Source organism: Streptomyces sp. NPDC050418, assembly GCF_044458745.1.
In the GTDB taxonomy this organism is placed as follows: Bacteria; Actinomycetota; Actinomycetes; order Streptomycetales; family Streptomycetaceae; genus Streptomyces.
The window spans coordinates 57,672-171,921 of record NZ_JBITIG010000005.1 but is presented as its reverse complement, the minus strand read 5'-3'; the positions used below and the strand labels follow the sequence as shown (position 1 = coordinate 171,921).

At 70.9% G+C, this 114,250-nt stretch carries 100 protein-coding genes, 2 tRNA genes and 1 riboswitch (1 of these 103 running past the window's edge); of the genes, 63 read left to right on the top strand and 39 right to left on the bottom strand.

The window, feature by feature from the left end:
• Positions 1-58: 58 nt before the first annotated feature.
• From rsmI to ACIBI4_RS13515, 7 genes are all read left to right on the top strand, one after another.
• Entirely contained in the window at positions 59-943 is an 885-nt protein-coding gene (gene rsmI, locus ACIBI4_RS13545) for a 16S rRNA (cytidine(1402)-2'-O)-methyltransferase (RefSeq protein WP_399203948.1), read from the top strand.
• A gap of 182 nt (positions 944-1,125) precedes the next feature.
• Positions 1,126-1,566 (top strand): hypothetical protein, encoded by a 441-nt coding sequence (locus tag ACIBI4_RS13540; RefSeq protein ID WP_399203947.1) that lies wholly within the window; start codon positions 1,126-1,128, stop codon positions 1,564-1,566.
• Between the two features lie 44 nt (positions 1,567-1,610).
• Positions 1,611-2,480, top strand: a complete 870-nt coding sequence (locus tag ACIBI4_RS13535) for a TatD family hydrolase (protein WP_399203946.1) — start codon at positions 1,611-1,613, stop codon at positions 2,478-2,480.
• Between the two features lie 115 nt (positions 2,481-2,595).
• Entirely contained in the window at positions 2,596-3,975 is a 1,380-nt protein-coding gene (locus tag ACIBI4_RS13530; protein ID WP_399203945.1) for a ubiquitin-like domain-containing protein, read from the top strand.
• 39 nt (positions 3,976-4,014) lie between these two features.
• Positions 4,015-4,908: a 16S rRNA (adenine(1518)-N(6)/adenine(1519)-N(6))-dimethyltransferase RsmA gene (gene rsmA / locus ACIBI4_RS13525; RefSeq protein ID WP_399203944.1), complete on the top strand. Its 894-nt coding sequence runs from the start codon at positions 4,015-4,017 to the stop codon at positions 4,906-4,908.
• Complete coding sequence (locus tag ACIBI4_RS13520) at positions 4,905-5,798, top strand: 4-(cytidine 5'-diphospho)-2-C-methyl-D-erythritol kinase (protein WP_399203942.1); 894 nt, start codon at positions 4,905-4,907, stop codon at positions 5,796-5,798. Before rsmA ends, ACIBI4_RS13520 begins: the two co-directional genes overlap by 4 nt.
• Before the next feature lie 68 nt (positions 5,799-5,866).
• Positions 5,867-7,213 carry an acyltransferase gene (locus ACIBI4_RS13515; protein WP_399203940.1) on the top strand — a complete coding sequence of 449 codons (1,347 nt, stop codon included), beginning with the start codon at positions 5,867-5,869 and terminating at the stop codon, positions 7,211-7,213.
• Positions 7,214-7,265: 52 nt separating this feature from the next.
• On the opposite strand, the gene ACIBI4_RS13510 is transcribed toward ACIBI4_RS13515, so the two are convergent.
• Positions 7,266-7,946 (bottom strand): lipoprotein, encoded by a 681-nt coding sequence (locus ACIBI4_RS13510; RefSeq protein WP_399203939.1) that lies wholly within the window; start codon positions 7,944-7,946, stop codon positions 7,266-7,268.
• A 132-nt stretch (positions 7,947-8,078) separates the two neighbouring features.
• On the opposite strand from ACIBI4_RS13510, the gene ACIBI4_RS13505 reads away from it, so the two are divergent.
• The 7 genes from ACIBI4_RS13505 (at position 8,079) to galK (ending at position 18,087) form a co-directional block, all read left to right on the top strand.
• Positions 8,079-9,890: an ABC-F family ATP-binding cassette domain-containing protein gene (locus ACIBI4_RS13505; protein ID WP_399203938.1), complete on the top strand. Its 1,812-nt coding sequence runs from the start codon at positions 8,079-8,081 to the stop codon at positions 9,888-9,890.
• 256 nt (positions 9,891-10,146) lie between these two features.
• Positions 10,147-11,958: a PQQ-binding-like beta-propeller repeat protein gene (locus tag ACIBI4_RS13500; RefSeq protein WP_399203937.1), complete on the top strand. Its 1,812-nt coding sequence runs from the start codon at positions 10,147-10,149 to the stop codon at positions 11,956-11,958.
• Positions 11,959-12,046: 88 nt separating this feature from the next.
• Positions 12,047-13,891, top strand: a complete 1,845-nt coding sequence (locus tag ACIBI4_RS13495) for a PQQ-binding-like beta-propeller repeat protein (protein WP_399203936.1) — start codon at positions 12,047-12,049, stop codon at positions 13,889-13,891.
• A gap of 214 nt (positions 13,892-14,105) precedes the next feature.
• Positions 14,106-14,801: a LuxR C-terminal-related transcriptional regulator gene (locus ACIBI4_RS13490; RefSeq protein WP_399203935.1), complete on the top strand. Its 696-nt coding sequence runs from the start codon at positions 14,106-14,108 to the stop codon at positions 14,799-14,801.
• Positions 14,802-14,907: 106 nt separating this feature from the next.
• Positions 14,908-15,969 (top strand): galactose-1-phosphate uridylyltransferase, encoded by a 1,062-nt coding sequence (galT, locus tag ACIBI4_RS13485; protein WP_399203934.1) that lies wholly within the window; start codon positions 14,908-14,910, stop codon positions 15,967-15,969.
• Positions 15,966-16,925, top strand: coding sequence for a UDP-glucose 4-epimerase GalE (gene galE, locus ACIBI4_RS13480; RefSeq protein WP_399203933.1), 960 nt, complete (start codon positions 15,966-15,968; stop codon positions 16,923-16,925). Before galT ends, galE begins: the two co-directional genes overlap by 4 nt.
• A gap of 28 nt (positions 16,926-16,953) precedes the next feature.
• Entirely contained in the window at positions 16,954-18,087 is a 1,134-nt protein-coding gene (gene galK, locus ACIBI4_RS13475) for a galactokinase (RefSeq protein ID WP_399203931.1), read from the top strand.
• A gap of 21 nt (positions 18,088-18,108) precedes the next feature.
• Here the strand turns inward: galK and ACIBI4_RS13470 are convergent, their stop codons facing one another.
• Complete coding sequence (locus ACIBI4_RS13470) at positions 18,109-18,537, bottom strand: GNAT family N-acetyltransferase (protein ID WP_399203930.1); 429 nt, start codon at positions 18,535-18,537, stop codon at positions 18,109-18,111.
• A gap of 306 nt (positions 18,538-18,843) precedes the next feature.
• Between ACIBI4_RS13470 and ACIBI4_RS13465 the strand changes: the two genes are divergently transcribed.
• Entirely contained in the window at positions 18,844-19,623 is a 780-nt protein-coding gene (locus ACIBI4_RS13465; RefSeq protein ID WP_399203929.1) for a LuxR C-terminal-related transcriptional regulator, read from the top strand.
• On the opposite strand, the gene ACIBI4_RS13460 is transcribed toward ACIBI4_RS13465, so the two are convergent.
• Entirely contained in the window at positions 19,582-20,079 is a 498-nt protein-coding gene (locus tag ACIBI4_RS13460; protein ID WP_399203928.1) for a MarR family winged helix-turn-helix transcriptional regulator, read from the bottom strand. The two genes, ACIBI4_RS13465 and ACIBI4_RS13460, sit on opposite strands and share 42 nt — an antisense overlap.
• Positions 20,080-20,207: 128 nt before the next feature.
• On the opposite strand from ACIBI4_RS13460, the gene ACIBI4_RS13455 reads away from it, so the two are divergent.
• Complete coding sequence (locus ACIBI4_RS13455; RefSeq protein ID WP_399203927.1) at positions 20,208-21,041, top strand: trans-aconitate 2-methyltransferase; 834 nt, start codon at positions 20,208-20,210, stop codon at positions 21,039-21,041.
• A 16-nt stretch (positions 21,042-21,057) separates the two neighbouring features.
• Positions 21,058-21,420: a VOC family protein gene (locus ACIBI4_RS13450; protein ID WP_399203926.1), complete on the top strand. Its 363-nt coding sequence runs from the start codon at positions 21,058-21,060 to the stop codon at positions 21,418-21,420.
• Positions 21,421-21,464: 44 nt separating this feature from the next.
• Here the strand turns inward: ACIBI4_RS13450 and ACIBI4_RS13445 are convergent, their stop codons facing one another.
• Together ACIBI4_RS13445 and ACIBI4_RS13440 are read right to left on the bottom strand one after the other, a co-directional pair.
• Positions 21,465-22,148: a TetR/AcrR family transcriptional regulator gene (locus ACIBI4_RS13445; RefSeq protein ID WP_399204303.1), complete on the bottom strand. Its 684-nt coding sequence runs from the start codon at positions 22,146-22,148 to the stop codon at positions 21,465-21,467.
• On the bottom strand, positions 22,148-23,134 hold the full coding sequence (locus tag ACIBI4_RS13440; RefSeq protein ID WP_399203924.1) for an acyl-CoA desaturase: 987 nt from the start codon (positions 23,132-23,134) through the stop codon (positions 22,148-22,150). Before ACIBI4_RS13440 ends, ACIBI4_RS13445 begins: the two co-directional genes overlap by 1 nt.
• A 270-nt stretch (positions 23,135-23,404) precedes the next feature.
• Here ACIBI4_RS13440 and ppc point away from each other — a divergent pair, with 270 nt between their 5' ends.
• Both ppc and ACIBI4_RS13430 read left to right on the top strand, forming a co-directional pair.
• Positions 23,405-26,131 (top strand): phosphoenolpyruvate carboxylase, encoded by a 2,727-nt coding sequence (ppc, locus tag ACIBI4_RS13435; RefSeq protein WP_399204302.1) that lies wholly within the window; start codon positions 23,405-23,407, stop codon positions 26,129-26,131.
• 132 nt (positions 26,132-26,263) lie between these two features.
• A complete protein-coding gene (locus ACIBI4_RS13430; protein WP_399203923.1) occupies positions 26,264-26,746 on the top strand; it encodes a hypothetical protein in 483 nt (160 codons plus the stop codon).
• A gap of 17 nt (positions 26,747-26,763) precedes the next feature.
• Here ACIBI4_RS13430 and pth read toward each other — a convergent pair whose 3' ends face one another.
• The 9 genes from pth to ACIBI4_RS13385 all read right to left on the bottom strand — a co-directional run bounded on the left by pth (position 26,764) and on the right by ACIBI4_RS13385 (position 34,409).
• A complete protein-coding gene (gene pth, locus ACIBI4_RS13425; protein WP_399203922.1) occupies positions 26,764-27,360 on the bottom strand; it encodes an aminoacyl-tRNA hydrolase in 597 nt (198 codons plus the stop codon).
• Between the two features lie 100 nt (positions 27,361-27,460).
• Positions 27,461-28,048, bottom strand: a complete 588-nt coding sequence (locus ACIBI4_RS13420; RefSeq protein WP_399203921.1) for a 50S ribosomal protein L25/general stress protein Ctc — start codon at positions 28,046-28,048, stop codon at positions 27,461-27,463.
• Positions 28,049-28,254: 206 nt separating this feature from the next.
• Entirely contained in the window at positions 28,255-29,229 is a 975-nt protein-coding gene (locus ACIBI4_RS13415; RefSeq protein WP_399203920.1) for a ribose-phosphate diphosphokinase, read from the bottom strand.
• 120 nt (positions 29,230-29,349) lie between these two features.
• Entirely contained in the window at positions 29,350-30,798 is a 1,449-nt protein-coding gene (glmU, locus tag ACIBI4_RS13410) for a bifunctional UDP-N-acetylglucosamine diphosphorylase/glucosamine-1-phosphate N-acetyltransferase GlmU (RefSeq protein ID WP_399203919.1), read from the bottom strand.
• A 118-nt stretch (positions 30,799-30,916) separates the two neighbouring features.
• A tRNA-Gln gene (locus ACIBI4_RS13405) sits at positions 30,917-30,988 on the bottom strand.
• 12 nt (positions 30,989-31,000) lie between these two features.
• Positions 31,001-31,873 carry a hypothetical protein gene (locus ACIBI4_RS13400; protein ID WP_399203918.1) on the bottom strand — a complete coding sequence of 291 codons (873 nt, stop codon included), beginning with the start codon at positions 31,871-31,873 and terminating at the stop codon, positions 31,001-31,003.
• Positions 31,874-31,990: 117 nt separating this feature from the next.
• Positions 31,991-33,280 carry a sensor histidine kinase gene (locus tag ACIBI4_RS13395; protein WP_399203917.1) on the bottom strand — a complete coding sequence of 430 codons (1,290 nt, stop codon included), beginning with the start codon at positions 33,278-33,280 and terminating at the stop codon, positions 31,991-31,993.
• 101 nt (positions 33,281-33,381) lie between these two features.
• The gene (locus tag ACIBI4_RS13390) at positions 33,382-33,876 is read right to left on the bottom strand and encodes an SUKH-3 domain-containing protein (protein WP_399203916.1); all 495 of its coding nucleotides are present in this window, start codon (positions 33,874-33,876) and stop codon (positions 33,382-33,384) included.
• Positions 33,876-34,409, bottom strand: coding sequence for a YwqJ-related putative deaminase (locus ACIBI4_RS13385; RefSeq protein ID WP_399203915.1), 534 nt, complete (start codon positions 34,407-34,409; stop codon positions 33,876-33,878). Before ACIBI4_RS13385 ends, ACIBI4_RS13390 begins: the two co-directional genes overlap by 1 nt.
• Positions 34,410-34,728: 319 nt before the next feature.
• Here ACIBI4_RS13385 and ACIBI4_RS13380 point away from each other — a divergent pair, with 319 nt between their 5' ends.
• The 3 genes from ACIBI4_RS13380 to ACIBI4_RS13370 all read left to right on the top strand — a co-directional run bounded on the left by ACIBI4_RS13380 (position 34,729) and on the right by ACIBI4_RS13370 (position 39,654).
• Complete coding sequence (locus tag ACIBI4_RS13380) at positions 34,729-35,745, top strand: SMI1/KNR4 family protein (protein WP_399203914.1); 1,017 nt, start codon at positions 34,729-34,731, stop codon at positions 35,743-35,745.
• 7 nt (positions 35,746-35,752) lie between these two features.
• Positions 35,753-38,545, top strand: a complete 2,793-nt coding sequence (locus ACIBI4_RS13375; protein WP_399203913.1) for an SUKH-4 family immunity protein — start codon at positions 35,753-35,755, stop codon at positions 38,543-38,545.
• A gap of 188 nt (positions 38,546-38,733) precedes the next feature.
• Positions 38,734-39,654, top strand: coding sequence for a cellulose-binding protein (locus tag ACIBI4_RS13370; protein WP_399203912.1), 921 nt, complete (start codon positions 38,734-38,736; stop codon positions 39,652-39,654).
• Between the two features lie 27 nt (positions 39,655-39,681).
• Here ACIBI4_RS13370 and ACIBI4_RS13365 read toward each other — a convergent pair whose 3' ends face one another.
• The 3 genes from ACIBI4_RS13365 to ACIBI4_RS13355 all read right to left on the bottom strand — a co-directional run bounded on the left by ACIBI4_RS13365 (position 39,682) and on the right by ACIBI4_RS13355 (position 43,529).
• Positions 39,682-41,328 carry a cation acetate symporter gene (locus ACIBI4_RS13365; protein ID WP_399203911.1) on the bottom strand — a complete coding sequence of 549 codons (1,647 nt, stop codon included), beginning with the start codon at positions 41,326-41,328 and terminating at the stop codon, positions 39,682-39,684.
• Positions 41,325-41,780, bottom strand: coding sequence for a DUF485 domain-containing protein (locus ACIBI4_RS13360; protein WP_399203910.1), 456 nt, complete (start codon positions 41,778-41,780; stop codon positions 41,325-41,327). The genes ACIBI4_RS13365 and ACIBI4_RS13360 overlap by 4 nt, the downstream gene beginning before the upstream one ends.
• Before the next feature lie 102 nt (positions 41,781-41,882).
• Complete coding sequence (locus ACIBI4_RS13355) at positions 41,883-43,529, bottom strand: MDR family MFS transporter (RefSeq protein WP_399203909.1); 1,647 nt, start codon at positions 43,527-43,529, stop codon at positions 41,883-41,885.
• A gap of 347 nt (positions 43,530-43,876) precedes the next feature.
• On the opposite strand from ACIBI4_RS13355, the gene ACIBI4_RS13350 reads away from it, so the two are divergent.
• The gene (locus ACIBI4_RS13350; protein WP_399203908.1) at positions 43,877-44,665 is read left to right on the top strand and encodes an ABC transporter ATP-binding protein; all 789 of its coding nucleotides are present in this window, start codon (positions 43,877-43,879) and stop codon (positions 44,663-44,665) included.
• A complete protein-coding gene (locus ACIBI4_RS13345) occupies positions 44,662-47,235 on the top strand; it encodes an ABC transporter permease (RefSeq protein ID WP_399203905.1) in 2,574 nt (857 codons plus the stop codon). The genes ACIBI4_RS13350 and ACIBI4_RS13345 overlap by 4 nt, the downstream gene beginning before the upstream one ends.
• An 82-nt stretch (positions 47,236-47,317) precedes the next feature.
• On the opposite strand, the gene ACIBI4_RS13340 is transcribed toward ACIBI4_RS13345, so the two are convergent.
• Positions 47,318-48,859, bottom strand: coding sequence for a DUF2079 domain-containing protein (locus ACIBI4_RS13340; protein ID WP_399203903.1), 1,542 nt, complete (start codon positions 48,857-48,859; stop codon positions 47,318-47,320).
• A gap of 215 nt (positions 48,860-49,074) precedes the next feature.
• Between ACIBI4_RS13340 and mfd the strand changes: the two genes are divergently transcribed.
• Positions 49,075-52,611, top strand: a complete 3,537-nt coding sequence (gene mfd, locus ACIBI4_RS13335; RefSeq protein ID WP_399203901.1) for a transcription-repair coupling factor — start codon at positions 49,075-49,077, stop codon at positions 52,609-52,611.
• An 88-nt stretch (positions 52,612-52,699) separates the two neighbouring features.
• Here mfd and ACIBI4_RS13330 read toward each other — a convergent pair whose 3' ends face one another.
• The gene (locus tag ACIBI4_RS13330; RefSeq protein WP_399203900.1) at positions 52,700-52,894 is read right to left on the bottom strand and encodes an antitoxin; all 195 of its coding nucleotides are present in this window, start codon (positions 52,892-52,894) and stop codon (positions 52,700-52,702) included.
• 220 nt (positions 52,895-53,114) lie between these two features.
• Between ACIBI4_RS13330 and ACIBI4_RS13325 the strand changes: the two genes are divergently transcribed.
• Positions 53,115-53,810 carry an HNH endonuclease family protein gene (locus tag ACIBI4_RS13325; RefSeq protein ID WP_399204301.1) on the top strand — a complete coding sequence of 232 codons (696 nt, stop codon included), beginning with the start codon at positions 53,115-53,117 and terminating at the stop codon, positions 53,808-53,810.
• 84 nt (positions 53,811-53,894) lie between these two features.
• The gene (locus ACIBI4_RS13320; RefSeq protein WP_399203899.1) at positions 53,895-54,644 is read left to right on the top strand and encodes an N-acetyltransferase; all 750 of its coding nucleotides are present in this window, start codon (positions 53,895-53,897) and stop codon (positions 54,642-54,644) included.
• A gap of 79 nt (positions 54,645-54,723) precedes the next feature.
• Here ACIBI4_RS13320 and ACIBI4_RS13315 read toward each other — a convergent pair whose 3' ends face one another.
• Together ACIBI4_RS13315 and ACIBI4_RS13310 are read right to left on the bottom strand one after the other, a co-directional pair.
• Entirely contained in the window at positions 54,724-55,497 is a 774-nt protein-coding gene (locus tag ACIBI4_RS13315) for a hypothetical protein (RefSeq protein ID WP_399203898.1), read from the bottom strand.
• A gap of 94 nt (positions 55,498-55,591) precedes the next feature.
• Positions 55,592-56,344 carry a hypothetical protein gene (locus ACIBI4_RS13310; protein WP_399203897.1) on the bottom strand — a complete coding sequence of 251 codons (753 nt, stop codon included), beginning with the start codon at positions 56,342-56,344 and terminating at the stop codon, positions 55,592-55,594.
• A 202-nt stretch (positions 56,345-56,546) separates the two neighbouring features.
• On the opposite strand from ACIBI4_RS13310, the gene ACIBI4_RS13305 reads away from it, so the two are divergent.
• The 13 genes from ACIBI4_RS13305 (at position 56,547) to ACIBI4_RS13245 (ending at position 72,177) form a co-directional block, all read left to right on the top strand.
• Positions 56,547-58,580, top strand: coding sequence for an N-6 DNA methylase (locus tag ACIBI4_RS13305; RefSeq protein ID WP_399203896.1), 2,034 nt, complete (start codon positions 56,547-56,549; stop codon positions 58,578-58,580).
• A 188-nt stretch (positions 58,581-58,768) separates the two neighbouring features.
• On the top strand, positions 58,769-59,500 hold the full coding sequence (locus tag ACIBI4_RS13300; RefSeq protein ID WP_399203895.1) for a hypothetical protein: 732 nt from the start codon (positions 58,769-58,771) through the stop codon (positions 59,498-59,500).
• A 35-nt stretch (positions 59,501-59,535) separates the two neighbouring features.
• Positions 59,536-61,035, top strand: coding sequence for a protein kinase (locus ACIBI4_RS13295; RefSeq protein ID WP_399204300.1), 1,500 nt, complete (start codon positions 59,536-59,538; stop codon positions 61,033-61,035).
• Between the two features lie 150 nt (positions 61,036-61,185).
• Positions 61,186-61,839 (top strand): SurA N-terminal domain-containing protein, encoded by a 654-nt coding sequence (locus tag ACIBI4_RS13290; protein WP_399203894.1) that lies wholly within the window; start codon positions 61,186-61,188, stop codon positions 61,837-61,839.
• A gap of 88 nt (positions 61,840-61,927) precedes the next feature.
• Complete coding sequence (locus ACIBI4_RS13285) at positions 61,928-62,935, top strand: nucleoside triphosphate pyrophosphohydrolase (RefSeq protein ID WP_399203893.1); 1,008 nt, start codon at positions 61,928-61,930, stop codon at positions 62,933-62,935.
• Positions 62,932-64,254 carry a cytochrome P450 gene (locus ACIBI4_RS13280; RefSeq protein WP_399203892.1) on the top strand — a complete coding sequence of 441 codons (1,323 nt, stop codon included), beginning with the start codon at positions 62,932-62,934 and terminating at the stop codon, positions 64,252-64,254. The genes ACIBI4_RS13285 and ACIBI4_RS13280 overlap by 4 nt, the downstream gene beginning before the upstream one ends.
• 252 nt (positions 64,255-64,506) lie before the next feature.
• Positions 64,507-65,505 (top strand): transglycosylase family protein, encoded by a 999-nt coding sequence (locus ACIBI4_RS13275; protein WP_399203891.1) that lies wholly within the window; start codon positions 64,507-64,509, stop codon positions 65,503-65,505.
• Between the two features lie 206 nt (positions 65,506-65,711).
• Positions 65,712-65,901: riboswitch (cyclic di-AMP (ydaO/yuaA leader) on the top strand.
• Positions 65,902-65,904: 3 nt separating this feature from the next.
• Complete coding sequence (locus ACIBI4_RS13270) at positions 65,905-66,621, top strand: transglycosylase family protein (RefSeq protein WP_399203890.1); 717 nt, start codon at positions 65,905-65,907, stop codon at positions 66,619-66,621.
• Between the two features lie 279 nt (positions 66,622-66,900).
• Positions 66,901-68,187 (top strand): phosphopyruvate hydratase, encoded by a 1,287-nt coding sequence (gene eno, locus ACIBI4_RS13265; RefSeq protein ID WP_399203889.1) that lies wholly within the window; start codon positions 66,901-66,903, stop codon positions 68,185-68,187.
• A 148-nt stretch (positions 68,188-68,335) separates the two neighbouring features.
• Positions 68,336-68,827: a septum formation initiator family protein gene (locus ACIBI4_RS13260; protein WP_399203888.1), complete on the top strand. Its 492-nt coding sequence runs from the start codon at positions 68,336-68,338 to the stop codon at positions 68,825-68,827.
• 41 nt (positions 68,828-68,868) lie between these two features.
• Complete coding sequence (locus tag ACIBI4_RS13255) at positions 68,869-69,399, top strand: DUF501 domain-containing protein (RefSeq protein WP_399203887.1); 531 nt, start codon at positions 68,869-68,871, stop codon at positions 69,397-69,399.
• Positions 69,396-70,367 carry an exopolyphosphatase gene (locus ACIBI4_RS13250; protein ID WP_399203886.1) on the top strand — a complete coding sequence of 324 codons (972 nt, stop codon included), beginning with the start codon at positions 69,396-69,398 and terminating at the stop codon, positions 70,365-70,367. Before ACIBI4_RS13255 ends, ACIBI4_RS13250 begins: the two co-directional genes overlap by 4 nt.
• A 409-nt stretch (positions 70,368-70,776) precedes the next feature.
• On the top strand, positions 70,777-72,177 hold the full coding sequence (locus ACIBI4_RS13245; RefSeq protein WP_399203885.1) for an NAD(P)/FAD-dependent oxidoreductase: 1,401 nt from the start codon (positions 70,777-70,779) through the stop codon (positions 72,175-72,177).
• A 128-nt stretch (positions 72,178-72,305) separates the two neighbouring features.
• Here the strand turns inward: ACIBI4_RS13245 and ACIBI4_RS13240 are convergent, their stop codons facing one another.
• Complete coding sequence (locus tag ACIBI4_RS13240; protein ID WP_399203884.1) at positions 72,306-72,752, bottom strand: GNAT family N-acetyltransferase; 447 nt, start codon at positions 72,750-72,752, stop codon at positions 72,306-72,308.
• Between the two features lie 53 nt (positions 72,753-72,805).
• Between ACIBI4_RS13240 and ACIBI4_RS13235 the strand changes: the two genes are divergently transcribed.
• From ACIBI4_RS13235 to ACIBI4_RS13220, 4 genes are all read left to right on the top strand, one after another.
• Positions 72,806-73,420, top strand: coding sequence for a PIG-L deacetylase family protein (locus ACIBI4_RS13235; RefSeq protein WP_399203883.1), 615 nt, complete (start codon positions 72,806-72,808; stop codon positions 73,418-73,420).
• Positions 73,421-73,441: 21 nt separating this feature from the next.
• On the top strand, positions 73,442-74,008 hold the full coding sequence (locus ACIBI4_RS13230) for a GNAT family N-acetyltransferase (protein ID WP_399203882.1): 567 nt from the start codon (positions 73,442-73,444) through the stop codon (positions 74,006-74,008).
• Between the two features lie 13 nt (positions 74,009-74,021).
• The gene (locus ACIBI4_RS13225; protein WP_399203881.1) at positions 74,022-74,873 is read left to right on the top strand and encodes a hypothetical protein; all 852 of its coding nucleotides are present in this window, start codon (positions 74,022-74,024) and stop codon (positions 74,871-74,873) included.
• 173 nt (positions 74,874-75,046) lie between these two features.
• Positions 75,047-76,330, top strand: coding sequence for a class I SAM-dependent methyltransferase (locus ACIBI4_RS13220; protein WP_399203880.1), 1,284 nt, complete (start codon positions 75,047-75,049; stop codon positions 76,328-76,330).
• A gap of 75 nt (positions 76,331-76,405) precedes the next feature.
• Here ACIBI4_RS13220 and ACIBI4_RS13215 read toward each other — a convergent pair whose 3' ends face one another.
• The 3 genes from ACIBI4_RS13215 to ACIBI4_RS13205 all read right to left on the bottom strand — a co-directional run bounded on the left by ACIBI4_RS13215 (position 76,406) and on the right by ACIBI4_RS13205 (position 80,983).
• Positions 76,406-77,521, bottom strand: coding sequence for a MerR family transcriptional regulator (locus tag ACIBI4_RS13215; protein WP_399203879.1), 1,116 nt, complete (start codon positions 77,519-77,521; stop codon positions 76,406-76,408).
• 112 nt (positions 77,522-77,633) lie between these two features.
• Positions 77,634-80,168, bottom strand: a complete 2,535-nt coding sequence (locus tag ACIBI4_RS13210; protein WP_399203878.1) for an ABC transporter permease — start codon at positions 80,166-80,168, stop codon at positions 77,634-77,636.
• Positions 80,169-80,212: 44 nt separating this feature from the next.
• Positions 80,213-80,983 carry an ABC transporter ATP-binding protein gene (locus ACIBI4_RS13205; protein WP_399203877.1) on the bottom strand — a complete coding sequence of 257 codons (771 nt, stop codon included), beginning with the start codon at positions 80,981-80,983 and terminating at the stop codon, positions 80,213-80,215.
• Between the two features lie 417 nt (positions 80,984-81,400).
• Between ACIBI4_RS13205 and ACIBI4_RS13200 the strand changes: the two genes are divergently transcribed.
• The 6 genes from ACIBI4_RS13200 to ACIBI4_RS13175 all read left to right on the top strand — a co-directional run bounded on the left by ACIBI4_RS13200 (position 81,401) and on the right by ACIBI4_RS13175 (position 85,855).
• Positions 81,401-81,483, top strand: a tRNA-Leu gene (locus ACIBI4_RS13200).
• 112 nt (positions 81,484-81,595) lie between these two features.
• Positions 81,596-82,699: a hypothetical protein gene (locus ACIBI4_RS13195; RefSeq protein WP_399203876.1), complete on the top strand. Its 1,104-nt coding sequence runs from the start codon at positions 81,596-81,598 to the stop codon at positions 82,697-82,699.
• Positions 82,700-82,706: 7 nt separating this feature from the next.
• Entirely contained in the window at positions 82,707-83,159 is a 453-nt protein-coding gene (locus tag ACIBI4_RS13190) for a hypothetical protein (protein WP_399203875.1), read from the top strand.
• 52 nt (positions 83,160-83,211) lie between these two features.
• Positions 83,212-83,715, top strand: a complete 504-nt coding sequence (locus ACIBI4_RS13185) for an SMI1/KNR4 family protein (protein WP_399203874.1) — start codon at positions 83,212-83,214, stop codon at positions 83,713-83,715.
• 198 nt (positions 83,716-83,913) lie between these two features.
• Positions 83,914-85,017, top strand: a complete 1,104-nt coding sequence (locus tag ACIBI4_RS13180) for a YeiH family protein (RefSeq protein WP_399203873.1) — start codon at positions 83,914-83,916, stop codon at positions 85,015-85,017.
• 157 nt (positions 85,018-85,174) lie between these two features.
• Positions 85,175-85,855, top strand: coding sequence for a GPP34 family phosphoprotein (locus ACIBI4_RS13175; RefSeq protein WP_399203872.1), 681 nt, complete (start codon positions 85,175-85,177; stop codon positions 85,853-85,855).
• A gap of 105 nt (positions 85,856-85,960) precedes the next feature.
• Here the strand turns inward: ACIBI4_RS13175 and ACIBI4_RS13170 are convergent, their stop codons facing one another.
• Entirely contained in the window at positions 85,961-86,035 is a 75-nt protein-coding gene (locus ACIBI4_RS13170; protein ID WP_381671703.1) for a 50S ribosomal protein bL37, read from the bottom strand.
• A gap of 206 nt (positions 86,036-86,241) precedes the next feature.
• On the opposite strand from ACIBI4_RS13170, the gene ACIBI4_RS13165 reads away from it, so the two are divergent.
• Entirely contained in the window at positions 86,242-87,120 is an 879-nt protein-coding gene (locus tag ACIBI4_RS13165; RefSeq protein ID WP_399203870.1) for a Bax inhibitor-1/YccA family protein, read from the top strand.
• A 107-nt stretch (positions 87,121-87,227) separates the two neighbouring features.
• Here ACIBI4_RS13165 and ACIBI4_RS13160 read toward each other — a convergent pair whose 3' ends face one another.
• Positions 87,228-87,458 carry a DUF4287 domain-containing protein gene (locus ACIBI4_RS13160; RefSeq protein ID WP_399203869.1) on the bottom strand — a complete coding sequence of 77 codons (231 nt, stop codon included), beginning with the start codon at positions 87,456-87,458 and terminating at the stop codon, positions 87,228-87,230.
• 146 nt (positions 87,459-87,604) lie between these two features.
• Between ACIBI4_RS13160 and ACIBI4_RS13155 the strand changes: the two genes are divergently transcribed.
• A complete protein-coding gene (locus tag ACIBI4_RS13155; protein ID WP_399204298.1) occupies positions 87,605-87,886 on the top strand; it encodes a hypothetical protein in 282 nt (93 codons plus the stop codon).
• A gap of 87 nt (positions 87,887-87,973) precedes the next feature.
• Here the strand turns inward: ACIBI4_RS13155 and ACIBI4_RS13150 are convergent, their stop codons facing one another.
• The 4 genes from ACIBI4_RS13150 to ACIBI4_RS13135 all read right to left on the bottom strand — a co-directional run bounded on the left by ACIBI4_RS13150 (position 87,974) and on the right by ACIBI4_RS13135 (position 92,019).
• A complete protein-coding gene (locus ACIBI4_RS13150) occupies positions 87,974-88,882 on the bottom strand; it encodes a hypothetical protein (protein ID WP_399203868.1) in 909 nt (302 codons plus the stop codon).
• A gap of 202 nt (positions 88,883-89,084) precedes the next feature.
• Complete coding sequence (locus ACIBI4_RS13145) at positions 89,085-90,305, bottom strand: acetyl-CoA C-acetyltransferase (protein ID WP_399203867.1); 1,221 nt, start codon at positions 90,303-90,305, stop codon at positions 89,085-89,087.
• A 225-nt stretch (positions 90,306-90,530) separates the two neighbouring features.
• On the bottom strand, positions 90,531-90,938 hold the full coding sequence (locus ACIBI4_RS13140; RefSeq protein WP_399203866.1) for an SgcJ/EcaC family oxidoreductase: 408 nt from the start codon (positions 90,936-90,938) through the stop codon (positions 90,531-90,533).
• 49 nt (positions 90,939-90,987) lie between these two features.
• Entirely contained in the window at positions 90,988-92,019 is a 1,032-nt protein-coding gene (locus tag ACIBI4_RS13135) for an SGNH/GDSL hydrolase family protein (RefSeq protein WP_399203865.1), read from the bottom strand.
• A gap of 162 nt (positions 92,020-92,181) precedes the next feature.
• Here ACIBI4_RS13135 and ACIBI4_RS13130 point away from each other — a divergent pair, with 162 nt between their 5' ends.
• A complete protein-coding gene (locus ACIBI4_RS13130) occupies positions 92,182-93,579 on the top strand; it encodes a cystathionine beta-synthase (protein ID WP_399203864.1) in 1,398 nt (465 codons plus the stop codon).
• Positions 93,580-93,931: 352 nt separating this feature from the next.
• On the opposite strand, the gene ACIBI4_RS13125 is transcribed toward ACIBI4_RS13130, so the two are convergent.
• Positions 93,932-94,360, bottom strand: a complete 429-nt coding sequence (locus ACIBI4_RS13125; RefSeq protein WP_399203863.1) for a hypothetical protein — start codon at positions 94,358-94,360, stop codon at positions 93,932-93,934.
• Positions 94,361-94,433: 73 nt separating this feature from the next.
• On the bottom strand, positions 94,434-95,654 hold the full coding sequence (locus ACIBI4_RS13120; RefSeq protein ID WP_399203862.1) for a saccharopine dehydrogenase family protein: 1,221 nt from the start codon (positions 95,652-95,654) through the stop codon (positions 94,434-94,436).
• A 47-nt stretch (positions 95,655-95,701) separates the two neighbouring features.
• Here ACIBI4_RS13120 and ACIBI4_RS13115 point away from each other — a divergent pair, with 47 nt between their 5' ends.
• The 3 genes from ACIBI4_RS13115 to ACIBI4_RS13105 all read left to right on the top strand — a co-directional run bounded on the left by ACIBI4_RS13115 (position 95,702) and on the right by ACIBI4_RS13105 (position 97,867).
• Positions 95,702-96,307: a TetR/AcrR family transcriptional regulator gene (locus ACIBI4_RS13115; protein WP_399203861.1), complete on the top strand. Its 606-nt coding sequence runs from the start codon at positions 95,702-95,704 to the stop codon at positions 96,305-96,307.
• Between the two features lie 92 nt (positions 96,308-96,399).
• Complete coding sequence (locus ACIBI4_RS13110; protein ID WP_399203860.1) at positions 96,400-97,233, top strand: MurR/RpiR family transcriptional regulator; 834 nt, start codon at positions 96,400-96,402, stop codon at positions 97,231-97,233.
• A 211-nt stretch (positions 97,234-97,444) separates the two neighbouring features.
• Positions 97,445-97,867: a VOC family protein gene (locus tag ACIBI4_RS13105; protein ID WP_399204297.1), complete on the top strand. Its 423-nt coding sequence runs from the start codon at positions 97,445-97,447 to the stop codon at positions 97,865-97,867.
• A 15-nt stretch (positions 97,868-97,882) separates the two neighbouring features.
• Here the strand turns inward: ACIBI4_RS13105 and ACIBI4_RS13100 are convergent, their stop codons facing one another.
• The 3 genes from ACIBI4_RS13100 to ACIBI4_RS13090 all read right to left on the bottom strand — a co-directional run bounded on the left by ACIBI4_RS13100 (position 97,883) and on the right by ACIBI4_RS13090 (position 101,630).
• Positions 97,883-99,244, bottom strand: coding sequence for an APC family permease (locus ACIBI4_RS13100; RefSeq protein ID WP_399203859.1), 1,362 nt, complete (start codon positions 99,242-99,244; stop codon positions 97,883-97,885).
• Positions 99,245-99,322: 78 nt separating this feature from the next.
• Positions 99,323-100,543, bottom strand: coding sequence for a hypothetical protein (locus tag ACIBI4_RS13095; RefSeq protein ID WP_399203858.1), 1,221 nt, complete (start codon positions 100,541-100,543; stop codon positions 99,323-99,325).
• Complete coding sequence (locus tag ACIBI4_RS13090; RefSeq protein WP_399204296.1) at positions 100,536-101,630, bottom strand: HesA/MoeB/ThiF family protein; 1,095 nt, start codon at positions 101,628-101,630, stop codon at positions 100,536-100,538. The genes ACIBI4_RS13095 and ACIBI4_RS13090 overlap by 8 nt, the downstream gene beginning before the upstream one ends.
• A 273-nt stretch (positions 101,631-101,903) precedes the next feature.
• Here ACIBI4_RS13090 and ACIBI4_RS13085 point away from each other — a divergent pair, with 273 nt between their 5' ends.
• Positions 101,904-103,157, top strand: coding sequence for a M14 family zinc carboxypeptidase (locus tag ACIBI4_RS13085; protein ID WP_399203857.1), 1,254 nt, complete (start codon positions 101,904-101,906; stop codon positions 103,155-103,157).
• Between the two features lie 23 nt (positions 103,158-103,180).
• Here ACIBI4_RS13085 and ACIBI4_RS13080 read toward each other — a convergent pair whose 3' ends face one another.
• Positions 103,181-104,524: a diaminopimelate decarboxylase gene (locus ACIBI4_RS13080; RefSeq protein WP_399203856.1), complete on the bottom strand. Its 1,344-nt coding sequence runs from the start codon at positions 104,522-104,524 to the stop codon at positions 103,181-103,183.
• A gap of 116 nt (positions 104,525-104,640) precedes the next feature.
• Here ACIBI4_RS13080 and hutU point away from each other — a divergent pair, with 116 nt between their 5' ends.
• From hutU to hutI, 4 genes are all read left to right on the top strand, one after another.
• Positions 104,641-106,305: a urocanate hydratase gene (gene hutU / locus ACIBI4_RS13075; RefSeq protein WP_399203855.1), complete on the top strand. Its 1,665-nt coding sequence runs from the start codon at positions 104,641-104,643 to the stop codon at positions 106,303-106,305.
• A 17-nt stretch (positions 106,306-106,322) separates the two neighbouring features.
• Positions 106,323-107,513: an allantoate amidohydrolase gene (locus ACIBI4_RS13070; protein WP_399204294.1), complete on the top strand. Its 1,191-nt coding sequence runs from the start codon at positions 106,323-106,325 to the stop codon at positions 107,511-107,513.
• Positions 107,504-108,844, top strand: coding sequence for a formimidoylglutamate deiminase (locus ACIBI4_RS13065; RefSeq protein WP_399203854.1), 1,341 nt, complete (start codon positions 107,504-107,506; stop codon positions 108,842-108,844). The genes ACIBI4_RS13070 and ACIBI4_RS13065 overlap by 10 nt, the downstream gene beginning before the upstream one ends.
• Before the next feature lie 222 nt (positions 108,845-109,066).
• On the top strand, positions 109,067-110,236 hold the full coding sequence (hutI, locus tag ACIBI4_RS13060; protein WP_399203853.1) for an imidazolonepropionase: 1,170 nt from the start codon (positions 109,067-109,069) through the stop codon (positions 110,234-110,236).
• Between the two features lie 21 nt (positions 110,237-110,257).
• On the opposite strand, the gene ACIBI4_RS13055 is transcribed toward hutI, so the two are convergent.
• Positions 110,258-111,934 carry a ricin-type beta-trefoil lectin domain protein gene (locus ACIBI4_RS13055; protein ID WP_399203852.1) on the bottom strand — a complete coding sequence of 559 codons (1,677 nt, stop codon included), beginning with the start codon at positions 111,932-111,934 and terminating at the stop codon, positions 110,258-110,260.
• Positions 111,935-112,187: 253 nt separating this feature from the next.
• Positions 112,188-113,168, bottom strand: a complete 981-nt coding sequence (locus ACIBI4_RS13050) for an RNA polymerase sigma factor SigF (protein ID WP_399203851.1) — start codon at positions 113,166-113,168, stop codon at positions 112,188-112,190.
• Positions 113,169-113,407: 239 nt separating this feature from the next.
• Between ACIBI4_RS13050 and ACIBI4_RS13045 the strand changes: the two genes are divergently transcribed.
• Entirely contained in the window at positions 113,408-113,776 is a 369-nt protein-coding gene (locus ACIBI4_RS13045; RefSeq protein ID WP_399203850.1) for an STAS domain-containing protein, read from the top strand.
• 252 nt (positions 113,777-114,028) lie between these two features.
• Positions 114,029-114,250, top strand: the 5' end (the start) of a protein-coding gene (locus ACIBI4_RS13040; protein ID WP_399203849.1) for an ATP-binding protein. Its footprint extends 273 nt past the window's final position; 222 of the gene's 495 nt are visible here — the first part of the coding sequence; the start codon lies at positions 114,029-114,031; its stop codon lies beyond the right edge, outside the window.

Genomic DNA, 114,250 nt, shown 5'->3' with positions numbered 1-114,250 from the left:
GCCGGGGATGCGGACGGTGTCGGTCCATGGGCCGCGGGAGGCCTGCGAGGATGGACGCGTGACAGGAACGCAAGGAACCCTCGTCCTGGCCGGCACGCCCATCGGCGACACCGCCGACGCACCGCCCCGCCTCGCCGCCGAGCTGGAGAGCGCCGACATCGTCGCCGCCGAGGACACGCGCCGGCTGCGCCGCCTCACCCAGGCGCTCGGGGTGCAGACCACCGGCCGTGTCGTCTCGTACTTCGAGGGCAACGAGTCGGCCCGTACGCCCGAGCTGGTCGAGGCGCTCGCCGACGGCGCCCGGGTGCTCCTGGTCACCGACGCAGGGATGCCCTCCGTGTCCGACCCCGGCTACCGCCTCGTCGCGGCCGCCGTCGAGAAGGACATCAAGGTCACCGCCGTGCCGGGACCGTCCGCGGTGCTCACCGCGCTCGCGCTCTCCGGCCTGCCCGTCGACCGCTTCTGCTTCGAGGGCTTCCTGCCGCGCAAGGCCGGCGAGCGCATGTCGCGGCTGCGCGAGGTCGCCGACGAGCGGCGCACGCTCGTCTACTTCGAGGCCCCGCACCGCCTCGACGACACCCTCGCCGCGATGGCCGAGGCCTTCGGCGCCGAGCGCCGCGCCGCCGTCTGCCGCGAGCTGACCAAGACGTACGAGGAGGTCAAGCGCGGCTCACTCGGCGAGCTGGCCGCCTGGGCGGCCGAGGGCGTACGCGGCGAGATCACCGTCGTCGTCGAGGGCGCCCCCGAGACGGTCGCCGAGCTGGACGCGGACGAGCTGGTGCGCCGGGTGCAGGTACGCGAGGAGGCGGGGGAGCGGCGCAAGGAGGCCATCGCGGCCGTCGCGGTCGAAGCGGGGCTGCCCAAGCGCGAGGTCTTCGATGCCGTCGTCGCGGCAAAGAATGCCGCCGGCCGGTCGCCAAAGGACGGCAAAGGACTATCGTGAAAAGCAAAGGCTAAGCCGGGCATCGGCCTCTTTCCACATGAGGCGCCCAAAAGCGCTCCAATAGTCGACAGGTCTGATGCATTCCGGCCGGACGAGGCGTCCACTGGATGAAGGAACCCCATCGGTTCCTTCGCACGTGGATGACCCCGGACGTACTTGTCCGAGGGACAAGAGGAGCTGGCATGAGTGAGATCACCGGCCGCGCCGCCGACATCGACGCCGCAGCACAACCTTCCGTGGACCCGACCAGCCTGCCGACCCACCCGATCGCCACCGTTCACGAGTCGTACGCGTTCGCCTGCATGCGCTGTGGCCACGGCTGGGAGCAGTCGTACGACATCGAGCATTACGTCGACGGCAAGGGCAATGAATTCGTGCTCTACAAGGCGGGCGGGCAGCGTGTCCCGTCGCCGCTGAGCCGGCCCACCTGTCTCAACTGCGGCGGGCATGTCGTCCGCATCATGCAGGCCGGGCAGGTCTCCTCGATCCTCGACCTGCTGTCCCGCCAGAGCCACCACAAGGACCGCCCGGCGGCGGCCGGGGCGGAAGAGGCCGCGTCCGGGGCCGAGCACCACTGGCACCTCTCCGACCTTCTCCACCCCTTCAAGGGCAGGCAGCAGTAGGGCCTTCAACGGCCTGCGCGCAGCGGTAGGGCAGGATCGGGGGCATGAGCCCCAAGGACGCACCCCCGCCCCTGCCCGAGCCGCTGCGCATCCCCGTCGCGGACTCGCACACGCACCTCGACATGCAGGACGGCACCGTCGAGGAAGGGCTCGCCAAGGCCGCGTCGGTCGGTGTGACGACCGTGGTGCAGGTCGGCTGCGACCTCAAGGGCTCGCAGTGGGCGGCCGACACGGCGGCGGCGTACCGCGCCGTGCACGCCACCGTCGCGCTTCACCCCAACGAGGCGCCGCGCATCGTGCACGGCGACCCCGACGGCTGGTCGCGCCAAGGCGCGCGCGAGCCGCTCGGGGACGCCGGGCTCGACGAGGCGCTCGCCGAGATCGACCGGCTCGCCGCGCTGCCGCACGTCAAGGGCGTCGGCGAGACCGGGCTCGACTACTTCCGCACCGGGCCCGAGGGCAAGGCCGCGCAGGAGAAGTCCTTCCGCGCGCACATCGAGATCGCCAAGCGGCACGGCAAGGCGCTGGTCATCCACGACCGCGACGCGCACGCCGACGTGCTGCGGATCCTCAAGGAGGAGGGCGCGCCCGAACGGACCGTCTTCCACTGCTACTCCGGTGACGCGGCGATGGCCCAACTCTGCGCGCAGAACGGCTACTTCATGTCGTTCGCGGGCAACGTCACCTTCAAGAACGCCCAGCATCTGCGGGACGCGCTCGCCGTCGCGCCGCTGGACCTGGTGCTCGTCGAGACCGACGCCCCCTTCCTGACGCCCGCGCCGTACCGCGGACGGCCCAACGCGCCCTATCTCATTCCGATCACGCTGCGGGCGATGGCACTCGTCGCGGACGTGACGGAGGACGTGCTCGCAGAGGCGATCGCGGCGAACACCGCGCGAGCGTTCGATTACTGACGGATAACATCGGCGCCGCTCGCGACACTGTGTAGTCGCGTCGCTTGGGAGAGTGACGAAAGCTCCGCTAGGTTCTCCCCGCTTGATCGGGACCCCTGGAGCCTGGAGCGACGTCGTGAGCCATGGGACTTCGTACGACCCCTACGGGGTGCGCGAGCAGCAGCGGCATGCGCCGGAGCCGTACGAGCGGGAGCCGTACGCCCCCGAGCCGTACGCCCCGGAACCGTACGCCCCCGAGCCTTACGCCCCGGATCCGTACGCCCCCGACCCGTACCAGCCCGCGTACGAGACGCGGGGTGAGTTCCCGCGGCAGTCGGCCCTGACGGTGACAGCGCCGATCTCCGTCCCCCGCCCCGGGCGGGCCGCGGCGCGCAAGGCCGCGCGGCGGCGGAAATCCTCCGAGCGGCCCGAGCTGCGCCGGCTGGTGCCGCAGGCGCTCGTCGTCGCGTTCCTCGCGGGCGGCACCAGCGCGTTCGTCGCACAGGACAAGGCCGTGAAGCTCACGGTCGACGGCCAGGAGCGCACCCTGCACACCTTCGCCGACGACGTCGCCGAACTCGTCGCCGACGAGGGTCTCGCCGTCGGCGCGCACGATGTGGTCGCACCGGCCCCCGGCACCGAACTGGCCAGCGGCGACGAGGTGGTGGTGCGCTACGGGCGGCCCGTGCACCTCACGCTCGACGGGCAGCGGCGCAAGGTCTGGACGACCGAGGAAACCGTCGACGGGGCGCTGCGCCAGCTCGGGGTGCGCGCCGAGGGCGCGTATCTGTCGGCGTCGCGCTCGAAGCGGATCGCCCGCGGCGGGCTCGAGCTCGACATCCGCACCGAACGCACGGTCACGATCATGGCGGACGGCCGCGAGCGCACCATCCGCACGAACGCGGCGACCGTGCGCGAGGCCGTCGAGCAGGCCGGGATCTCGTTGCGCGGCCAGGACACCACGTCCGTGCAGCCTGACAGCTTCCCGCGCGACGGGCAGACGGTGACCGTCATGCGGATCACCGGCAGCAAGGAGGTGCGCGAGGAGCCGATCCCGTTCGCGGTCCGGCGCACCCAGGACCCGACGCAGTTCTCCGGCACGGAGGTCGTGGCCGAGCCGGGACGGCAGGGCGTACGACGGGTCACGTACGCGCTGCGGACCGTCAACGGCGTGAAGCAGAAGCCGAAGCGGCTGCGCACGGAGGTGGTGCGCGAGCCGGAGCCACAGCTCGTCAGGGTCGGCACGAAGCCGCTGCCGTCCTCGGTGAGCGGCGCGGACGGCCTCAACTGGTCCTCGCTCGCGGCCTGCGAATCGGGCGGCCGCCCCAACGCGACGGACCCCTCGGGCACGTACGGGGGCCTCTACCAGTTCGACACGCGAACCTGGCAGGGCCTCGGCGGATCGGGCCGTCCCCAGGACGCCCCGGCGGCGGAGCAGACCTTCCGCGCGAAGAAGCTGTACGTACAGCGGGGAGCCAGCCCGTGGCCGCACTGCGGGGGGCGGCTGCACAGCTGAGCGGGCAGCCCCGCCCCGGCCGCACCGTAACCTTGAACGGTGAGCACCACTGAGTCCGACGAGACCGGCCCCCTCCTCGGGCCCGCCGACATCCGCGAACTGGCCGCAGCCCTGGGCGTACGCCCGACCAAGCAGCGCGGCCAGAACTTCGTCATCGACGCGAACACCGTCCGCCGTATCGTCCGCACCGCGGGCGTACGCCCCGACGACGTGGTCGTCGAGATCGGCCCGGGCCTCGGCTCGCTGACGCTCGCGCTCCTGGAGGCCGCCGACCGGCTGGTCGCCGTGGAGATCGACGACACGCTCGCCGCCGCGCTGCCCGCCACCATCGAGGCCCGGATGCCCGCGCGCGCCGACCGCTTCGCGCTGGTGCACTCGGACGCGATGCTCGTACGGGAACTGCCGGGACCGGCCCCGACGGCCCTGGTTGCGAACCTGCCGTACAACGTCGCCGTGCCCGTCCTGCTGCACATGCTCGCGACCTTCCCGAGCATCGAACGCACCCTGGTCATGGTCCAGTCCGAGGTCGCCGACCGGCTCGCCGCACAGCCCGGCAACAAGGTGTACGGCGTGCCGTCCGTGAAGGCCAACTGGTACGCGGAGGTGAAGCGGGCGGGCGCGATCGGGCGCAACGTGTTCTGGCCCGCGCCCAACGTCGACAGCGGACTCGTCGCGCTGGTGCGGCGCACCGAGCCGGTGAAGACCACGGCCACGCGCCAGGAAGTGTTCGCGGTCGTCGACGCCGCGTTCGCCCAGCGCCGCAAGACCCTGCGCGCCGCGCTCGCCGGCTGGGCGGGTTCCGCCGCCGCGGCCGAGCAGGCCCTGGTCGCCGCCGGGATCTCCCCGCAGGCGCGCGGCGAGGCGCTGACCGTCGAGGAGTTCGCGCGGATCGCCGAGCACAAGGCGGACCCGACCGCGGAGGCCACGGCGTGAGCGTCACCGTCCGCGTACCCGCCAAGGTCAATGTGCAGCTGGCGGTCGGTGCCGCGCGGCCCGACGGCTTCCACGACCTGGCGAACGTCTTCCTGGCCGTCGGCCTGTACGACGAGGTCACGGTCACCCCGGCCGACGGGCTCAGGATCACCTGCTCGGGCCCGGACGCCCACCAGGTCCCGCTCGACGCCTCGAACCTGGCGGCCCGCGCGGCCCTCGCGCTCGCCGCGCGGCACGGGATCCCGGCCGATGTCCACCTCCACATCGCCAAGGACATCCCCGTCGCGGGCGGCATGGCGGGCGGCTCCGCGGACGGGGCGGGCGCGCTGCTCGCCTGTGACGCGCTGTGGGGGCTCGGCTCCTCGCGCCGTGAACTCCTCGACATCTGCGCCGAGTTGGGCAGCGACGTACCGTTCTCGCTGCTCGGCGGCGCGGCGCTCGGCACCGGGCGCGGCGAACTGCTCGAACCGCTGCCGGTCGGCGGCTCCTTCCACTGGGTGTTCGCGCTCGCCGACGGCGGACTCTCCACGCCCGCGGTGTACGGCGAGTTCGACCGTCTGACGGCCGGTACAGAGGTCCCGGCGCCGGTCGCGTCACCCTCCCTGCTCGCCGCGCTGCGCGACGGGGACGCGGTGGGCCTCGCGGCCACGGTCGTCAATGACCTCCAGCCCGCGGCCCTCTCGCTCTTCCCGGGGCTGGCCAGGACCCTCGCCGTCGGCGCCGAGGCGGGCGCGCTCGCCTCGCTGGTCTCGGGCTCGGGCCCGACCACGGCCTTCCTCGCGAAGTCCGCGGAGGGCGCGGAGGCGGTGGCGGCCGCGCTGCTCGCCTCGGGCACGTGCCGCGCGGCGCGGGTGACCTCGGGCCCCGCGCCAGGGGCGACCGTGGTCTGAACGTACTCACGTCGAACTGAGTAGCTGAGCCCTGACCGGCGCCCATGGCCGCGCGCGACGGTGTCCCCATGGCATCCACCGCGCGCGAGCTCGCAGACAAGACCCCGGTCACCCGGGACCGGTACATGGACCTGCTCCGGGTCGCCTCGCTCGGGACCGTCGTGATCGGGCACTGGCTGATGGCGGTCGTCAGCACCGACGACGCGGGGCAGCTGCAGATCGGCAACCTGCTCGCCAAGGTGCCGCAGCTGCAGGTGCTCACCTGGGCGCTGCAGATCATGCCCGTGTTCTTCTTCGTCGGCGGGTTCTCGCACGCGCTGTCCTACCGGTCCCTGGAGCGCAAGTCCGAGGGCACCTCGGTGTACGCGGCCTTCCTGCGCGCGCGCCTGCAGCGGCTGCTGCGGCCCACCATGGTGTTCATCCTGGTGTGGGGCGCCGCCGCGCTCATCCTCCAACTCATCGGCGGCAGCCCGCACCTGGCGGACATCACGCTGCGGCTCGTGCCCCAGCCGCTGTGGTTCATCGGGATCTATCTCGCGATGGTCGCCTTCACCCCGCCCCTGCTCAAGCTGCACGAGCGCCACGGCTGGGCGGCCTTCGGCGGTCTCGTCGCGGCGGCCGCGGCGGTGGACGTGCTGCGGTTCGCCGCAGGGGTGCCGTACCTGGAGTTCCTGAACTTCGCGTTCGTCTGGCTCGCGATCCACCAGCTCGGCTTCCTGCGCGCCGACGGAAAGCTCCGGATGCCGTCCGTGCTCGCCGCCACCGGACTCCTCGGCGCCGGCGCGCTCGTCGCCTTCGGCCCGTATCCGCTGAGCATGGTCGGCATGCCCGGCGAGAAGATCTCGAACATGGCCCCTCCCACCTTCGCCCTGCTCTGCCACGGGCTGTGGCTGGTCGGCGCGGTGGAACTGGTGCGGCGCCCGGCCGTGCGGTGGCTCGAGCGGCCCAAGGTCTGGCGGACGGTCGTCGCCGCGAACGGCATCTCCATGACCGCGTTCCTGTGGCACCTGACGGCGATGCTCGGCGTGTACGGCGTCCTCATCGGCCTCGACGTCACCCTGCCCGCGCCCGCGACAGCCGCCTGGTGGGCGCAGGTGCCGCTGCGGATGGCGGCGGCCGCGGTCCTCACGGCGCTGCTGGTCGCGGCGTTCCGCAGCTTCGAACGCCCGGCACCGGCCGCTCACACGACCACGCGCGCCACCACCACCCGCGCCGCCGGCTCGGGCCCGCTGGCCGCGCTCGGTATCGCCCTGTGCCTCTTCGGCGTCCTAGGCCTGTCGATGGTCGGCTACGGCGACCTGCTCGAAGGACGGTCGGCCCTGCTGATCGCGTTCCGCGTCACGGCTCCGGCCTCCGTCGCGATGGCGCTGGCGGGGTGGTTCCTGGTGGAGCGGGCGGGCAAGGGCCGGGTCTGAGCAGCGGGGGTGGGGGCAGCTCCGGGAGGGCGTCCCTCACCCCGGCCTCCGCTCAGCCGGAGACCCGCACCGACTCCTTCGCTAGCTCGTACGCGGGCAGCACGACCTTCTCGTCGCCCTGGTCCGAACCCCCGAGCGCCACCACGACCGTTCCCTCGGGGGTGCCGACCGCGAAGGCGCGGGTGGTGCGCCGCTCCTCGAAGAGCGGGTCGAGCTCCGAGTAGACGACCTCCACCGCCTCCGCGGAACCCGCCTTGAACGAGGTGTACTTCTCGTCGGCGTGCTCCTCGGCCTCGGCGACGAAACCCTCGAGGACCGTGCGCGGGTCGGCTCCTGCCTCGGGCATCTCGATGTACGTCCGCAGGAAGCCGATCTTCCCGGTCGCCTTGGCGCTGATCTCGCAGCTCGCGATGACCGGGCCGCGCGTGGCGAGACCCTCGAGGAGCTCGGCCATCTCATCCTCGGTGAGCGTCTCGGCGAGTTCGCCGTCGGCGTCGGGGTCGGGGGTGGTGTCGATGGCCGAGGGCTTCCACTTCGCCGCGATCCCGAAGGTCACCGGCAGTTCGCACGCCGAGCCCTTGGACCCGACCGTGCTCGCCTGCTCGGAGGCATTGGTGCCCTTACCGGCCTTCCCGTCGTCACCGGCCTTTCCGTCGCCGCCGCCCGAGCACCCCGCAACCAGGCCGACCGCCACGGCTGCCGCCGCCATTCCCCGTACCACCGCGCTGCGCATGATGCTGCTTCCCGCCCCTTGAGATCACGCTCCCGCCCCCCGGGAGATCGCCGCACGATATCCCGCCCCGCGCTCCGACTACCCTGGTAGGCCGACCGCAAGGTCGATCCGTGACCCCCGTACAGGAGTGAAATGGCCGTCAATCTGGTCAATGTCGAGTCCGTGAGCAAGGTGTACGGCACCCGTGCCCTGCTCGACGGAGTCTCGCTCGGCGTCTCCGAAGGGGACCGGATCGGGGTCGTGGGGCGCAACGGGGACGGCAAGACCACCCTGATCCGGATGCTCGCCAAGCTGGAGGAGGCCGACACCGGCCGCGTCACGCACAGCGGCGGGCTGCGCCTCGGCGTGCTCACGCAGCACGACTCGCTCGACCCCGAGGCCACCGTCCGCCACGAGGTCATCGGCGACATGGCCGACCACGAGTGGGCGGGCAGCGCCAAGATCCGTGACGTGCTGCAGGGCCTGTTCGGCGGGCTCGACCTGCCCGGCTTCCCGCAGGGCCTCGACACCGTGATCGGGCCGCTGTCCGGCGGTGAGCGGCGACGGATCGCGCTCGCGAAGCTGCTCATCGAGGAGCAGGACCTGATCGTCCTGGACGAGCCCACGAACCACCTCGACGTCGAGGGCATCTCCTGGCTCGCGAAGCATCTGCAGGAACGCCGCTCCGCGCTCGTGTGCGTGACGCACGACCGCTGGTTCCTCGACCAGGTCTGCACCCGCATGTGGGATGTGCAGAAGGGCGATGTCTTCGAGTACGAGGGCGGCTACAGCGACTACGTGTTCGCGCGGGCCGAGCGGGAGCGGATCGCCGCGACCGAGGAGACCAAGCGGCAGAACCTGATGCGCAAGGAGCTGGCCTGGCTGCGCCGCGGCGCCCCGGCCCGTACCTCCAAGCCGCGCTACCGCATCGAGGCCGCCAACGAGCTGATCGCCGACGTGCCGCCGCCGCGTGACACCAGCGAGCTGATGAAGTTCGCGAGTGCCCGGCTCGGCAAGACGGTCTTCGACCTCGAGGACGTCTCCGTGCAGGCCGGCGACAAGGTGCTGCTCAAGCATCTGACGTGGCAGCTCGGCCCCGGCGACCGCATCGGTCTCGTCGGCGTCAACGGCGCGGGCAAGACCTCCCTCCTGCGCGCGCTCGCCGAGGCGGCCCGCAGCGATGGGGAGAAGCAGCCGGTGGCCGGAAAGGTCGTCGTCGGCAAGACGGTCCGGCTCGCGTACCTCTCGCAGGAGGTGGGCGAGCTCGACCCGGACACCCGCGTCCTGCAGGCGGTGCAGCAGGTCCGCGACCGCGTCGATCTCGGCAAGGGCCGTGAGATGACCGCGGGCCAGCTGTGCGAGCAGTTCGGCTTCTCGAAGGAGAAGCAGTGGACCCCGGTGGGCGACCTGTCCGGCGGCGAGCGGCGCCGGCTGCAGATCCTCCGGCTCCTGATGGACGAGCCCAACGTCCTCTTCCTCGACGAGCCGACCAACGACCTCGACATCGAGACCCTGACGCAGCTGGAGGACCTCCTCGACGGCTGGCCGGGCTCGCTGATCGTGATCTCGCACGACCGTTTCTTCATCGAGCGCACCACCGACAAGGTGTTCGCGCTGCTCGGCGACGCCACCCTGCGGATGCTTCCGCGCGGCCTCGACGAGTACCTGGAGCGCCGTCAGCGCGTCATCGACGCGGCCGCCGCCGCGGCCACCCCGGTGGCACCCGCCGCGCCCGCGCCCGGGAAGTCCGCGGCGGACCAGCGCGCGGCCAAGAAGGAACTGCAGAAGATCGAGCGGCAGTTGGACAAAATTACCCAGAGCGAGACAAAGCTCCACGCTCAGATCGCCGAGAACGCCACCGACTTCGGCAAGGTCGCCGAGCTCGACACCCGGTTGAGGGAACTCGCCGGGGAGCGCGAGGAGTTGGAGATGCGGTGGCTGGAGCTCGCCGAGGACGCCTCGTAGGCGGGCGCGGGCGGTTCACCCGTCCGCAGTAACAGCCGTATCACGGGCCGGTCCTCCCTTGGGAACAGGGGAGCGACCGGCCCTCGGCATGCGCGGGCCGGGTGATAGAAAGAACTCCCGCCGAAGTGAAGCAGAGTTGCGGGAACCATGCCCGATTCGCTCCTTTCCGGGAGGATTTCAGAAGCTCTGAAGCTCACCGGAATTGCGGGGGAGGCCGGCCGGGCAGCGGGTCCCGCGTGATGAGGTAGTCCGACCGATGAGCCAGCCGCCCCAGCCGCCAGGACCACCGTCGCAGCCACCCGGGGGATTCGGGGGACCGGAGCAGCCGCAGCAGCCCGGCACTCCGCCGCCGCCTCCGGCCCAGCCGCCGGTGCAGCCCGCAGCTCCCACTCCTCAGCCCGGATACGGGTACCCGCAGGGACCGGCCGACCAGCCGTCCACCCAGCCGGGCCCCTACTCCCAGCCCTCGGGTCCGTACACGCAGCCCGCCGGCCCTTACGCGCAGCCCGCGGGTCCGTACACGCAGCAGCAGCCCGGTTACGGCTATCCGCAGCAGGCCCAGTACCCCGGCGCGCCCGCGCCCGGCGGTCCGGGCGGTCCGGGTGCGCCCGGCGGCCAGGGCGGCGGCTTCGGGCGGTTCTTCAAGGGCAAGCCCGGCGCGATCGTGGCGGCGGCCGTGGCCGGACTCCTCGTCATCGGCGCCGGTGTCTTCTTCCTCGTGAAGGACGACGATCCGAAGGAGCCGGTCGCCAAGCCCAGCGCGAGCGGCAAGAAGGACCCCAAGCCGTCGGAGTCCGTGGACCAGGGCGACGGCAAGGGCACCGGCAAGCAGGACACCTCCGTCAACGACGGCATCAAGGCGGGCGAGGTCCCGGCCTGGCTCGCGATGAACCAGCAGGACCTGCCGGGCAACGGTGCCGAGCTCTTCGACATCTGGGTGCAGGGCGACGTCGTCGTCCAGGCCGCCTACCGCGAGGTCACCGCGTTCTCGGTGAAGGACGGCTCGGAGCAGTGGAAGATCGAGCTGCCCTTCGAGGTCTGTGACACCCCCAAGCACACGACGCCCGACGGCAAGGTCGTCATCGCCCACAAGTCGGGCAACGGCGACCGCGCCAAGTGCTCGCAGCTGATGATGATCGACCTCACCACCGGCAAGCAGGGCTGGACCAAGGAGATGGGCGAGGGCGGTGCGTTCGACAACACCATCACCCTCGACCTCGTGATCTCCGGTGACACCCTGCTCGCGGGCCGCTCCCTGTCCGGCGTCGCGTACAACGTGGACGACGGCAAGCAGATCTGGGAGGCCAAGAAGGAGGACAAGGGCAACTGCTTCCCGTCCGCCTTCGCGGGCGGCAAGAAGCTGCTCGGCTCCGACTCCTGCAGTGCGGGCCAGCCCAACCAGCACGAGCAGCTCAAGGAGTACGACCCCGAGACCGGCAAGGTGAAGTGGCGGTACGAGGTCAAGAAGGGCTGGGAGGTCAACCGGGTCTACTCCGAGTCGCCGATCGTCGTCTCGCTGACGAACCGCGAGGAGAAGTCCTGGGCCATCGCCTCCTTCTCCGACAGCGGCAAGCTGCGCGCCCAGATCGACGGCGGCAAGGACAACTTCCGCCAGCAGTGCCTGGGGCTCGGCATCGGCCGGGAGAACTCGCAGAGCTGCTACGGGATGGTCGCCGGCGGCGACACGTTCTACATGGCGACCGAGGCGGAGAAGTCCGGTGACTACAACCGCGTCAACGAGGTCGTCGCCTTCGACCTCGGCACCGGCAAGGCCAAGTGGCGCTCCAAGGTGACCGACCGCCAGGTGCTTCCGCTGATGGTGGAGGGCTCGGACCTCATCGCGTATGTCGACGCCACCTTCGACAAGGGCGGCCAGATCGTGAAGTTCGGTCCCGGCGGCGGCAAGCCGACCGTGCTGCAGAAGCACTCCAGTGGTGCGCAGTCCGTGGAGAGCTCGATGTTCAGCGGGCCGCTCGCGTACGGCGACGGCCGGTTCTTCATGTCGCCGTCCCGCCTGCTCGGCAAGGACAGCGAGGAGCAGGCGCGCCTGCTGTCCTTCGGTAAGTGACGCACAGGGCCCGGCTGTCGGACACACCGTCCGCGGCCGGGCCCGGCACAGTCCCCGACATCCGCAATTCCCCGAGGTAGAGATCCCCATGTCACAGCCGCCCCAGCCACCCAACGAAGGTTTCGGTGCGCCGCAGGACCCGCCTCCCGGCGGCTTCGGCGCCCCGCAGGACCCCCCGCCCGGAGGTTTCGGCGCCCCGCAGGACCCCGGTTACGGCTACCCGCAGACGCCCCCGCCCCCGAGCGGACAGCCCGCGACCCCGCCGCCCCCGGCCGGCCCTCCGTCCACGCCGCCTCCGGGCCAGCCCGGTTACGGCTACCCGCAGGCACCGGCGCCCGGCCAGGTCTACCCGACCCCGGCTCCCGGGCAGCAGATCGGCTACGGCGCGCCCGCGGGTCAGCCGCAGCCCGGGCAGCCCTACGGCGCCCAGCCGCAGCAGCCGTACGGCACCTACCAGCAGCCGGGTGCCGTTCCCGGCGGGCCTGCCGGGAACGGCGGTGGCAAGAAGCTCAACACGCAGATGATGATCATCATCGCTGCCGTGGTGGCCATCGCCCTGATCATCGGCGGCGGCGTCTTCATCGCCACCAAGGACGACGGCGGCAAGAAGGACGAGTCCAAGCAGGGCCAGACCGACGGCGGCACCAAGGGCGGCGAGGGCGAGCAGGGCGGCGGAGGCGGCGGCAAGGAGAAGAAGCCGGCCGGCGACAGCCAGGTCCTCTTCAACGTCCCGGCGCCCGAGGTGAAGGGCGACGACTCGATCACCGTCAAGGGCTCGTGGCTGACGGAGAAGACGTACGCCAAGGTCGGCATGTACGAGATCGTCGGGTACGCGCCGGACAGCGGCGAGAAGCTGTGGACGATTCCGCTGGACGGTGAGGTCTGCTCCTCCTCGCCGCACGTGTCGGAGGACGGCATCACAGCGGTGCTCTTCCAGGAGGGCAAGCCCACCAAGTCCGACAAGTACAAGCCCTGCACGCAGGTCGCCGCGATCGACGTCGACAACGGCAAGAAGCTGTGGCAGGAAGGCGCCAAGAACGCCGACACCGACATGAACCTCAGCCAGGTGACCGTCGGCGGCAACCTGGTCGGCGCGTCCTCGGCGAGCGGTGGCGCCGCCTGGGACCTGAAGACCGGCGGCATCAAGTGGCAGCCGCGGGCCAGCGACAAGTGCCAGGACCAGGGCTACGGCGGCGGCAAGACGCTCGTCGCGATCAGCCGCTGCGGTGCCGACTTCGACGACGCGCCGCGCAAGGTGCAGCCGCTCGACGACGAGGGCAAGCCGATCTCGTCGTTCACGCTGCCCTCGGGCATCAAGTGGGCCGCGATCGCCTCGACCGACCCGCTGGTCGTCGCCGTCGACTCGACCGGTGAGTCGAAGGGCCCGACGGACTACTTCTCGATCGACGCCAAGACCGGCAAGATGCGCGCCAAGATCGCGGTCAACCCGGAAGAGATCATGAGCGACTGCGACGCCACCAACGCCGAGCCCTGCTCGCAGCTGGCGGTCGGCAAGGACCAGCTCTTCCTCGCCACCGAGGAGCACGAGGGCTCCAGCGAGTACGGCCGGACCAACGAGATCGTCTCGTACGACCTGGCGACCGGTAAGCCGACCGGCAAGAAGGCCGACGCCGGCGACAAGTACTCGATCTTCCCGCTGCGCATGGACGGCGACAACGTCATCGCGTACAAGATCCCGCCCTACGACAAGGGCGGCCAGATCGTCAGCATCGACGGGAAGTCCTTCAAGCAGACGGTGTTCCTGGAGAACCCCTCCGACGAGGCGGTACGGGACGCGGAGACCAGCTTCTCCACGTCGCACGCCGAATACCGCTACGCGAACGGGAAGCTGTTCATCTCGGACGTGTACGCCAGCAAGCCGCTGTCGTCGGACGACACGAACTATCTGGTCGTGGCGCTCGGCGTGAAGTAGCAGCAGCGTTCTCGCGGAACGGCCCTGTCCCCGCCGGGACAGGGCCGTTCTGTATTCCGTATTCGGTATCCGTCCCGAATGGCAGGTAATTCGCTGTTCCGAGGTGCTTCTGGCCGGTAGGGGGCGCGCAATGTCGAACAACCGTGTAGCTTCCGGGAGATGAGGGGCTGGGGGGCTCCGATACAGGTGTGCATGGGGGAATGGGGGAGGCACGATGGGTGTGCGGCTGATGGTGGTCGATGACCATCGCTTGCTGGCCGAGGCGCTCGCCTCGGCGCTGAAACTGCGCGGGCACCGGGTGCTCGCCGCCGCCGCACCCGCCGCGGGCGCGGCGGAACTTGTGGTGCAGCGGGCGCCCGAGGTCTGTCTGATCGGTACGTCGACCCCGGCCGAGCCCGGGATCTTCGACCCCATCGTCAAGATCAAGCGCGAGCGTCCGCAGGTGGCCGTCGTGGTCCTCGGGCCCGTGCCCTCACCGCGCGGCATAGCGGCCGCGTTCGCCGCCGGCGCCTCGGGTTACGTACGCCATGACGAGCGGATCGAAGGCGTCGAGCGGGCCATCATGAAGGCCCGCTCGGGCGAGGCGGCCGTCGCGCCCCAGCTGCTCCAGGGCGCGTTCTCCGAACTGCTCAACCCGGCCGCGCAGCCCGACGACGAGGGCCAGCGCCTGCTGCAGATGCTCACACCGCGCGAGGTGGAGGTCCTGGTCCGGGTCGCCGACGGCGAGGACACCCGGCTGATCGCGGCCGGGATGGGCATCGCCCCGAGTACGGCCCGTACGCACGTGCAGCGTGTGCTGATGAAGCTGGGTGTGGGTTCGCGTCTGGAGGCGGCGGCCCTCGCGGCCCGTACCGGGCTGCTCGACCGCGCGGCACCGGTCGTCGCGGCACCGGCGGGGCCGGAATCCTGATGTGAGGTCCTGTTGGGCCCTTCCTGGCTGACCCTTGACCTGCTCTGTTGAGTTATGGTTTCTTGCGTTGGATTCTGTTGGGTGGGTGGGACAGGGAGCAGCCCCAGTGAAGAAGACCTCGACGCGGCTCGCCGATGGTCGTGAGCTCATCCACTACGACCTGCGGGACGACGTCGTGCGCGATGCCGTCGACCGGCGGCCGCTCGATCCGGTCGCGACCACCTCGCAGATCCGTGCGGACCGGCTCCTCGGTGACTTCGTCGCCATCGCCTCGCACCGCAATGCGCGCACCTACCACCCGCCCGCCGACGAGTGCCCGCTCTGCCCCTCGCGCGGCGAGCGCCGCAGCGAGATCCCCGACGCCTCGTACGACGTGGTGGTCTTCGAGAACCGCTTCCCCTCGCTCGCCGGTGACTCCGGGCGCTGCGAGGTCGTCTGCTTCACCTCCGACCACGACGCGTCCTTCGCCGACCTCCCGCCCGGGCAGGCGCGGCTCGTGCTCGACGCGTGGACCGACCGGACGGCCGAGCTCTCGCATCTGCCGTCCGTCGCGCAGGTCTTCTGCTTCGAGAACCGCGGCGCCGAGATCGGCGTCACCCTCGGCCACCCGCACGGCCAGATCTACGGATACCCGGACATCACGCCGCGCACCGCGCTGATGCTGCGCTCGCTCGGCGCGCACAAGGCCGCGACGGACGGCGCGAACCTCTTCGACGAACTGGTCGCCGACGAGATCGCGGACGGCCGGCGGATCGTCCTCGACGGCGAGCACTGGGTGGCCTTCGTGCCGTACGCCGCGCACTGGCCGTACGAGGTGCACCTGTACCCGAAGCGGCGCGTGCCGGACCTTCTCGCCCTGGACGAGGCGGCGCGCACAGAGTTCCCACAGATCTATCTGGAACTCTTGCGCAGGTTCGACCGGATCTTCGGCCCCGGGGAGCCGCCGACGCCGTACATCTCCGCCTGGCACCAGGCGCCCTTCACGGCGCTCGACGCGTACGGCGTGGAGCGGGCGGATTTCGCGCTGCACCTTGAGCTTTTCACCATTCGCCGCACTTCCGGCAAGCTGAAGTTCCTCGCGGGTTCCGAGTCCGGCATGAGCGTGTTCATCAACGACGTGCCGCCGGAGACCGCGGCCGAACGACTGCGAGAGGTAGCGAGTTCATGAGCGGCAAGTACCTGGTCACCGGCGGCGCGGGCTATGTCGGCAGCGTGGTCGCGCAACATCTCCTGGAGGCCGGACACCAGGTCGTCGTGCTCGACAACCTCTCCACGGGCTTCCGCGAAGGGGTGCCCGCGGGCGCCGAGTTCATCGAGGGCGACATCCGTGATGCCGCCAAGTGGCTGGATTCCTCGTACGACGGAGTGCTGCACTTCGCGGCCTTCTCGCAGGTCGGCGAGTCCGTGGTGAAGCCGGAGAAGTACTGGGACAACAACGTCGGCGGCACCATGGCGCTGATCGCCGCCATGCGCGCGGCCGAGGTGGGCAAGCTGGTCTTCTCGTCCACGGCCGCCACATACGGCGAGCCGCGCGAGGTCCCGATCGTGGAGAGCGCCCCGACCGCGCCGACCAACCCGTACGGCGCCTCGAAGCTGGCCGTCGACCACATGATCACCGGGGAGTGCGCGGCGCACGGGCTCGCCGCGGTCTCGCTGCGGTACTTCAACGTGGCCGGTGCGTACGGGAACTGCGGCGAGCGGCACGACCCCGAGTCGCACCTCATCCCGCTGGTGCTCCAGGTCGCGCAGGGCAGGCGCGAGGCGATCTCCGTCTTCGGCGAGGACTACCCGACGCCGGACGGCACCTGCGTCCGCGACTACATCCACGTCGCGGACCTCGCCGAGGCGCACCTGCTCGCGCTCGATGCGCCGCGCTCCGGCGAGCATCTGATCTGCAACCTCGGCAACGGCAACGGCTTCTCGGTCCGCGAGGTCATCGAGACCGTCCGCCAGGTCACCGGCCACCCGATCCCCGAGGTCGTGGCCCCGCGCCGCGGCGGCGACCCCGCCGTCCTCGTCGCGTCCGCCGGCACCGCACGCGAGCGGCTCGGCTGGAATCCGTCCCGCGCGGACCTCGCGGGGATCGTCGCGGACGCATGGGCGTTCGCGCAGTCGCGCTCGTAGTCGTCGTGGTTCCGGGAGGGGTGGAGTGGTGAGCGTTGCCGAGGAGTTCAGCCGGCTGTACGGGTACGAGCCCGAGGGTGTGTGGGAGGCGCCCGGGCGCGTCAACCTCATCGGTGAGCACACCGACTACAACGACGGCTTCGTGATGCCTTTCGCGCTGCCGCACACGGCGGTGGCGGCGTTCGGACGGCGTACGGACACGGCGGTACGGGCGCACTCGGCGGATCTGCCCGGCGAGGCGGTCGTGGTGAGCGACCCCGCGCCGGGGGCGTCCGCCGGGTGGGCGGACTACGTGGCGGGTGTGGTCTGGGCGCTGCGGGACGCCGGGCACGCGGTGGGCGGTGTGGACGTCCATCTGTCGTCCACGGTGCCGACCGGGGCGGGCCTCTCCTCCTCGGCGGCCCTGGAGGTCGTCGTCGCGCTCGCCCTCAACGACCTGTTCTCACTCGGCCTGGAACGTCAGCAGCTGGCGCGCCTGTGCCAGCGCGCCGAGAACGTCTACGTGGGCGCACCCACCGGGATCATGGACCAGACGGCCTCGGCCTGCTGCACCGCCGGACACGCGCTGTTCCTCGACACACGCGACCTGTCCCGGCGGCAGGTGCCGTTCGACCTCGCCTCCCTGGGCCTGCGGCTGCTTGTGGTGGACACACAGGTCGAGCACGCGCACAGCGAGGGCGAGTACGGCAAGCGGCGTGCCGGGTGCGAGGCGGGGGCGGCGGAGCTGGGCGTGACGGCCCTGCGGGACGTGCCGGTCGCCGAACTGCCCGCGGCGCTCGACCGGTTGTCCTCGGACGAGGTGCGCGCCCTGGTCCGCCACGTCGTGACCGAGAACGACCGCGTGGAGCGGGTGATCGCCCTCCTCGACGCCGGTGACGTCCGCGCGATCGGCCCGCTCCTCGTCGAGGGCCACGCCTCCCTGCGCGACGACTTCCGAGTCTCCTGCCGGGAGCTCGACCTGGTCGTGGAGACGGCGGTCGCGGCGGGCGCGCTGGGCGCCCGGATGACGGGCGGCGGCTTCGGCGGCTCGGCGATCGTGCTGGTCGAGGACACACTGGCGGACCAGGTGACGAAGGCGGTGACGGAGGCGTTCGCCGCCGCGGCCCTGACGGAACCACGGGTGTTCACGGCGGTGGCTTCGGCGGGGGCGCGGCGCATTTAGTCCGGCTCCGCCGCCGCACCCCTACCCCAGCCGCTTCGTCAGGAAGAAGTCCCGCACCCCCGGCGGATGGTCCTCCAGCACGCACTGCACCTCGTATCCCTGCTTCCCGTAGAAGCCGGGGGCCTGGAAGTCCCACGTCCACACCTTCGACCAGGCACAACCCCGCGCGCGGGCCAGCGACTCGGCCTCGGCCACGACGGCCGAGCCGAGGCCCGTGCCGCGGTGGGGTGCGTCGACCCAGAGGAGGTCGAGCTCGAGCCAGCCGTTCGCCGTGTGGGCGACCACTCCGCCCGCGAGATCACCCTCCGGCGTGAACGCGTAGACATGCAGCGGGACTTCGTCCAGAACACCCGTGTCCCGCAGGCCCCGCAGGGTGGGCGACGCCTCCGAATTCGTCGCGCGGAGCCCTGAACGCAGTTCCTCGCGCCGCTGATTGTCGACTTCTGTCACAAAGCGAAACATGCGGATCACGGTAACCAGGCAGGTCCCACCAGTTCTGCAATTACCCTTCCGCGACCGGCAGGCGTCCGTACTCTGATGCTCAGCACCGGTGGGGGCCGGTGCCGATCAGGGGGCGAGACAGTCGGGTACGGCGCTCGGAGCGGGGTAGCAGTCACCACACGGCGGCGGCCGTGGGACCTCGGTGCTGCGTGCTCCGGACGCCGTACCTGCGCCGAACGCCCCTGAGGGGGTCCGGGGACTCGCGGTGACAGCCGCCTCGCCATCTCCCCGGAAGATGGAGCCTGGGGGTTTCACGTGGTTCGAATCCGGGTCCTGGTGGTCGACGACCATCGCATCTTCGCCGAATCGCTCGCCGCGGCCCTCGCCGCCGAGCCCGATGTGGAGGTCGCCGCGGCCGGCAGCGGCCCTGCGGCGCTGCGCAGCCTGGAGCGTGCGGCGACCGAGGGGCGCCGGTTCGACGTGCTGCTCGTGGACGCCGATCTGGGCAGCACCGTGCCGGGCGCACGGCTGCCCGTGCAGGACGGCGCGGAGCCGGGACCGCCCGGCCCCGACGGGTTCGTGGACGGTATCTCCCTGGTCGCAGGCGTGCGCACGGGCCAGCCCTCCGTACGGACCGTGGTGCTCGCCGAGAAGGACGACCCGCGGCGCGCGGCGCTCGCTCTGCAGGCCGGTGCGTCCGGCTGGGTCGCGAAGGACTGCTCGCTGTCGCGGCTGCTCACCGTCATACGGGGCGTCCTGCGGGACGAGACCCATCTGCCGCCCGCGCTGCTCACCGGCGTCCTGCGGGAGCTGACCGCGGCGCGCAAGCACCGCACCGAGAGCGAGCGGCTCGTCGAATCGCTGACGCCGCGTGAGCGCGAGGTGCTGCGGTGCATGGTCGCCGGGCTGGGGCGCAAAGCCGTCGCCGAGCGCCTCTTCCTTTCACCGCACACCGTTCGGACCCATATGCAGAACGTGCTGGGGAAGCTGGGCGTCCACTCCACCCTCGCGGCTGTCGCGCTCGCGCGCCGGGCCGGGGTCGGGCCCGTCGACCTAGCCGGGGATGTTGTCGAACGGGGCGGTCAACTGGCGTAGCAGCCCCGCCAGTTCGCCGCGCTGCGCACGGGACAGCTCCGCGAGGATCGCCCGCTCCTGGTCGAGCAGACCCGCGAGCGCCTGGTCCGCGCGGTCGCGCCCCTCGGGCGTCAGGCGGACGAGGACACCACGCCGGTCGCTGGGGTCGGGCAGCCGCTCGACCAGGCCCTTCTTGGTGAGCCGGTCGATCCGGTTGGTCATCGTGCCGGACGTGACGAGGGTCTGCTGGAGCAGCTGGCCGGGGGAGAGCTGATACGGGGCGCCCGCGCGGCGCAGCGACGTCAGGACGTCGAACTCCCATGGCTCGAGCTGGTGCTCGGAGAACGCGATGCGGCGCGCGCGGTCGAGATGGCGCGCGAGCCTGCTCACCCGGCTCAGTACCTCAAGCGGTTCCACGTCGAGGTCAGGGCGCTCTCGGCGCCACGCCGCGACAAGCCTGTCGACCTCGTCCTCCATGGCGATCAGTGTAAGGGGTCCCTCGACATGAAGTCTCTTGACGTCAAGAGATATTTCGGGTTCGCTTGGGGCATGGTCGCGAAGCAGGCGACCCATTCGTCCTCTCGTACCAGGCAGGGAGCTCGAACATGCACACCGCACCATCCGCACCAACCTGGGATCCCCAGCAGTATCTGCGCCACCAGGGACACAGGACCCGCCCCTTCCTCGATCTGCTCAACCGGATCCCCGTACTCCCGGAATCCGGCGGCATACCGATACGCATCGCCGACCTGGGCTGCGGCCCGGGCAACGTCACCGCGCTGCTCGCCGACCGCTGGCCCACCGCCCGTATCACCGGCTTCGACAACTCACCGGAGATGCTGCGGAAGGCCGAGAAGTACGCGGGCACCACGCCCGGCGGCGGCACGCTGGACTTCAGGCCCGGCGACGCCGCGCACTGGACGCCCGACGGCGTCTACGACCTCATCGTGTCCAACGCGGCACTGCAGTGGGTGCCCAACCACCCCGAATCGTTCCCGCTGTGGATCGACCATCTGCGGCCCGGCGGCACCTTCGCCTTCCAGGTCCCCGGCAACTTCACCTCGCCCAGCCACGCCCTGCTCGGCGAGCTGTGCGACGCGCCCCAGTGGCGGGAGCGGCTCGGGGAGCACGGGCGGCGCTTCGTGCACGTCCTTGATCCGGCCGAGTATCTGACCCGGCTCAACGACCTCGGCTGCGAGACCGACGTCTGGGAGACCACGTACTCCCAGCTGCTCGCCGGGGACGACCCGGTGCTCGACTGGGTCAAGGGGACGGCGCTGCGGCCCGTGCTCACGGCGCTCGTGGACGATCCCGAGGCGACGCGCGAATTCCTCGCGGAGTACCGGGACCTGCTGCGCAAGGCCTATCCGCCGGGCCCGCACGGGACGGTGTTCCCGTTCCGGCGGATCTTCGCGGTGGCCCGTAAGCCCGAGGCATAGAAAGGAAGTCGACGAGGTGCTGATCTCCGTCGATCACGTCCAGCTGGCCGCCCCTCCTGGGAGCGAGGAGGTGCTGCGCGGTTTCTACGAGGGGGTCCTCGGCATGCGGGAGATCCCCAAGCCGCCGGTGCTTGCCGCGCGGGGCGGCTGCTGGTTCGAGGCCGGCGGGGTGCAGCTCCATCTCGGGATCGAGTCTGATTTCCGTCCGGCGAAGAAGGCCCATCCGGGGCTGAGGGTCCGTGACATCAAGGCGTACGCGGACCGTCTCACCGCCCGAGGGGCCGAGGTCACCTGGGACGACAACCTCCCGGGCCATCTGCGGTTCTACGCGGAGGACCCGGTCGGGAACAGGCTGGAGTTCCTGGAGCCCCAGGGCTGACGAAACAGTGAGGGCCGGGGTTCACACCCCGGCCCTCACGGCAGTCAGCTCTTGCGATGCCCTATCAACCGCGGCTTCGCCTCCAGGTTGCCCAGGCCATGCCAGGCCAGGTTGACCAGGTGGGCGGCGACCTCGGCCTTCTTCGGCTTGCGGGTGTTGACCCACCACTGGCCGGTCAGCGCGACGCTTCCGACGAGCGCCTGCGCGTACAGCGGCGCGAGCTTCGGGTCGAAGCCGCGCGCCTTGAACTCCAGACCGAGGATGTCCTCGACCTGGGTGGCGATGTCGGAGATGAGCGAGGCGAACGTGCCCGTCGACTGCGCGACGGGCGAGTCCCGCACCAGGATCCGGAAACCGTCCGTGTACTCCTCGATGTAGTCGAGGAGCGCGAACGCGGCCTGCTCGCACAGCTCACGCGGGTGCCCGGCCGTCAGCGAGCTCGTCACCATGTCGAGCAGCCGCTGCATCTCGCGGTCCACCACGACCGCGTACAGCCCTTCCTTGCCGCCGAAGTGCTCGTAGACGACAGGCTTGGAGACACCGGCCTTCGCGGCGATCTCCTCGACGGACGTCCCCTCGAAGCCCTTCTCGGCGAACAGGGTCCGCCCGATGTCCAGGAGCTGCTGCCGGCGCTCCGCCCCGGTCATCCGCGTCCTGCGCGTCCGCCGGGGCTTCTCGCCGCCGCCGCCGCTTCCTGGAGTGCTCGATTCGTCGCCCACGGCACCCATCATGCCGCGTCGGCGGGCACCGGCTTGCGCCGGGACGCGATGCGCTGCTCCGAGGGCCACCGCACGTCGTACGCCCAGCCCAGCTGCTCGCACCAGCGGATGATCCGCGCGGACGAGTCCAGCTGACCGCGCATCACGCCGTGCCGGGCCGAGGTCGGGTCGGCGTGGTGCAGGTTGTGCCAGGACTCGCCGCAGGACAGGACGGCCAGCCACCACACGTTGCCCGAGCGGTCGCGGGACTTGAAGGGGCGCTTGCCGACCGCGTGGCAGATGGAGTTGATGGACCAGGTGACGTGGTGCAGGAGCGCGACGCGGACCAGCGAGCCCCAGAAGAAGGCCGTGAAGGCGCCCCACCAGGACATCGTGACAAGACCGCCGACGATCGGCGGGATCGCGAGCGAGAGCATCGTCCAGTAGATGAAGCCGCGGGAGATCGCACGGATCGCCGGGTCCTTGATCAGGTCGGGCGCGTACTTCTCCTGCGGGGTCTGCTCCTCGTCGAAGAGCCAGCCGATGTGCGCCCACCACAGGCCCTTCATCAGCGCCGGCATCGTCTCGCCGAAACGCCACGGCGAGTGCGGGTCGCCCTCGGCGTCGGAGAACTTGTGGTGCTTGCGGTGGTCGGCGACCCAGCGCACCAGGGGACCCTCGACCGCCATCGAGCCGGCGATGGCGAGCGCGATCCGCAGCGGACGCCTGGCCTTGAACGAGCCGTGCGTGAAGTAGCGGTGGAAGCCGATCGTGACCCCGTGGCAGCCCAGGTAGTACATGAACACCATGAGGCCGAGGTCCAGCCAGCTCACCCCGCCCCACGCGAACGCGAGCGGAACGGCGGCGATCAGTGCGAGAAACGGAACCGTGATGAAGAGCAGCAGCGTGATCTGTTCGAGCGAGCGCTTCTGTTCACCGCCGAGCGTGGCCGACGGCAGCGGGGCACCGCCCGCGTCTTTCGGGGCTTCGTCGAGCAGGTCCGGGCTCGTGGTCATGGGCGTTTTCCCTGGGGAGTCGGGGACTTCTGGCAGGTGATCGCCGGTATGTCCCGGGCGTACGGGCCCGTAACTTACGGCGTCGTAAGTATGGCAGCGACGCCTCCGGCGACAAGAGAACTGCGGGTGACGAGCAATCTCGCATGGCGGCGGCTCGGATGGGCACCCATGACGGACGCCTATCCTGGTGGCGTCGGACAGCGTGGTCCGCAATGAGTCTTCCCCTCACTGCAAGGAGCCGCACCTGTGAGCAGTGCCGACCACCAGACCATGAGCAGCGCCGACGACCGGACGGCGAGCGCGGAACTGCGCGCCGACATCCGCCGCCTCGGAGACCTGCTCGGCGAGACCCTGGTACGTCAGGAGGGCACCGCACTCCTGGAGCTCGTCGAAGAAGTCCGCGCCCTCACCCGCAGTGACGGCGAGGCGGCCGCACGGCTGCTCGGCGAGACCGAGCTGGAGACGGCCGCCAAGCTGGTGCGCGCCTTCTCCACGTACTTCCATCTCGCGAACGTCACCGAGCAGGTGCACCGCGGCCGCGAGCTGCGCGCCCGCCGTGACGCCGAGGGCTCGACGCTCGCCCGCACCGCCGACCTGCTCAAGGACGCCGACGCCGAGCATCTGCGGCAGACCGTCGAGCACCTCAACGTGCGCCCCGTCTTCACCGCGCACCCCACCGAGGCCGCCCGCCGCTCCGTCCTCACCAAGCTGCGCCGGATCGCCGAGCTGCTCGACTCCTCGGTCTCCGCGGCCGACCGCCGCCGCCTCGACCTGCGCCTTGCCGAGAACATCGACCTGGTGTGGCAGACCGACGAGCTCCGGGTCGTCCGCCCCGAGCCCGCGGACGAGGCGCGCAACGCGATCTACTACCTCGACGAACTGCACGCGGGCGCCGTCGGCGACGTCCTTGAGGACCTCACCGCCGAGCTGGAGCGCATCGGCGTCGACCTCCCGGCCGGTACCCGCCCGCTCACCTTCGGCACCTGGATCGGCGGCGACCGCGACGGCAACCCCAACGTGACCCCGCAGGTCACCTGGGACGTGCTGATCCTGCAGCACGAGCACGGCATCACCGACGCCCTCGAACTCGTCGACCACCTGCGCAGCCTGCTCTCCAACTCCATCCGCTACACCGGCGCCACCGAGGAGCTGCTCACCTCGCTGCAGGCCGACCTGGAGCGGCTGCCGGAGATCAGCCCGCGCTACAAGCGGCTCAACGCCGAGGAGCCGTACCGCCTCAAGGCCACCTGCGTCCGGCAGAAGCTCGTCAACACCCGCGAGCGCCTGGCCAAGGGCACCGCGCACGAGCCCGGCCGCGACTACCTCGGCACCGCCGAGCTGGTGCACGACCTCACCCTGATCCAGACCTCACTGCGCGAGCACCGCGGCGGCCTCTTCGCCGACGGCCGCATGGACCGTACGATCCGCACCCTCGCGGCCTTCGGCCTGCAGCTGGCGACCATGGACGTACGCGAGCACGCGGACGCCCACCACCACGCGCTCGGCCAGCTCTTCGACCGGCTCGGCGAGGAGTCCTGGCGGTACGCGGACATGCCGCGCGAGTACCGCCAGAAGCTGCTCGCCAAGGAGCTCCGCTCCCGCCGCCCGCTGGCGCCCAGCCCGGCGCCCCTTGACGCGGCCGGCGAGAAGACCCTCGGGGTGTTCTCCACCGTCCGCAAGGCCCTGGAGGTCTTCGGACCCGAGGTCATCGAGTCGTACATCATCTCGATGTGCCAGGGCGCCGACGACGTCTTCGCCGCCGCCGTCCTCGCCCGCGAGGCCGGCCTCATCGACCTGCACGCCGGCTGGGCGAAGATCGGCATCGTGCCGCTCCTGGAGACCACCGACGAGCTGCGCGCCGCCGACGTCATCCTCGACGAGATGCTCGCCGACCCCTCGTACCGCCGTCTCGTCTCCCTTCGCGGAGACGTGCAGGAGGTCATGCTCGGGTACTCGGACTCCTCGAAGTTCGGCGGCATCACGACCTCGCAGTGGGAGATCCACCGCGCGCAGCGCCGGCTGCGCGACGTCGCCCACCGCTACGGCGTACGCCTGCGCCTCTTCCACGGCCGCGGCGGCACCGTCGGCCGCGGTGGCGGCCCCTCGCACGACGCGATCCTCGCCCAGCCCTGGGGAACCCTGGAGGGCGAGATCAAGGTGACCGAGCAGGGCGAGGTCATCTCCGACAAGTACCTGGTGCCGTCGCTGGCCCGCGAGAACCTCGAACTGACCGTCGCCGCCACCCTGCAGGCGTCCGCCCTGCACACGGCGCCGCGCCAGTCCGACGAGGCGCTCGCGCGCTGGGACGCCGCGATGGACACGGTCTCCGAGGCCGCGCACGCCGCGTACCGCAAGCTCGTCGAGGACCCGGACCTGCCGACGTACTTCCTGGCCTCGACCCCCGTCGACCAGCTCGCCGACCTGCACCTGGGCTCGCGGCCCGCCCGCCGCCCCGGCTCCGGCGTCTCCCTCGACGGCCTGCGCGCCATCCCGTGGGTGTTCGGCTGGACCCAGTCGCGGCAGATCGTGCCCGGCTGGTTCGGCGTCGGCTCCGGACTCAAGGCGCTGCGCGAGGCGGGCCTCGACACCGTCCTGGAAGAGATGCACGAGCACTGGCACTTCTTCCGCAACTTCCTCTCCAACGTCGAGATGACCCTCGCCAAGACGGACCTGCGGATCGCCCAGCACTACGTGGACACCCTCGTCCCGGACGACCTCAAGCACGTCTTCGAGACCATCAAGGCCGAGCACGACCTGACGGTCCGCGAGGTCCTGCGCGTCACCGGCGGCTCCGAACTCCTCGACAGCCACCCGGTGCTCCAGCAGACCTTCGCGATCCGCGACGCCTACCTGGACCCGATCTCGTACCTCCAGGTCACCCTGCTCAAGCGGCAGCGCGACGCGGCGGCCGCGGGCCAGGAGCCGGACGCGCTGCTCGGCCGCGCGCTGCTCCTGACGGTGAACGGAGTGGCGGCGGGTCTGCGCAACACCGGCTGACACCGGCTGACACCTGCTGGTTTGTCCGGCTTGGGATGCCCCGTACCGCCTGTGGTGGTGCGGGGCATCCTTATGTCCGGCTTGCGGGCCGCGAGTTGACCGGGCGTGGGGGCATGGCCAAGGATCGCCGCCATGTCTGCCGCCGCCTCCGCCCGTACGCAAGCGGCCCTGGGCGCCGCGCGCACCGTCGCGACGGCCGCGCTGGCCGTGCTGCTGCTCGTCGTCGGCATCTGGACGTCCTGGTCCACGGCCCAGCACGTGCTGTTCACCAAGGGCCGCGAGCGCGGCCAGATCACCATCGCCCGCTGCGACGGCGACTTCTGCACCGGACGCTTCGAACCGCTCTCACCCGGCGCCAAGGCCCGCGCCACGGTGACCATCGAGGAATCCCTCGGCACCGAGAAGGGCGCGAAGCTCCCGGTCGTCGTGAAGCCCGGCTCCAGCCAGGTCGTGCGCGGCGGCGGCCCCGGCTTCTTCCACGCGTGGATCCCGCTCGGCGGCGCGCTCCTGATGGCCGCGGTCGTGGTCGGCGGCGGCCTGCGGATGACCCGTACGGCGTGGGGCGTCGCGAGCGCCGGGGTACTGCTCCTGTTCGGCGCGTTCGTGACGGCCTGAGAGCGGCCGCGCGCGGTCTACGAGTTGTACGAGGACTGCGCGCGCTCCAGACCCTCCGTCACCAGGGCCTCCACCGCGTCGGCGCCCCGGTCCACGAAGTAGTCGAGCTCCTTGCGCTCGCCGGCCGAGAAGTCCTTGAGGACGAAGTCCGCGACCTGCATCCGGCCCGGCGGACGCCCGATCCCGAACCGCACCCGGTGGTAGTCCGGGCCCATCGCCTTCGTCATCGACTTCAGCCCGTTGTGCCCGTTGTCCCCGCCGCCCAGCTTCAGCCGCAGCGTCCCGTAGTCGATGTCCAGCTCATCGTGGATCGCGACGATGTTCGCCGTCGGCACCTTGTAGAAGTCCCGCAGCGCCGTCACCGGCCCGCCGGAGAGATTCATGTACGACATCGGCTTCGCGAGCACCACCCGGCGGCTGCCCGGGCCCATCGGGCCGATCCGGCCTTCGAGGACCTGCGCCTGCGCCTTCCCGTGCCGCTTGAACGCACCGCCGGTCCGCTCCGCGAGCAGGTCGACCACCATGAAGCCCACGTTGTGCCGGTTGGCCGCATAGCCGGGACCCGGATTGCCCAGGCCCACGATCAGCCAGGGGGCGGTGGCGTCGGTCGTCATGCGTCTCGAACTCCTCGTACAGAAAAGGCGGCGGCCATACGAAAACGGGGTGGCGGACCGGAAAGGTCCACCACCCCGTCAGTCAAGCAGAGCGCAGGGCTCAGGCCTCGGCGGCCTCGTCGCCCTCGGCCTCGGCCGGGGCCTCCTCGGCCTGCGCGGCCAGGACCTGCAGCACGACGGCGTCGGCGTCGGTGGCCAGGGTCACGCCGGCGGGCAGCGTGATGTCCTTGGCGTGGATCGAGTCACCGGCGGTCAGACCCGCGACCGAGACCGTGACGGCCTCGGGGATGTGGGTGGCCTCGGCCTCGACGGACAGCGTGTTCAGGACGTGCTCGAGCAGGTTGCCGCCCGATGCGAGGTCGCCCTCGGCGTGCACGGGGATCTCGACGGTGACCTTCTCGCCGCGCTTCACGAGGAGCAGGTCGATGTGCTCCAGGCTGCCCTTCAGCGGGTCACGGGTGACCGACTTCGGGATGGCCAGCTCGGACTTGCCGTCGATGTCCAGGGAGAGCAGGACGTTCGGGGTACGGACGGCGAGCAGCAGCTCGTGGCCCGGAAGGGTCAGGTGGACCGGGTCGGTGCCGTGACCGTAGAGAACACCGGGAACCTTGCCCTCGCGGCGGATACGGCGGGCCGCACCCTTGCCGAACTCGGTACGGGTCTCGGTGGCGAGCTTGACCTCGGACATTGCGCACTCCTCGTAGAAAGAAAAAAGTTGTGGCGGTCACCCGGCCACAACGACGGCCTGCGAAGAGGCCTGCTACGAAGAGCGCGTCGATAACGGAGAGCCGGCACCCACCGCGTGAAGCGGAATGAGTACGGCCTCCCTCGCCGAGCAACTTCGACAGTCTACCCGGCGGGGAGGCCGCAACCCAAAACGATCTACCTGGAGGCTTACTGCTCCTCGAAGAGGCTGGTCACGGAGCCGTCCTCGAAGATCTCCTTGATCGCGTCGGCGATCGTCGGGGCGATCGACAGGACCGTGATCTTGTCGAGCTCCAGCTCGCTCGGCGTCGGCAGGGTGTTCGTGAAGACGAACTCGCTCACCTTGGAGTTCTTCAGACGGTCCGCGGCCGGACCCGACAGCACACCATGCGTGGCCGTCACGATGACGTCCTCGGCGCCGTGCGCGAACAGGGCGTCCGCGGCGGCGCAGATCGTGCCACCGGTGTCGATCATGTCGTCGACCAGGACGCAGACGCGGCCCTTCACGTCACCGACGACCTCGTGCACGGTGACCTGGTTGGCGACGTCCTTGTCACGGCGCTTGTGCACGATCGCCAGCGGCGCGCCGAGACGGTCGCACCAGCGGTCGGCGACGCGGACGCGGCCGGCGTCGGGGGAGACCACGGTGAGCTTCGAGCGGTCGACCTTGTGGCCCACGTAGTCCGCGAGCAGCGGCAGCGCGAAGAGGTGGTCGACGGGACCGTCGAAGAAGCCCACGATCTGGTCGGTGTGCAGATCGACCGAGACGATGCGGTCGGCGCCCGCCGTCTTCATCAGATCGGCGACAAGCTTGGCCGAAATCGGCTCACGGCCCTTGTGCTTCTTGTCCTGGCGCGCGTAGCCGTAGAACGGCACGACCACCGTGATGGAGCGGGCCGACGCGCGCTTCAGCGCGTCGATCATGATCAGCTGCTCCATGATCCACTTGTTGATCGGAGCCGTGTGGCTCTGGATCAGGAAGCAGTCCGCGCCACGCGCCGACTCCTCGTAGCGGACGTAGATCTCACCGTTCGCGAAGTCGAAGGCCTTGGTCGGGACCAGACCGACCCCCAGGTGGTGCGCGACCTCCTCCGCCAGCTCGGGGTGGGCGCGGCCGGAGAAGAGCATCATCTTCTTCTCGCCGGTCGTCTTGAACCCGGTCACAGCACAGTCTCCTCAGAGGTGTTCGATCGCCGCCCAGAAACCGCGTGGACCGCGTTTGAGCAAGCCGACAAAATATGTGCGCCTATCACGGTACGCCGCCTTGGGCCCACCTGTTTTCCGTCAGCTCTCGCCATCGGACTTCCCGGACGCCGCCTCCGCGGCCTTCGCGGCAGCGCTGCCCGGACGCTTACGGGCCACCCAGCCCTCGATATTCCGCTGCTGACCACGGGCGACAGCCAGCGAACCGGCCGGCACATCCTTCGTGATCACGGACCCCGCGGCGGTGTACGCACCGTCCCCGACCGTGACAGGAGCCACAAACATGTTGTCCGAACCGGTCCGGCAGTGCGAACCCACCGTCGTGTGGTGCTTGGTCTGCCCGTCGTAGTTCACGAAGACGCTGGCCGCACCGATGTTCGTGTAGTCGCCGATCGTCGCGTCGCCCACGTACGACAGGTGCGGGATCTTCGTGCCCTCACCGATCGTCGCGTTCTTCGTCTCGACATACGTGCCGATCTTGCCCTTCGCGCCGAGCTTCGTGCCCGGGCGCAGATAGGCGTACGGGCCCACGCTGGCGCCCTCGCCGATCTCGGCGGTGTCCGCCACCACGTTGATGACCTTCGCGTCCGCGTGGACGACCGTGTCCTTCAGACGGCAGTTGGGGCCGACCTCGGCGCCCGCGGCGATATGCGTCGCACCCTGCAGCTGCGTGCCCGGGTGGACCAGCGCGTCCGGCTCGAAAGTCACCGTCGCGTCGATGAACGTCGACGCCGGGTCGACCACCGTGACACCGGCGAGCATCGCCTCGGTCAGAAGACGGTCGTTGAGGGTCCGGCGTGCCTCGGAGAGCTGCACCCGGTTGTTGATGCCGGCGATCTCACGGTGATCGCCCGCGACACTCGCGCCCACGCGGTGACCGGCCTCGCGCAGAATGCCGAGGACATCGGTCAGGTACTCCTCGCCCTGGCTGTTGTCCGTACGGACCTTGCCGAGCGCGTCCGCGAGCAGCCGCCCGTCGAACGCGAACACCCCCGAGTTGATCTCACGGATCGCACGCTGCGCCTCGCTCGCGTCCTTGTGCTCGACGATCGCGGTGACGGCGCCCGAGACCCCGTCGCGCACGATACGGCCGTACCCGGTGGCGTCGGGCATCTCGGCGGTCAGAACGGTGACCGCGTTACCGTCGGCGACATGCGTCGCGGCGAGCTTCTCCAGCGTCGCGCCGGTCAGCAGCGGAGTGTCGCCGCAGACCACGATGACGGTGCCGTCCACGGCGCCGCCCAACGGCTCAAGCCCCATACGCACCGCGTGCCCGGTGCCGTTCTGCTGCTCCTGCACCGCGGTACGCGTGGACGGGTCGATCTCGGCGAGATGCGCGGCGACCTGCTCACGCCCGTGCCCGACGACCACGACGAGCTCCTGGGGGTCGAGCTCGCGCGCGGCGGCGACGACGTGCCCGACCAGGGTCCGGCCACAGATCTCGTGCAGCACCTTCGGGGTGCGCGACTTCATACGGGTGCCCTCACCCGCTGCAAGGACGATGACGGCTGCCGTGCTGGTGGCGCTCACGGGAATGCCCTTCGGCTTCGGGTGGTGTGCGGGGGACATCCGCAGGATACCGGGGCGTAGCCGGGCGGAAACGCGGACGGGTCCCGACCGTTGCGGTCAGGACCCGAACTCAGGAAAGCTCCCCTGCCAGGACTCGAACCTGAAATGGTCCATCCAAAGTGGACAGTGTTGCCGATTACACCACAGGGGATTGCGAACCCGGCTAATGGGACATCTCGCCAATCGGCTGGGTGGCCCCCAACACTATGCCGTACCAGGAGCCTTCGATGCGACGGTACAAGTCCGCTCCCTTCAGGACTTTGACCACCAGGCAGCCTCGGTAGGTGTCGCCGGTGTTCTTGCGGACGGTCTTCGGGTTGTGCTTTTTGAGGGTCGTCTTGGTGAACGCGGAGCGATCGGCGCGGACTAGCTCGGCCCAGTACCGTTCGGCGCCTGCGACGTCGGCATTTTCGTGGATCATGACCGCGAAGCGGAGGCGCTCACGTTCAATGCCGAGTAGGTCCAGCCATGCCATGTAGATCTGGATCATGCTCGGATCGCTGTTGACGAACGTCACGGCCTCCCGTCGGTCGTAGGGCTTGTCCTTGCATCCCTCGGCCCAGTAGAGGGCAACTCCTACCAGGAACAGCTCGCGAGCCGAGAGGCTGCCGATCGCCTTCTTGGCGGTCTCTTTGGTCTGCTTGCGCTGCCGGTCCCGCACGGCCAGCTCATGCTCCCAGCGCATGCGGTTCGCGAGCCGCGCCTGCTCTGCTGCCTTCCGCCGCTCCGGCTTCGGCAGATCCCGCACCCAAAGCGAAATCGAACTCTTCGACACCCCCAGCTCGACCTGGATCTCGTCGTACGTCATCCCCTTCAGCCGAAACTCCCGAGCCTTCGCGCGCATGTCGTCCTTGGCGTTCGGGCGCTTCGTCCACTCCGGGGCGGGCTCGCCGTCCAGGAGTCGGTTGAGGAGGTTGTTGTTGTCGACGTGGAGCCGGTCGCGGATCTGCCGTCGGCTGAGCCCTGCCCGCCGCAGTGTCACGGCCTGCTCTCGAAGCCCCTCGAAGTCGTCGTACTTGCGCGTGATCTCTGCCATACGGAGATCGTCGTCCGGAATCCGGACGTCCGGGTCGAAGGTCTGAGCGATTCAATAGTTCGAGGGAAGAAGTGGTGGTTCCCGTGCGGAGCGGGGACCACGTGCCTAGCGCGGGGTTCAGCCTTCCGGGATGACGGCCGAGACGCGGAAGCCTCCGCTGTCCGTCGGGCCCGCCACGAAGACGCCGCCGAGTGCGGTGACGCGTTCGCGCATGCCCACCAGGCCGTTGCCGCCGCTCGGGAGGCGGGCGTGGTCGTCGGCGCCGTCGGGGGACGGGCCGTTCTCCACCTGCATGGCCACCTCGCCGGGCCGGTGCGCGAGCCGCACCCGGGTCTTCGCGCCCGGTGCGTGCTTGTGCACGTTGGTCAGGCCCTCCTGGATGACGCGGTATGCGGTCTGTTCGACCTCTTGGCCGTACGGGACGGACTCGCCGTCCACTGAGAGGTCGACCACCATCCCGGCCGCCCGTGACTGCTCGACGAGCGCGTCGACCTCGGCGAGACAGGGGCCTTGCTCGGCTTCCGCGCGGAACGCGGCGGCCGCGGCGGCCGCACCCACAGCGGCCAGCGGCTGCCCCGCCGCTTCAGGGGCGGGCTCGTGTGCGCGCAGCACTCCGAGCATTTCGCGCAGCTCCGTCAGCGCCTGCCGTCCCATGTCGCCCACGAGCGCGGCGTTCTTGACGGCCTTCTCGGGGTCCTTGCGTGCGACGGCCTGCAGCGCCGCCGCGTGCACGACCATCAGGCTCACGCGGTGCGCGACCACGTCGTGCATCTCGCGCGCGATGCGGGTGCGCTCTTCGTTGCGTGCCCATTCGGCGCGTTCCTCGGCGCGTTCGGCGAGCAGTTGGAGTTCGCGTTCCAGTGAGTCGGCGCGTTCGCGCAGCGATTCCATGAGGCGTCGGCGCGCGCCCACGTACAGGCCGAGCAGTACGGACGGGGCGGTGACGCCGAGGGACATGGTGACGGCCATGAAGGGGACGAACCAGCCGCCGAACTGGAGCCGGTCCTGGTCCTGCACCATCCGTACCCAGACCACGATCATGGTCCCGATCAGGGACATCCCGGCCAGACAGCCGATGATCCGCCGCGGCACCTCGGAGGCCGCGAGCGAGTAGAGCCCCACGATCGTCAAGATCATGCCCATGCTCGCCGGGGACACCGCGATCGAGACGAGCACCACCGCGATTGGCCATCGGCGCCGTAGCACCAGGGCCGATCCGACGACCAGGCCTATGAGTACCCCGATTCCGGCCGGTAGTCCTCCCCGGTCCGCGAATGCGACTCCTTCCACTGCACACTCGGCCGCGGATACCGCCGCGAGTCCGATGTCGAACACGGCGCTGCGCCGCCGTCCCCACCACCACGGCCCCCCGGCCGCCTCGTGGCGTACTTCCCCCGTCGTGGTCATGTCGTCCAGCCTACGGGCGCGGCGGGGGAGGTGGCCGGGAGATTATGGGCGGCGTCAGGGCGGGGTTGCCTGCTGGGCCGGCCTGACGGCGGCCTTGATGCTCAGCCCGACGTCAGCCGCACCGGAAGCGCCCCCGACACCAGGGCCGTCAGGGCCGTGTCCAGGTCGTGGCCCAGGTACCAGTCGCCGGAGTGGTCGAGGCTGTAGACGCGGCCCTGGGCGTCGAGTGCGAGCAGGCCCTGGCCCGAGGAGTCGGCGCCGAGTGGGCAGACCTCGGTGTCCAGTGCGCGGCCCAGGTCGCCGAGGGTGCGGGCCATGTGGAGGCCGTGCAGTGGGTCGAAGTGGATGGTGGCCGGGGCGATCTGGCGGCCGGGTCCGGCGGGGGTGACGTGCAGTCCGCCGAACTCGGCCCAGGCTTCGACGGCCGCCGGGAACACGCTGTGGCGGTGTCCGGCGGGTGACATGTGCGAGCGCAGGGTGTCGGCCCAGTACTCGGCGCGCTTGATGTCCCAGCGTCCGGGCTGCCAGCCCGCCTCGCGCAGCGCGGCGTCGACGGTCACCGCGAAGCGGGTGGTGGAGGTGCGGTCCGTGGACATCAGCCGGCGTTCCCCGTGCGGTCGTTCGGCTGGTCCGGTTCGATGATGCGGACGCCGAGATGTGCGGTCAGAGCGGAGCAGGAGCGGCAGGGCGGCGCGAAGCCGCCGTGCAGCGGGTCGCCGTCCTCGCGGATCCGGCGGGTGGTGAGCTTCGCGTGCTTGAGGGCTTTGCGGGCCTCGCCCGCGGTGAGCGGCTTGCGCTGGGCGCGCTTGGAGCGCGTGGCCTCGTACGAGGCCAGATGCCGGGAGATCAGGGTGACCTCGGGGCAGCGGCCCGTGAAGCGCTCGCGCTGGCCGGATGTGAGGGTGTCGAGGAAGTCCTGGACGAGCGGGTGCAGGGGCGGCGGCAGGTCGCCGCGCCCGGCGGTCGCGGTGAGGGTCTCGCCGCGGACGGAGAGGGCGGCGGCGACGGTGGGGAGTATGCCGTCGCGGCGGTGGCTGAGCGACGGCGCCGCGTGCTCGTCCTCGGCCGACCAGCTCAGCCGCGGATCCCCCGAGACCTGCCCCTGTTTGTGTTCTTCTGCGGTGTGCATTGGTGATGCATCCCTCCCCGTGCTGCGGTGGTGACCGCGTCCCCCGTTGTCGTGCGCGCGCTCCCCCGAGCGCGCTTACAGCCTGCCAAATAGGACGGCTGAAGTGGAAGGCGGGACCAAATGTCCCTTCCGTGGCGGTGGTGCATGCCCTGTCCGGGACGACCCTCGGCCGCGGCTGGTTGCGGCTCACTGTCACGGCTGTGTGACAGCTGGTCATGCGGGCGGAGGCCCGGTGACCGGTGTTGCGCCAGCGCATAGGCTGTGGCGCGACAAGCCATACGCATGGGCCGTACGAACAGTGCCGCAGGGGGCAACCGCGATGACGACAGGTCGGCTCGGGGAGGGCGCGCCGCCCAGTGCTTCAGGCTGGGCAGGGGCCGCGCCGCCGAACGCGGCCTACGCCGGTCAGACCGTGCACTTCCCGGACCCGGTCCGCGCGGCACGGCACCCGCGGGGCGTGCGGATCGATGACCGCGGTTACCCGGACTTCTCCGTCTACGCCCGCGCGGCCGCGGAGATCGCGGAGCCGCCGGAGGGCTTCGGCGTCGACGAGCTGCGGCTGACGGACTACGTCTCGGCGAACGCGGCACTGGCCGCGCAGGGCCACGACCTGTGGGACACCATCCCGGCGGTCGCCACTCCGCACGGCTGGACCTGGCACCACGTACCGGGGACGCGGCGGCTCGAACTGGTCCCCGTCGAGGTGAAGGCGCTGCTGCGCCACCACGGCGGTCTGGCGACGGCCGAGGTCGACCAGAACAAGCGCGGCACGCGCCCCCTGCAGGAGACCCGGCCCACGCACTTCGGACTGCCGAAGGCGTCCGTCGTGGTGACCGAGCAGCAGCTGCTCGGGGTCGAGGAGGACCTGGGGTACCGCCTGCCGGGCGCCTATCGCGCGTTCCTGAAGGCGGCCGGCGGCTGCGCGCCCGTGGGTGCCGCGCTCGACGCCGAGCTGGGGCTCCTGATCGACCAGCCGTTCTTCACGGTCCGCGACGAGGCGGCGGTCAACGACCTCGTCTACATCAACAAGTGTCTGCGCGACCACCTCACCAAGGACTACCTCGGGGTGGCGTTCGTGCAGGGCGGCATCCTCGCGGTCAAGGTCCGCGGCGAGCGGGCCGGTTCGGTCTGGTTCTGCGCCTACGACGACGCGCGGGACAGCGGCGAGACGGCCGGCTGGTCGGTCGCCGACCGCGTCCAGCGGCTGCTGCTGCCGTGCGGTGACGACTTCGACGCGTTTCTGGCCCGGCTCGCGGGGAATCCGCCCGAGCTGGAGACCGTGGCCAACCTGATGGTGGACGGCGGCTTCGCGCACGCCGTCCCGGTGGGGGAGTGACCTTCCGATGGTGACCTTCGCGCAGGCGCAGGAGCGCGCGGAAGAGTGGATCAACGGCGATGTGCCCGCGTACCAGCACCGTGAGGTGCGGGTGCGGGAGTTCGACCTGGGCTTCGTCGTGTGGGCGGAGGACCGCGAGGACGGTCCGCGCTCCGACGGCGGCCGTCAGCGGCTCGTCATCGCCCGCAGCGGTGGCGAGGTCACGCTGTGGCCCGCGCTGCCGGTCGGTGAGGTGATCCGGCGGTACGAGGAGGAGTACGGCACCGTCACGGGCGCCGCCGAACCCGAGCCCGCGAAGCCGGAACGTGTCGACCTCAACCAGACGTCGTTCCTGCTCACTCCGCCGGAGTGGCTGCAGGAGGCGGCGGACCGGATGGGGATCCCGGACCGGCGGGACGCGGCTTCGCCGGCGGCCGGGGATGCGGTTCCGTCCGCGGCCGGGGACGCGGTTCCCTCAGTTTCTTCTTCGTCCGCTTCCTCGGCGTCGTCCTCGTCCGAGGATTCGTCGGGGTCCGGGTCCTCCTTCGGTACGGGATCGGGGGCGCCCGCACCTGCACCCGCACCGGCGCCGTCTCCGGCCGCCGCGTCCGCCGACGCTCCGGCGCAGGGCGCGAGCCAGGGTGCTCAGGCCGGCGGGACCGCCTGGCCGAGCGCCGGAGGCGCGGCCCCGGGTGTGCCCGAGGGCGGGACGCCGTGGGCCGGTACGGACACCAACGGTGCCGCCGACCAGCCCGCGACGATGTTCGCGCCGCCGCTGTCCGGTTCGGACGACGACAGCGACACCCCGCCGCCCGCCGCGGCTCCCGAGGCGAAGACCGCGCTGATGTCGGGCGGCAGCCAGCTGCCGCCGACCGCCGTGTCGCCCGCCATCGGCGGCCCGGATCCGTCGTACGGCTACCCGCAGCAGCAGCCCGCGGCTCCCGCGACGCCTGCCGCACCGGCACCGTCCGCGCAGAGCACCCCGCCGCCCGCCGCGCCCTCGTACGTGCACCCGAACCGGCCCGCCCCGCAGCCGTCCGGCGCCGCGCCGCAGTCCGCTGCACCGCAGCAGCCGGCCGCGCCGTCGGGTGCCGGTGCCGATGACATCGCCAACGCCGCGACCAGCAAGGCCGCCCCGCCGCGCGCCGCGCGCGGCAGCGGCGCGAGCACCCCCGCGCCGCCCGGCGCCCCGGGCACGCCCGGCGCGCGTCCCGGCACGACTCCGCCGCCGCCCGCGGCGCCCGGCGCTCCGGGTGCGGGCAACGCGTACGTGGCGACCCAGATGGTCTCCTCGCTCGGCCCCGACGGACCGCAGCCGCCCGCGGCCCCGGGCGCTCCCGGTGCTCCGGGTGCGCCTGGCGCTCCGGCCGGTGGGGGCAGCCTCGGCGGCGGTGTGCACCACGCGGCCACGATGCTTGCGGGTCCGGACCCGAGCGGTCCCGCCGCGCCCCAGCCCCCGGGCCCGCCCGGCGCCCCGGGTGCCGCAGGTGCTCCCGGCGCCCCGCAGCCGCCCAGCCCGCCCGGTGCTCCGGCCGGTGGCGGCAGCCTCGGCGGCGGTGTGCACCACGCGGCCACGATGCTCGCCGGTCCGGACCCGAGCGGTCCCGCCGCGCCCCAGCCCCCGGGCCCGCCGGGCGCTCCCGGCGCACCGCAGCCTCCCGGCCCGCCCGGGGCCCCGGGCGCTCCCGGCACGCCGCCCCCCGGCGGTGCGCACCATGCCGCGACGATGCTCGCGCCCGGTGGTCCGAGCGCGCCCGCGCCGCCCGGCCCGCCGCCCGGTACGCAGCAGCCTGCCGCTCCCGGTCCGGCCCCCGCGTACGGCTATCCGCAGCCGCCCGCGGGCCTGCCGGTCGTCGGACCCGGCTACCAGGTGGTGCTCAGCTACCGTGCGCAGGACGGCAGTCAGCAGCAGCTGATCCGCCGCTCCGCGCCCGGCACGCCGCACCCCGAGTGGCAGATCTTCCATGAGCTGCGCGGCATGGGTGTGCCCGCCGACCAGGTCCTGGAGATCCACACCGAGCTGGAGTCCTGTGATCTGCCGGGTGCGTACTGCGCCCGCATGATCAAGGAGCAGTGGCCGCAGGCGCGGATCACGACCGTGGCCCCGTACGGCAACGACCATGCCTCGCGTCAGCAGGGCATGCAGCAACTCCTCGCGCACCAGGGCGAGTTGCACCAGGTCGCCGACGGTCCGGCGCGGCCGGCGCCGGTGCGGATGCCGCTGCAGCCGGTGCAGCCCGCACCGCCGGTCGGTCCGGAGATCGTGGCGCAGGAGCTGGCCGGTGCCTTCGGGCCGCAGGGCGTCTTCCGCTTCGACCAGCGCGCGGTGTCGCGCCAGGGTGTGCCCGAGGTCGTGGCGCAGACGCTGGTGTGGGCCGGTCTGCCGGTGGACTTCAACCCGTTCTTCTGGGCCCAGGCCCAGCCGGGCCGCCCCGTTCCGACGCTGGCCGAACTCGCGCAGGAGCGCGGTGTGCAGCCCGCCTCGGACGCGGGCTCGTACCTCGTCATGGGCAGTGACTTCGGGCGCGCGATCTGTGTGCAGTACGGCACGGCGCACATCGTCGCGGTCCCCGTCGAGGCGGGCCCGGGCGTCGCCCCCGTACCGCCGCAGTTCGTGAACTCCTCGCTCCCGGAGTTCGCCCGCTCCCTCGCGATGCTGGGCCGTATGTGGCGCCTGCGCTACGGGCTCAACCAGGAGCAGGCGGGCCGCTGGACGGTCGACTTCCAGTCCCAGCTCGCGGCCCTCGACCCGGCGGCGCTGTCGTCCCCGGAGACGTGGTGGTCGGTCCTGCTGGAGCAGATGTGGGACGGCCTCATCTAGGACCCCTCGGGGATACGCGACGGTCGAAGGGCCGCTTCTGTCGTTACGGCGACGGGGGCGGCCCTTTGCGTTGGCGTGAGTCACCCCAGTTTCGGATGCGTGTGCGGAGTGTCGCATTATGGGGTGTTCCGGGTGGTCCGTCAGGATGTCGCCGGATCTGTTCGCGGCAGGTGAGAGGGGCAGCAGGGATGAGCAGCTCGGAGTTCCATGTCGTACGCGGCCGTGGGTACCGTCCCGAGCAGGTGGACGGCGCCGTCACCCGGCTGGAGCGGGACCGCGACGACGCCTGGGAGCGGGCCGCGCGGCTGACCGTGCTCGCCAAGGAGATGGACGCCGAGGCCGCCGCGCTGCGCGCGACCGTGGCCGGGCTCACCCCGCAGACGTACGAGACGCTCGGCGAGCGGGCGCTGCTGATCCTGGCCACCGTCGAGGCGGAGTGCGCGGCCGTCCGCGAGGGCGCGCACGCCGAGGCGCAGCGCATCGCCGACGCCACCGCGGACCTGGAGCGCGAGCTGAGCGCCGCCGCCCGTGCGTACGCCGACGAGGTGCGCGAAGCCGCGGAGGAGCGGGCGCGTCAGGTGCTGCTCGCCGCGCGCGGCACCGCGGACGACGAGCGGATCGGCGCGCGCCGCACGGTCAAGGAGCAGCGCGGCGAGGCCCTGTCCGCGTTGCGCGACATGCGCGTACGGACGGACGCGATGCTCAGTGAGCAGGAGAAGGAGCAGTCCGGGGCGTGGGAGGCCGCGGAGGAGGCCGCCGGCCGCGCGGCCGAGGCGCTCGACGCGCGGCACGCCGAGCTGATCGCGGCCGCCGAGGCCGATCTGTCCACGGCGAAGCGGGAGTTCGCGTCGGCGGAGGAGGCCGCGCGGCACGGCGCCGAGGACGCGCGGGCGAGCGCCGAGGAGGTGCTGGCCGAGGGCCGGCTGCGTGCCGAGCGGATCGAGCGCGAGGCGGAGCGGCTCGAACGCGAGCACGCGGACCACGCGGACGGTCTGCGCGCCCACATGGAGCACGTCCGCAGCAGCCTCGCGTCGCTGGGCGCGACGGGACGCGAACCGGGGTCGGGCAACGGCACGGTGCCGGGCCCCGCGTCCGGCGCGGACTCCTGACGTCGCACCGCAAGACGCCCGGGCGACTCACCGCCCCCGTACCGCCCCCGCCAGAATCTCCCCTTCCACCGCCTCGTAATTCCGCCGCTGCTCGCGCTGCTCCGCGCGCGGGGTCAGGACCGTGCCCAGCCAGCCGAGGGCGAAGCCGAGGGGGATGGAGGCGATGCCCGGGGTGGTGAAGGGGAACCAGTTGAAGTCGTGGGCGGGGAACGCCGAGTTGGGGCCGCCGGAGACGAGGTTCGTGCCCGTCATCAGGATGATCGCGCCGGCCGAACCGCCGAGCAGTGTGCACAGCAGCCCGGTCCGGGTGAAGCGGCGCCAGAACAGGCTGTAGACCAGCGCGGGCGCGAGCGCCGATGCGCCCAGGCAGAACGAGAGCGTGACCAGCGGCTGCAGATTGCGGTGCTGCACCGTCGACGCGAGCGCGATGGTGATGACGCCGACCCCGAGCGCCGCGAGCCGTGCCGTGGTCATCTCCGCGCGCGGCCCCATCCGCCGCCGGTGCGCGAACACGTCGTGGGCCAGCGAGTTGGCGCACGCGAGGATCATGCCGCCGACCGAGGCGAGGAGGGTGAGGAAGACCGCTGTGGCGACCGCGGTGAACACCAGCGTCCCGGCCATCGAGGTCTCCGCCCCGAACAGCGCACGGGCTGTGAGCAGGAGCGAGGTGTTGCCCTGCGGGTCGGCCGACATCACGGTCTGCCGCCCCACGAGCGCCGCCCCGCCGAACCCGATGACCAGCGCGCACAGCGCGAAGACGGTCGTCGCCGAGACCGCCCACGACATCGAGCGCCGCACCTCGGGCGCGCTGCGTGCCGTGTACATCCGCATCGTGACATGCGGCAGACAGCCCGCTCCGAGGACGACCGTGAGCTGCGAGACGACCATGTCGATCTGCGGTGCGGCACTGCCCGCGAACAGCGGACCGGTCCCCAGATACGCCTCGCCGAGCCCGCTGCCGCGCGCCGCCTGCGCCGCGAGCGCGCCGAAGTCGCCGTCGAAGCGCTGGAGCAGGAGCGCGGAGACGACCGCCGCCGAGCCGAGCAGGATCACGATCTTGATGATCTGGATCTGCGCGGTCCCCTTCATCCCGCCGATCGCCGCGTACGAGATCATCAGCGCCCCGAGCATCACCATCGAGCCGGTCTTCGCGCCTTCGCTGCTGAAGCCGAGGATGAACGCGAGCAGATCGCCCGCGCCCGCGAGCTGGACCAGCATCAGCGGGAGCAGCGCGGCGAGGGTGGCGACGGCGGTGGCGATCCGGGCCGTGCGGGCCGAGGGCCCGGTGAGGCGGCGGGCCAGAGTGTCTCCCATGGTGAACCGGCCCGCGTTGCGCAGGGGTTCGGCCAGCAGGAACATCAGCAGGACCAGCGAGAGCGCGCTGGCGAGCAGCAGGACGACGCCGTCGTATCCCGTGAGCGTGATGACGCCGATGCCGCCGAGGACGCTCGCGGCGGAGACGTAGTCGCCCGCGATGGCGAGGCCGTTGCGCAGCGGCGAGAGGCTGCGCGAGCCGGTGTAGAACTCGTCGAGGTCGTCGCGGTCCGGGCCGCTCAGGACGCACAGGAGCAGGGTCACGGAGGCGACGGCCGTGAACGCGATCAGGGACGTCGCCTCGGTGGACGAGCCGAGCGCGAGTCCGGACGCGAGCCCCGGCGCGGGGGCGGCGCTCATGGGCGGGACTCCGACGCGGCGGCGCGGCGCAGCCGCTGGGCGAGCGGGTCCACACGGCGGGCCGCGTGGCGCGCGTAGAGCGTTATCGCCACGTAGGTGACGGGCAGTTGGGCGAGCAGGAGCAGCAGTCCGAGGTTGAGGCCGCCGGTGACGCTCCGGCCGACGAGCGACGGCGCGTACGCGGACAGGATGAGGAAGAGCGTGAAGTAGCCGAGCGCGGTGAGCGAGGCGACGCGGCGCAGCACCTTGTACGCGCGCCGCACCTTGCGCAGATCACCATGGCTCCCCGGGCGCGGCACGGCCCGGCGCCGCGGGGGCGGCGGGGCGGGTGCGGGCATCCAGGGATAGGTGAGGCGGAGGTCGTACGGCGGCGGCGGGTCCTCGGGGTGGAAGGGCGGGCTCTGCGGGTACGGCGGCGGGTCCTGCGGATCGTACGGTGGCGGCTCGTGCATGGGGCTGCTCCTTGCGCGGCATGTGGCCCGGAGGAGGACCGCAGGGAGAGCCCGGACGTTACCGGCAGGTATGCGGTTGAGGTGTGCTTTCCGCCGAACTGGTCAGTCGGTATGTGGCTGTTGGGGCCGGCGGGGAGGGTGGTCCGCGACGGGTTCCTGGCGTACGGGGTCGGCGGGCGCCGTGACCGTCCTCGCGTCCGGCGCGGAGGCGGCCGTCGCGGTCCCTGCGCTCGGCGGCGACGCGTCCGGCGGCAGCAGCGCCTCCTGCGGCAGGACGGGGAAGCGCCGCGGCGCCAGGAACAGCAGCACCAGGAGCGTGACGACCGCGGCGGCGGCCGCCCCGATGTGCACCCACTCCACGGCGGCGTCGATCGAGCGGCGCACCGTCTCGTCGCCGGGCGCGCGTGCCACCGTGTCCAGGTCGGTGTCGGGGCCGAGCCGCCCGGCGATCACCCCGTTGGCGATGGCGCCGAAGACCGCGGCGCCCAGGGTCTGCCCGATCTGGCGGCAGAACAGCACCGAGGCGGTGGTCGTGCCGCGCTCAGCCCAGCCGACCGTCGACTGCACGCCCACGATCAGCGGCAGCTGGACCTGCCCGAGCGCCGCGCCGAGCAGCAGCATCAGGAGAGCGGGCTGCCACGGCGAGCCCGGATACGGGAGCAGCGGGAACGCGCCGAGCACGAGCGCCGCGCCCGTGACACCGATCAGCGAGGTGTTGCGGAACCCGATCCGCGTATAGAGGTGCTGGCTGAGCGCCGCCGACACGGGCCAGCTCAGGATCATCGCCGACAGGACGAACCCGGCCTCGGTGGGCGTCAGTTGCAGCACCGACTGCGCGTACGTGGGGATGAACACGGTCGGCGCCACCATCACCAGGCCCAGCGCGCCGAGCCCCAGATTGACCGCGGCGATCGTGCGCCGCTTCCACACCCAGCCCGGGATGATCGGCTCGGCGGCCCGCCGCTCGACGAGGACGGTCGCGGCGAGCAGGGCGGCGGCCGTGGTGAACAGGGCGATGGACGGCCCCGACAGCCATGGCCAGGCGACCCCGCCCTGTACGAGCGCGGTCAGCAGTACGCCGCCGGAGGCGAAGACGGCCAGCGCGCCCGGCCAGTCGATCCGGGCGCGGGGGCCCCGTTCGCGTACGGGCTCGTGCAGATGGCGCGCCACCAGCCACAGCGCGAGCAGGCCCACCGGCAGATTCACCAGGAAGATCCACCGCCAGTGCGCGAACGCGACGAGCAGCCCGCCGATCGCCGGGCCCGCGATGGACGACAGCGCCCAGACCGTGGACAACTTCGCCTGGATCTTGGGGCGTTGCTTCAGCGGGTACAGATCGGCGGCCAGCGTCTGGACGGTGCCCTGGATCGCGCCGCCGCCCAGGCCCTGCAGGATGCGGAACGCGATCAGGGCGGCCATGTTCCAGGCCGTGGCCGACAGGAGCGAGCCGATCAGGAAGAGCACCATGCCGGCAAGGAGCACGGGCTTGCGGCCGAAGGTGTCGGAGAGCTTGCCGTAGACGGGCAGCGTGACCGTGACCGCGAGCAGATAGCCGGAGAACAGCCAGGAGAAGTACGAGAAGCCGCCGAGGTCGGCGACGATCTGCGGGACGGCCGTCGCGATGATCGTCGACTCGAGCGCGGCGAGCGCCATGGAGAGCATGAGGGCGGCGACGACGGCGGTGCGTCGTGGCGGGGTGCCTATGTCACGGTCGACGGTGCCGCCCACGGAGATCCTTTCCCCCTGCATCTAGTTACGCCGAAGGACACCTTCTCACTTGCTCCTCACGCAGGGGAGGGGTGGAGGCTGCGGGCGGCGAAGGGTGTACGACCCCCGATACGCGCTCCACCGACGGGTGGAGAGCCCTTAGGGGTGGGTCCGCACTTCGGGTCGGGGAGCGCTCGTCCTCCTGAAGGACGAGCCGCGCGGCGGCCGCTCCTAGCCTGGTCACAGGCCAGAACTGAGGGGGACCGCAGCCTGGGGGTGGGGTTTTCCTCAGGTCGAAGACTGCGCTGTACCTCATCGTGCGCGACCCCCTCACGCCAGCAGACTTTTCACCGACGGCATTCCGCTGCTTTCCACCAAGGAGACTTCACGTGACTACGGCTGTGACCACCCCGGGCCCCGGGGTGACAGGAGGGCGTACCGCGGTGGCCGCCCGTGCGCGGCAGGTCGTGAAGGCGTACGGCAGCGGGGAGACCCGGGTCGTCGCGCTCGACCATGTCGATGTGGACATCGCCCGCGGGCAGTTCACCGCGATCATGGGCCCGTCGGGCTCCGGCAAGTCGACGCTGATGCACTGCCTCGCGGGGCTCGACACGGTGAGCGGCGGGCAGATCTTCCTCGACGAGACCGAGATCACCGGCCTCAAGGACAAGAAGCTCACGCAGCTGCGCCGGGACCGGATCGGCTTCATCTTCCAGGCGTTCAACCTGCTGCCGACGCTCAATGCGATAGAGAACATCACGCTGCCGATGGACATCGCGGGCCGTAAGCCGGACCGCGAGTGGCTGCAGCGCGTGGTGGAGACGGTGGGCCTGGCCGACCGGCTCAAGCACCGCCCCACCCAGCTCTCCGGCGGCCAGCAGCAGCGCGTGGCGGTCGCCCGCGCCCTGGCCGCGCGACCGGAGATCATCTTCGGTGACGAGCCCACGGGGAACCTGGACTCGCGGGCCGGCGCCGAGGTCCTCGGCTTCCTGCGCCGCTCCGTGTCCGAGCTGGGCCAGACCATCGTCATGGTCACGCACGACCCGGTCGCGGCCTCGTACGCCGACCGCGTCCTGTATCTCGCGGACGGCCGGATCGTCGACGAGATGTACGGGCCGACCGCCGACCAGGTCCTCGACCGCATGAAGGACTTCGACGCGCGGGGGCGTACGTCGTGACCGTGCTCAAGACCTCGATGCGCAACTTCTTCGCGCACAAGGGGCGGATGGCGCTCTCCGCGATCGCCGTCCTGCTCTCCGTCGCCTTCGTGTGCGGCACGCTCGTGTTCACCGACACGATGAACACCACCTTCGACAAGCTCTTCGCGGCCAGCTCGCCCGATGTCACCGTCAGCCCGAAGTCGGCGAAGGACGGCGACGAGGACCCGCAGGCCGGCAAGCCGGACTCGCTGCCGGCCTCCGTGGTCGACCAGGTCGGCAAGGCCCAGGGGGTCAAGTCGGCCGAGGGTGCGGTCACTTCGATGAACGTGACGGTCGTCAACTCCGAGAACGAGAACATGGGCTCCACCAGCGGAGCCCCGACCATCGCCGGCAACTGGACGCAGAACGACACCCGGACGATGGAGGTCACCGAGGGCCACTCCCCGCGCGGCCCCACCGAGGTGATGGTCGACGCCGACACCGCCGACAAGCACGGTCTGAAGCTCGGCGACGAACTGCGCACCATCAGCGTCAACGGCGACCTCACCGCGACCATCACCGGCATCGCCACCTTCAAGGTGACCAACCCGGGTGCGGCCGTCGTCTACTTCGACACCCCCACCGCGCAGAAGCAACTCCTCGGCGAGACCGGTGTGTTCAGCGCGGTCGCCGTCACCGGCTCCGAAGGCGTCACCGACGCGCAGCTGAAGAAGAACGTCGCGGCCGAACTCGGCGCGGGCGCCTACAAGCTGCAGACCCAGGCCGAGTCCGCCGACGCGAACCGCAAGGACGTCGGCGAGTTCATGGACATCATCAAGTACGCGATGCTCGGCTTCGCCGGAATCGCGTTCCTGGTGGGCATCTTCCTGATCATCAACACCTTCTCGATGCTGGTCGCCCAGCGCACCCGCGAGATCGGTCTGATGCGGGCCATCGGCTCCTCGCGCAAGCAGGTCAACCGCTCGGTCCTCGTCGAGGCCACGCTGCTCGGCGTCATCGGCTCGATCCTCGGTGTCGGCGCGGGCGTCGGCCTCGCCGTCGGCCTCATGAAGCTCATGTCGAACATGGGCATGAACCTCTCCACCGACGACCTGACGGTGAAGTGGACGACCCCCGCGATCGGTCTCTTCCTCGGCATCGTCGTCACCGTCCTCGCCGCGTATCTGCCGGCCCGCCGCGCGGGCAAGGTCTCCCCGATGGCCGCGCTGCGGGACGCGGGGACGCCGGCGGACGGCAAGGCGGGCCTGGTCCGCGCGCTGATCGGCCTCGTCCTCACCGGCTCCGGCGCCTTCGCTCTCTACACGGCGGCCACCGCCGACACGGCCGGCGACGGCTCGATGTTCCTCGGCGGCGGTGTGGTCCTCACCCTCATCGGCTTCGTGATCGTCGGCCCGGTGCTCGCAGGAGGCGTGGTCCGCGTCATCAGCGCGCTGGTGCTGCGGCTCTTCGGCCCGGTCGGGCGGATGGCCGAGCGCAATGCGCTGCGCAACCCGCGGCGCACCGGCGCCACCGGGGCAGCCCTGATGATCGGCCTCGCGCTGGTCGCGTGCCTGTCCGTCGTCGGCTCCTCGATGGTGGCCTCGGCCACCGACGAGCTCGACAAATCGGTCGGCGCGGACTTCATCATCCAGGGCCAGCAGCGGATCGTGCCGCAGGCCGAGAAGGCCATCCAGGACAGCCCGGACCTGGCGCACGTCACGCGCTACAAGGTCGTGGACGCCTCGCTGACCGCGCCGAACGGCAAGACGGAGAAGGACACCCAGGTCACCGCGGCCGACCCCACGTACGCGACGGATCTGCGACGCGAGACCACCGGCGGTTCGCTCAAGGACGCGTATGCCACCGACTCGATGTCGATCGGCTCGGACTACGCCAAGGACAACAACGTCCGTGTCGGTGACACCCTGACCGTCGCCTTCAAGGGCGGCGAGACGGCGAAGCTCAAGGTCGGCGCCATCACCAGCGACGACGTCACCATCGACCAGGGCGCGCGCTACATGTCCCTGGCGACCATGGAGAAGTACCTCCCGGCCGACAGGATCCCGCCGAACATGATCATGTTCGCGAAGGCGGAGGACGGCAAGGCGGACGCGGCGTACGCGGCGCTCAAGGACACCCTGAAGCAGTACCCGCAGTACGAGGTCCGTGACCAGACGGACTTCAAGGAGGAACTGCAGAACCAGGTCGGCCAGTTGCTCAACATGGTCTACGGCCTGCTCGCCCTCGCGATCATCGTCGCCGTCCTCGGCGTGGTGAACACCCTGGCGCTCTCGGTGGTCGAACGCACCCGGGAGATCGGCCTGATGCGCGCGATCGGCATGTCCCGCCGCCAGTTGCGCCGCATGATCCGTCTGGAGTCCGTGGTCATCGCCCTCTTCGGCGCCCTGCTCGGCCTCGGCCTGGGCATGGCCTGGGGAGCAACGGCCCAGCGCCTGCTCGCCCTCGAAGGCCTGGAGGTCCTGGAAATCCCCTGGCCGACCATCATCGGAGTCTTCATCGGCTCGGCCTTCGTGGGCCTGCTCGCGGCACTGATCCCGGCGTTCAGGGCGGGCCGTATGAACGTCCTCAACGCCATCGCCACCGACTAGCCCTCCACCGCAGCCCGACGGCTACGGTAGGGGTCCGGCCCCGGTGCACATCCTCCATGTGCACCGGGGCCGCTCTGCATCCCTACGCCCCCACCCGCTTCAACACCACGAACCCACCCGCCGCCCCCCACTCCTCGAACCGTGCGTCCGGGTGGAGGCGGGTGGCGTAGGCCAAGGGGGTCTTGTAGCGGCCGGTGCGGTTGTCCAGGGCCACGTAGTCCGGGGTGGTGCCCTGGGAGTTGCCCAGCCACAGGACGCGGCAGCGGGATGTGAGGTGGCTGATCGGGCCGATGTTGGCCTCGACCGTGGCGCCGTCGGGGATGCGGGACAGGAGGGCGTCCGCCTGGCGGGCGGAGGCCGGGACGCGGTAGACGGCCGGGTCGGTGAGGGTGCCGAGGGGGAGGGAGACGGTCAGGGCGAGCGCCACCGCGGCGGCCGCGAGGGGGACCTGGGCCGCGAAGTTCCCCAGGCGGGTCCTGCGGACGCGGGCCAGGCCGTCCGCCGCCGCGAGGGCGATGACCGGCATGAGGACGGCGCTGTAGTGCCAGTCGGTGCCCCAGTACGAGTCGTCCGAGGAGAGGAAGCGCCAGCCCAGCGTCGGCAGCGTGATCAGGACAAGGGGGGAGCGCAGGGCGAACAGGCCGGTCGGCAGCAGGAGCCAGGCCAGCGTGCGCAGTTTGACGTCGAGTCCGGAGAACGGGTTGGGGGTGCCGCCCTCGACCCGGTTCCAGTACTCGTAGCTGCCCGCGGAGTTGAACGCCGGGATGATCCAGACGAAGGTCAGGAGCGCGGCGATCACTCCGAACGCGGCCACCCCGACGGCATACGGGACCGCCCGCCGCGCCCGCGCCCGCTCCGCCTCACTCCGGCCGCCGGGCTCACCAGCGCCGGCCTCACCAGCGCCGGCCTCACCAGCGCCGGGCACACCAGCGCCGACCTCACCATCTCCGGCCTCACCGTCTCCGACCTCACCCCGCCCCACCCCACGCGCCCGCCACGCCACGACCAGAGCCAGCGCCATCAGCGTCAGCCCCATGTCCTCCTTGACGAGGACGAGCGGCAGTGCCCAGCACAGCGCCGCCCGCCACCGCTCCGCGAGCAGCGCCTCCAGGGCGAAGGCGATCAGCGGCACCGCGAAGGCGATCTCGTGGAAGTCGAAGTCGACGGCCTTCTGCAGCCCCCACGACAGCCCGTACGCGACCCCGAGCCAGAGCCCCGCGGTCCGCCCGAGCAGCCGCGACGAGGCCCGCGTCACGGGCACCACGGACAGCGCGAACAGGGCGGCCTGGACGACCAGCAGGGTCACGGGCCCCGGGAAGAGCCGGTAGACGGGCGCGATCAGCGCGGTGACCGGGCTGAAGTGGTCCCCGAGGATGTGCGTACCGGGCCCCTTCAGATCGGAGACCGGCGCCTGCAGGTGCGCGTAGCCGCGGATGGCCTGCTCGAAGATCCCCAGGTCCCAGGACTTGGTCCCGAACTTCTCCCACCGCAGGACCGACACGGTCGTGTACGCGACGAAGAGGACCCCGGCCAGGGACCACGGCGCGAGAGCGCGCCCGGTCACCCGAGCCCGTACCCCGGCCACCGCCTTGACCTCGGCGGACGTGTCGGTGGCGGCGCTCATACGGGTCCTTCGGAGTCGGGCGGGCGAGGCGGCCGGCCCGGCCGCCTCGCCCATTCGAACACGACCCCACAGCGCACCCCACCTCACAGGCGTACCCTGGACGCATCCCCGGCCCGCCCCCCTTTCGGCGAGAAGCCGGGTGTTCGCGTTGCCCAGAGGCCGAACGCGTCCGCCAGCTGGATCTGACCAGGACCGACCACCCGGACGGGAACCCCATGACCCTGCACGGTCTCCTCGATGCCGTAGCCGAAGACGCCTCGCTCGTCGAGGCAGTGCAAGCCGCCCGGGACGCGCACCGGATGCATCTCGACCTGGTCGGTCCGCCCGCGGCGCGCCCCTTCGCCATCGCCGCGCTCGCGCGCGAGACCGGACGCACGGTCCTCGCCGTGACCGCCACCGGCCGCGAGGCCGAGGACCTGGCCGCCGCACTGCGCTCGCTGCTGCCCGAGGCGGGCATCGCCGAGTACCCGTCGTGGGAGACCCTGCCGCACGAGCGCCTGAGCCCGCGCAGCGACACCGTGGGCCGCCGCCTCGCGGTCCTGCGCCGCCTCGCGCACCCCACCCCCGACGGCGACCCCGAGACGGGCCCGGTCAGCGTGGTCGTCGCGCCCATCCGCTCCGTACTGCAGCCGCAGGTCAAGGGCCTGGGCGACCTGGAGCCCGTCAGCCTCAAGCAGGGGCAGACCGCCGATCTGAACGAGATCGTCGAGGCCCTCGCCGCCGCCGCGTACGCCCGGGTCGAACTGGTCGAGAAGCGCGGCGAGTTCGCCGTGCGCGGCGGCATCCTCGATGTCTTCCCGCCGACCGAGGAGCACCCGCTCCGTATCGAGTTCTGGGGCGACGACGTCGAGGAGATCCGTTACTTCAAGGTCGCCGACCAGCGCTCCCTGGAGATCGCCGAGCACGGCCTGTGGGCCCCGCCCTGCCGCGAGCTGCTGCTCACCGAGGACGTACGGCAGCGGGCGGCGACCCTCGCCGAGCAGCACCCCGAGCTCGGCGAACTGCTCGGCAAGATCGCCGAGGGCATCGCGGTCGAGGGCATGGAGTCCCTCGCGCCCGTCCTCGTCGACGACATGGAGCTGCTGCTCGACGTCATGCCCGAGGGCTCCATGGCCGTCGTCTGCGACCCCGAGCGGGTGCGCACCCGCGCCACCGACCTCGTGGCCACCAGCCAGGAGTTCCTGCAGGCCAGCTGGGCCGCCACGGCCGGCGGCGGCGAGGCCCCGATCGACGTCGGCGCGGCCTCCCTGTGGGGTATCGCGGACGTACGGGACCGGGCGCGCGAACTGGACATGATGTGGTGGTCCGTCTCGCCCTTCGCGGCCGACGAGGACCTTGGCTCGGACACCCTCAAGCTCGGCATGCACGCCCCCGAGACCTACCGCGGCGACACCGCCCGCGCCCTCGCGGACGTCAAGCAGTGGAACGCCGACGGCTGGCGCACGGTCTTCGTCACCGAGGCCCACGGCCCGGCGACCCGCACCGTCGAGGTCCTGAGCGGCGAGGGCATCGCGGCCCGCCTCGACAAGGACCTCGCCGACCTCCAGCCGTCCGTCGTGCACGTGGCCTGCGGGTCCATCGACTACGGCTTCATCGACCCGAAGCTCCGGCTCGCGGTCCTCACCGAGACCGACCTGACCGGCCAGAAGGCCGCCGGCAAGGACGGCGCCCGGATGCCGGCCCGCCGCCGCAAGGCCATCGACCCGCTGACCCTGGAGCCGGGCGACTACATCGTCCACGAGCAGCACGGTGTCGGCCGCTACATCGAGATGGTGCAGCGCACGGTCCAGGGCGCGACCCGCGAGTACCTCGTCGTCGAGTACGCGCCCGCCAAGCGCGGCCAGCCCGGCGACCGGCTCTACATCCCCACCGACCAGCTGGAGCAGATCACCAAGTACGTCGGCGGCGAGGCCCCGACGCTGCACCGGCTCGGCGGCGCGGACTGGACGAAGACCAAGGCGCGCGCCAAGAAGGCGGTCAAGGAGATCGCCGCCGACCTCATCAAGCTCTACTCCGCGCGCATGGCGGCGCCCGGCCATGTCTTCGGCCCGGACACCCCCTGGCAGCGCGAGCTGGAGGACGCGTTCCCGTACGCGGAGACGCCCGACCAGCTGACCACGATCGCCGAGGTCAAGGAGGACATGGAGAAGTCGGTCCCGATGGACCGTCTGATCTGCGGCGACGTCGGCTACGGCAAGACCGAGATCGCGGTACGGGCCGCCTTCAAGGCGGTCCAGGACGGCAAGCAGGTCGCCGTGCTCGTCCCCACGACGCTTCTGGTGCAGCAGCACTTCGGCACGTTCTCCGAGCGCTACTCCCAATTCCCGGTCAAGGTGCGGGCGTTGAGCCGCTTCCAGACCGACACCGAGGCCAAGGCCACCCTGGAGGGCCTGCGCGAGGGCTCGGTGGACGTCGTCATCGGCACCCATCGCCTCTTCTCCTCGGAGACCAAGTTCAAGGACCTGGGCCTCGTCATCGTCGACGAGGAGCAGCGCTTCGGCGTCGAGCACAAGGAACAGCTGAAGAAGCTCCGCGCCAACGTCGACGTCCTCACGATGTCCGCGACGCCCATTCCCCGTACGCTCGAAATGGCCGTCACCGGCATCCGCGAGATGTCCACGATCACCACCCCGCCCGAGGAGCGCCACCCGGTCCTGACCTTCGTCGGGCCGTACGAGGAGAAGCAGATCGGCGCGGCCATCCGCCGTGAACTCCTGCGCGAGGGCCAGGTCTTCTACATCCACAACCGCGTCGAGTCCATCGACCGCGCGGCCGCCCGGCTGCGCGACATCGTGCCCGAGGCGCGGATCGCCACCGCCCACGGCCAGATGTCCGAGTCGGCGCTCGAGCAGGTCGTGGTCGACTTCTGGGAGAAGAAGTTCGACGTGCTCGTCTCGACCACCATCGTCGAGTCCGGTATCGACATCTCCAACGCCAACACCCTGATCGTCGAACGCGGCGACAACTTCGGCCTCTCGCAGCTGCACCAGCTGCGCGGCCGCGTCGGCCGAGGCCGCGAGCGCGGCTACGCGTACTTCCTGTACCCGCCGGAGAAGCCGCTCACCGAGACCGCCCACGAACGCCTCGCGACCATCGCCCAGCACACGGAGATGGGTGCGGGCATGTACGTGGCGATGAAGGACCTGGAGATCCGCGGAGCCGGAAACCTCCTGGGCGGCGAACAGTCCGGGCACATCGCGGGCGTCGGCTTCGACCTCTACGTCCGCATGGTCGGAGAGGCCGTCGCCGACTACCGGCGCCAGCTGGAGACCGGCGAGATCGAGGAAGAGGCACCCCTCGAAGTCAAGATCGAGCTGCCGGTCGACGCGCACGTCCCGCACGACTACGCGCCGGGGGAGCGGCTCCGCCTCCAGGCCTACCGCGCCATCGCCTCCGCCAACTCGGAGGACGACATCAAGGCGGTACGGGAGGAACTCACCGACCGCTACGGCAAGTTGCCGGAGCCGGTGGAGAACCTGCTGCTCGTCGCCGGCCTGCGGATGCTGGCCCGCGCCTGCGGCGTCGGCGAGATCGTGCTGCAGGGCAACAACATCCGCTTCGCGCCGGTCGAACTGCGCGAATCCCAGGAGCTGCGCCTCAAGCGCCTCTACCCGGGCACGGTACTCAAGCCGGCCGCCCACCAGATCCTGGTGCCCCGCCCCAAGACCGCGAAGGTCGGCGGAAAGCCGCTGCTCGGGCGGGAGTTGCTGGGGTGGACCGGCGAGTTCCTGACGACGATTCTGGGGTCGTAACGAACGTCCGGGGCACGCGAAGAGCCGTCCGCGGTGGTGCTGGGCCGCGGACGGCTCTGTTTTGCGGAGTGGTTCAGGTGGGTCGGGGTCAGCCCTGCTTGCCGTCGAGCTTGTCGATCTGCTCCGACGCGGCAGCCTGTGCCTTGTCCACGTGCTCGGCGTACTTGCCGCCGGTCTTCTCGTCGACCTCGTCACCGACGCTCTTCACGACCTCGTTGGCCTTGTCCTCGGCCTGGCCGCCGAACTTTTCCTTGAGTTCATTGATCTTGTCGCCGAGACCCATCCGTGGGCTCCCTTCAGGGGGCTGGGGGGCGAAGGGGAAGGAGTGGCAGAAATGCCGCATTTCGCCCCGTCTCTTCCGACGATACGCCCGGCTCCGCCGGAATGCCCACCGAGGCCGGGATGCCCGCTGTGACCAGGCGGGAAGGCCCCGGCGGTAAGGTCTGGCCCGGACAACTGAAGGGGTGGGGCGCGTGCGCGTGCGTACGGTGGCGGGGTGGGTGCTGGTCGCGGCGCTCGCCGTGGGCTGCACGGCCGAACCGGAAGAACCGGCCGGCGGCGCGGGCGGCCGGGCGGGCGGCGGCGCGCAGGGCGAGCCGGGTTCGGCGCTCGCCGCCGTGGACGAGCTCACCGTGAAGGGCCGCGCCCCGAAGACCGGCTACGACCGGGCGCGCTTCGGCAGCCCCTGGGCCGATGTGGACTCCAACGGCTGCGGGACGCGGGACGACATCCTCGCGCGCGACCTGGCGCAGGTACGGACCGAGGACGACTGCAAGGTCGTCTCCGGACGGCTCGCGTCCGATCCGTACAGCGGCGCCGGCATCGCGTACGAGCGCGGGCGCAGCAAGATCGACATCGACCACCTCGTGGCGCTGTCGGACGCGTGGCAGAAGGGTGCGCAGCAGTGGGAGCCGCGCAAGCGCATCGCGTTCGCCAACGACCCGTTGAACCTGCTCGCGGTCGGCGCGAGCGTGAACCGGTCCAAGGGCGACGGGGACACGGCCACGTGGCTGCCGCCGGCGAAGGGCTACCGCTGTGCGTATGTCGCGGGGCAGGTGGCGGTGAAGCGGAAGTACGGCCTGTGGGTCACCTCGGCCGAGCGGGACGCGATGCGCAGGGTGCTGACCGGGTGCCCGTCGGAGCGGCTTCCTGCGGGGGACGCGCCGACCGTCGCACCGGACCGGTTCCACGCGAACTGACGGCTACCCGGCGGAATCAGGGCCGCGCGGACCGGGGAAGAAACGGGCTGAATCCGGCCTCACCGGTGGGCTAGCGTGCCCGGCATGAGTGCCATAACCGTCACCACCCTCGCCGAGCGCCCCCACCTCAAGGGCGCGATGAACTCCATGCCCGAGACATGGAACGAGTTCGTGCGGCATGACCTCGTCGGCTGGACCCACTACCCGCGGATCGCCGACGAGTTGCCCGAGTACACCTTCGTCGCCACCGACGAGAGCGGAGCCGTCGTCGCCAAGGCGATGAGCGTGCCGTTCGCGCTCGGCATCCCCGCACGCGGGGAGCTGCCCGCCGGCGGCTGGGCGAAGGTCCTGCAGTGGGCGTTCTCGGACCTCAAGTACGGCCGCACGCCCGACACCGTGAGCGCCATCGAGATCAGCGTCGCCGACGGGCAGCAGGGCAAGGGCCTTTCGTACGCGATGCTCGGCGCGATGCGGGACAACGCGCGCGCCCGCGGCTTCGGTCTCGTCGTCGCCCCGGTGCGGCCCAGCGCCAAGCACCTGGAGCCGCGGACCCCGATCGAGGAGTACGCGTTCCGCACGCGGGACGACGACGGGCTGCCCACGGACCCCTGGCTGCGCGTGCATGTCCGCGCGGGCGGCGTGATCGAGAAGGTCGCGCCCGTCTCCATGTGCGTCAACGGCACGCTCGACCAGTGGCGCGAGTGGACGGGCGAGCCCTTCGACGAGCCCGGCGACGTGGAGGTCCCCGGCGCCCTGGTCCCCGTGCACTGCGTCCCCGAGCGGGGTTACGCGGTGTACGTCGAGCCCAATGTCTGGGTGCGGCACGCGTTGTGATGACGCGGGGCGCCCTTGGCGCGAAGGGCGCCCTTCACATGAAGGGCGCCCCATCCCCGTATCAACCGGCCTGTGGTGACTACAGCTTGTCCAGGTCGAGCACATCCCCCTTCGGTGCCTCGGCCTGCACCGGACGGTCGTAGTCGCTGAAGCTCAGGTCCTCGCCGTCCTTCGCGGAGGCCGCGGTGACCTTGAGCAGATACGGCTTGCCCTGGGTGGCGACGAGGATCGTGTAGCGCTCGCCGCCGTCGTTCTCGGTGAGCGTGATGGCCTCCTGGCCGTCGACCGTCGTCACCTTGCCCTTGCGGGCCGCCGAGTCCCCGCCCTTGAACTCGCCGAGCAGCTGGTCGAGGTCGCAGAACGCGTCCAGGTCCTCGGCGCCGTCACCGGTCGCGGACGTCTTGACCCAGCGGCCGGCCAGCATCTCGACCGCCGCGTCCACCTCGGCCTTCGGCTCGCCCTTGCTCTGGGCGCGCAGGAAGGCCTCGTCGTACTTCATGTGGACCGTCTTGCCGTCGTTGATGATCTCCACGCCGCCCTGGCCGCCCACGGACAGCGAACCGGCGCAGACGCCCTTGGTGTCCATGGCCATGTCGAGCGTGAGCGTGCCCAGATCGGCGTCCGGGACGGTGCCCTTGACGCGCAGGGACTTCGCCGACGTGGTCGCCTCGATCGCCCGGTCGGCGATCTCGGGACCGGAGACGCCGGCGAACGGCTCCTTCTTGTCCGCGGCCTTGCCGGCCGAGGAGCTCTTGCCGTCGCCCGACGCGGACGAGCCGGGTCCGCAGGCCGTGAGCGCGAGCGCGCTGCTCAGGGCGAGGGCGGCGGTGGTGAGGATGATGGTGCGGCGCATGGTGGTTCTCCCCCCGGAGAAAGGGTGTCGGTGTGGGTGGGGGCGCGGGAGGCGGTGGTACGGGGTGACGACGGGGCGGGCCGTGGGGCCGTGATCAGCCCGTCTTCTTCCAGTCCTTGCAGCCCGTGGTCTTGAAGTAGGCGTCCTTGGCGGTGATCGTCACGATCCCCGTGCCCTTGACGTTGTTGTTGGCGATGATGGAGTCGAGGCCCTGCTCGGCGTCCTTCGAACGCTCCCAGTAGCACATGTCGTCCGCGTTGCCGGTGGACTTGTACGTGCCGGGCGCGATGTCGACGCCGACCTTGAACATGCCGCCGTCGCCCTTGACGTCCCCGCCCTTCGGCGAGCCCTTCGCGCCCTCGTCGACCGCGGTCCAGCCCTGGCAGTCCGAGGTCTTGAAGAGCTTGTCGGCGGCCGTGATGGTCACGTACGAGGTGCCGGTGACGTTGTCGTTCGCGAGGATCGACTCCAGCTCGCCCTTGGAGTCCTTGAGGCGCTCCCAGTAGCACAGGCCGTCCTCGTTGCCCGTCGTCCGGTACGTGCCGGGCTTGACGTCCGAGCCGACCTCGAAGTCGCCGTCGCCCTCGATCGCGACCTCGGGCTCGTCGGCCTTCTTCGCGTCGCCGGACCCCTTGTCGCTGCTGCCGGACGACGTGGACGCGGACTCCTTCGAACCGTCCGAACCGCCGGAGCCGAGCGCACCGCCGATCGCGACGACCACGACGACCGCGCCGATTGCGGTGAGCACCTTGTGGCGTGCGAACCAGTTCCGTCTGGGCGGCTCGGGCTGGTGGGCGGGCTGACCGTGCTGCGGGCCGTACGAGCCGTACATCTGCTGCTGAGACATCTCGGAGCACCTTTCGTGACCACATGCACGCCGGATGACGTGCAGTTGTGAGCCCGTGAACTCGCTGGGCTGTGAACCGCGGGGTCAATAAGAGCAGAGGCTGTGAACCGAGTCAACACGGTTCACGGGATCTGGTCCGTTCACGCCTGTGAGCGGTAGGGTTCAGCGCACACACGCACTGATCCAGAGGGGAGCCCGCCGGGTGCCGGACAACGCGACAGAGGTGACCTCCGCCGGTATCGCCCGGCTCGCCGGGGTCGGCCGGGCCGCCGTGAGCAACTGGCGCCGGCGGCACGCCGACTTCCCCAAGCCCGTCGGCGGCACCGAGACAAGCCCCGCCTTCGCGCTCGCCGACGTCGAGGAATGGCTGCGCCGCCAGGGCAAACTCGCCGAGGTCCCGCTCCGTGAGCGCGTCTGGCAGCAGCTCGCCGGACATCCCGCGGGCTCCGGCGCCGCGCTCGTGCACCTCGGCTGCGGACTGCTCCTCGTCCACGAGCGCCCCACCGACTGGCTGGACCTGTCCGCCGTGTCCGACGCACGCCTGGCCGCACTGCTCCCCGACGCCTTCGCCGCCGTGCTCACCGAACGCCTCGGCGACAACCGCGCCCTGCCCACCCCGGGCACGGAAGAGCTCATCGCATCAGTGCCGTTGCTGCGCGCCACCGTCGAACTGGCCGCGGATCTCGGCACACGGCAGACCTTCGAGTTCCTGCTCGGCCGCCACCTCGACGCCAACTCCCGCCAGTACACGCCCACCCCGGCCGGCCCCGCCCAGCTGATGGCCCACCTCGCGGGCCCCGCCCGCAGCGTCCTCGACCCGGCCTGCGGCACCGGCGCCCTGCTCCGCGCCGCCGCGTCCCGCTCCGGCCCGGAGCTCCACGGCCAGGACATCGCCCCCGAACCCGCCGCGCTCGCCGCCCTGCGCCTGGCCCTCACCACCAAGGCCCCCATCCGCACGCACAGCGGCGACAGCCTGCGTGCCGACGCCTGTCCGCAGCTCAAGGCCGACGCGGTGCTCTGCCACCCGCCGTTCAACGAACGCAACTGGGGCCACGACGAACTCGCCTACGACCCGCGCTGGGAGTACGGCTTCCCCGCCCGCACCGAATCCGAGCTCGCCTGGGTCCAGCACGCCCTCGCCCACCTCACCGACGGCGGCATCGCCGTCGTCCTGATGCCGCCCGCCGCCGCCTCCCGCCGCTCCGGCCGCCGCATCCGCGCCGACCTGCTGCGCCGCGGCGCCCTGCGCGCCGTGATCGCCCTGCCCGCGGGCGCGGCGCCGCCGCACAACATCCCCCTGCACCTGTGGGTGCTGCGCCGCCCGGGCCCGGCCACCCGCCCGCCCTCCGGACTGCTCCTCATGGAGACCGCCGGCCTCGTCCCCGAGGGCCGGTCCGAACTCCCGTGGTCCGCCGTGCAGTCGGCGGTCACCGCCACCTGGGAGGCGTACGAACGCGACGGCGCCGCCGAGGAACAGCCGGGCCTGGCCCGCGCGATCCCCGTGATCGAACTCCTCGACGACGACGTCGATCTCGCGCCCGCCCGCCATCTGCCGCCGCCCGCGGCCGCCGGCGGCATCGAACAGCTCACCGCCGTACGCGAGGAACTCGCCGCCACCCTGCGCCTGGCCGGCCGCCTCACCCCGCCCGCCGCCGCGCCGGCCGCCGCGGTGCGCCGGCCGCTCACCACCGTCGGCGAACTCGCCCGCGCCGGCGCCCTCACCATGGCCCTCGGCACCGCGTCCGTCGCGCTCGGCGGCAGCGTCCCCGTCCTCACCGACCACGACGTGTTCACCGCCGCCGCCCCCTCCGGCACCCTGCCCGAGGACCACGAGGCGCCCGAACTCCTCGCGGAGGGCGACGTGGTCGTGCCCGTGCTCGGCAGCGCGGGCATCACCCGCGTGATCGACACCGCCACCGCGGGCGCCGCGCTCGGCCGCGGCCTGTGCCTGCTGCGGCCCGACCCGGCGGCCCTCGACCCGTGGTTCCTCGCCGGATTCCTGCGCGGCACCGCCAACACCCGCCAGGCCAGCAGCTACGCGTCCACCGCGACCCGGCTCGACGTCCGCCGCCTCCAGCTCCCGCGTCTGCCGCTCGACCGGCAGCGCGCGTACGGCGAGCGGTTCCGCGCACTCGCCGCCTTCGAGGACACCCTCCGGCAGACGGCCCGCCTCGGCGAACAGCTCGTCCAGGGCACGTACGACGGCCTCACGGACGGGACGATCGACCCCGGCTGACAGGAGATGAGCCCTGGAAAGGCGGCCGGAAAACGGAGTCACAGGGTCCGTGACCGGATCGAGTTCCTCGATCACGTACAACCCCGGGCCGGTTGTCATCGTCGCCTTATACGCTCGACTCCGCACACTCGTACGCTGTACTCCGCACGCTTTCGCCCGGCTCACCGTTCGTTTTCAGGAGCAGCCCCATGCACGGCCCCGGCTACGCGCCACCGCCAGGCCAGCGCCCGTCCAACGCGGCACTGGTGACCCTGCGCGTGGTGTTCGTCGTGCTCACCATCGGCACCTGCGGACTGCTCTCCTTCGCCCCGATGCTGCGGCTCGCGCTCGTCACGAAGAAGGGGCTCGACTGGGCCCTGTTCGTCGCGGCGATCGTGCTCGGCGTCGGCTCGCTCATCGCGATCGGCGCGGAGCCCACCGAGGATGTCGACACCACCCAGGAGTGGCTCGGCCTGCTCGGCATGGTGCTCACGGTGATCGGCGTCATCACGTACTACCTGTACGCGGACATCAAGCACTTCCACGGCTGGTCGGGCCCCGCCACCCTCGCCCACCCCGGCGCGCGGAAGCAGCCCCCGGCCTACGGCTACCCGGCCGGCGCACCCACGATGTACGGCCAGGCGGCGCCCTACCAGGGCGCCCCGCACCAGGCCGCACCCCACCAGAGTGCCCCGCACCCGGGTGTCACCGCCCCGATGCCCCCGGCGCACCAGCAGCCGATGCACCACCAGCCCCTCCCGCAGCAGCCGCAGCAACCCATACCCACCCCGCCCCCCGCCCCGCAGCGTCCCGCGCCCGCCCGTATCGACCAGGTCCGGGCCGAGCTCGACGAGCTGAGCAGCTTCCTGCGCGGCAGCGACGAGCCCACCGACGGGCGCGACTTCCCGCCGCGCGAGCGCCGCCCGGAGGACAACAGGTGAGCGTTCCCGGACGCCTCATCGCCGGCCGCTACGAACTGTCCACGCTCATCGGCCAAGGCGGCATGGGCCAGGTCTGGACGGCCTACGACCAGCGCCTCGACCGCCGCGTCGCCGTCAAACTCCTCCGCCCCGACAAGGTCGCCGGCCAGGAGGCCGACGAACTGCGCCGCCGCTTCGTCCGCGAATGCCGCGTCACCGCCCAGGTCGACCACCCCGGCCTCGTCACCGTGCACGACGCGGGCAGCGCGGGCGACGAGCACGGCGACCTCTACCTCGTCATGCAGTACGTGGACGGCTCCGACCTCGCCGACCACCTCGCCGAACACGACCCGTACCCCTGGCCCTGGGCCGTCGCCGTCGCCGCCCAGCTCTGCGCGGTCCTCTCCGCCGTACACGCGGTGCCGATCGTCCACCGCGACCTCAAGCCCCGCAATGTGATGGTGAAACCCGACGGCACCCTCACCGTCCTCGACCTCGGCGTCGCCTCCGTCATCGACTCCGACACCACCCGCCTCACCCACACCGGCTCACCCATCGGCAGCCCCGCCTACATGGCACCCGAGCAGGCCATGGGCGGCGCCGTCGGCCCGTACACCGACATCTACGCCCTCGGCGTCCTGCTCCACGAACTCCTCAGCGGCAACGTGCCCTTCGCCGGCACCACCGCACTCGGCGTCCTCCACCGCCACCTCTACGAACCGCCCCTGCCCGTACGCCAGTTGCGCCCCGAGACCCCGGAGGCGCTCGAAGCGCTCGTCCTGCGCATGCTCGCCAAGGACCCCCAGCACCGCCCCGCCTCCACCCAGGAGGTCTACGAGGCGCTCGTCCCGCTGCTCCCCACCCGCGGCACCCCGGGCGGCCCTCTCGACCCGACCCGCCCCTTCCTGCGCCCCAGCGCCCCCTGGCCCGACCGCGCCCGCACACCCGCCGCCGCGCCGCCCATGCCCACCGCCGCACCTGTCGACCAGCGGGCACCCGACGTCGCCCAGGCCGTCGACGACGTGAAGCGACTCCTCGGCGAAGGCCGCATCACCCAGGCCGTCGACATCCTCGGCGCGATCCTGCCCGCCGCCGCCGCACAGCACGGCGAGCACTCACCCGTCGTGCGCACCCTGCGCAAGCAGTACGCGGCCACGCTCATGGACGACGGCCAGTACCGCCGCGCCCTGCCCGAACTGCGCCGCCTCGCCGACGAACGCGCCACGGAGGCCGGCGTCGCCGACCCGGCCGCCCTCCAGTTCCGCTACGACGCCGCCCAGTGCCTCGAACAGCTCGGCGAACCCGCCGCCGCACTCGCCGAATACCGCGCGCTGCTGCCGTACTACGAGAACCAGTACGCCACCACCGACCGCGAACTCGCCCTCGAAGTCCGCCGCCGCATCGGCCACTTGCTGCTCGCCCTCGGCGACCGCACCGCCGCCCACGACATGCTCCGCGGCCTCCTCCACGACGCGGAACGCCAGTACGGACCGGGCCACACCTTCCCTGCGGAGGTCCGGCGCACGCTGCACTGGCTGGGCCAGGTACGCGGCTGAAGCCCCACTCCCAGGACGGGCGCATCCCGAACTGGCCATGAATCGTTGGTCGAACCAGTGGCCGAACCCCCGACCACTCCCTACCATCGATCACCGCAGGCTTGTGCACCGAAGCACAATCTCGCCCGCCGTAGCCGCCGGGAGGCCCACTTGCACCGCCGCCGTCGCACCGCGCTCACCGTCTCCGCCGCGCTTCTCGTCGCGGCGCCGCTCCTGGCGGCCTGCTCCAACGAGGCGCATCCCGGCGCCGCCGCCGTCGTCGGCGACGAGCGCATCTCCGTGGCACAGCTCCAGGAGCGGGTCGGCGAGGTGCGCACCGCCCAGCAGGAGGCCACCGCCGACTCCGCCGCGTACGCCCAGGCCGTCGAGAAGACGGGCGGGCTCACCCGCGACACCCTCCACGCCATGGTCTTCGAGCGCGTCCTGCACCAGGCCGCCGTCGACGCGGGCGTCACCGTCTCCCGCAAGGAAGTCCAGGAGCGGCGGGCCTGGTTCCTCGACCGGGCCGGCAGCCCCGAAGCACTGGAGATGGGACTGCTGCAGCAGTACAACATCGCGCCGTCGCGGATCGACGAATCCCTGCGCTCCGACCTCGAGGGCATGAAGCTCTACGAGTCCCTGGGCGCCGACCCGCAGACCGACGCCGGCCAGCAGGCCTTCTTCAAGGCACTCTCCGACGCGTCCCGCACCCTCGACGTGGACCTCAACCCGCGTTACGGCACCTGGGACATGACGAAGAGCGGCCGCACGGACGTACGCACCCCCTGGGTCCGCGAGGTGACCGGCTCCGCCGAGGAGGCGTAGCCACGGAGGCAGCGACCACCGAGGAGGCGCAGCCCCCGGAGACGGGGACCGCCGCAGTGGTGAGCGGCGGCGAGGTACGTTGACGGACGTGAACGCTCCCGCCGCTCCCGACGCCCCCGGCCGCATCATCCTGCTGACCACGACCCACCGCGTGGCCCCCGGCCTGCTCTCCTGGCCGGCCTGGCAGACCCTGCACGCCGCCGACCAGGTCCTGTGCGCGGACGACGCCCACCCCCACCTCCCGTATCTGCGCGAGGCGGGCATCACCGTGGCGGCCGGTGCGCCCACCGCCGAGGAGCTCGTGACCGCGTGCACAGGCGGCCGCACCGTGGTCGTGATCGCGGGCGGCGAGGGCGACCAGGGCCTTACCGACGGTCTCGCCCGGCTCGCGGGCTCCGGCCGTGTGGAGATGCCCGACCTCGAACTCCTCCCCGGCTCCTACGACCTGCCCGGCGCCCGCCTCCTCGACCTCGTCCAGGTCATGGACCGCATCCGCCGCGAATGCCCCTGGTCCTCGCAGCAGACCCACAAGGGCCTGGCCAAGTACGGCATCGAGGAGGCCTACGAACTCGTCGAGGCCATCGAGGACGGCGACCGCACCGAGCTCCGCGAGGAACTCGGCGACGTCCTCCTCCAGGTCGTCTTCCACGCCCGCATCGCCGCCGAGGACGAGGACGAACCCTTCGACATCGACGACGTGGCGGCCACGATCATCACCAAGCTCATCCACCGCCACCCGCACGTCTTCGGCGACGACACGGCGCGGACCCCCGAGGACGTCAAGGCACACTGGCTCCGCACGAAGGCCGAGGAGAAGCAGCGCACCTCGGTCACGGAAGGCATCCCGCTGGGCCAGCCCGGCCTCGCCCTGGCCGCCAAACTCGCCTCCCGCGTCCGCACGGCATCCCTCGACGTCCCCCTGCCCCAGGGCCCGGGCCTCGGCTACGACCTCCTCGCCCTCGCGGTCCGCGCGGAGTCCGAGGGAGTCGACCCGGAGACGGCGCTGCGGGCGGCGGGGCGGGTGTACAGGGATGCGATTCTCGCGGTCGAGGCGGGAAAGAAGGGGAGCGGCGAGGCGGATACGGTCGAGGGGTGACCAGCACCAACCCGAGCACCGCCCCGAGCACCGCCCCGGACATCACCCCCGGCAGCCCTGCCCCGGAACTCTTCACCTGGGAGTTCGCCACCGACCCCTACCCCGCCTACGCCTGGCTGCGCGAGCACGCGCCCGTGCACCGCACCACGCTGCCCAGCGGGGTGGAGGCGTGGCTGGTCACCCGGTACGCCGACGCCAAGCAGGCGCTCGCCGACCAGCGGCTCAGCAAGAACCCGGCCCACCACGACGAGCCCTCGCACGCGAAGGGCAGGACGGGCATCCCCGGCGAACGCAAAGCCGACCTGATGACCCATCTGCTCAACATCGACCCGCCGGACCACACCCGGCTGCGGCGCCTCGTCTCGAAGGCGTTCACCCCGCGCAGGGTCGCCGCGTTCGCCCCGCGCGTGCAGGAGCTGACGGACCACCTGATCGACGGCTTCGCGCAGAAGGGCAGCGCGGACCTGATCCACGAGTTCGCCTTCCCGCTCCCCATCTACGCGATCTGCGACCTGCTCGGCGTACCGGCCGAGGACCAGGACGACTTCCGCGACTGGGCGGGCATGATGATCCGGCATGGCGGCGGCCCGCGCGGGGGAGTGGCCCGCTCGGTGAAGAAGATGCGCGGCTATCTCGCCGAGCTGATCCACCGCAAGCGCGCCGAGCTGCCCGAACACCCCTCCCCGGATGAGGACTTGCTCTCGGGCCTGATCCGCGCGAGCGACCACGGCGAGCATCTGACCGAGAACGAAGCGGCAGCGATGGCTTTCATTTTGTTGTTCGCAGGTTTCGAAACTACGGTCAATTTGATCGGTAATGGCACCTTTCAACTTCTCATGCATCCGGAACAGCGCACCCTCCTCCAGGAGTCCCTGGCGGCGGGGGAGCGCGGCCTCCTGGAGACCGGTATCGAGGAACTCCTGCGGTACGACGGGCCGGTGGAGCTCGCCACCTGGCGTTTCGCCACCGAGCCGCTGACCATCGGCGGGGAGCGGATCGCGGCCGGCGACCCGGTCCTCGTCGTCCTAGCCGCCGCCGACCGCGACCCCGAGCGCTTCACCGCGCCCGACACCCTCGACCTCGCCCGCCGCGACAACCAGCACCTCGGATACGGGCACGGCATCCACTACTGCCTCGGCGCGCCCCTGGCCCGCCTCGAAGGCCAGGCGGCCCTCGCCACGCTCCTGACCCGGCTGCCGGATCTCCGGCTTGCGGGGGAACCAGGTGATTTGAGGTGGCGTGGGGGGCTCATCATGCGTGGATTGCGGGCTCTTCCGGTCGAGTTCACACCGGAGACCGCGCCACCGGTAACGGGCTGACGACCGCTCGTAACTGACGCCTTGTCAAAACTGTGACTTTCACGTGATCTGCGCTGCATCGACTTGTGACTGACGTTCGATTGCGGCTACGTTCACCGCTTAGCTCAACTGTCACGGCAGTGTCGGCGCAGCGGTGTCGTCACGGCGGTGCAGGCAAGGCAGTGCAGTCACGCGAAAGGCGTTCACATGCTTTCCGGGAACGGTCGTCACCGTCGCCCCCGCCAGGCTCCCGCCCTGGTCGTCGCAGCCGGAGTGACCGGCTCAGCACTCGCGCTGCCGCTGTTCGGTGCGTCGGGTGCGAGCGCGGCCGACGGCGCGCAGTGGGACCGGCTCGCCGAGTGCGAGAGCGGTGGCGTGTGGAGTGCGAACTTCGGCAACGGGTATTACGGCGGGCTGCAGTTCGACCAGGCGACCTGGGAGGAGTTCGGCGGGCTCGACTATGCGCCGACCGCCGATCTGGCCAGCCGCTCCGAGCAGATAGCCGTGGCCGAGAAGGCGCTGGATGCGCGGGGGGTCCAGGCCTGGGCCACGTGTGCGCCGGTCGCCGGGCTCGGGCAGGCGGGTGCGGACGAGTCCGCCGACGCCGGTGACGAGCAGGGTGGTGGGAGCGAGGCGTCCGACCGGGCCAAGTCCGGTGATGACTCGGATGGCTCGGGTGAGTCGGATGAGTCGGGTAAGGCCGATAAGGGGAGTAAGGGCGATACGTCTGATTCGGGCGAGCGGGGTGGGCAGGGCGAGTCGGCCGACCCCTCTGCTCCCGAGGCGACGACGCTTCCGACGCTGCCCCTCTTCCCGTCCTACGGCGGCGGCGACTGGAACGCCGGCGGTTCCGCGGGCGGCGCCACCGAGACCCCCGGGGATGATCTGGGCATTCCGGACGAGCTGCCCACTCCCGGCGCGACCGGCGAGGCGGACGGCAGTGACAAGTCCGACAACTCCGGCGGCGAGTCCGGCACTTCGTCCGAGGACTCCTCCGGCCGTCACCGTGGCGACCGCGCCGCCGACGACTCCGCGGACACCGAGCGCGGCTCCTCCGGCCGTCACGCCTCGCGTGACGACGCCTCGGGCCGCGACAAGGGCGCCTCGGACGATCCGTACACCGTGCGGCCCGGCGACAGCCTCTGGGGCATCGCCGACGAGCAGGAGGTCGACGGCGGCTGGTCCGCCCTTTACGGCGGCAACCGCCTGGTCATCGGGGATGACCCGGACTTCATCGTGCCCGGTCAGAACCTTGATCTCGGAGTGAAGTGACGGCGTAACACGGGTGCGGACATAGGCCAGTTCAGCCGTGAATGTCCGTAATAAAGGAGCTTCGGGGGAAGTGAGAGATGGGTCTCACGTCCCCCGATTCTCTTTGTCTTTCCGGTGTTTGCCTGTTTACGGTCGTGACCGCTCGCCACTGGCGGGCCCCGACGACCGCACGCCGAATCCTGCCGGCGGTCACCCGGGAACAGTCGTCGCGTCATGCGCCGTAGGCAGGAGCGGGGGACCCAAGGTTTGTGCCGTGAGCGGCGGTTGAGAGACCGCCGGTCCGGCTTGGGGTGAAGTGTCCGATATCTACGAGCTGCTGCTCGTGGAGGACGGACGCCGGGTACTCACTGGACCCGAACCCGACAGCTCACCTCGCAGGCGTCGGTGAGGGGAAACTCCATGCTGTTTTCGGGCAAGGGCACCGGTAAGCACCGTCGTCTGACCAAGAGCGAGAAGGCCGTCCGCGCCGTCACCCTGGCGGGTGTCGCCGGCGCCGCCGTCGCCGCGCCGCTGATGACCGCGGGCTCCGCCTCGGCCGCGACCGCCTCCGAGTGGGACCAGGTCGCGCAGTGCGAGGCCGGTGGCAACTGGTCGATCAACACGGGCAACGGCTACTACGGCGGCCTCCAGTTCTCGGCCTCCACCTGGGCCGGCTACGGCGGCACCGCGTACGCGCCGACCGCCGACCAGGCGACCAAGGACCAGCAGATCGCCATCGCCGAGAAGGTCCTCGCGGGCCAGGGCAAGGGCGCCTGGCCGAGCTGTGGCGTGGGCCTGTCCAACGCGACGTACAGCGGTGGCGCCGCCGAGGCCGCCCCCCAGCAGGAGGCCCCGAAGCAGGAGGCCCCGAAGCAGGAGGCCCCGAAGCAGGAGGCCGCCCCGCAGCGCGACTCCGCCCCGAAGGCCGACCGCTCCAAGCGCACCGTCGAGACCCCGACCGGCAAGAAGGTCAAGAAGGGTGACGGCGAGTACAAGGTGAAGGCCGGTGACACCCTCTCGAAGATCGCCGAGGCGAAGGACGTCAAGGGCGGCTGGGAGAAGCTCTTCAAGCTGAACGACGACATCGTCGAGGACGCGGACTTCATCTACCCGGGTCAGCAGCTCCACCTGAGCTGATCCGGCGGGCCGGCTCCCGGTGAGCCGGCCACCTCGGGCGATTCCCCCCATGCCCCCACAAAGCTCCCGCCCCGGCGCGCCATCCCCCGTGCGCGCCGGGGCGGGTCTGTTTTCACGGACAGGGCCCTTCTGCCCCGTAATACGGGCCTTCGGGCCTCTTTTCGTCCCAGGGGACGGGCGGTCGGCTGGCCGATGCCTCAGAGGCGGTTAGGCTCGTGTCGCAAGGCCAAAGAGACCCTGCACCCATGCGTCACATATTGCGTCACATCCCAGAAGGAGATGCTCGTGCCGTCCATCGACGTCGTCGTAGCCCGGGAAATCCTGGACTCCCGAGGTAACCCCACGGTCGAGGTCGAGGTCGGCCTCGACGACGGCAGCACGGGTCGTGCTGCTGTTCCGTCCGGTGCCTCCACCGGTGCGTTCGAGGCTGTTGAGCTCCGCGACGGAGACGCCAACCGCTACCAGGGCAAGGGCGTCGAGAAGGCCGTCCTGGCCGTCATCGAGCAGCTCGGCCCGGAGCTCGTCGGCTACGACGCCACCGAGCAGCGCCTCATCGACCAGGCCATGATCGACCTGGACGCCACCGACAACAAGGGCTCGCTCGGCGCCAACGCCATCCTCGGCGTCTCGCTCGCCGTGGCCCACGCCGCCTCCGAGGCCAGCGACCTGCCGCTGTTCCGCTACCTGGGCGGCCCGAACGCGCACCTGCTGCCCGTTCCGATGATGAACATCCTCAACGGTGGGTCGCACGCCGACTCCAACGTGGACATCCAGGAGTTCATGATCGCCCCGATCGGCGCGGAGTCCTTCTCCGAGGCCCTGCGCTGGGGCACCGAGGTCTACCACACGCTGAAGTCCGTGCTGAAGAGCAAGGGCCTGGCCACCGGCCTCGGCGACGAGGGCGGCTTCGCCCCGAACCTGGGCTCCAACCGCGAGGCCCTCGACCTCATCGTCGAGGCCATCAAGCAGGCCGGTTACATCCCCGGCCAGCAGATCGCGCTCGCGCTCGATGTCGCCGCCTCCGAGTTCTACAAGGACGGCAAGTACGAGTTCGAGGGCAAGTCCCTCTCGGCCGCCGAGATGACCGAGTACTACGAGGGTCTCGTCGCCGACTTCCCGCTGGTCTCCATCGAGGACCCGCTGTTCGAGGACGACTGGGCGGGCTGGAAGGTTCTCACCGACAAGCTGGGCGAGAAGGTCCAGATCGTCGGCGACGACTTCTTCGTCACCAACCCGGAGCGTCTGGCCCGCGGCATCGAGGAGGGCTCCGCCAACGCCCTCCTGGTCAAGGTGAACCAGATCGGTTCGCTCACCGAGACCCTGGAAGCCGTCGCGCTCGCGCAGAACAACGGCTACAAGTGCATGATGTCCCATCGCTCCGGCGAGACCGAGGACGTCACGATCGCCGATCTGGCCGTCGCCACCAACTGCGGCCAGATCAAGACCGGCGCCCCGGCCCGCTCCGAGCGCGTCGCCAAGTACAACCAGCTGCTGCGCATCGAGGAGATCCTCGACGACGCCGCGGTGTACGCCGGCCGCAGCGCGTTCCCGCGCTTCAAGGGCTGAGCACCCCCGGATAGCCGCGACTAGCCAGTCGTACGGGCTTTGCATCCAAGGGAATAATCAAGGAGCAAAGGCGTAGCGAAGCGAAGCGTCCCCGCACCCGGTCCCGTACCGTGTGCGGGGACGTCGGCGTGTACGGGGAGGCGAGGACATGGGAGCCACGAAGGAGCGGGACCGGTTCTCCACCGCCACCCGTATCCGGCTGCTCGGCGAGCAGACCGCCGCCCGTGTCTACCGCTCCCAGACCCGCCGCCAGGCCCGCCGTTCCCGCCTCACGGGCCGCGCCGCGCTCCTCGCGCTGGTGCTGTGCTCGCTGATCGTGGCGCTCGCGTATCCGATAAGGCAGTACGTGGCCCAGCGCGCCGATATCGCCGAGCAGCAGCGCCTCCTCGACGAGGAGCGGGCCGAGACCGAGCGGCTGCGCGACGAGAAGGCCCGCTGGCAGGACCCGGCCTATGTCGAGCGCCAGGCGCGCGAGCGGCTGCACATGGTGCGGCCCGGCGAGACCGGTTACACGGTGGTGGACCCGTCCGCGGCCCGCGAGCGCCGCAAGGACACCAAGGCCACCGCCGACCGTGCCTGGTACGTCAACCTCTTCGACGGCGTCGACAGGATGGACCAGGCCGGCCAGGCCGACGACTGACCCGACCGCTGTTGTTCCTCTTCACTAGCGAAAGACCAGGCATGCAGACCCCGCCGCCCTCCACCCCGCGCACCGAGCCCACCGACGCCGACGTCGAGGCCTTCAAGCAGCAGCTCGGGCGCCCGCCGCGCGGCCTGCGGGCCATCGCGCACCGCTGTCCCTGCGGCCAGCCCGACGTGGTCGAGACCGCGCCGCGGCTGCCCGACGGCACGCCCTTCCCGACGCTGTACTACCTGACGTGCCCGAAGGCCGCCTCGGCGATCGGCACGCTGGAGGCGAACGGCGTGATGAAGGAGATGACCGAGCGTCTCAAGACGGACCCGGAGCTCGCCGCCGCCTACCGTGCGGCGCACGAGGACTACATCCGGCGCCGCGACGAGATCGAGGTGCTCCAGGGCTTCCCGTCGGCGGGCGGCATGCCGGACCGCGTGAAGTGTCTGCACGTCCTGGTCGGCCACTCGCTCGCCGCGGGTCCGGGTGTGAACCCGCTCGGCGACGAGGCGCTCGCGATGCTGCCGGAGTGGTGGCGCAAGGGTGCGTGCGTGACCCTCGCCGACGGGGAGTCGGAGTGACCCGCGTCGCCGCGGTCGACTGCGGCACGAACTCGATCCGCCTCCTGGTCGCCGACGTGACCGTGTCCGACAGCGCCTCCGGCGCGGGTGCGACGGGTGAACTCACCGACCTGGACCGGCGGATGACGATCGTGCGCCTGGGCCAGGGCGTGGACCGCACGGGCCGGCTCGCGCCCGAGGCCCTGGAGCGCACGTTCGCCGCGTGCCGTGAATACGCGGCGGTCATCAAGGAGTTGGGCGCCGAGAAGGTCCGCTTCGTGGCGACCTCGGCCTCGCGCGACGCCTCCAACCGCGACGACTTCGTACGGGGCGTCCTGGACATCCTGGGCGTGGAGCCCGAGGTCATCAGCGGTGACGAGGAGGCGCAGCTCTCGTTCGCGGGGGCGGCGAGCGCGCAGCGCGAGCACGGGGACGCCCGCCCGGTGCGCACCCTCGTCTTCGACGTGGGCGGCGGCTCGACGGAGTTCGTCCTCGGCTCGCAGAGCGCGGCGGGCGCGACGGTGGACGCCGCGCGCTCCGTCGACATCGGCTGCGTCCGGCTCACGGAACGCCACGGCCTGACCGGTGAGCCCCTGACCGACGAGCAGATCGCGGCGGTCCGTGCCGACATCGGGCAGGCGCTCGACGCGGCGGCCGGGGCGGTCCCGCTCACCGAGGCCGACGTGTACATCGGTCTGGCGGGCACGGTGACCACGCTCGCCGGGATCGCGCTGGAGCTGCCGGAGTACGACTCGGCGGCGATCCACCGCTCCGTCCTCACGTACGACCAGGTCAAGGCGGTCACGCACCGGCTGATCCACGCCACCCACGACGAGCGCGCCGCGATCCCCGTGATGCACCCCGGCCGGGTGGACGTGATCTGTGCGGGCGCGCTGATCGTGCTGGCGATCATGGAGCGGACCGGCGCGCGCGAGCTCCTGGTGTCGGAGCACGACATCCTCGACGGCATCGCGCTGTCGGTGGCGTAAGAGCCTGCTCGGTCCCCTCAAGCGCCTTTGAATCCATGGCCGCGGGCCGGAATGAGGTCTTCCGGCCCGCGGTCCACAGGAACTTCGTGAAGTTCTTCACAAGGAAATGGCGCCCCTTGGGTGAACAAGTCGGCCCGGGAGCCCGAATCGGGGACGCCGCGGCTGCTCACGGGTTGATTCCGGGGCGTTCCGCGGGGCTGGCCGGGCGGTGAACTCGGGCGGTGGTCCAGTGCCTTGAAGCCCGGGAAACCCAGCTCAATAGGGGTGAACAACGTTCTCCCGTACACCATGGTTCCCTTGCGTGACCATGAGCTGCGTCACGCGAGCCGCGCAGTGTAGCAGAGGGCATCAACAACCTTGTGAAGGGGCGCACGAGCGACCCCCGCCACCCGGGTGGATACTCGATGGCATGAGCACCACGGAGCGTCCCAGGATCCTCGTAGTAGGTGGCGGGTACGTAGGCCTGTACGCAGCTGCGCGCATCCTCAAGAAGATGCGCTACGGCGAAGCGACCGTCACGGTCGTCGACCCGCGGTCGTACATGACGTACCAGCCCTTCCTCCCCGAAGCCGCCGCCGGCAGCATCTCGCCTCGGCACGTCGTCGTCCCGCTGCGACGCGTGCTGCCCAAGGCAGAGGTCCTCACCGGCCGGGTCACCACCATCGACCAGGACCGCAAGGTCGCCTCGATCGCCCCGCTGGTCGGCGAGGCGTACGAGCTGCCCTTCGACTACCTGGTGATCGCGCTCGGCGCCGTCTCCCGTACCTTCCCGATCCCCGGCCTCGCCGAGCAGGGCATCGGCATGAAGGGCATCGAGGAGGCCATCGGCCTGCGCAACCACGTCCTCGAGCAGCTCGACAAGGCCGACTCCACCCAGGACGAGGAGGTCCGCCGCAAGGCGCTGACCTTCGTCTTCGTCGGTGGTGGCTTCGCCGGAGCCGAGACGATCGGCGAGGTCGAGGACATGGCCCGCGACGCGGCCAAGTACTACACCAACGTCTCGCGTGACGACATGCGCTTCGTGCTCGTCGACGCCGCGGACAAGATCCTTCCCGAGGTCGGGCCGAAGCTCGGCCAGTACGGCAAGGAGCACCTGGAGAGCCGCGGCATCGAGATCTACCTCTCGACGTCCATGGACTCCTGCGTCGACGGCCACGTGGTCCTGAAGAACGGCCTCGAGGTCGACTCCAACACGATCGTGTGGACCGCGGGCGTCAAGCCCAACCCGGCGCTGCAGCGCTTCGGTCTGCCGCTCGGCCCGCGCGGCCACGTCGACACCCAGACGACCCTCCAGGTCCAGGGCAGCGACTACATCTGGGCCGCGGGCGACAACGCCCAGGTCCCGGACCTCGCCGTCGGCGAGGGCGCCTGGTGCCCGCCGAACGCCCAGCACGCGCTGCGTCAGGCGAAGGTCCTCGGCGACAACGTGATCTCCGGTATGCGGGGCTTCCCGCAGAAGGAGTACAAGCACGCCAACAAGGGTGCGGTGGCGGGCCTCGGCCTCCACAAGGGCGTCGCGATGATCGTCATGGGCAAGATGAAGATCAAGCTCAAGGGCCGTCTCGCCTGGTACATGCACCGCGCGTACCACGGCATGGCGATGCCGACGTTCAACCGCAAGATCCGCGTCTTCGCGGACTGGACGCTCGCGATGTTCCTCAAGCGCGAGGTCGTCTCCCTCGGTGCCCTCGAGGCGCCGCGCGAGGAGTTCTTCGAGGCGGCCCGTCCCGCCCCGGTGGCTCCGCCGGCCGCGGAGAAGACCCCCGCGACCACCGCGTCCTCGGTGTCCGAGAAGGCCAAGGCCTCCTAGCACCACCTGCACCACCCCCGAAGGGGCCGTCCGCCATCCGTGGTGCGGACGGTCCCTTCGGCATGTCGGGGACGTGATGCCGGAATGGTTCGGCGGTCGGTACAGGGCGCCGGACCGGTCCCGGCGCCTCAGACATCGGTGTCCGTGAGCGGGTAGCGGTAGAGGGTCGACTGTCGTGGCACGAAGCCGATCCGTCGGTACAGCCGGTTCGCCGCCTCGCGCGACGGCCGCGAACTGAGATCGACGGTTACGGCCCCCGAGTCTCCGGCCAGTCGGATCGCCTCACGTGTGAGTGCCTCTCCGACGCCCTGGCCCCGGGCGCCCGTGTCGACCACGACGTCTTCGATGAATGCCCGCACGCCGCTCGGGAGTGGGAACCGCACTAAGGTGAGCATGCCGACGATTCGTCCGTCGCGCTTCGCCACGAGCAGCGTGGTTGCCTCGCAAGCGAGGATGGCGCGGAGCTCCTTGACTCCGAACTTTGTTGCGGCAGGAGCCAGTTGGGGCAGCAGTGCGGACAGTGACGCAACTGCCATAGGTTCCTCGGCCTTGAGCTCTTCAATGACGAGTTCCATGCGCCGATCATAGGGATGCCGGGTGCCGGCGAGTGCTCCCTCCTGGAGGACAGATGAGTCGTCACATCATGGCTGTCGGTGCGCACCCGGACGACATCGAATACGGCTGTGGGGGTGCACTGTTGCGCCATGCCGAGTCCGGTGACGCCGTCACGATGGTCGTGCTGAGCGACGGGGCGCGGGGCGGACCGCCCACGCAACGCCTGGCCGAACAGCTCAGTGCCTGTGGCCAGATAGGGGCCGAGTTGGAGATGCTGGAGCGGCCGGACGGTGATCTAGGTCCGGTCCTGCCGCTCATCGACAGTCTCGAGCACCTGATAGGCGAGCGTGAGCCGGACATCGTCTACACGCATCTCGCCCGCGACCAGCACCAGGATCATGCCGCCACTCACCATGCGGTGCGGGTGGCCGCCCGCCGTTGCCGCAACCTCCTGCTCTTCGAATCCCCCAGCTCGGCGCCGCTCGAGCGGGGAGTCGTGGTGGACATCAGCGATCACATCAAGCAGAAGATCGCCCTGCTGGCGCACCACGCGTCGCAGGTGGCGCGCATGCCGCAATTGGGCGAGGAAGGCATCACCGCACGGGCGTACCTGCACGGAACACGCTTCGGATGCCGGTACGCGGAACTGTTCGAACCGGTTCGATATCACATGGATCCGGCTGTCTGAGCAGCCGACCGAGGGAGTCTTGTGGACCGTCCAACGGCGATCGACCTTTCGATACGCGTCACATCAACGCTCTCGGACGAAGAGCGCGAAGAGCTCCTTGGCATGCTGCGCGAGGCGTTCGGCCCAGGCAGGGACGGTGCCCCGCACCGGTATGACGAGACGTCCTGGCAGCACTGCCAAGGTGGTACGCACTTTCTGCTGCGCCACGAAGGCCGGCTGGCTTCCCACGCGGCGCTGGTGCCACGAACGGTGGAGCAGGGCGGACTCCAATGGCGTTGCGCCTACGGAGAGTCCATGGCCACGCTACCGGACCTGCGACACCTTGGGCTGGGCACCTGCCTGCTCGCGCTGGCTTCGCAGGAGGTCAAGAACGCGTACGACATCGGGGCGTTCGGTGCCAGCAAGTACGGCTATTACGGGCGGATGGGCTGGGAGAGGTGGCCGGGCAGGACCTTCCACCTCAAGGACGGCAAGCGTGCGGAGAGCTGTGCGAACGGCGGTGACGTCATGTACCTGCTGCCCGACCACAGTGCGATCGATCCGAACGGTGAACTGACCATCGACTGGCGTGAGGGCGACATATGGTGATCGGACTCGGCGCATGCTGACGGACATCCTGCAGAATGTCGCGGCGGACCTCACGGTCGCAGCGATGGCGACCGGCGCAGGCTACGGCCTGCTGAGGCACCAGAACAGGGGACTGGCCCACCTGCTGGGGGCCAAGGGGGATAGGCGGATCCTCATCGTCCTGCCCGACCTGCGCGTCCAGCCCGGCGGCACCGCGGGCAATCATCGCGGCACCGGCTATGTCGGCCAGGCCGTGGCACGCAACGAGTTCGAAGCCGTCGTGGCCCTGCGGGAGATGCTCTCCTCACCGCTGGCCAGGCTGGTTGGGCACAGGCGTTCTGGCCGGGAGGAACCGCGCATCGGCTCATCGGGCCCGGTCGAGGCCACGGTTATGTGCCCGCCGATCGCGGACCTGCAGCCCGCCCTGGCCGCGCCAGAGCCGTTGAAGGCCCTGCCCGGCAGCCTCAGCGGGCGCAGTCTGCTCCTGATCGGAGGCCCCGCCTACAACCATCTGTCCGACATCGCCCTCAAGCACCCGGCGTGCCAGGCAGTTCCAGAGCTGCAGGACGGCGAATGGGGGCTTCGGCTGACCGTCGGCAGCCCACGACAGTTCTACGCGGGCCGCGGCCCGGCCCACAGCGGGGAGATCGGCCTCATCGCGGGCTTCGCGATCGAGGAGGGCGGTCCCACGGTCACGGTCTGCGCGGGCAGCAGCGACATCGCCACGCGAGCCGCGCTGACCTACCTTCAGACGCACCGGAAAGCGATCACAAGGGTAGCTCGGGGCCGCTCGTACTCGGTGCTTCTCTCGGTGGATACGGTGGTAGGTACGACCCTGTGGATCGCTGTCCTGGCGGACGGACGCAGCGTCGGTCTGCCCGTCTGACGTCGATCTGGCCGCCCCTTCCCGGTGACCCATGCCGTCCGGCGGCAGAGGCCACCGCGATGGAGCACTGAGCCGTGGCACATGGACTCCAATAGGCTCTCCGGGCTTGAAATCGGCGTCGCCGGTGTTTACGTGGGTGAGGAACCGTTCCGAGACAGGGAAGGTGATCCACCATGGCGGACGCCGCGCAGCGGCTGGCAGGACTCGCCGAGCAGCTGCTGGGTACCGGGCTCCCGGTGCGCCTGCGCGCCTGGGACGGCAGCGAGTACGGCCCCCCGAACACCCCCACCCTCGTCGTCCGCCACCGCCGCGCCCTGCGCCGCATCCTGTTCAGGCCGGGCGAGTTGGGCCTCGCACGCGCCTGGGTGGCCGGGGAGATCGACGTCGAGGGCGACCTGTACGAGGCGCTCGGTGCGATCTCCGGTCTCGTCTGGGAGCGCGACGACCTGCCGGGCCCGTCCCTGCGCGACCGGGCCACCCGCGCCGCCGTACGCGAACTCGTGCGCCTCGCGGGCCCGTTCCCGCCGCCGCCCCCGCCGCGCGAAGAGGTGCGCCGCCGCACCGGCGCCCTGCACACGAAGATCCGCGACCGCCGCGCGATCAGTCACCACTACGACGTGGGCAACGACTTCTACGCCCTGGTCCTGGGACCGTCGATGGTCTACTCGTGCGCCTACTGGACCGAGGACGGCACCCTGGAGGACGCCCAGCGCGACAAGCTCGAACTCGTCGCGCGCAAGCTGGACCTGAGACCCGGGATGCGGCTTCTGGACGTCGGCTGCGGCTGGGGCTCCCTCGCCCTGCACACCGCCCGCGAGCACGGCGTGGACGTCGTCGGCATCACGCTCTCGCGCGAGCAGGCCGCGTACGCGAGGAAGCGCATCGCCGACGCGGGCCTCACCGGCCAGGTGGAGATCCGCGTCCAGGACTACCGCGACGTCAGCGACGGACCGTACGACGCCATCGCCTCGATCGGGATGGCCGAGCATGTCGGCTCCGTGCAGTACCTGGCGTACGCACGCACCCTGCACGCCCTGCTCAAGCCCGGCGGTCGGCTGCTCAACCATCAGATCGCGCGGCGCCCGCAGGAGGACGAAGGGGAGTACAGCCTCGACGCGTTCATCGACGGGTACGTCTTCCCGGACGGCGAGCTGGCCCCGCTCGGCCGGACGGTCACGCAGCTGGAGTCGGCCGGGTTCGAGGTGCGCGACGTGGAGTCGCTCCGCGAGCACTACGCCCTGACCCTGCGCAAGTGGGTCGCGAACCTGGAGGCCGACTGGCCCGAGGCCATCCGGCTCTCCTCACCGGGCCGCGCCCGCGTCTGGCGCCTCTACATGGCGGCGAGCGCCCTGGCCTTCGAGCGCCACCGCATCGGCGTCAACCAGGTCCTCGCGGTGCGCACCGCCCGCTCCGGCGCCTCCGGACTGCCCCTGCGCACCCGCGTGTGGACCGGCTGACCCGTACGCGAGGTGGGCGCCGGACGCGAGCAGCAAGGCGCCCGGTGCCCATCGCATGAAGATACGGATCACTCCTCACCCCACGAGCAGCCGAAGGCCCAGATCGGCCGCGTCGAGCCCGGTGAGCGCCGCGTTGCGCTCGGCCCACCGGCCGGAGGCGAGGTCGTCGCCGAGGCGGCGTACCGCCCGCTCCTCGGCCCGCGCCCCCACCCTCGTCCACACCGACGACGCACGGCGCACGTGATCCTCCAGATACGCCTCGGGGCGGCGCCAGTACGCCTCGAACAGGCCGTCGGCGCAGTCCCACGGGACGGGCACCGGCTCGGCGCGGGCGCCGGCCGCCTCACTCATCCCGGCCAGCGAGGGGAACTCCGCGAGGACGCCGGCGAACTCGGGCAGATAGTCGCGGGTGAGCCAGAACCGGTCCTGCCAGCCGGGCTCGTCCGTGTCGAAGGTCAGCACCACCACGCGCCGCGCCACCCGCCGCATCTCGTGCAGCCCGGCGATCGGGTCCTGCCAGTGGTGGACGGTCGAGACGGCCATCGCCACGTCGAAGGACCCGTCCTCGAAAGGGAGTTGTTCCGCGGCGGCGGCCACGCACGGCGCCGCCCCGGCGGGCCGCTGCTCCCGCATGACCGCCGACGGCTCCACCGCGGTCACCTCGCGGTCCACGGGCTCGTAGGAGCCGGTGCCGGCCCCGACGTTCAGGACCGTTTGCGCGTCCCCGAGCGCGTCCCATATCTGAGCGGCGATCCGCGGCTCGGTCCGCCGCGTCGCCGTGTACGCGCCGCCGATCGCCTCGTACAGTTGTGCACCGAGCATCCCGAGCTGTTCCTCCGCCGTCACCTTCAGTCCCTTCGCCCGCACGTCGAGCTCCTTGTCGATGGCCGCCACCATGGCCTCGGCGCGGTCGCGCCGTTCGAGCAGCAGACCGCGCAGCCGCCGCAGATGCGCGACCGCGTCGGCAGTCGGATCGCCGACGAGCTCCGCGATCTCCCGCAGCCCGAACCCGAGGCGCCGGTACGCGAGGACCTCCCGCAGCCGCTCCACATCGCCGCTCGCGTACGCCCGGTACCCGGCCGCGGTCCGCGCCGACGGCCGGACGAGCCCGATCCGGTCGTAGTGGTGCAGGGTCCGCACGCTCACACCGGCCAGCGCGGCCACCCGTCCTACAGTCCAGTGCTCTTCCACGGCTCCGACTATCGGGCCTGACGCCGCGTAAGGGTCAAGCCCTCCCCGTATACGGCCGAGGGCCCGGCTCCCCGCAACGGGAAACCGGGCCCTCGCCTTCGTACGAGCCGTGTCACTCGGCCTTGATGGCCGACAGCATGTTCATCTTCGCCGCCCGCCGCGCCGGCCACAGCGCCGCGAGGATGCCGACCACCGCCGCGAGGCCGAGGAAGATGCCCATCCGGGTCCACGGCAGGACCAGGGAGTACGTCGACATCGAGCTGGCGATCATCTCGCCGACCGCCCAGCCGAAGAACACCCCGAGGCCGATGCCGAGCACACCGCCGAACAGCGAGATCACCAGGGATTCCAGCCGGACCATGCGCTTGATGCCCTTGCGGTCCAGGCCGATCGCGCGGAGCATGCCGATCTCCTGCGAGCGTTCGAACACCGACATCGCGAGGGTGTTGATCACACCGAGCACGGCGACGATGACCGCCATGGCGAGCAGGCCGTAGAGCATGTTCAGCATCAGCGTGAACATGGCCGCGATGTCCTCGGAGACGTCCTTCTTCGAGTCGACGGCGATGGCCGGGTTGGAGCCGAGCGCCTTCTCGATCCGGTCCTTCGCCGCGTCGGACGCGCCGTCCTTCGTCTTGACGAACACCTGCATGTCGCTGATCTGCTTCTGGTGCGGCGCGAGGGTGTCCTTGTCCAGGAGGATGCCCTGGATCATCTCGTTGCCCTCGTAGATGCCGCCGATCTTCAGCGAGCCCTTCTCCCCGTCCGCATACGTGACGGGGAGCTGCGAGCCGAGCTTCCAGCCCTCGGACTCGGCGCGCTTCTTGTCGACGACGACCGAGGTGCCGCCGATGTCCTTCAGCGACCCCTTGTCGAAGTCGAGCTTGACCAGCTGGTCCACCGACTTGGCGTCCACACCCGTCAGGTACTGCGTCGAACCGTCCACCTTCGACTGCGAGTTGCGCAGCGGCGTGGACGCCGTGACCTCGTCCAGCTCGCCGAGGGTCTTCTCGACCTCGGGGTTGAGCGGCGTGAAGTTGGCCATCGACACGACGTAGTCGGCCTTGAGCGAGTCCGTGGCCATCTTGTCGATGGCCTTCTGGACGCTGCCGGCGATCACGGTCATGCCGGTGATCAGGGTCAGACCGATCATCAGGGCCGAGGCGGTCGCGGCGGTGCGCCGCGGATTGCGTACGGAGTTCTGGCGGGCGAGCTTGCCGGAGACACCGAACAGACGCATCAGCGGGGAGGCGGCCGCGATCAGCGGGCGTGAGAGCAGCGGCGTCAGGATGAAGACGCCGATCACGAGCAGACCCGCACCGCCGCCGACGAGCGCCTTGCCGTCGAGGCCCTGGCCGGAGCCCGCCACGACACCGGCGACGCCGGCGCCCGCGAAGAGCGAACCGATCGTGTTGCGCAGCACGAGGGACTTGGTGGTCGCGGTCGCGTGGACGCTGCTCATCGCCGCGACCGGCGGGATCTTCGCGGCACGGCGGCCGGGCAGCCATGCGGCCAGCATCGTCACGACGATGCCCACGACCAGCGAGGCGACCACGGTGTTCGTGCCGATGAGGAGCGGACCGTCGGGGACCTGCATGTCCAGCGAGCCGAGCAGGGAACGCAGCCCGGCGCCGATTCCGATACCGGCGGCCAGCCCCGTGACACCGGCGACGGTGCCGACGACGAACGCCTCGATGAGGACCGAACGCGTCACCTGGCGGCGCGAGGCACCCACGGCCCGCATCAGCGCGAGCTCCTTGGTGCGCTGGGCGACCAGCATCGTGAACGTGTTGGCGATGATGAAGATGCCGACGAACAGCGAGATACCGGCGAAGGCGAGCATGCCCGTGCGCATCGCGCTCGTACCCTCGGCGATGTCCTTCGCCTGCTCGTCCGCGAGCTGCCCGCCGGTCTCGATCTCCAGACCGTCCTTCGGGAGGACCTTGCCGATCTCGGCCTTCAGCGCGGCCTGCGAGGTGCCGGCGGCGGCCTTCACATCGATCTCGGAGAATTCTCCGAGCGTGCCGTACAGGCCCTGCGCGGTCTTCGTGTCGAACAGGACGAGGCTCGCGCCCGCCGACACGGCACCGTCATCGGTGGAGAAGATGCCGCTGATCTTCGGCTGAAGCACCGGACCGTCCACGGACATACGGACGGTGTCGCCGACCTTGTACCCGGTGCGCTCGGCGGTCTTGGCGTCGAGCGCGATCTCGTTCTCCGAGGCCGGCGCGCGGCCCTCCTCGATCGGGTAGCGCGGGTCCTTGCCGTCCTTGCCCGCGTAGTAGTTGGCGCCGAGAGTGTCGGCGAAGCCGGAGCCGATCAGCTTGCCGTCCTTGCCGGCGAGAGCGGCGAAGCCGTTCACCGAGCCGAGGGCGGAAGCGGCGCCGGGCACCTGCGCGGCCTTGTCGAGCGTGGCCTGGGTGAGCGCGGGCTCCTTGCCGAGGTCGTCGCTGTCGCCGCCGTCGGGGCGGATGGCGACGTCGACATGGTCGAAGCCCTTGGCGGAGCTGCTCTTGAACGCTTCGGAGATCGTGTTGGTGAAGACCAGGGTGCCGGACACGAAGGACACGCCGAGCATGACGGCGAGCACGGTCATCAGCAGCCGGGCCTTGTGCGCGAGCACATTGCGCAAGGCTGTACGGAACATGTGAAGTCTCTTGTCTCTGTACGGAGTTGGCGGCTGCTGGTCGGTCAGCTGGTGCGGCCCTTGGCGTCGAACCGCTTCATGCGGTCGAGCACCGAGTCGGCGGTCGGCTCGTACAGCTCGTCGACGATGCGTCCGTCGGCGAGGAAGACGACACGGTCGGCGTACGCGGCCGCCACCGGGTCATGCGTGACCATCACGACGGTCTGGCCGAGCTCGCGCACGGAATTGCGCAGGAACCCGAGCACCTCGGCGCCCGAACGCGAATCGAGGTTTCCGGTCGGCTCGTCACCGAAGATGATGTCCGGCTTGGACGCGAGCGCACGGGCCACGGCCACGCGCTGCTGCTGGCCGCCGGAGAGCTGGCTCGGCCGGTGGGAGAGCCGGTCCTTGAGCCCGACCATGTCGATCACCTGCTGCACCCACTGCTTGTCGGGCTTGCGGCCCGCGATGTCCATGGGGAGCGTGATGTTCTCGTACGCCGTGAGGGTCGGCAGCAGGTTGAACGCCTGGAAGATGAACCCGATCTTGTCCCGGCGCAGCTTGGTCAGCTGCTTGTCCTTCAGCGACCCCAGCTCGGTGTCACCGATGCGCACGGACCCGCTGCTGAAGCTGTCCAGCCCGGCGACGCAGTGCATCAGGGTCGACTTGCCGGACCCCGAGGGGCCCATGATCGCGGTGAGCTGCGCCTGCCGGAAGTCGACGCTCACCTTGTCGAGGGCGACCACCTGGGTCTCGCCCTGGCCGTAGACCTTGGTCAGCTCGGTGGCCCGGGCGGCTACGGCGGTGGCCTGGGTGGCGAGGGGGGTGGTGGTCACGGGGGTGGGCTCCTGACGGGACGGGGACTGATCGGGACGGCCCGGCCGGACCTGCCGATCGGACTTGTTCCATCGTCACCGCGTAAAACCGGCGTGAAGTCAGCCGCAGCTCCGGTTCTGCCCGCCGCCTTCAGGTTGACGGCACCACCCGTCCGTCATACCTGGGGATGACGGCCGACCCTGAGCCCCGCGTCCCCGCGATCACCCGCCCGAGGGGCGTCTTTCCGTCAATCCTGCGTACACCGGTGCACCTGTACGAGGCGCACGCACACCGCACACACCATGCGCACTCGACCACCGCCCACTTCTGACGGCCCGTCACTCGTCAACAAAATAAGACAACATCAGTCTGCCGTTGCGCTGTTCGGGGGATGTGTCCCGATAGGCTCGGACTCCGCTCAAGCGATCCCGCGGCCCGCCCGGATGGTGGAATGCAGACACGGCGAGCTTAAACCTCGCTGCCCCTCGGGGGCGTACCGGTTCGAGTCCGGTTCCGGGCACACTCGCTCATCTGCGGGTTACGCGCAGAGGCTGCTGCCGCTGATCGTGGCCCAGGGCCTCCTCTGGGCACCTCGCTCCCAGCGTGTCGGAGCCCCTGAATAGGGTGATCGCATGACGCAGCTGCTGGCGCCCGTGATCACGGAGGCGGAGGCCCTGATCCTTGCCGGGACCGGGCTTTGCCGGTATGAGATGGGATCGGCACTCATCGGGGTCGGGTCGGAGGCGACCGTCGTCATCGTGGAGTCCGGGGACCATCCCGGAGCCGGCGGCGTGCAGGACTCCGAGAAGGTCCTGCTACGCGGGAGCACCGGACGAGGGCTCTATGCGCGGCTGACCTTCGAGCCCCCGCTGCCCATCCGCCTCTTCGCGCGCGTAGAGGGCGGTTGCCTCCCCTTGGGCCTTGCCCGGTGCAGGGGGAAGTCGGACCCCGCCACATTCGATTACGCGGAGCTGGAGCTCCTTGAGCCGCTGCCACGCGCGGTCCTGAACGTAGTTCGACCCGTCCCTGCTTGCGGCCCCGTTCCGGACGTGCACTGGGTCGATCTCGTGGACACGGATCCGCTCCGGGCGCTGGAGTTGTTCGTACTCGGCTGGTTTCCGGCGGAGGGGGCGGAGCCGGCTCAGGAGGAGAACGCGCCGGGCATCGTAGGCCAACTCCCAGAGGCGCTCGCTGCGTTCTACCGCCTGGGCCGATTGCGCCCCGCTCTTCATGGATTCCCCGACTGGGTGCCGGAGCAGCCCAAACGTGAGCACGGACCAAGCGGTGAGCGTCTGGTCTTCGCTGTGGAGAATCAGGGCTGCAGGGACTGGTCCATCCCGTGGGTGCCAGACGCATCGAGTGGGCCCGACCCTCAGGTATGGCTCACAGAGGACCCATACCTTGAGGATGCGGAGACGATTTTGGAGGAGGAACCTCTCAGTCGATTCCTCCTCCAGTTCACCCTCTACGAAGCCCTGGCCTCGGCACCGTTCCAGGCCAGGACCTTCGTCATGCCGAAGCCGCGTCTCGACCCGTTGTGGACCACGCTGCGCCCGGTGCCACTGAGCCCGTTTATGCCTACGTACGAGGGCTGGAAGTTCTTTGCTGCCCCGGGGCTGCTCATGGTGGCCAGCATGGACGATGACGATGCCGTTGTGGCCTTCGGCGCACTCCACCGCGGGACGTTGACTCCGCTGCTTGAGCACGGATTCCGCTGGCTTAGCTTTGACGGGTGAGGTGTGAATGAGGGAATTCGCGGAAACCGCGGACGAGATCAATTCACTTACGGCGCTTGATTTCGATCCGGCTAATGTGGATGCTGATGGCGAGGAGAGGCTGTATACCCTTTGCGAAGAGCTTTACCGTTTCGGGCCCGGTTTGGCTGCACCTTTGATGTTCGCCTTGATGGAGCGGTTGGATGGAGCGGACTTGGGGGATCCTGGACCGCTGGTCCATACCTTGGAACGGTGGCCTGGCGAATATGAGGTCCACCTTCGGGATTCGATCAACAGGAAGCCGTCGCTTTTGGCGGTTTGGATGGTGAATCGACTGATTAATGTAAGTGAGGGGGGTGTGCGCGATAATTGGATTCACTTGCTGCGCGAAGCCCTCGATAATCCTGCAACGACCTTGAGCGCAAAGCGTGAGGTTCTGGAAGTCCTGAAGTTTCAGAGCATTGAGGATTCCTCAGGCTGATGTGTGTGTGCGTCCTGTTTTCTGGCTGCGGTTCCGTCGACGTTGGCCCGCCGTGCACGCCTTCGAGGCCGAGCGCGGCATCGTGCTGCCCGAGCCGTACCGCACGGTCGTGGCCGAGATATGCGACGGAACGGCCGAGGAGACCGGCCCGCCGTTCTACGGGCTCGTCCCCGTGGCCGAGGAGCCGGACGACTGGGATGATCCGGCCGGCGGGCGAGACCTGACCCGCCCCTTTCCCCTGACCAAGGCGGTGCGGTTCGAAGGGGACGGCGAGGAGCTCTGGGAGGACGACGAGGAGCCGATCTTCAATGACGGTTCGGTCGTCCTGGGCACCGACGGCTGCGGCATGTACTGGCACCTGATCGTCACCGGCCCGAGCCGTGGGCACGTCTGGCGCATCGATGAGTTCGGGGCGACCCCGTTCGGCGCCGAGTTCGGGCATACGACGGGGGAGGCCGGGTTCGCGGGGTGGGTGCGGCACTGGTCGGAGCGGACCGGCGGGCTCTCGTCGGAGGGCTGGTTCGATGCCGAGGAGGGTGCGGTCAGGGGTGAGTAGGGCGGGACAAGTCCCGGCGGACTCCCGGCACTTCGGCCCGGCAGGGCAAGCCCGGTCTGTGCGAGTACACGATCAAGTAGTCAGGTCGAGGGCGTGCGCATGCCCCCCGGCCAGGCGGCGTACCCATAAGGCCAACCTATGACCTCCCCTCCAGGTCACCTCTACTGAGCCCCGCCTCCCCGGCGCACGCTGGTGAGCATGGTTCTCATAGGTCCCGAGCGCCCTGCTCTCCGCCCCACCCCGCGGAAGAGGCGCGCTCCCAGGACGCAGGCCGTGGGGCGGAACATGCCCGGGCTTGCGCTCGCCGTCGTCGGACTCACGGCCGCCGCCGCGGTGCATGCGGTGTGGCCCGGTGTTCCGATGCTCACCGCCGCCGTCGTGCTCGGTGTCGTCGCGGCGCATCTGCCGCGCGTCGGCCCGTTCGTACGCGGCGCCGGGCGCCCCGGTCTGTCGACGGCCGGGAAGCGGCTGATGCGGGCCGGGATCGTGCTGCTCGGGCTGAAGCTGAGCCTGGGGGACGTGGTCGCGCTCGGCTGGGAGAGCGTGGTGATGGTGCTCGGCGTCGTCGTGGCCACCTTCTTCGGAACCCAGTGGCTCGGCCGGCGGCTCGGGCTCTCCCGCGACCAGTCGCTGCTCGTGGCCACCGGCTACTCGATCTGCGGCGCCTCCGCGATCGGCGCCGTCGCCGGTGTCCTCGGTAAGGGCGAGGACGACGAGCGGCACGAGGCGGAGGTCGCCTCGTCCGTCGCCCTCGTCACACTCTGCGGCACGCTCGCCATCGTCGTACTGCCGCTTCTGAAGGGTCCGTTGGGGCTGGACGCCGTGGAGTTCGGGCGGTGGGTGGGCGCCAGTGTGCACGACGTCGGCCAGGTGGTCGCCACCGCCCAGACCGCCGGACCGGATGCCCTGACCGAGGGCGTCCTCGTCAAGCTCATCCGGGTCGCGATGCTCGCCCCCCTCGTCGCGGGCGTGGCCCTCGCCCTGCACCACCGGCGCGGGCAGGGCGATGCGCAGGGCGGCGAAGGCGATGCGCGGGGGCGGCGGCCCGCGCTCGTGCCGCTGTTCGTCGCGGGCTTCCTGGCGATGGTCGCGCTGCGCACGACCGGCCTCCTCGGCCCCGGTGTCCTCGAAGCCGCCGACACCGCCCAGGAACTCCTTCTCACAGCTGCCCTGTTCGGCCTCGGCACCGCCGTCCACTTCCCGTCCCTGACCCGCTCGGGCGCCCGCCTCGCCGCCCTGGGCCTGGCCTCCTGGGCGCTCGTCGGGTCGGTGGCGTACGCGGGCGTACTGCTCACGACCTGAGACGTGCTGCTTGACAGCGCGAGGGAAGTCAGCGGTATACGAAGATCAGCGGTACACGGAGAAACAGCGGTACACGGAGAAACAGCGGTACACGGAGAAACAGCGGTACACGACGTACGGGTGCGCGCACGGGGCGCGTGCCCGTGAAGGGGGAAACATGAACGGGGAACCCACGGCGGTCACCTTGGCCGAAGAGGCCATGCTGCTGGCCCTGGACGACGACTCCGGGGCCACCGGCCAGAAGGATTCCGCGGCCTGGGCGGTGGCCGGCGGGATCCTGCTGGAGCTGGTGCTCGCGGGCCGCGTCGCCATCGACAACAAGCTCATCGTCATGGTGGACACCACCCCGACCGGGGAGCCGCTGATCGACGCGCCGCTTGCGGCCCTCCCCGGCTGGATCGGCAACCGTGCGGAGCGGAAGCGGCACATCGTCTACTGGCTCACGAAGGAGAAGGAAAAGGTCATCGCCCCGACCATCGAGCGGCTGGTCGCGCGGGGCGTGCTCGTGGAGCAGAAGCGCAAGGCGATGGGGCTCTTCCCCGTACGCCGCTACCCCGAGGCCGACGCGCGGGTCGAGGCGGAGCTGCGGGAGCGCCTGAACGCGGTCGTGCTCGGCGGCGCCGAGCCGGACACGCGCACCGCCGGGCTCGTGGCCCTGGTCCACGCCTCGAAGCTGCACGCCTCGGCGTTCCCCGGGCGGCGCGCCAAGGACCTCGCGCCGCGGATGGAGCAGGTCGCGGACGGGCAGTGGGCGGGGGACAGCGTGCGCGAGGCGATCCGCGACATGACGCTGGTGATGGCGTCGGCCACCGCCGCCACGATCGCAGCGATCACCTGAGCGGCCGCGGAAACAGCCGCTGAAGCAGCCGCTGAGACCTGCAGAACATGAAGGACCGCGCCCGTCCGGCGGGTGCGGTCCTTCATGTGGGGGAGCGGGGGCGTCTCAGGTGTTCGGACGCTTTCCGTGGTTCGCCTTCTTCTTCTTGCGGGCCCTGCGCTTGTTGCCGCGGGTCGACATGAGGCCTCCCAGTTTCGTACGGGATAGGGCGGTTTGCCCGTGCTCTGCCGAGTCTAGATTCGGGACGCCGCACCGGCGCGAGGAACAGGGAACGGGCCCTGGTCGTTCAAGGGGTGTGAAAGATCCTCCCTGAGCATTAGGGTGCATCTTTTGCTAACGCATTACTCTTGACCTAAGGCCGCGCAGGGTGGCCATGGAGGAGTGAAATGAGGAGCAGCAACCCGGTCTTCTCGCGACGGGGGTTCAGCCGCGACAACGGCCACGCGGGCTTCAACGCCGGGCCGCAGGCCGGGGGCCCCGCCGTAGGCACGCAGGGCAATCCGTATGTTGGCGGCAACCCGTACGGGCAGCCGACGGCGGCGCCGACCAATCCTTACGCGCAGAACCCGTACGCACCGCAGCAGGGCGCCCCGGCCCCGGTCACCACCGGCAACCGGATGACGATGGACGACGTGGTGGCCCGTACGGGTATCACGCTCGGCCTGGTCATCGCGGGTGCCACGGTCGCGTGGGTCACGGACCTGAACATCGGCATCGCCGTCGCCGCCGGCTTGGTCGCGATGGTCCTGGCCCTTGTGCAGTCGTTCAAGCGCAAGCCGATCCCGGCACTGATCCTGACGTACGCGGGCCTCGAGGGAGTCTTCCTCGGCGCGATCAGCAATTACGTCAACCAGTGGGCCGAAGGCGCGCCCATGCAGGCCGTCCTCGGCACCATGGCCGTGTTCGTGACGATGCTGGTCCTCTACAAGACCCGCATCGTCCGCGTCACCGCTCGCTTCACGCGCTACCTGATCATCGCGGCCACCGCCTTCCTGGTTCTGACGGCCGTGAACCTGCTGTTCATGGTCTTCGCCGGCGGCGACGGCCTCGGCTTCCGCAGCGGCGGCCTGGGCATCGTCTTCGGCATCGTCGGCATCCTGCTCGGCGCCTTCTTCCTCGCCCTGGACTTCAAGCAGGTCGAGGACGGCATCGCGTACGGCGCCCCGCGCGAGGAGTCCTGGCTGGCGGCCTTCGGCCTCACCATGACCCTGGTGTGGATCTACCTCGAGATGCTGCGACTGATCTCGATCCTGCAAGGCGACTAGCAGCGCTGACGGCAAAGCCGTCGGCAATACGCGAAGGGGCTCCCGGTCACCACCGGGAGCCCCTTTCACGTATGCAGGCACATGGTGTGCTGTCGTCGCCGAGCGGCTCAGCGCAGCCTGCGCGCGGCCCTCCTCTTGTCGTGCTCGTGGATGATCGCTTTCGCGTGGCCGTACGCGAGGTCGTACTCGTGGCGGAGCCAGCTGACCTTCTCCTCGAAGCGGAGGAATGCGGGGCCGTCGTCAACGGCGCGAAGCCAGTCGGACACTTCGCGGCCGGTGCAGTGGGGGATGCGGGCGAGCAGATTGCGATGGGTCTCCTCGGAGAAGACTAGGGACATCGGCGCCTCCGGACGCTGGCGTGTCGGGCGTGTGGGGTCGGCAGTCCTCTTCCCGTCACCGTGCCTGAGCGCCGGGGCGTTGGCAATGCCCCGCGAACGGCGCATAGGGTCGTTCCGTGCTTGATACGACGCCGCTGAACGCCGCCGTGGACCGATTCGCCGACCATCTGCGCGCCGCCCCGCAGAGCCGGCTGCAACGAGGGGCCGCGGCGGAAGCGCTGGCGCTGGCCAGGGAGTTGGCACGGCGTGCCCAGATCATCGAGGGCGTCGAGGGCGGGCCGCACGAGATGAGGGACGCCGGGATGTTCGCCGTAGCCGATCAAGTCACGGTCGCGGGGCGCGACTTGGGACTCGTACTGGAAAATCTTGAGGAACTCGCGGAAGCCGTCGCGCTCGTCGAGGAGGCGCAGAAGCGCGCCGGGGTGTGACGCCGCCGGGCCACGCACAGCAGTGCGCCGGGGCACCCCGTGAAGGGGGCCCCGGCGCACTGGCCGTACAGGGGTCGTGAACCGGAGTTACGCCGAGGCGATCACCCGGTCCGCGAGGATGTACACGTTCTCGTCGCCGCAGGCGAACGTCAGCGAGTACGCGCCGGAGACTCCGGAGCCGCCGAGCAGCACCGGGGTGTCGCCGCCCTGCAGCGCGGCGGCCAGCCGCTCGGCCGTCTCGCGGTGACCCGGGGTCATGCAGAGCGTGGTGCCGTCGGTGAAGACGTAGACGTCGAGCGTGCCCAGCGGGCCGGGGCGGACGTCGCACAGCGCGGTACGGGCGTCGGCGAGCGCCGCGAGACGCGTGACCGTGTGCTCGTGGTCGCCGGTGAGCGCGGTGCTCTCCTGGGCGGGGCCCACGGACTGCACCGGCACGAAGTCCGGGTGCGAGGGGTGGCGGCGGCGGGCCGCGGCCAGCTCGGGGGAGTCGCCCGGGTGCTCGTCGGCGGCGAGGAGATCCTCGGCGACCTCGTACGCGGCCTGCCGGAGCTCCTCGGAGTCGTCGGCGCGGTCCAGCTCCGGACCGAAGCCCAGATCGCGCAGCTCGCGCTCGAAACCGACGAAGTCCGACTGACGCGGCAGGAACAGCTCCTCCGACAGGCCGGGCGGCAGCGTGCCGAGCAGCGAGGGGGCGTCGGCGGCATCCCGCGCCTCCTGCGCGGCCCAGAACGCCCGCGCCTCGGCCAGCTCGCGCTCGCGCTCCTCGGCCAGCGCCTCGGCGACGGCGGTACGGATCGCTTCGGTGCCGGGCTGCTCCGCGGCGCTGCGCGCGGCGGGCACCCGGGCCTGGCCCGCGGTGGTGCGGTCGGCGGCCAGTTCGGACCGCAGTGCCGATATCTCCTGCCGCAGACTCCGCACGGTGTGCAGCGCCGCGGCGCAGGCCAGGGCCGTGGCAGCGGCGATGGCGAGCAGCAGGACACTCAAGGTGACACTCACTGACGTACTCCTGATTTCAAAGTCGACCCCCGACTTCCTACAACAGCTTGTCGTGCGGGTGGGGAGCCTGTCAGTGGAGAAGGTCACGAATCGGACAGGCCGTTGTACCTCACCCATCTGGGTGCACCGCGCTGACCTGCGGAAACGGCACTCCCCCAGGACATTGGTCACATCCTGGGGGAGATTGGGTCACGTACGGGTGTCAGCTCAGACGCTCGATGACCATCGCCATGCCCTGGCCGCCGCCGACGCACATGGTCTCCAGACCGAACTGCTTGTCGTGGAACTGGAGGCTGTTGATCAGGGTGCCGGTGATCCGGGCGCCCGTCATGCCGAAGGGGTGGCCGACGGCGATGGCGCCGCCGTTGACGTTCAGCTTGTCGAGCGGGATGTTCAGGTCGCGGTAGGACGGGATGACCTGCGCGGCGAAGGCCTCGTTGATCTCGAACAGGTCGATGTCGTCCACGGTCAGACCCGCGCGCTTGAGCGCCTGCTTCGAGGCCTCGACCGGGCCGAGGCCCATGATCTCGGGGGACAGACCGGTGACACCGGTGGAGACGACGCGGGCCAGCGGGGTCAGGCCCAGCTCGGCGGCCTTGGTGTCGGACATGATGACGAGCGCGGCGGCGCCGTCGTTCAGCGGGCAGCAGTTGGCCGCGGTGATCATGCCGTCGGGGCGGAAGACCGGCTTCAGGCCGGAGACGCCCTCCAGGGTGACGCCGGCGCGCGGGCCGTCGTCCTTGGAGACGACCGTGCCGTCGGGGGTGGTGACCGGGGTGATCTCGCGCTCCCAGAAGCCGTTCTTGATGGCTTCCTCGGCGAGGTTCTGCGAGCGGACACCGAACTCGTCCATGTCCTGGCGGGTCACACCCTTGATGCGCGCCAGGTTCTCGGCGGTCTGGCCCATGCCGATGTACGCGTCGGGCAGCAGGCCGTCCTCGCGCGGGTCGTGCCACGAGGCGCCGGTGGACTGGGAGACCTCGGCGGTACGGGCCTCGGCGTCGGCGAAGATCGGGTTGTGCGTGCCCGGCATGCCGTCCGACGAGCCGTTGATGAAGCGCGAGACGGTCTCGACACCGGCCGAGATGAAGACATCGCCCTCGCCGGCCTTGATGGCGTGCAGTGCCATACGGGTCGTCTGCAGGGAGCTGGAGCAGTAGCGGGTGATCGTGCAGCCCGGCAGGTGGTCCATGCCCATCTGCACGGCGACGATACGGCCCAGGTTGTGGCCCTGCTCGCCGCCCGGCAGACCACAGCCGAGCATCAGGTCGTCGATGTCCTTCGGGTCCAGCTCGGGGACCTTGGCGAGGGCGGCCTGGATGATCGTGGCGGTCAGGTCGTCCGGGCGCAGGTCCTTCAAGGAGCCCTTGCCGGCGCGGCCGATCGGGGAGCGGGCGGTGGAGACGATCACGGCTTCGGGCATCACGGGCTCCGGTTCTCGGGGGGCGGCTGAGGTGGGCGTCCGCGGGGGAAGTTACCCGTACGTACGGTGAAGGTCACCGGGTACGGGCTGTGACGCCTGCCTCTTTCTGAGCGTGCGCTTAGGTGTTGCCGCTCTAAGCGTACGCTCAGGAGCCGTTCCGCGGTATGCCCCGGGTGTTCCGGTGCGCTCCGAGCCCCCGAGCGGCCCGGTGCGCACCCCGCCGCCTCAGTCCGGGAGCTGGACGGTGTTCTGGTTCGCCGTGAGCAGCCAGCGGCCGTCCTCCTTCGCCATCACATACAGCGGCGAGGTCGGATTCCCCGTGGGCTCCCCGTCGAGCGTCAGATACTGGCCGCGCGCCTTAACCGCCGCCACGTCCGGGCGGATGAACAGCACGTCCACCAGTTCGTAGCGGACCGAACCGTTCGCCATCGCGCCGGGCAGCGCACGGTGCGTGAACGCCGTGATCTCGTCGAGGCCCGTGAGCAGCTTGCCGTGCGCGGTCGTCCAGATCGCGTCGGCGCGGAACAGGCCGAGGAACTCCTCCACGTCCTCGGTGACCTGCGAGTGTTCGAGGGTGGCGATGACCTGCTCGATGGCCTTCAGGTCCGCGGATGATGCCGTCGTCGTGTTCATGTGGATCAGCCTGCGACCTCAACCAGGCTTGAGGTCAAGGAAGTTGGCCTCACGTCGCCGCCGTCCCCGTCGGCTTCGCGGACGCGGGCGACGGCTCCGGCTCCTCGATCCGCCGGCGCCTGCGCCGCTTGAGCAGCGCCCACGGACCGCGCGGACCCGTCGGCATCGCCGCCGTCACCTCCGTACCGCCCTCGGACGCCGCCTGGGCCGCCGCACGCGCGACCGGCAGGAAACCCTCGTTGCGTGCCGCGTCCGGGCGCTCCTCCTCCGCCGGCCACAGACCGAGCGAGGAACAGACCGTCGGCAGCACCGCCATCGCCGCCGTGGCATAGCCCTCCGCCGACGGGTGGTAGTTGTCCAGCGAGAACATCTCCCGCGGATTCGCCGAGAACTCCGGACCGAGCAGATCACCCAGCGACACGGTACGGCCGCCCTGTTCGACGACACCGATCGTCTGGGCGGCCGCGAGCTGACGGGAGACCCGGCGGGCCAGCCACCGCAGCGGCTGGTACACCTGCTCCACCGAACCCAGGTCGGGACACGTGCCGACCACCACCTCCGCACCCGCGGTGCGCAGCCGCCGCACCGCCGACGACAGATACCGCACCGACTGCGTCGGCGGCATCCGGTGCGTCACGTCATTCGCACCGATCATGATCACGCACACGTCCGGCGCCGGACCCCGGTTCGCCAGGACCAGCGTCACCTGACGGTCGAGATCGTCGGACTGGGCCCCCGGCAGCGCCACGTTCACCAGCTCCACCGGCCGCTCCGCCACCGCCGCGAGGCCCTGCGCGAGCAGCGCGCCCGGAGTGTGCCGCGCCCGGCGCACACCCTGGCCCGCCGCCGTCGAATCGCCGAGCATCGTCAGCCGGAGCGGCCGCTCGCCCTCGCCGTACGAACGCCCGTACAGACCGTTCGCACGCGGCGGGATCGGGGCCACCCCATGGCCCACCGACCGCTTCGCCAGCTGGACCTCCGCGAGCACCACACCCACCGCGGCCGCACCCACGAGCCCGATGCCGCCGCCGCCGAACGCCGCACCCGCGGCGATCCGCCGTGCCACCCTCGCCCTCGACATGTAACGCAGCCACCTCCTGTGCGTACGGCAGATCGCAACCGCCGTACAAGAACTGCTTGCCCCGTCCCCCAGGTCATCCAATCTCCGTGCGGTGGAAGTGGCCCTGCGCAGGTCTAAGCTGACGGCCGTCCCAGGCAAACACCGGAGAACCCGGAGACAACGGTGCAATTCCACGACTCGATGATCAGTCTCGTCGGTAACACCCCGCTGGTGAGACTCAACAAGGTGACCGAAGGCATCAGGGCGACCGTCCTGGCCAAGGTCGAGTACTTCAATCCGGGCGGTTCCGTGAAGGACCGCATCGCGCTGCGCATGATCGAGGCCGCCGAGCAGAGCGGCGAGCTGCAGCCCGGCGGCACCATCGTCGAACCGACCTCCGGCAACACCGGCGTCGGCCTCGCCATCGTGGCCCAGCAGAAGGGCTACAAGTGCATCTTCGTCTGCCCGGACAAGGTCTCCCTCGACAAGATCAACGTGCTGCGCGCGTACGGCGCGGAGGTCGTGGTCTGCCCGACGGCCGTCGATCCCGAGCACCCGGACTCGTACTACAACGTCTCCGACCGCCTCGTCCGTGAGACCCCCGGAGCCTGGAAGCCCGACCAGTACTCCAACCCGAACAACCCGCGCTCGCACTACGAGACCACCGGTCCCGAACTGTGGAAGCAGACCGACGGGAAGATCACCCATTTCGTCGCGGGCGTGGGCACCGGCGGCACCATCTCCGGCACGGGCAACTACCTCAAGGAGATCAGCGACGGCGCGGTGCAGATCGTCGGTGCCGACCCCGAGGGCTCCGTCTACTCCGGCGGTTCCGGCCGTCCGTACCTCGTCGAAGGCGTCGGCGAGGACTTCTGGCCGACCGCGTACGACCAGAACGTCACGGACCGCATCGTCGCGGTCTCCGACAAGGACTCCTTCCAGATGACCCGCCGCCTCGCCAAGGAGGAGGGCCTCCTGGTCGGCGGCTCCTGCGGCATGGCGGTCGTGGCGGCGCTGGAGGTGGCGCGGGAGCTGGGGGAGGACGACGTGGTGGTCGTGCTGCTGCCGGACTCGGGGCGCGGCTATCTGTCGAAGATCTTCAACGACGAGTGGATGGCCGACTACGGCTTCCTGGAGGACCCCGGGACGTCCGCGAGCGTCGGAGACGTGCTCCGTCACAAGGAGGGCGGCGCGCTGCCCTCGCTGGTGCACATGCACCCGGAGGAGACCGTCGGCGAGGCGATCGAGGTGCTCCGGGAGTACGGAGTGTCGCAGATGCCCATCGTGAAGCCGGGTGCCGGACACCCCGACGTGATGGCCGCCGAGGTGATCGGCTCGGTCGTCGAACGCGAGCTGCTCGACGCGCTGTTCGCCCAGCGCGCCTCGCTCGGCGATCCGCTGGAGAAGCACATGTCGGCGCCGCTGCCGCAGGTCGGTTCCGGTGAGCCGGTGGCCGATCTGATGGCGGTGCTCGGGGCGACGGCCGGCGCGGACGCGGCGATCGTGCTCGTCGAGGGCAAGCCGAAGGGGGTCGTCTCGCGGCAGGACCTGCTGGCGTTCCTGGCCGGGGGCGCGAAGTAGCGCCGACCGGGGGCGCGAAGCGGCGTCGGGGGAACGGCAGTTCGGTCCGGCCGGCGTACCCCCGGAAAAGTGCACGCACGCGACACGTCCGCGCAGCACCCGCTTAACACGCGTCCGGCATCGTGGTGGGTGTCGGCAGGGAAGGGGAGCGGCTCCCCCGGACCCGTCGGCACCGAGCGGCGCAGGACCTCCGGAGCGGCTCCCGGACCTCCTCGACGCCATGGGCGCGATACGCCGGCCCTGACCCGGCCCGCGTCCGCTCGCGGGGACCGCCGTCGTCCCGCCCCCCGTCACACGGGGGTGCGGCGGCCCCGCGGGCAGCACGGTCGTCCCTTGCCGCGCTGCCCGGTGGTCAGTCCTCCCAGTCCGAGTCCTCGCGGCGGGCCCGGCGGTTCCGGCCGAAGCTCGGGAACTTGTGCATGGCGTGGACCGCGTTCACGCCCACGATGCCGAGCCACGCGACGATCAGGCCCGGCAGGTCCGCGTTGACCGCCGCGATCGCCGAGAGCGGGATGGCGAGGATCAGGGAGACGATGGCGAAGCCGAAGCGCTCGCCCCAGGCATCGACGTGGCCCTGCGGGCCGCGCGCCTCGCGGGCGACGGCCATCTGCTGCTCGGCCATGAGGCGGCGCATCCGGCGGTCGACCGTGGCGTCGAGGCGGTTCTCGACCTTCTCGAGGAACGAGTCGACCAGGGCCGGTTCGTACTCCTCGCCGAGCTCCCTGCGGGTGTGCAGGGTCGCCTCTAGTTCCTTCTTGAGCTCAGCGTCTCGGGTGTCCATGGCATACGACGGTACGGAGCCGGGGGCGGTCGGCGCAGTGGGGCTAGCCCCCGGGTTCCTCCTGCGGTGCCCCTCAGTGCGCGGCGAGCGCGTCGGTGATGGCCGTGCGGTAGGCGGTGGCGGGGTCAGGGTCCCAGGAGCGGGTGATGGCCGTCATCGCCTCGGGGCGTGGCGCGCCCGGGCAGTGCGGAGCGAGGGCCGCGAAGTAGCGGTCGGGGTCGAGGGCGGCTTCGGGGGCGTGGACGCCGGGGGCGGTGAGCGCGCCGGTCGTCAGCTGTTCCAGGGCGACGGCGAGCGGGATCCCGGTGACCGCGCCCATCGTCGTGCCGGGGAAGTGGCACAGCGCCACCCCGACGGAGGCGGGGCGCCCCGCGTGCGTACCGGTGGCGAGCGCGAAAAGGGGCGGCAGGCGGTCGGGCCCGACCAGCCGGTCCAGGGGTGGTGAGGGCAGCCGCCGTTCGGCGGTCTGTGCGAGGCGTGCGGCGCGGGCGGGGGACAGGACGCGGTGGTCGACGGCCCAGCGCGTGGCGCGCATGAAGGCGAGGAAGCTCCGGCTGCCCGTGGTGACGTTGACGCTTGTCGTGGCCGCGAGGGTGCGTGGCAGTGTGATCGGTTCGGGGTGGCCGAAGGTCCACGCGGTGCGCCGGCCCAGGCCCGGGTAGTCGAGCGGGGTGCGGCGCAGTGGGCGCTCGTCGGTGTACCGCCCGTCGCGCAGGACGCGGATGGTGCCGGTCATCTGGGCGATGCCGTGCACGATCGCGGCGCTGACGCCGGGGCCGGTGGCGTCGAGTCCGCCCGCTTCCACGTTCCAGCCGGTGACGAGGTCGTGTACGGAGTCGAGTTCCCGCGCGGCGTATACGGCGAGGAGGTTGGAGAGGCCGGGTGTGGCGCCCATGCCGATCACCGCGGTGACTCCGGCCGCCCGCGCGCGGGCGGAGAGGCCGAGCATCGCGGCGGTGGGCTCCCAGTCGTCGCAGATGTCGAGGTAGTGGCAGCGGGCGTCGATGGCGGCGGTCAGGACGGGAACGCCGAAGCGGTAGAAGGGGCCGACGGTGTTGACGACGGCGTCGGCGCGGGTGAGCGCGGAGTGCAGGGCGGCGGGGTCGGTGACGTCGAGTCCCAGGGCCCGGACCTGCACGGGTGAGCCGGGCGTGGTGAGTTCGGCCGCGAAGCGGTGGGCGGCCGTCTCGTCGAGGTCGGCGACGGTCAGTTCGTCGATGCCGTCCAGGTGGAGAGCTGTACGGCAGAGGTGGCGGCCCATGCCGCCTGCTCCGCCCAGGGCGAGTACGCGCATTGCGGTTCCTCCGGTGCCTGGTCGCTTGCTCGGATATATTGACTGACATGACAGTAAATAAAGTCGGGCGGCCGAGCAAGGCCGCCGAGCGCCGGACGGAGATCCTCGCCGCGATGACCCGTGTGGTCGCGCGCAGTGGACTCGACGACGCGACGGTGTCCGCGGTGGCCGACGAGGCGGGGCTGCAGCGGACGCTGGTCTTCCATTACTTCGGCGACCGGCGGGCGCTGCTCGACGCGTTCCTCGACGAGGTCGTCGGCGGGTACGGGCGGCGGATGCTGCGCGACGAGCGGCGCACGATCGGGGAGCGGATCGACGGGGCCTTCGCGCCCGGCTTCTACGCCGAGCGCGACGACCTCGTCGTCTGGGTGGAGCTGGTCGCGCTCGCCGCACGGGACGAGGCGGTGCGCGACCGGCTGCGGACGCTGTGGGCGGAGGGCTGGCTGCCGGAGGTGGAGCGGCAGCTCGCGCTGGCCGCGCCGGACGCGGACGACGAGCTCGTCGCGCAGGTCGCGTACGGGGTGACCTGCCTGTTCGAGGCGCACTGGGCGTTCACGCTGCAGGGGCTCGACTCGCCGCGGCGGCGGAAGCAGGCGCGGGCGGCGGCGCGGCAGCTGCTGTCCGCGCTGCCGCTGGAGGCGGCGGGTGACTGAGCGGAAGCGGCGGGCGCGCCCTTGCCTCGGCTGCATATGCTCATGCAGAGTGCTCGAACGCTGAATAACTCAGACCCCGGGGAGACCACGCGATGCCCGACAGCCCGGCCACCCGGCTGCAGCAGCTCTTCGAGGGGCACCGGCTGACCCCGACCCAGCGCCGTATCGCGCACTGCATGGTGCGCCGCGCGGCCGATGTGCCGTTCCTGTCCTCGGTCGAGCTCGCCGATCTCGCCGGGGTCAGCCAGCCGTCCGTGACCCGCTTCGCGGTGGCGCTCGGCTTCGACGGCTATCCGGCGCTGCGCAAGCATCTGCGCGAGGTGGCCCCGGCGGGCGCGCGGACGCCCGCCGAGCTCAACGAGTACCAGCAGGCCGTCGAGGCCGAGATCGAGAATCTGCGCCATCTCGCCTCGGTCCTCGCGGACCCCTCGCCGGTCGAGCGGGCCGGCGCCGTGCTCGCCGGGTCCCGCCCCCTGCCGGTGCTCGGGCTGCGCGCGGCAGCCTCACAGGCGTACGGCTTCGCGTACTTCGCGGCCAAGGTGCACCCGGACGTCCGGCTGCTCGACGAGGGCGGCACGATGCTCGCGGACCGGCTCGACGCGGCGGTCCGCGCGGGCGCCACGGCCCTGATGTGCTTCGCGCTGCCGCGCCACCCGCGCGAGGTCGTCGACGCGCTCGCGTACGCCAAGTCCCTCGGCCTGACGGTGGTCACGGTCGCGGACTCGGCCTTCGCCCCCGTCGCCAAGTCCTCCGACCTGCTGCTGCCCGCGGCGGTCGGCACGGGCCTCGCCTTCGACACCGTCTGCGCGCCGATGCTGCTGGGCCGGGTCCTCCTGGAGGCCATGTGCGACGGCATCCCGGAGGCCCAGGCACGGCTGGAGGCGTTCGACGCGCGGGCGGCGGAGCGTGGGCTGTTCGTCGAGTGACGCCCGTACGCCCTGAAGGTCCTTGACCTGAACCAAACTTGAGCTTCTACGTTCTTGGAAGCACCGCAGGAACCGTCCGGCGGAGCTTTCGAGGAGGTACGTCATGACCGGCACCGCAGTCCCGAACGACAGCGCAGTCCCGAACGACACCGCAGCGCACGACGCCACCGAGATCCCCGACCGCTACCGGTACGCCGTCATCCCGCACATCATGGTCGACGACGCCGCCGCGGCGATCGACTTCTACGAGCGGGCCTTCGGGGCCCGCGAGGACTTCAGGATCGACGCCCCGGGCGGCGGGATCCTGCACGCCGAGATCACCGTCGGACGGTCGGCCCTGATGCTGGGCGACGCGGGCAGCCCGGGCGTGCCGGGTCTCTCCTCGTTCGTCGCGCCCGCCGCGCTCGGCGGCGGCACCTCCGTCACGCTGCATGTCTTCGTGCCGGACGTGGACGAACTGGCGGAGCGGGCGCGGGCCGCGGGTGCGGAGATCATCGAACCGCCGCAGGACACGTTCCACGGTGACCGCTCCACCATCCTCAGGGACCCGTCCGGGCACATCTGGGTGTTCCTCACCCACATCGAGGACGTCCCGGAGGAGGAGCTGCTGCGCCGCCTGGCCGCCGCAGGCTGACCGGCCCGGTCCGGGCTACTCCTCCTCGCCCCGCGACTTCATGACCATCTTGTTCACCACCCACAGCGCGATCCCGATCGCGAGCAGCACCCCGGCGCGGATGTAGACGTCCGCGGGGCGGTCCGCGAGCGGGCTTGCGAGGATCAGGGCGGTGATCGCGCCGAGGACCGGCAGCACCGTCGGCGTACGGAAGTGGGCGTGGTCGACGGGGTCGCGGCGCAGGACCAGGACGGCGACGTTGACCACCGCGAACACGCAGAGCAGCAGGAACGCGGTGGTGTCGCCGAGCCCTTCGATCTCACCGGTCGACACGAGCCCGAGCGCCAGGACCGACACGAAGACGATGCCGACGACAGGGGTGCGGCGTTTGGCGAGGACGCGGCCCATGCCGCGCGGCAGGATGCGTTCGTTGGCCATGCCGTAGCACAGGCGCGAGGCCATCATGATGTTGATGAGCGCCGAGTTGGTGACCGCGAACAGGGCGATCAGGGCGAAGAGTTTGGGCGGGAAGTCCACCCCGCCGGCCTTCACCACTTCGAGCAGCGGACCGCTCGATCCGGCCAGCTTCTTGTGGTCGACCATCAGCGAGGACACCAGCGCCACGAGTACGTAGATGGTGCCGGTGATCGCCACGCCGAGGAAGATCGCCCGCGGGAAGTTGCGCTGCGGGTCCTTGGTCTCCTCGACCATGTTGACCGAGTCCTCGAAGCCGACGAAGGCGAAGAAGCCGAGTGCCGTCGCGCCCAGGACGCCGGTCATCAGGGCATAGCCGCTGCCGCTCGCCTCGAAGTCGGTGAGCCGGGAGGCCTCGCCGTCGCCGTTCAGGACGGCCCAGACGCCGATGCCGAGGATGATGGCGAGGCCCGTCAGTTCGACCAGGGTCAGCACCACGTTCGTCTTCACGGACTCCGAGACGCCCCGCAGGTTGAGGGCCGCGAGGAGCAGGATGAAGGCGATAGCGATCAGCGTCGGCGGCAGTGCGTCGTCGGTGAGCTCGCTCAGATAGTCACCGCTGAAGGCACGGGCCGCGGCGCTCGCCGACGAGAGCCCCGAGCACATCACCATGAAGGCGACGATGAACGTGATGAACGGGACCTTGAACGCCTTCTGCGTGTAGAGCGCCGCGCCCGCCGCCCGCGGGTACTTGCCCACGAGTTCGACATACGAGGCGGCGGTCAGGATCGCGACGACGAACCCGATCACGAAGGGCAGCCAGACCGCCCCGCCCACCCGTCCGGCGACCTTGCCGGTGGCCGCGTAGATCCCCGTACCGAGGATGTCGCCGATCACGAAGAGGATCAGGAGCTTGGGCCCGATGGCGCGTTTCAGCGAGGGTTCTTCGCGTGGAACGGTGCTGCTCGGTTCAGTGACGGACACGGAAACCTCCCCCGAGAGCGGATACGTCGGGTCAGTTACTGCCCGGTGTGGCGACCGTCACACTCAACTCGCCTTTGCTCAGAGGTTCTTCAGAGGTTCAGGCATCTGGCGGCGAGTGCGCAGCCAGGTCACCAGCCAGAGGACGTGCAGCCCTCCGAGGAACACCAGGACCGCCGCCGCGTCCAGCACGGAGGAGAGCGACCGGCCGGACGAGAGGTCCCGGACGGCGCCGCTCAGCAGGGTGAGGTCGGCGGGCACGGTGATCGCCGCCAGGAACCCCAGACACACTGCCGTGCCCACAACGAGGACCACGGCATAGATCCTCACTGCCCGCCGCTCATGACTCGGCAGCAGGGCGCTCGGGTCGCCGGCGGGCGATCCCGGGCGTGGCTTGCGGCGCATGAGGCGCCGCGCCGCGTAGGCGGCGTATGCGCGGCCGTCGCCGTAGAGGTCGCGGCAGCCGGTCAGGTCCTGCAGGACGAAGTACACGTCCGTGCGCATGAAGACCATCAGCTGGAAGGGCAGGGGCAGGAGTGCCGTCAGCGCGACCGCCAGCAGTACGCGGTGGGGGAGAGTGCCGGGCGCCGCCGCGGCCGCGGCCAGGACGGCGAGTGCGAACACCGTGAGGTTCACGGTGACACCCGCCAGATACGCGGTCAGCCGATGGCGGCGGGAGGCCAGTTCGATGCCGCTGATGTCGGTCTGCAGGACCAGGAACTGCAGCCTCGTGCCCAGCTCGATACGGCCGGGAACCCCGGTTGCACGGGCTGTCAGCAGGTGCGCCAGTTCGTGGAGGAGGAGCAGCGTCCACCCGGCGGCGGCACCCAGGGCGATGACGAGGCTGCCGTGTGAAGTCCACAGCAGCGTACGGAAGTCGAGGGAGAGGTCCGGCCGGACGCCGATGAGCAGGAGCGCCGCCGCGAGCAGCGTGCCGGCCGCGGCCGGCAGCGCGGGGTGCAGCGTCCAGCGCACCTGGTGCGGCCGCAGGCCGGCCAGAGGAGGCGGTTTCATGGCCGCGGCGGGCACCGGGCGGCCATCCGCCTCGGCGACGAACTCCAGGTCCATCAGCGCGGTCACGAACTCCGGTACGTCGACGTCCTCGCCGGTGTCCTGCTTGAGCCGTGCGCCCGCCTCCGGGACGCTCAGGCCTGCCTGGAGCAGGTCGATGACGCGCTTGCCGGCCTCGGGCAGTGCCACGAACCGCCCCGTGGCCAGGCGGCCGACGATCCATTCGTCGCGATCCCGCCGGCAGGCAAGGTCGTGCAGCCGGACCGTGGTCGGTGTTCCGGTGTCAGTCATGGGCCTTCCCGCAGGCCGGGCAGTCGGGGCGGCGGTCGAACCGTTCGAGGACCGGGTCGCCGGGCACCATGAGGTTGATGCCGAATCTGAATCCGGGCTCCATCGCGGGGACCCCGGTCAGCAGGGCGAGCGCGGCGTGGGTCTGCAAGGTGCCGGACAGGGAGGCCGTCACGGCGTTGGCGGGGTTCCAGTCGAAGCGCGGCGACGCCACGTCCTCGTCCTGCCCGGGGCCGACCCGCAGGTCGCGGCGTTCCACCTCGCCCGCCCGGTGGCACTCCCAGCAGGCGCCGACGCCTGGAACATGAACCCCCACGGTGACCAGGGGGCCGTGGTATCCGGCGTCGACCCAAGGGGTGTTCGTGGCCAGGCAGGCGCGGTTGGCCCAGCGGCGGATGGCCGGTGGCCGGTCGGCCGCGAGGAGCAGCAGGTCGTAGCCGGGGCTCAGCAGCTCGGCCAGATCGCCGGACGTGCGCACTTCGCGGCGCTCTCCGGTGATCACGGCATCGTTGTTCCGCGCGCGCAACGCGTCCAGCGCCGCGTCGAGTTTGGGCTGACCGATGTCCGTCTCGACGAAGAGCGGCTGCCGGTTGAGATTCGACAGCTCCACCACATCCGGCTCCACGCAGTGCAGCCGCCCGATGCCGGACGCGACCAGGGTCTGGGCCGCGAAACCGCCCGTACCGCCGAGGCCGAGGAGCAGGACGCGCGCATTCCGCAGGCGCAGTTGCGTGTCCCAGGCGGTCTCGCGGGGCGTGAGGTCCATCCAGCGGTGCAGGGGGACACTGCGGCTGTAGCGGATCCGCTCCCGCTCCGTGAACTCCGGTGGAATCGCGGCCGAGGCATCCTCGATGTACCCGGCGGCCAGGAGGTCGGCCACGGCCTCGCGGAGGTCCTCGGCCGGCACGCCGGGGTGTGCCTCGCTCACCGTGGCGAGGATCGCGGGGAGAGGCGCGGTTCCGTCCATGGCCTCGATCAGCGGCCACACCCAGCCATCGGGGTCGGGGATCTCGGCGCCGATGCCGTAGATCACGCTGCCGATGCGGACGTGGCCGTCGCTGGTGCGGTAGGCCCGGTGCTCCGGCTTCACGCGGGGGCGCTTGATGCTGTCCACACCGACTGTCACGGGAACCCTCCGCTCGGCGACATGAGCTCTTGACACTCTGGCCTCAGATGTAACCCTTGGCAAGGTGCCGCAGTCCTCACAGGCTTCGGCAACTGTCCTGCACCGCAGTCGAGTTGAAGGCGAGGGTACGCATGGCGACCAAGATCGTGATCCGTAAGCTGGACAAGAAGCAGACGACCGGCGAGAGCAACTCGATCGGGTCCTGAGCCGGCGCGGCAGTGAGGCAAGGGGTGGGCGGTGCCTGAGCACAGTTCGGTGGTTCATGGGTATCCGGCCGCGGAAGATGTGGAGAGCGCCGTCCGCCGCCTTGTCGAGGAGCACCCCGGCGTCCTGCGGCTTCGGGAGGTCGGCAGGTCGGGGAGTGGGCGGCCGCTGCTGTTGCTCTCGGCCGGGAGCGGCGCGCGTCATGTGCTGACGGTGGCGGGGGCTCATGCCAACGAACCGGTCGGCGGGGCCGCCGTGTCGGAGCTCGTGAGGCAGTTCGCCGGGGATGCGCGGTGGCTTGCGGAGCAGGACTGCACCTGGCACATGGTGCTCTGCCTGGATCCTGACGGGGCGCGGCTGCATGAAGGGTTGGAGGGGCCGTCGCTCCTCGGGTATCACCTCGGGTTCTACCGGCCGGAGTTCACACGGCAGCCCGAGTTCCTGCCGGGGGCGGGTGACGGGCGTTCGCCCATGCCGGAGTCGCTGGCGCTCGTGGAGGTGCTCGACGAGCTGCGGCCGGAGCTTCAGTTCTCGCTGCACGGCATCGAAGTGGGCGGCTCCTTCCTGCAGTTGACCGCACCCTTGCCCGGGGCGGCGCGCGCCTACCGGGCGGTGGCCGGGGAACTTGGTGTGCCGCTGGAGTTCCGGCCGTTCGACGGGATGGACTGGCTGGCGGACAGCCCGGGTGTGCTGCGCCTGCCGGAGGGCAGGCTGGGCGAGGAGGAGAAGGACCCGTCAGGGTTCCTCTCCCGAGCTACCTGGACCTATCCCGCCGGATACGGAACGGTCTCAGCGGTGATCGAGGCACCCATGTGGGCGGTGCCGGCCGTGAGTGATCCCACCCCCGTGGCCGACCCGGCCGCCGAGCTGCGCAAGACCGGCGATCTGCTGCTCGGACGGTTGCAGCAGGTGTCGGATGCGCTAGCCGGGGTGCGGGAGCCCTCGTCGCCCTGTCAGGCCGCGGCCCGTGAACTCCTCGATGTGGCACCCGAGGTGCCCGCCAACTGGCAGGAGTACGCACCGGCCGCGTCGGGCATCGCGGCGACGGCGGGCAGCACCGCTTCCCTGGGGATCGCGAGCCGCCGTATCCCGCTGAGGGCGGCGGCGATGATGCGACGCGCCTTGCTCGCGGACGGGCAGGACGGTGCGGCGCGGGCGCTCGAGGGGCTGATGCGCGAGTGGTGTGCGGAGCTGTCGGCGGAGTTCCGGCCCGTGTGGGTGCCGGTGCCGACCCAGGTCGCCTTGCAGGTGCGGGTGATGCGCGCGTTGGTGCAGCTCGGGAGGTAAGTCCGGGCCGCCCTCACCCGGCGCTACAGGTCCCCGAGCCCGTCCACGAACGCCCCGCCCGACTCCGCCACGATCTCGTCGGTCGTCTGCTGTGCCCGTACGGTCGCGAAGCGCACCGCTCCGTCCTGAATGACCTTGAACCCGTAAATCGCAGGCCGCGCCAACGAGTTGTACGCGTAGTGGTGCGCGAAGTAGTAGGCCCCCGTGTCGAGCGCGGCCGCCCAGTCGTCCTGTTCGAGGAGGGGCAGGCGCTGGTTCTCGGCGAGGAGGTCACCCGCGAAGCAGGCCGGGCCCGCCACGTCCTGGGCCACGTCCGGGCCGTGCTTGGGGCGGCCCTTCGGGTCGTACGCGGCGATCCGCAGCGGCCAGGATGCGGGTGCGTAGACGGTGCGCGTGGCGACCTGCGCGCCCGCGTGCGTCACCGCCACGGGGCGCCCGCCCGCCGACTTCGCGTACTCCACGCGCGCCAGGATCGTGCCGTGCTTGGCGACCAGGGAGCGGCCGAACTCCGTGACGAGCGCGTACGACCCGGTGAACAGGCCGGGCACGGTGCGCTGGAGCTCCCGTACGAACTCGTCGTACGTCGGACTCTCCTCGTCCGAGGCGAAGTTGACCGAGAGGCCGCCGCCGATGTCGAGCGTGTCGATCTGGCGCCGGCCCACCCGGGCGTTGATCTCCTCCGCGAGCTCGTACAGCTCGCGGATGCCCTGGGCGTGCTGGGCGAGCGGGATGCCCTGGGAGCCGGAGTGGATGTGGAGGCGGGTCAGCCAGGGGCGGTCGAGGCAGGCCTGGATCAGCCAGTCCCGTGCGCCCTCGTCCTGCAGCGCCACTCCGAACTTGGAGGTCGCCTTCGCCGTGGACAGGGCGTCGATCGCGCCGCTGCCGGTCTGCGGGTTGATCCGGATGCCGAGCGGTGAGCTGCTCGGCGCGGAGCGCACGAGGGCGTCGGTGCGGGCGAGTTCCTGCGGGTTGTCGGCGTTGACCGCGATGCCGAGGGCCAGCGCCTCGCGCAGCTCGGCGGGGGTCTTCGCGGGGGAGTCGAGCACGGTCTGCGCGGGCCGGATCCCGGCGGCGCGCGCGAGGGCCAGCTCGCCGGGGCTCGCCACCTCGGCGCCGAGGCCCGCGTCACGCAGCAGCCGCAGGACGGGGACGAGCGGGGCGGCCTTGACCGCGAAGGCGTGCAGGACGGGGGCCGAGGTGGCGGCCGCGAAGGCCGACGTCAGGGCGGCGGCGGAGCGGCGGATGCCGTCGACGTCGAGGAACGCGGCGATCGGCACGCCCGGACCGACGATCCCCTGTTCGACGGCGGCCCGCACGGCCGCGTCCCGTGCGCCTGCCGTGAGCTCTGCGTTCTCCCGTATCCCCATGGGGGCCAGACAACCACCGGCCGCCGCGCCCCGCAGAGGTACGAAGGGATTGACTAGTTCTATTCAGCCGGACAGGATGTGAATATCGACATCACGTACGCATGAGGAGGCCCTCCATGTCCGGACCCCGCCCCGTCCGCGCCCCCCGCGGCACCGAGCTGAGCGCCCTGGGATGGCAGCAGGAGGCCGCCCTGCGGATGCTGCAGAACAACCTCGACCCCGAGGTGGCCGAGCACCCGGACAAGCTCGTCGTCTACGGCGGCACGGGCAAGGCGGCCCGCGACTGGCGCTCGTTCGACGCCATGGTGCGCACGCTGCAGACCCTCAAGCAGGACGAGACGATGCTGGTCCAGTCGGGCCGCCCCGTCGGCGTGATGCAGACCCACGAGTGGGCCCCGCGCGTCCTCATCGCCAACTCCAACCTGGTCGGCGACTGGGCGAACTGGGAGGAGTTCCGGCGCCTTGAGCAGCTCGGCCTCACGATGTACGGCCAGATGACGGCCGGCTCGTGGATCTACATCGGCACCCAGGGCATCCTCCAGGGCACGTACGAGACCTTCGCCGCCGTCGCCGCGAAGAAGTTCGGCGGCACCCTCGCCGGGACGATCACCCTGACCGCCGGACTCGGCGGCATGGGCGGCGCCCAGCCGCTGGCCGTCACCATGAACGACGGCGTCGCGATCTGCATCGACGTGGACCCGCGCGCCATCGAGCGCCGCATCGAGCACAAGTACCTGGACGTCCGCGCGGACTCCCTGGCGCACGCCCTGCAGCTCGCCACCGAGGCCCGCGACCAGCGCAAGCCCCTCTCCATCGGCCTGCTCGGCAACGCGGCCGAACTGCTCCCGCAGATGCTCGCCGAGGGCGCCCCGATCGACATCGTGACCGACCAGACCTCGGCCCACGACCCGCTCGCCTACCTCCCCATCGGCGTCGACTTCGACGACATGGCGGACGCGGCGGCCAAGGACCCGGCCGGGTTCACCACGCGCGCCCGTGAGTCCATGGCCAAGCACGTGGAGGCCATGGTCGGCTTCATGGACGCCGGCGCCGAGGTCTTCGACTACGGCAACTCCATCCGCGGCGAGGCGCAGCTCGCGGGCTACGACCGGGCGTTCGCGTTCCCCGGCTTCGTCCCCGCGTACATCCGTCCCCTCTTCTGCGAGGGCAAGGGCCCGTTCCGCTGGGCCGCGCTCTCCGGTGAGGCGAGCGACATCCACAAGACGGACAAGGCGATCCTCGACCTCTTCCCCGAGAACGAGTCCCTGCACCGCTGGATCAAGATGGCCGGCGAGCGCGTCCACTTCCAGGGCCTGCCCGCCCGCATCTGCTGGCTCGGCTACGGCGAGCGCGACAAGGCCGGCGAGCGCTTCAACGACATGGTGGCGAGCGGCGAACTCCAGGCCCCCCTCGCCATCGGCCGCGACCACCTCGACTGCGGCTCGGTGGCCTCCCCGTACCGCGAGACCGAGGCCATGCTCGACGGCTCCGATGCCATCGCCGACTGGCCGCTGCTCAACGCCATGGTGAACGTGGCCTCCGGCGCCTCCTGGGTCTCCCTGCACCACGGCGGCGGCGTCGGCATGGGCCGCTCCATCCACGCGGGCCAGGTCTCGGTGGCCGACGGTACGAAGCTGGCCGGCGAGAAGATCCGCCGCGTCCTCACCAACGACCCCGGCATGGGCGTCATCCGGCACGTCGACGCCGGATACGACATCGCGGAGTCGGTGGCCGACGCGAAGGGCGTCCGCGTCCCGATGCGTGAGGGCGACGACGCGTGACCTCCTCCTTCCACGAGATGTGGGCCGAGCTCAGGCCCATCGGGCGCGACGCCGAGTCCAAGGGCTACCGGCGGTACGCCTGGACCGGCGCGGACGCCGAATGCCGCGCCTGGTTCGAGGACCAGGCGACGGCCCGAGGGCTGACCTACGAGCTCGACCGCAACGGCAACCAGTGGGCCTGGCTCGGCGATCCCGCCGCCGGTGACGCCGTCGTCACCGGCTCGCACCTCGACTCGGTCCCCGACGGCGGCGCCTTCGACGGCCCGCTCGGCGTGGTCAGCGCGTTCGCGGCCCTGGACGAACTCCGCCACAGGGGAGTGGAGTTCACCAAGCCGCTCGCGCTCACCAACTTCGGCGACGAGGAAGGCGCGCGCTTCGGCCTCGCCTGCGTGGGCTCGCGGCTGACCGCCGGGCAGCTGACGCGCGAGGCCGCGTACGAGCTGCGCGACGGCGACGGGATCTCGCTCCCGCAGGCCATGGAGGCGGCGGGCCACGACCCGTCGGCCATCGGCCGCGACGACGAACGCCTCGCCCGCATCGGCGCGTACGTCGAACTCCATGTGGAGCAGGGCCGCGCGCTCGACCTCTCCGGGGACGCGGTCGGCATCGCCAGCGCCATCTGGCCGCACGGCCGCTGGCGCTTCGACTTCCGCGGCGAGGCCAACCACGCGGGCACCACCCGGCTCGTGGACCGGCGCGACCCGATGCTGCCGTACGCGGAGACCGTCCTCGCGGCGCGCCGCGAGGCCGAACTCGCGGGCGCCGTGGCCACGTTCGGCAAGATCGCCGTCGAGCCGAACGGTGTGAACGCCATTCCGTCGTTGGTACGAGGCTGGCTGGACTCCCGCGCGCCCTCACCCGACGACCTGGACACGACGGTCACCGCCATCGAGAAGGCGGCCCGCGAGTACGCGGACCGGCACGGCGTGGACCTCGCGGTCGTCCGTGAGTCCTTCACACCGGTCATCGAGTTCGAGCACGCGTTGCGCGACGAACTGGGGCGGCTGCTCGGCGGTTCGGTCCCCGTGCTCGGCACGGGCGCGGGACACGACGCGGGAATCCTCTCCTCGGTGATCCCGACCGCCATGCTGTTCGTACGCAACCCCACGGGCGTCTCGCACTCCCCGGCCGAATTCGCGGCCGAGGACGACTGCGTCGCCGGGGTGAAGGCGCTGGCGGACGTACTGGAGGGTCTGGCGTGTCGGTGACGTCGTACTGGGCGGAGCACGCGTGGCTCGACCCCGTGGTGGAGCAGGGCGTCGTGCTCGACGTGGACGCGGACGGCCGGATCGCCGCCGTCCGCACGGGAGTCGACTCCCCTCCCGCTGACGCGTTCGTCCTGCGCGGACTCACCGTCCCCGGGCTCGCGAACGCGCACTCGCACGCCTTCCACCGGGCGCTGCGCGGCACGGTCCAGGTCGGTTCCGGCACGTTCTGGACGTGGCGCGAGGTCATGTACCAGGTGGCGTCGCGCCTGACGCCCGACTCGTACTTCCGTCTCGCACGGGCCGTATACGCGGAGATGGCGCTCGCGGGCATCACGGCGGTGGGCGAATTCCACTATCTGCACCACGCGCCGGGCGGCCGTCCCTACGACGACCCCAACGCGATGGGGGAGGCGCTGATCGCGGCGGCGGGGGAGGCCGGTGTCCGGCTGACCTTGCTGGACACGGCGTATCTGTCCTCCGGCTTCGGGGCAGCACCCGATGTGCACCAGCAGCGGTTCTCGGACGGGTCGGCCGAGGCATGGGCCGCGCGGGTCTCGTCGCTGAAGCCGCGCGACGGTGTGCGTCTCGGTGCGGCGATCCATTCCGTACGGGCCGTTCCCGCCGGTGAGTTGGGGACGGTCGCGGAGTGGGCGCGCTCGCAGGGGGCGCCCCTGCATGTGCACCTCTCGGAGCAGACCGCGGAGAACGAGGCGTGTCTGGCGGCGCACGGCTGCACGCCGACGGAGCTGCTCGCGTCGCACGGGGTGCTCGGGGCCTCGACCACGGGCGTCCACAACACGCACCTCACCCCTGCGGACATCACGCTCCTCGGCTCGTCCGGCACGGGCACATGCATGTGCCCGACCACCGAGCGAGACCTGGCCGACGGGATCGGCCCGGCCGTCGCGCTCCAGCGCGCCGGCTCCCCGCTCTCGCTCGGCTCCGACTCGCACGCCGTCATCGACCTCTTCGAGGAGGCGCGGGCGATGGAGCTCAACGAGCGGCTGCGGACGCGGCGGCGGGGGCACTGGACGGCTGCGGCTCTGTTGCGGGCGGCGTCCGCCACCGGGTACTCCGCGCTCGGCTGGTCCTCGGGAGGCGCCCTCGAAGCGGGTGCGCTCGCGGACTTCACGTGCGTGGCGCTGGATTCGGTCCGCACGGCCGGTCCGCTTCCCCGCCTTGCCGCGGAGACGGCTGTGTTTGCTGCGTCGGCTGCGGATGTGCGGCACACGGTGGTGGGGGGTCGGCTGGTGGTCCGGGACGGGGTTCATGTCTCGGTGCCGACGGCTGCGCAGGACCTCGCGTCGGCGGTGGCTGAGCTTCGAGAGTGACCTTCCCCCACCCCGCCCCTTCCCGAAACCGGGGGCTCCGCCCCCGGACCCCCGTATCGCGCCTTAAGGGCGCTCGTCCTCAATCGCCGGACGGGCTAAAGATTTAGCCCGTCCGGCGATTGAGGACATCCGAACGAAGTTCGGATCCGGGGTCTGGGGCGAAGCCCCATTTTCGGGAAGGGGCGGGGTGGGGGAAAGAAAACGACCCACGGAGAGGGAGACATGGCGAGTACCGTCATCACGAATATCGGGAACCTGGTCACCAACGACCCCACCCTCGGCGAGGGCCCCCTGGGCCAGATCCAGAACGCCGCCGTCGTCATCGAGGACGAAACCATCGCCTGGGTGGGGGACGCCAAGAACGCCCCCGCCACAGACACCGCGTACGACGCACGAAACCGCGCCGCAATCCCCGGCTTCGTCGACTCCCACTCCCACCTCCTCTTCGCCGGCGACCGCACCGCCGAGTTCAACGCCCGCATGGAGGGCAAGAGCTACGAGGCGGGCGGCATCCGCACCACCGTCAAGGCCACCCGCGCCGCCTCCGACGAGGATCTGGAGGCCAACCTCGTACGCCACCTCGACGAGGCCCGCCGCCAGGGGACCACGACCTTCGAGACCAAGTCCGGCTACGGGCTGACCGTGCAGGACGAGTCCCGCGCCCTGCGCATCGCGCGGAAGCACACCGACGAGGTCACCTATCTGGGCGCCCACATCGTCAGCCCCGACCTCGCCGACGACCCGGCCGCCTACGTAGACCTCGTCACCGGCGAGATGCTCGACGCCTGCGCCCCGTACGCCCGCTGGATCGACGTCTTCTGCGAGAAGGGCGCTTTCGACGGCGACCAGGCCCGCGCCATCCTCACGGCGGGCCAGGCCAAGGGCCTCCTCGCCCGCGTGCACGCCAACCAGCTCACCTACGGCCCCGGCGTACAGCTCGCCGTCGAACTGGGCGCCGCGAGCGCCGACCACTGCACCCACCTCACCGACGACGACGTCACCGCACTCGCCGACGGCGACACGGTCGCGACCCTGCTCCCCGGCGCCGAGTTCTCGACCCGCGCCCAGTGGCCGGACGCCCGCCGGCTGCTCGACGCCGGAGTCACCGTCGCACTCTCGACGGACTGTAACCCCGGGTCCTCGTACACCTCCTCGATGCCGTTCTGCATCGCCCTCGCGGTCCGCGACATGCGCATGACCCCGGACGAGGCCCTGTGGTCCGCGACGGCGGGCGGCGCCCAGGCGCTGCGCCGCACGGACGTGGGCCGGGTGTCCCCTGGGGCCCGCGCGGACCTGGCACTGCTCGACGCACCGAGCCATGTGCATCTGGCGTATCGGCCGGGGGTGCCGCTGGTGTCGGCGGTGTGGCAGCGCGGGGAGAAGACAGGCTGACAGCCGTCGCGCGAGGCCACCTCACACGGGCGCCAGCCCCGCCTCCCACCGCTGGTCCTCGTCACCGGACCTGATCGGCTCCAGCGTGACGTCCGAGCCGTCAACCGTGACAGCGTGGTCGAGTTGGATCACCGGCCGGATCGTGCCGCTCGCGTCCACGGTGAACCACAGGTTGCGGGTGCCGTTGTCGACGGAGGAGCACTTCCAGATGCCGACGCCGCGGTCGGTGTCGCCCCGGGTGTCCAGGCAGTAGTCGGGGTTCGCGTGCGAGACGATCACGCCCCGGTTCGCGTCCAGGCGCCAGCGCTGGGTGTCCGAAGGGCCGCACGGGTCGGCGACGACGTCCGTGCCCTTGGCGAACTCCCCGTCCTTCACGGTCAGGCAGCGGCCGTTGCCCACGCTCACCACCTGCGCGAACCGACCGTCCTGGAGGGCGGGTCGGGGAGCGGTGGCGGGTGGCTTCGATGAGGCCGGTGGCTTGGAGGGCCTCTTCGAGGTCTTCGAGGGGGACGGTTCCGGTGAGTGCGTCGGTGAGGGGGACGCGGTGACGGTGACCGTCGCGGACGGTGCGGAGGGGGCTGCGCCGGGGTCGTCGGCGCCCGGGTCCTCGCCGTCGCCCGCGAGCGCGAGGAGCAGCAGCGGGGCGACCGCGATGCCGAGCGCCGCGGAGCCGAGGACCAAGCGCCGTGATGGCAGCCAACTCGGGTGACCCGCCCCGCCGTCGTCGGCGGACTTGGTACGGGGAGTGCGCGCGGTCAGCGACGGGAGCGCCCGCAGCCCGCGCGCCACCGTCCGTCCATGCCGGGCGACCCGCGCCCGGGACCGAGAGGCGGTGCGGGACGCGGCCCGGGACGCGGCGCGGGTCGCGGAACGAGATGCCGCGCGGGCGGCGGAACGGGACCCGGACGCGGGCCTGACGTACACCTCAGCCCCCCATCCCAGCAGCCCCCGCCCGAGCGCCTCCCGGGGCGAAGCCACCAGCCGCCGCAGCTCCGTATGCGCACGGTCGCAGCAGTCGCATGTGGCGAGGTGCTGTGCCAAGTCCTCGCTGTGGCGCGGGTTCTCGGGCGAGGTGGCGTTCTCGATGAGGCGTGAGTAACCCTGGCACTGCGCGTCCCCGTGCTCGCGCAGATACGTCCGCAGGAAGGCGCGGCGTAGGGCGGTCAGGCAGGTGTCGCGGGACGCGCGGATGGCGCCGGGCGTCGCCCCGAGGAACAGCGCGATCCGCTCATCCGCTTCCTCGTCCACCAGCGCGTACCAGAGCACGGCCTGCGTCGATACGGGCAGCGTGCGCAACGCGCGTAGCAGCACCGGGTGTTCGGATCGGGCAGCCGCGGGGAACTCCACGGAGAGCCGGGCCGCCCGGCCGTCAGCGGCCCAGTCCGCGGCGGCCCGCCGCACGAGCAGCAGCAGATGGTGGCGGAACGCGCCCGGGGCGGCGAGCCCGCGCGCGGCCTCCTCGGCGGCGAGCGTGAACGCGTGCGTCACCAGCCGCTTCGCCGCCGCGTCGTCGACGGTGCACTGGCGTGCGTACGAGGTGAGGAACGCGCCGTGCCGCAGCCGCAGTTCGCGCAGTGCGGGATACGCCGACGCGGGACCGCGTCCCAGCAGCGCCGCCAACGCGGCGTCGGACCGCAGCGCGTGGCCGGCCGGAGCCGTACCGGCACCCTCGTGGTTCTCGTGCTGCGACTGCGCCATCAGCTCCCCTCCTCGGCTGCGGGACCAACCGGCGCCACCAGGCATACCGGCGAGTAGGTGGGGTTCATCGTAGGGATGCGTGACGGTTGCGAAAGATGTTTCCCCGGGTAACTCGTAATGGATCATGATGAGTTGGGTGCGATGCACCAGGGACACACAAGTGACGCACTATAGGGACACAAAAAGGCGCCCCCCGAACAAGAACGGGGGGCGCCTTCGGAATTCTGTGAGCGCGCGCGTCACACCGCGACCGTCATTCCTCGACCGTCAGCCCCTTGCGCAGCCGTACGAGCGTGCGCGAGAGCAGCCGTGAGACGTGCATCTGCGAGATGCCCAGCTCGTCGCCGATCTCGGACTGCGTCATATTGGCCACGAAGCGCAGCGAGAGGATCTTGCGGTCGCGCGCGGGCAGTGAGGCGATCAGCGGCTTCAGGGACTCGACGTACTCGATGCCTTCGAGCCCGTGGTCCTCATAGCCGATCCGGTCCGCCAGCGCGCCCTCGGAGTCGTCCTCCTCGGGCTGGGCGTCCAGGGAGCTCGCGGTGTACGCGTTGCTCGCCGCCATGCCCTCGACGACCTCGTCCTTGCCGATGCCGAGCCGCTCGGCCAGCTCGCCCACGGTGGGGGCGCGGTCGAGCTCCTGGGCGAGGGCGTCCCCGGCCTTGGCCAGGTCGAGCCGCAGCTCCTGAAGGCGGCGCGGGACGCGCACGGACCACGAGGTGTCGCGGAAGAAGCGCTTGATCTCGCCGACGATGGTCGGCATCGCGAAGGTGGGGAACTCCACGCCGCGGCTGAGCTCGAAGCGGTCGATCGCCTTGATCAGGCCGATGGTGCCGACCTGGATGATGTCCTCCATCGGCTCGCTGCGGGAGCGGAAGCGGGAGGCGGCGAACTTGACCAGCGCGAGGTTCAGTTCCACGAGTGTGTTGCGGACGTACGCGTATTCGTGGGTGCCTTCCTCGAGCGTTTCGAGGCGGCTGAAGAGCGTCTTCGACAGGGCCCGTGCGTCCTGCGGGGCCACTTCGTCGTACGGCGGGATCTCCGGCAGATCGAGCAGATCCGCGAGATCTCCGGTGGCCTCGACGGTGTCCTCGGCGGTTGTGGGGTCCGCCGCGGCCCGTGGGGCAGGGATGTGGGCGTGGTGAGGGTCGGTGTCGAACTGGTCCGGTGGGGGTGTCGACGTCGCTTTGCGGGTAGGCGATGCGTCGAGCCGGGGTGACATGGTGTCCTCCATCGTTCTCGGCATATGGCTGCCGATGCCAATACGTGCACTGCGGTGTGCGGCGCCTCCGAAGCCGGCCGTTGTGAACAGGTCTTCTTCTAGGCCTACCCGTTTCCCACACCCGCTTGCAAGTGCGGTTACGACCGAAATGTCCGATATCGGGAGGAACTTCGGGTACCCCGGGTCGTACAGAAGGCGTATGTTCAATGGGGTCAATCGGCAGCTCGGGAACGCAGCGGAAGAGGAGCGGCATGGACCGCGGCACGGTCGGGAGCGCACACAGGGGCCGGCTCGAAGTCGGTGTGCGGCGCGTGGGCGGCAGCACCGTCTTCACGCCCGCGGGTGAGCTCGATCACCACACCGCGGATCTGTTGCGCGAGCCACTGGAGCAGGCGGTCGCCGACGGCGTGACCAGGCTGGTCGTGGACTGCTCGCTCCTGGAGTTCTGCGATTCCACCGGGCTCAATGTGCTGCTCGGCGCCCGGCTCAAGGCCGAGGCCGAGGGCGGCGGGGTGCATCTCGCCGGGATGCAGCCGGTGGTGGCCAGGGTGTTCGAGATCACCGGGGCCGAGGCGGTCTTCACCGTCCATCCCACGCTCGACGACGCTCTTGTGGAGTGACGCACAGGAGCGGCGGAGCGGACGGCGTGACGAGTGAAGGGTCACAGCCTCCGTTATCCGCCGGTGGCCTCTCCGTGACCCCTACGTAACCGGCATCACATTTCCGCGGACAAGAAGCGGGTGTTCGTACGGTTCGTGCGGGCAGGAGACGCTTCGGAACCGCACGATGCGGTGCCATGACAGAACAAAAACGCAGAGGGGTCCGAGGGCCCCGCAGAACTACGACTGGTGAATCGGTGAGGTGAAGCGCTGATGAGCACCACCCGGCCCCTCTCACCGGGCGACCGCGGTCCGGAGTCCGGTGCCGCAGGGCCGGACCCGGATGCCGCACCCGCCCGCAGCCAGGTGCGCCGGCTCAGTCTTGAGGGCGCGAGCGGTGTCGTCCCCCTCGCGCGCGACTTCACCCGGCAGGCGCTGCACGAGTGGGGCTGGCTGCCCGCCGCGACCGCGGACCGCCGCGCCGCCGCCGAGGAC

Bases quoted from the DNA above. Each gene is read 5' to 3' on its own strand.
- ACIBI4_RS13540 (WP_399203947.1), top strand. From the start codon at position 1,126: ATGAGTGAGATCACCGGCCGCGCCGCCGACATCGACGCCGCAGCACAA.
- ACIBI4_RS13535 (WP_399203946.1), top strand. From the start codon at position 1,611: ATGAGCCCCAAGGACGCACCCCCGCCCCTGCCCGAGCCGCTGCGCATC.
- ACIBI4_RS13515 (WP_399203940.1), top strand. From the start codon at position 5,867: ATGGCATCCACCGCGCGCGAGCTCGCAGACAAGACCCCGGTCACCCGG.
- ACIBI4_RS13510 (WP_399203939.1), bottom strand. From the start codon at position 7,946: ATGCGCAGCGCGGTGGTACGGGGAATGGCGGCGGCAGCCGTGGCGGTC.
- ACIBI4_RS13505 (WP_399203938.1), top strand. From the start codon at position 8,079: ATGGCCGTCAATCTGGTCAATGTCGAGTCCGTGAGCAAGGTGTACGGC.
- ACIBI4_RS13500 (WP_399203937.1), top strand. From the start codon at position 10,147: ATGAGCCAGCCGCCCCAGCCGCCAGGACCACCGTCGCAGCCACCCGGG.
- ACIBI4_RS13495 (WP_399203936.1), top strand. From the start codon at position 12,047: ATGTCACAGCCGCCCCAGCCACCCAACGAAGGTTTCGGTGCGCCGCAG.
- ACIBI4_RS13490 (WP_399203935.1), top strand. From the start codon at position 14,106: ATGGGTGTGCGGCTGATGGTGGTCGATGACCATCGCTTGCTGGCCGAG.
- galE (WP_399203933.1), top strand. From the start codon at position 15,966: ATGAGCGGCAAGTACCTGGTCACCGGCGGCGCGGGCTATGTCGGCAGC.
- ACIBI4_RS13460 (WP_399203928.1), bottom strand. From the start codon at position 20,079: ATGGAGGACGAGGTCGACAGGCTTGTCGCGGCGTGGCGCCGAGAGCGC.
- ACIBI4_RS13455 (WP_399203927.1), top strand. From the start codon at position 20,208: ATGCACACCGCACCATCCGCACCAACCTGGGATCCCCAGCAGTATCTG.
- ACIBI4_RS13445 (WP_399204303.1), bottom strand. From the start codon at position 22,148: ATGGGTGCCGTGGGCGACGAATCGAGCACTCCAGGAAGCGGCGGCGGC.
- ACIBI4_RS13440 (WP_399203924.1), bottom strand. From the start codon at position 23,134: ATGACCACGAGCCCGGACCTGCTCGACGAAGCCCCGAAAGACGCGGGC.
- ppc (WP_399204302.1), top strand. From the start codon at position 23,405: ATGAGCAGCGCCGACGACCGGACGGCGAGCGCGGAACTGCGCGCCGAC.
- ACIBI4_RS13430 (WP_399203923.1), top strand. From the start codon at position 26,264: ATGTCTGCCGCCGCCTCCGCCCGTACGCAAGCGGCCCTGGGCGCCGCG.
- pth (WP_399203922.1), bottom strand. From the start codon at position 27,360: ATGACGACCGACGCCACCGCCCCCTGGCTGATCGTGGGCCTGGGCAAT.
- ACIBI4_RS13420 (WP_399203921.1), bottom strand. From the start codon at position 28,048: ATGTCCGAGGTCAAGCTCGCCACCGAGACCCGTACCGAGTTCGGCAAG.
- ACIBI4_RS13400 (WP_399203918.1), bottom strand. From the start codon at position 31,873: ATGGCAGAGATCACGCGCAAGTACGACGACTTCGAGGGGCTTCGAGAG.
- ACIBI4_RS13395 (WP_399203917.1), bottom strand. From the start codon at position 33,280: ATGACCACGACGGGGGAAGTACGCCACGAGGCGGCCGGGGGGCCGTGG.
- ACIBI4_RS13390 (WP_399203916.1), bottom strand. From the start codon at position 33,876: ATGTCCACGGACCGCACCTCCACCACCCGCTTCGCGGTGACCGTCGAC.
- ACIBI4_RS13385 (WP_399203915.1), bottom strand. From the start codon at position 34,409: ATGCACACCGCAGAAGAACACAAACAGGGGCAGGTCTCGGGGGATCCG.
- ACIBI4_RS13380 (WP_399203914.1), top strand. From the start codon at position 34,729: ATGACGACAGGTCGGCTCGGGGAGGGCGCGCCGCCCAGTGCTTCAGGC.
- ACIBI4_RS13375 (WP_399203913.1), top strand. From the start codon at position 35,753: ATGGTGACCTTCGCGCAGGCGCAGGAGCGCGCGGAAGAGTGGATCAAC.
- ACIBI4_RS13370 (WP_399203912.1), top strand. From the start codon at position 38,734: ATGAGCAGCTCGGAGTTCCATGTCGTACGCGGCCGTGGGTACCGTCCC.
- ACIBI4_RS13365 (WP_399203911.1), bottom strand. From the start codon at position 41,328: ATGAGCGCCGCCCCCGCGCCGGGGCTCGCGTCCGGACTCGCGCTCGGC.
- ACIBI4_RS13360 (WP_399203910.1), bottom strand. From the start codon at position 41,780: ATGCACGAGCCGCCACCGTACGATCCGCAGGACCCGCCGCCGTACCCG.
- ACIBI4_RS13355 (WP_399203909.1), bottom strand. From the start codon at position 43,529: ATGCAGGGGGAAAGGATCTCCGTGGGCGGCACCGTCGACCGTGACATA.
- ACIBI4_RS13340 (WP_399203903.1), bottom strand. From the start codon at position 48,859: ATGAGCGCCGCCACCGACACGTCCGCCGAGGTCAAGGCGGTGGCCGGG.
- mfd (WP_399203901.1), top strand. From the start codon at position 49,075: ATGACCCTGCACGGTCTCCTCGATGCCGTAGCCGAAGACGCCTCGCTC.
- ACIBI4_RS13330 (WP_399203900.1), bottom strand. From the start codon at position 52,894: ATGGGTCTCGGCGACAAGATCAATGAACTCAAGGAAAAGTTCGGCGGC.
- ACIBI4_RS13320 (WP_399203899.1), top strand. From the start codon at position 53,895: ATGAGTGCCATAACCGTCACCACCCTCGCCGAGCGCCCCCACCTCAAG.
- ACIBI4_RS13315 (WP_399203898.1), bottom strand. From the start codon at position 55,497: ATGCGCCGCACCATCATCCTCACCACCGCCGCCCTCGCCCTGAGCAGC.
- ACIBI4_RS13310 (WP_399203897.1), bottom strand. From the start codon at position 56,344: ATGTCTCAGCAGCAGATGTACGGCTCGTACGGCCCGCAGCACGGTCAG.
- ACIBI4_RS13300 (WP_399203895.1), top strand. From the start codon at position 58,769: ATGCACGGCCCCGGCTACGCGCCACCGCCAGGCCAGCGCCCGTCCAAC.
- ACIBI4_RS13270 (WP_399203890.1), top strand. From the start codon at position 65,905: ATGCTGTTTTCGGGCAAGGGCACCGGTAAGCACCGTCGTCTGACCAAG.
- eno (WP_399203889.1), top strand. From the start codon at position 66,901: ATGCTCGTGCCGTCCATCGACGTCGTCGTAGCCCGGGAAATCCTGGAC.
- ACIBI4_RS13260 (WP_399203888.1), top strand. From the start codon at position 68,336: ATGGGAGCCACGAAGGAGCGGGACCGGTTCTCCACCGCCACCCGTATC.
- ACIBI4_RS13255 (WP_399203887.1), top strand. From the start codon at position 68,869: ATGCAGACCCCGCCGCCCTCCACCCCGCGCACCGAGCCCACCGACGCC.
- ACIBI4_RS13245 (WP_399203885.1), top strand. From the start codon at position 70,777: ATGAGCACCACGGAGCGTCCCAGGATCCTCGTAGTAGGTGGCGGGTAC.
- ACIBI4_RS13240 (WP_399203884.1), bottom strand. From the start codon at position 72,752: ATGGAACTCGTCATTGAAGAGCTCAAGGCCGAGGAACCTATGGCAGTT.
- ACIBI4_RS13235 (WP_399203883.1), top strand. From the start codon at position 72,806: ATGAGTCGTCACATCATGGCTGTCGGTGCGCACCCGGACGACATCGAA.
- ACIBI4_RS13225 (WP_399203881.1), top strand. From the start codon at position 74,022: ATGCTGACGGACATCCTGCAGAATGTCGCGGCGGACCTCACGGTCGCA.
- ACIBI4_RS13220 (WP_399203880.1), top strand. From the start codon at position 75,047: ATGGCGGACGCCGCGCAGCGGCTGGCAGGACTCGCCGAGCAGCTGCTG.
- ACIBI4_RS13210 (WP_399203878.1), bottom strand. From the start codon at position 80,168: ATGTTCCGTACAGCCTTGCGCAATGTGCTCGCGCACAAGGCCCGGCTG.
- ACIBI4_RS13195 (WP_399203876.1), top strand. From the start codon at position 81,596: ATGACGCAGCTGCTGGCGCCCGTGATCACGGAGGCGGAGGCCCTGATC.
- ACIBI4_RS13190 (WP_399203875.1), top strand. From the start codon at position 82,707: ATGAGGGAATTCGCGGAAACCGCGGACGAGATCAATTCACTTACGGCG.
- ACIBI4_RS13180 (WP_399203873.1), top strand. From the start codon at position 83,914: ATGGTTCTCATAGGTCCCGAGCGCCCTGCTCTCCGCCCCACCCCGCGG.
- ACIBI4_RS13175 (WP_399203872.1), top strand. From the start codon at position 85,175: ATGAACGGGGAACCCACGGCGGTCACCTTGGCCGAAGAGGCCATGCTG.
- ACIBI4_RS13165 (WP_399203870.1), top strand. From the start codon at position 86,242: ATGAGGAGCAGCAACCCGGTCTTCTCGCGACGGGGGTTCAGCCGCGAC.
- ACIBI4_RS13160 (WP_399203869.1), bottom strand. From the start codon at position 87,458: ATGTCCCTAGTCTTCTCCGAGGAGACCCATCGCAATCTGCTCGCCCGC.
- ACIBI4_RS13145 (WP_399203867.1), bottom strand. From the start codon at position 90,305: ATGCCCGAAGCCGTGATCGTCTCCACCGCCCGCTCCCCGATCGGCCGC.
- ACIBI4_RS13140 (WP_399203866.1), bottom strand. From the start codon at position 90,938: ATGAACACGACGACGGCATCATCCGCGGACCTGAAGGCCATCGAGCAG.
- ACIBI4_RS13135 (WP_399203865.1), bottom strand. From the start codon at position 92,019: ATGTCGAGGGCGAGGGTGGCACGGCGGATCGCCGCGGGTGCGGCGTTC.
- ACIBI4_RS13125 (WP_399203863.1), bottom strand. From the start codon at position 94,360: ATGGACACCCGAGACGCTGAGCTCAAGAAGGAACTAGAGGCGACCCTG.
- ACIBI4_RS13120 (WP_399203862.1), bottom strand. From the start codon at position 95,654: ATGCGCGTACTCGCCCTGGGCGGAGCAGGCGGCATGGGCCGCCACCTC.
- ACIBI4_RS13115 (WP_399203861.1), top strand. From the start codon at position 95,702: ATGACAGTAAATAAAGTCGGGCGGCCGAGCAAGGCCGCCGAGCGCCGG.
- ACIBI4_RS13110 (WP_399203860.1), top strand. From the start codon at position 96,400: ATGCCCGACAGCCCGGCCACCCGGCTGCAGCAGCTCTTCGAGGGGCAC.
- ACIBI4_RS13105 (WP_399204297.1), top strand. From the start codon at position 97,445: ATGGTCGACGACGCCGCCGCGGCGATCGACTTCTACGAGCGGGCCTTC.
- ACIBI4_RS13095 (WP_399203858.1), bottom strand. From the start codon at position 100,543: ATGACTGACACCGGAACACCGACCACGGTCCGGCTGCACGACCTTGCC.
- ACIBI4_RS13080 (WP_399203856.1), bottom strand. From the start codon at position 104,524: ATGGGGATACGGGAGAACGCAGAGCTCACGGCAGGCGCACGGGACGCG.
- hutU (WP_399203855.1), top strand. From the start codon at position 104,641: ATGTCCGGACCCCGCCCCGTCCGCGCCCCCCGCGGCACCGAGCTGAGC.
- ACIBI4_RS13070 (WP_399204294.1), top strand. From the start codon at position 106,323: ATGTGGGCCGAGCTCAGGCCCATCGGGCGCGACGCCGAGTCCAAGGGC.
- hutI (WP_399203853.1), top strand. From the start codon at position 109,067: ATGGCGAGTACCGTCATCACGAATATCGGGAACCTGGTCACCAACGAC.
- ACIBI4_RS13055 (WP_399203852.1), bottom strand. From the start codon at position 111,934: ATGGCGCAGTCGCAGCACGAGAACCACGAGGGTGCCGGTACGGCTCCG.
- ACIBI4_RS13050 (WP_399203851.1), bottom strand. From the start codon at position 113,168: ATGGAGGACACCATGTCACCCCGGCTCGACGCATCGCCTACCCGCAAA.
- ACIBI4_RS13045 (WP_399203850.1), top strand. From the start codon at position 113,408: ATGGACCGCGGCACGGTCGGGAGCGCACACAGGGGCCGGCTCGAAGTC.